This window comes from Erythrobacter colymbi (genome assembly GCF_002155685.1).
In the GTDB taxonomy this organism is placed as follows: Bacteria; Pseudomonadota; Alphaproteobacteria; order Sphingomonadales; family Sphingomonadaceae; genus Erythrobacter; species Erythrobacter colymbi.
This window is the reverse complement of sequence record NZ_MUYK01000003.1, coordinates 388,612-498,544: the sequence shown is the minus strand read 5'-3', so window position 1 is coordinate 498,544 and position 109,933 is coordinate 388,612. Positions and strand designations below refer to the sequence as shown.

The window sequence follows — 109,933 nt, the reverse complement described above, 5'->3', positions numbered from 1 at the left end:
GGCGAAGCGCCTCGGGCACCCTCACGCTGCCGTCGGCGTTCTGGTAGTTCTCGATCACCGCGACCAGCGTGCGGCCGACGGCGAGGCCGGAGCCGTTGAGGGTGTGGACGAACTCGGTGCGCTTCTCGCCCGCGACCCGGTAGCGGGTGTTCATGCGGCGGGCCTGGAAGTCGCCGGTGTTCGAGCAGGAGCTGATCTCGCGGAAGGCGCCTTGCCCCGGGAGCCAGACCTCGAGGTCGTAGGTCTTGCGCGCGCCGAAGCCCATGTCGCCGGTGCACAGCAGCATCTTGCGGTAGGGGAGGGCGAGGCGCTCGAGGATGGTCTCGGCGGCGCGGACCATGCGCTGGTGTTCGGCCTCGGAGTCCTCGGGGCGCACGATGCTGACGAGCTCGCACTTCTCGAACTGGTGCTGGCGGATGAACCCCCGCGTGTCGCGCCCCGCGGCGCCCGCTTCGGAACGGAAGCACAGGGTGAGCGCGGTGAGGCGCATCGGCAGCGCTGCCTCGTCGAGCAGCTCGCCCATGACGCTGGCGGTGAGGGAGACTTCGCTGGTGGGGATTAGCCAGCGGCGGGTCTGTGGATCAGGAAGGCCATGCCAAATCACAGGATCGGTTATGTCTGCTTCCTCAGGGAACAGACCTTCAGCGATGTATTCGTCTAAGGCCGCTTGCTTAAATCTGATGATGTCGAGAACGCTAGGCAATAGGTCTGTCTCGAAGCTGTCCTCGGCAAACTTCGGCAGCTTGTCGGTGCCATACATGGCATCGTCGCCCACCAGCACCGGCGGGTTGCACTCCGCATAGCCGTGCTCGCCGGTCTGAACATCCAGCATGAACTGGCCGAGCGCGCGGTGGAGGCGGGCCATCCCCCCGCGCAGGAAGGTGAAGCGCGCGCCCGAGAGCCTTGCGCCGGTCTCGAAATCCATGCCGAGGGCGGGGGCGATGTCGGCGTGTTCGCGGGGAGTGAAATCGAAGGCGCGCTTTTCGCCCCATTCCTTTTCGATCCGGTTGTCTTCCTCGCCGCCGCCGTCGGGAACGTCCTCGCCCGGCAGGTTGGGGATGATCTCGAGCATCGCCTTGAGCTTGCCCGCCAGCTCCTCGGCGCGGGCTTCCATCGCGGGCATCGCGTCCTTGAGCGCAGCCACCTCGGCCTTGATCGCTTCCGCGCCCTCGCGGTCACTCTTGGCCATCGCCGCGCCGATCAGTTTCGAAGCCTCGTTGCGGCGGCTTTGCGCGACCTGCACCTCGGTCACCGCCGCGCGGCGCTCCTCGTCCAATGCGATCAGCTGCGCGGCCAGCGGCTCCAGCCCGCGCCGGGCGAGGCCGCGATCGAAGGCTTCGGGATTCTCTCGGATCAGGCGAATGTCGTGCATGGCAGCGGCCTATGCCCGCTTGGGCTGCCCAAGGAAAGAGGGCTTGGGCGCGTATCGCAGCGGGGTGCGATGGAACCTCGCGGGCCCTCGCAAGGTAGGGCTGCGGGAAGGAGACAGCCTATGCTGAAGAAGATCATCGGCGCCGCGATCGGCGCCAAGCTTGCCAAGAACTCGCCCGCTGTGGGCGGCGCGACCGGAGCGGCGCTCGGCGCGGCGGTGCCGTGGGTGCTGGGGCGGCTGAGCATCGCCGGCATGATCGCGCTGGCGGCGGGCGGCTATGTCGCCAAGCGCGTCCTCGATCGCAAGGAGCCCCAGGCCTACCGCAAGCCGACGCCCCCTGCGCCGGTTCCGGTCGCGGCCCAGACGGACGACTGAACCCGGGAAGAAGGGGCGGCGATAAGTCGAGAGGCCGCCGCCCCCTCTGGGGAGATCAGCGCGTCAGAAATTGACCTGCGCGGTGACGAACACGCGGCGGGGATCGCCGTAGAAGCCGGTCAGCGTGCCTTCGCGGCCCAGCGTCGGGATGAACGGTGCGCCGCCCACACCGCCTGCCACGAAGTTGTAGCCGGCGACGACGTAGCGCTTGTCGAACAGGTTCTTGCCGTGGACGCCGATCGAATAGCGGCCATCGTCCGAGGTGTAGACCACGCTCGCATCGACCAGCACGAAGCCATCCTGGTCGAGGAACGGGTTGGGCACTTCGAACTGGCTCGCGTCGGAGCGCAGGGCGGCGGTGCCGATGAAATCGACGATCCCGCTTGCCACCGGCAGACCCATGTCGAAGCCCATGTGCGCGGTCACATCGGGGGTATTCTGGAACACCCGCTGGCTCGCCACGTCACGGCCGAAATTGTCGATGAAGGTGTTGAACTTGGCATCGAGCACGCCGAGCGACCAGTTGACCGTGAAGCGGCTGCCGTCGCCTGCAAAGTCCTTGCCGACGAGCGCATTGCCTTCGAACTCGATCCCGTTGACGTCAGCCGAGGCAGCGTTCGAGGTGATGCCGATGAAGCTCTCGTTCACCCCGTCACCATTGGCGTCGAAGCCGACCGAGCCGGGGATCTGGACGTTCTTGTACTGCCCGAGGAAGCCCGCGATGCTGATGTTAAGGCGGTTGTCGAGCAGCGAGGCCTTCCAGCCCAGCTCGTAGCTGTCGACCGTCTCCGGATCGAAGGCCATGAAGTCGAACACCTCGGCCGGGGTACAGGCTCCGCCGCGCGGATTGCGGCACGCGGTGGTCTGGCCGCGCGGGTCGAAGCCGCCGCCCTTGAAGCCCTGCGAGTAGGTGAAATAGAGGTTGTGATCGGCATTGGGCTGCCAGCTGATCGAGGCGCGCGGGTTGAAGTCCTTGAAGGTCGCGCTGCCGTTGAAGTTGCTGGTTACCGCGGCCGCGACACCGGTCCCGCCGAACAGGTTGGAGAACCCGCCCACGAAGGTGGTGCGCAGGATCCGGCTGGTGCGCTTGTCGTTGGTGTAGCGCCCGCCGACCGAGACGCTGAGCGTGTCGGTGAGGTCATAGGTGAAGTCGCCGAACACCGACCAGGTCTTGGTGTTGACATCGCCCAGCGTCTGCGCGGCGAGGCCGTTCACCGTGGTGAACAGCGCCACATCAAAGGCGGTGAAAGCATTGGCGTCGAGATAGTAGAAGCCGAGCACGCCCGAAAGCTTGTCGCCTTCGTAGAGCAGCTGCAGTTCCTGGCTGAACTGGTCGTTCTCGTAGATCGCCGGCACGTCGAGATCGACCGCAGGAAGGCTGTCGAAATCGATCGGGGTGGTGGAGCTGTCCTCGCGGTAGCCGGTGATCGACTTGAAGGTCAGCGTGTCGCTGAGCTCGATCGCGACATTCAGCGCGCCGCCATAGGCCTCGACTTCCTGGTCGACGATGTTGAGACCTGCGCGGGTGTCGAACACGTCGGCCAGCACCGGTGCGCCGCTGCGCAGACCGGGGATGAAGCGGTGGCCCTGGCGGGCTTCGGAATTGTCCTTGACGTAGTCGCCCGAAAGCCGCGCCTTCACGATGCCGCTCTCGAACTCGATGGTGCCGCGCGCGGCCCAGACGTCCTTGTTGTAATTCTCGGTGCCGAGCGTCAGGTTCTTGCCGAAGCCGCCGCGCGACAGGCGTGCGCCGCTCGCACCGATCTTGAGGCTGTCGCCGATCGGGGTCGAGGCGGTGACGATCAGGTCGGCCTGGTCATAGGAGCCATAGGTGCCGCGGATCTTGACGCTGAGGTCGTCGGGCAGCGGGGCGGTGACGTACTTGATCGCGCCGCCGATGGTGTTGCGCCCGTAGAGCGTGCCCTGCGGCCCGCGCAGCACTTCGATCCGCTCGACATCATAGACATCGAGCACGGCGGCCTGCGGGCGGTTGAGGTAGACATCGTCGACATAGAGGCCGACACCCGCCTCGAAGCCCGCGACCGGATCCTGCTGGCCGACGCCGCGGATGAAGGCGGTGAGGGTGGTGTTGGTGCCGCGGCTGACTTCGAGGGTGATGTTGGGCACCTGCTGGGCGACCGCGACTATATCCTGCACGCCCTGCTTGGCCAGCGCCTCGCCCGAGATCGCGGTGACCGACAGCGGCACGTCGATCAGCTTTTCCTCGCGGCGGCGGGCGGTGACGTAGATCACGTTGTCGCCGGCCTCTTCGGCGGCGGCGGCATCGGCGGCCTGTGCGGCGACATCTTCGGCGCTGTCCTGCGCCATCGCGGGCGCGGCATAGGCGGCAAGTCCGGCGGCGCCGGCAAGCAGCAGCGCGCGGGTGCAAAGCTTCGTGTTCATCGGGAAGTTTCCTCTCCTGGCCCTCTTATGGGATCACGTTTATTGAAAGTTGAACCACCTTTCAAGTTTAGACTTGTGCGCCCCTCTTGCGCGGCCTACCGAAAGCGGCGAGGGAGAGGCAGATGGGCAACACTCGCGAAGCTGCGGCACCAATCGCCGAGGAGGCGGCGGTCGACGCCAAGACGCCGCGCACCGAGCGCGGGCGCAAGACGCTGCGCAAGCTGCTCGATGCGGCGGCCGAGGAATTTGGCGAGAAGGGCTTCCACGAGGCGTCGGTGAGCTCGATAACGCGCCGCGCCGGGATGGCGCTGGGCAGCTTCTACACCTATTTCGACAGCAAGGACGCGCTGTTCCGTGCGCTCGTCGCCGACATGAGCGAGAAGGTGCGCACCTCTGCGCGCTCGGCGCTCAGCGAAGGTATGGGCGCGCTCGAGATCGAACGCGCGGCGCTCGCGGCGTTCCTGCGCTTCGCGGCCGAACACAAGGAAATCTACCGCATCATCGACGAGGCCGAATTCGTCGATCCGGCAAGCTATCGCGAACATTACGAGACAATCGCCGCCCGTATCGCCGACCGCCTTCGCAGCGGCGCGACGGCAGGCGAGTTCCGGGATGGGCTCGGCGAGCTGGAGGCCTGGGCGCTGATGGGGATGAACGTCTTCGTCGGCCTGCGCTACGTGGTGTGGGGCAGCGCCCCGGGCTTCGGGCCGGACGATGTTGCTGCCGGGGTCAACCGTCTGCTGGCGGAAGGCATCCTGCGCCGCTAAAGCCGTGGCGATGATCCTCGCCATCCACGCCATCCCCGAGGCCGACCGCCTTGCCGCCATCGCCGAGCGGATCGCGCTGCTCCAGTGGCGCGACGGTCGCGAGACGGCGGGCGCGGTGGCGCGGCAAGTGAAGCGCAACGAGCAGGCGGCGATGGATTCCACGGCGGGCCGCAGCCTTCAGGACGAGATCACCGGCATCCTCGCCGATCACCCCGTGATCCGCGCCGCTGCGCAGCCGCGCCGCTTCTCGCCGCTGCTGATCAGCAAGACCGGAATCGGCGGGCAATATGGCCCCCATGTCGACAATCCGCTGATGGGGCGGGGCGACAAGCGGCTGCGCACCGATCTGTCCTTCACGCTTTTCCTGACGCCACCTGCCGATTACGACGGCGGCGAACTGGTGATCGATGCGGCAGGGATGCGGCAAGAGGTCAAGGGCGAGCCCGGGCACCTGATCCTCTACCCCTCGGGCAGCGTCCACGAGGTGCGGCCGGTGACGCGCGGGGAGCGGATCGTGTGTGTGGGCTGGATCGAAAGCCTCGTCCCCGATGCCGCCCGGCGCGAGATGCTGTTCGACCTCGAAAACCTGCGCGCCGCGCTGCGCGCCCAGCTTCCCGCCCAGTCGGCCGAGCTGCTGACGCTCGACAAGACGATCGCCAATCTATTGCGGATGTGGGCGCGCGCCTGAGGGCTTCGGCGCGGCGGCTTTCTTCCCCCTCACGGTGAAGTAGAGGATCAGGCTGACCCCGATCACACTCGGCCCTGCCCAGATCGCGGGGTTGAACACGTGCTCGGGGACGAGGCGGATGAGGCCCACGGAAAGGAAAGCCGTGTAGGCCGAGATGCCCATGCCGATCAGGGCGCGGAAATGCTCGCCGACGTGGGTCCCCCTCACGGGATCGCTATCCCGCCAGATGTAGCGCTGCTGGATCATCATGGCGACGATGCCGATGAAGGCGACCAGCATCATAAGCGGGTGGCCGACCTTCCAGCCATAGAACCCGCACCACGCCCCTGTAGCGATCACCGCCGCGATCACCGCCTGATAGCGAGCGGCGCGTAGCGCACGGCGGTCGCGGCTGTGCTTCACCACGGCAAGGCCATAGTCGACAAAGCCGATGGTGAGCGTGCCGAGATAGAGCATCATCCACCCGAACAGCCCGTCGAACAGCGCGCGGTCCGTGATCTCGGGGTGGCGGAATTCGGAGCCGTAGAGCGACAGGAAAGCCATCGCGATCGCCAGCGAACCCGCCCCGAGGAAGCCGTAACACGCCGCGCGGCCCCACTTGCGGTGTGTCTGCGCGCCTTTCTTCGTGACGATCGGGCCCCAGAACGCCGTCAGCCCCACCGCGCCGGTGGCGACATGAAGCACGACAAGCGCGTGGAACAGCGTCATGCCAGCCAGCATGACACAACGCGTGTCAATTCGCTAGGACAGTATCACCGCACCCGCGACGGCGCGACCAGCACCGCGTTGGCGATCATCAGGTCGAGCCCTTCGAGGAAGGCGCGGGTCGAAGGATCGTGCGCGAAGCCGATAACCAGCCCGCGGCCCTGCTGCTGCGCCATCAGATAGGGCTTGTAAGCCATCTGCCGCCGGTTCTCGTCCCACACATAGCCGCTGGCGACGAGATTGCCGGGTGCGGCGAAGCGGATCGCGTTGACACCCTTGTCGCGCCCGAGCGGGGTGAAGATCTGCGTCCCCGTCGCCAGCACCACCGCGCCGTCGTCATAGCCGGCGGAGAGGAAGGTGTCCTGCTCTGCCACCACGTTGAGGAGCGCGCCGGGGAGCGTGTCGGGGAGGGCGGCGGGATCCTTGATCGCCTCGCGATATTCGGCGTCACTTGTGATCGCAACGCCCTCCGCAATGTCGCCCTTGCCGTCCTTGGCATCGGCCGGATCGCGGCCCAGCGCCGCCTCGCGCTTGACCGCAAGGAGCGGATTGTCGCCGCTGCTGAAGGTCTCGAGGCTGTCGCCGACCGCGACCAGCACCCCGCCGCGCTGGACGAAGCTGCGCAGCGCGCGCTGGCCGCCTTCGCCGAGCTGCGCCGAGGGATCGCCCTCGGGCACCAGCACCACGTCATATTCGCTGAGGTCGGCGCGGGCGAGGCGGGCGGTGCGGATCGGGGTCACCGGCAGACCGATGCGCTGTTCCAGCACGTAGCGCAGCGCGCCCGCCGAAAGCTGCGAGACCCCGTCATCCCACGCCACCGCAACGCGCGGCAGGGTGAGGCGCACGAAATGCTCGCTGCCGAGGTTCGGCCCGCTGTCGACCCATCCGCTTTCGAGCGCAGCGATTTCGGCCCCGATCTCGCGGGCGATTTCGCTCAGGCGCGCCATCTTCTCGGGCGTGTTGCTGCCCGCGGGGAAGACCACGGTGCCGCGCGGGAAGGTGCGGCCGCCGGTGGTGAAGGCCTTGTCGGTGACGCGCCCCTCGATCCCCTCGCGAAGGGCAAGGGTGACGAGCCGCGCCTGCCCGCTGTCGGTCCACGGCACGGCGATCGCAAAGGCGCCGCTGCCGCCGGTCTTGGCGGCAATCGGCAGGTCGGCGGCCATCGCATCGCCGGTGACGGCTGCGTTGCAAAGGCTCACATCCACGCCCGCCATCGGTCCCACCGCCCAGGCGGTCACGTCGTAGAGCTCGTGCGGCAGATCGACCGAACGGCGGCGTTCCTGTTCGGCAAGGAAATCGGCCGGCAGTGGCGTGTCGCGGTCGAGCAGGCTGCGAATCAGGCGCGCGGCGGGCTGGGCCTGCGGGACGGCGAGGTAGCCGGCCGGATAGGACTTGCCGCAGACGCTCGCGCTGCCTTCGCGGCGAAGCACGGTGATGCCCTGCGCGGCGAGACGGCGACCGAGCCGTTCGGCATTCCAGCGGCGCTTGCCGAGGTCGATCACATAGGACCCCTTGCCCGCCGCACCGGACGCGTTGCCTGCGCGATAGGCGGCGAAGTCGGAGAGGAATTTGGCCGGATTGTCCGCCACCGCGCTCGCCGTGGCGAGGCTTGCCGAGAAGTGGTTGGCGACGGTGTCGGCATAGGTCAGTTCGGTCCCGTCGCGGCGTTTGAACACGAGGCCGCGGGCCGAGCCCTGCTCGTAGGTGCTCCCGATCGCGCCCTGATGCGCGTTCCACGTGTCGCCATAGCCCGGGTAGAACAGGTCATAGACCTCGCGGGTGAAATAGGGCTCGCCGCGCGCGTCGAAGGCGGCGGCGTTGTAGCGGCCGATCAGCTCGTAGGCGCGGATCTGCGCCGGCGTGAGATTGGGGCTGAAGGGCTGCGCGGCGGGCGAGAAGAAGTAGGTCTCGTCCCCGCCCATCTCGTGGAGGTCGACCACCACCACCGGGTTCCACTGCCGGATCGCGGCGACCTTGCCGCGCGTTTCGGGCTGCGAGAGGGTGAACCAGTCGCGGTTCAGATCGAACATGTAATGGTTCACGCGCCCGCTCGGCCAGGGCTCGTCATGTTCGGCGGCCTGACGGTCGGCATCGGGCGTGATCCCGGTCGAGGCGAGGAAGTTGTTGAGGAAGCGCGCGCGCCCGTCGGGGTTCTGCATCGGGTCGAGGACGACAATGGTGTTGGCCATGATCTTGGCCGCCCGCGGATCGTCCTTGGCGGCGAGCAGGTGATAGGCGGTCATCAGCGCGGCATCGGTCGAGGAAATCTCGTTGCCGTGGACGCCGTATTGCAGCCACGTCACCGGCAGCGCGGTGCCGTTGCCCGCGCGGCCTGCGGCGATGGTGGCCATATCGGCCTTGATGGCATCGAGCTTCGCCATGTTCGCAGGCGCGGAGAGCACGAGGTAATAGAGCGGCCGCCCCTCCCAGCTGGTGGCATACTGCACCAGTTTCGTCCGCTCGGGCGCGGCGGCGGCGAGGGCCTTGAGGTAGGCATAGGTCTGGTCGGGCGAGGTGATGCGCGCGCCCGGCGCATGGCCGACCGTGGCCGTGAGCGTCGGGATCGCGGGGTCGAACGTCCCTTCGGCAAAGGATTGCGCCGATGCTGGAGCAGCCGCCCCGGCGAGGGCCGCGACCATGACGAGCCACAGGCCCCGGAGTGTATTGCGCATGAAAGACCTCGCTTGATCGCCGGACGGCGGGAGTCGCCTCCAGCCTTGCCGCGAGTGGGCGGGGCGGGTCAAGCGGGGAGGGGCGAATGACGAAGGCGCTTGCCGCTGACGCGCTGTCATCCGCGGAGGGCTTGCGGGACGAACCCGCCGGAATGGCGTTACATTTCCAAGCCATGTGCTGGACGAAGGGGCTGCGGCGCGGTAGCGACGGGGCAGGAAAAGGGTCGGGGAGAGGCGATGTTTCACTACATCTTGTCGGGGCTGCGGGTCGCCAGCGATCTCGCCATGCCCGGCCTGATCGACGCCGATCCCGGCCCCGCGCCGCCCGATGTCCGCATCTGCGCGGGCGACGTGCCGCTCACGCTCGAAGGGGCCACCCACACCGGGGCCAACTGGCAGATGGCGGCGGACCGCATTCTGCTGCGAGTCCCGGGCATCGTGCGCATGCTGATCGATGGCGGCCATGCGATCACATGGCAGTGCGAGGAGAGCACCACCCCTGCGGACGCGGCGATCTTCGTCTTCGGCAGCGGCTTCGGCCTGCTGATCCACTTGCAGCAGCGCTGCATCATGCACGCCAGCGCCATCGCGGTCGGGGGGAGGGCGGTCCTGTTCTGCGGACCTTCGGGTGCGGGCAAATCCACCCTCGCCGCGGCGCTGGGCGCGCGGGGGTATGGCCATATCGCCGATGACCAGTGCGTGCTCTCCGGCATCGAGGGCGGGGAGGTGCTGGTCCACCCCGACGGGCGCGCCCACAAGCTGTGGGAGCAGGCCATCGCCAAGCTCGATTTGGCCGAACGCAGCGGCCCGCCGATCCGCACCGCGCTGCGCAAGTTCTTCGTCCAGCCCACGAGCGGCAGCCACGCCGCACTTCCGCTCGCCGCGATCTATATCCTCGGCGAGGCGCGAACGCCCGAACTGGTGCGGGGGGAGCGTGTCGCCATTTCCGCGCTCAACCTCGCCGATGCGGCCATAGCGGTGCGCCTGAATGCCTATCGCCCCGCGATGGTCGAGCGGCTCGGTCAGGCGGGGCTCTATCTTCAGGCGGCGGCGGGCGTGATGCGTGCAGGGGGCGTTTTCCGGCTGGTGCGCCCGATGGCGTTCGATGCGATGGACGAGACCATTGCCGCGCTTGCCGCGCACTGGGAAGAGATCGGCCTGGCGGAGGGTGTGGCTTGAAGCCCATCGTCTGGCTCGCGTCATTCCCCAAGAGCGGCAACACCTGGCTGCGGCTGCTGCTCGCCAACCTTGCCGCCACCGGTGAACCCTGCGGCATCAACGCGATCGGCACCGCAAGGGCGCTCGCCAGCAGCCGCCAGTGGTTCGACGAGGCGAGCCTGATCGCATCGGGTCTGCTCACCGCCGAGGAGAGCGACCGGATGCGCCCGGCGCTCTATCGCCATATCGCCGCCGGTGCTGCGGACCCTACGGAGAACGATGAGGCAGGGCCTGACAGGGGCGATGATCCGCTCCGCGCATGGCGGCTGGTCAAGACCCACGATGCCTGGACCCGCACCACCACTGGCGAGCCGCTGCTCGGCGGGCGGGCTGCGGCCCGTGCCGCCATGCTGATCGTGCGCGACCCGCGCGACGTGGTCGCCTCGCTCGCCAACCACAACAACAGCTCGCTCGATGAGGCTGCGGCGTTGATGGGCGATCCCCGCAGCGCGCTCGCTTCAAGGGCGGACCGCCAACCGCTCCAGCTGCGCCAGCAGCTCTTGGGCTGGAGCGGGTTTCACGCGAGCTGGCTCGACCAGAGTGACGTGCCGGTCCATCTCGTGCGCTACGAGGATCTGCAAGCCGATGCTCCCGCTGCGCTCGGTGCGCTGCTGACTGCTTTGGGAGCCCCGGCCGATCCGGCACGGCTCGCCCGCGCGGCCGAGCTTTCGGCGTTCGAGCGGTTGCAGGCGCAGGAAGCGGAGAGCGGCTTTCGCGAAGGGCCGGTCAGGATGGCCACGGGACGCTTCTTCCGCAGCGGGCGCAGCGGCGGGTGGCGCGAGGAACTGAGCGTGGAACTTCGGGCCAAGATCGAAGCCGACCACAGCCCGATGATGCGCCGGTTCGGCTATCTGGATGACGAGGCATGACCGTGCTCGGACGGTGGCGATCGCTCGAACCGGCGCGGCGCCGGCTGCTGTTGCAGGCGTTGGCGGCGCTGTGCGTGGCGGCGCTCAAGGTCAGGTTCCTGCCCTTTCCGCGCATCGCCACCGGGCTGGGGACAATGCAGCCGCCGCGTCCGGACGGCGCAGAGGAGCCCGCGAGGCCGGAGGAGACGGCCCGTGCGCGCGACATTCGCTGGGCGATTGCGGCAGCCGCGCGGCGGTTCCCGTTCGAATGCGCTTGCCTCACCCGAGCCCTCGCCGCGCATTCGCTTGCGCTCACCGATGGCCTCGCCCCGATCATGCATATGGGCGCGGAGCCGGGCCAGCGCGGGAGGGCCGAGACCCATGCATGGCTGACCGTGGCGGGTGTTGGCGTGACCGGCTACCCGCTGCCGCCCGGTATCGTCGAAATCGGTTGCTTCTACCGCTGAGCTGCGGCCTCCAGCATCGCGGCGAGCGCTGCGTCGACCGTGCAATCGATCACCAGATGCACCCGCGTGCTCTGACCCTTGTTGTCGATGCTGTGTGTGTCCGACAGCCGCAGATACCATGCCTCCCCCGGCTGCATCACCACCTGCGTCGCGTTGAGCCAGAAGGCGACGTCGGGATTGGACGTGACCGGCACATGCAGCCGCGCCTGCCCAATGGCCGCATCGAGATCGTGATCGGAATGCGGCTTGATCCGCGATCCCGGTTCGAGCCGCATCAGCCGCACCGACTGGAGCGGACAGGGAAAGGCCGACAGCACCTCGGCAAGATAGGGCGCGCGCGCCAGCCACGGCGTGTCCTCGAATTCGGTCGCGCCCGGATCGGAGAACGCCATCATCACTGGGTGCACCGCGCCGCGCTTGCAGCGCAGCGGCAGGATGCTCCACCCGCCCTCGTAATTGTCGCGCACGAAATGGGCGATCCAGTCGCCTTCGGGAATGCTGGCGACCTCCGCTGCCATCCGCGCCGCATCGAAGGCCAGCGGCAGGCGCACCCGGTCAGGCAGGTCGGCGAGCGCGTGGCGAAGCGGATCGGGGACGGCATGCATGATCGGGAGTTGTTCTCCGCCAGAGCCTTGGGTTAGGATCAGGAATGGATTATGGATCAAGCGCTTCGGTCTATCAACCGCCCATGCCGGAGCCGGCGGCGCTGGCCGCCTTGCGCAGCGCGCTGCTCGATGATCCCGAAACGCTCGGCCGGATCGCCGAACTTCCGCGGGCCGAGGCGGTTGCGGCGCTGTGTCGCTATGCTGCAGGCCGGGACATCGAGGTTGGCGAAGAGGCGCTGGCGCATGCTCTCCGGCCCGATCCGCTGGGTCTCGACCGCTTCGAGTCGCGGCAGGTGACAGCCGATGCTCCGCCGTCGCCGGCCTGGCTTCCCTCCGGGATCGCCAGCGACGGCACGCAGATGCTGGTCGACTGGGCGCATTTCGGCAGCGCTCCCTTCGACGAGCCTTTCTTCGAATATCCGCTGCGCCGCGCGCGCCAGCACCCGGTCTCGCAACTCTACCGCTGGTGCACGCCGCTCGGCCTGCTTGCGGATCAGGCCCCTGCTGCGGCGGAGCCGGTGCTCGACGGCCTGGTGCTCCACATGTCGCGCTGCGGCTCGACGCTGGTGGCGCAGGCGCTTGCGGCGATGCCGGGTCATGTCGTCCTGTCCGAACCCGCTCCGTTCGACGCGGTGCTCCAGTTCTGCGTCGCGCGCCCGGATGTTCCGCTGGCAACCCGCATCGCCTTGCTGCGGGGCATGGTCGCGGCTCTTGCAGCCCCGCGCACCGGGCCAGTGCGGCGACGGTTCCTCAAGGCCGATTGCTGGCATGCGGGCGCGCTGCCCCTGCTGCGCGCGGCCTTTCCGGAGACGCCGTGGATATTCCTCCACCGTGACCCGCGCGACGTGCTGATCTCGCACGAGCGCATGCCGGGCGTGCAGGCCCTGCCGGGCCTCCATTCGGCGATGCTGGGGATCGAGGATCCTGCGGCGCTGCCGGGGCTCGAATTCACCGCACGCGTACTGGGGGCCACGTGTCACCTTGCGGCCGATCACGCCGCGCTCGGCGGCGGCCTGTTCATCGACTATGCCGAACTGCCCGATGCTTTCACCGCGCGGATACTGCCGCATTTCGGCATTGTCCCCGATGCCGCCGAAACGGATGCGATCGCGGCGGCGCTGGTTCGCGATGCGAAGGAACCCCGCAAGCCCTTCGATCCCGCCGAACGCGCTCCGCGCGACAGTGCGTCCGCAGCGGTCATCGCCGCGAGCGACCGGCATCTTGCTCCGGCTGTCGAGCGGCTGCGGGCTATCCAGCGGTCCTTCGCGGATTGACGCAGCCCCGGCGGCCGATAGTGCAACCCGACCCCAGACAGAGGAGCAAAGCGCGACATGGCGATCCGGAAATCAGGTGACTGGCTCTGCGCCCGCGTGGGTGACGAGGTGATGATGATGAGCGCCTCGCAGGGGAGCTATATCGGACTCGACACGACCGGTGCGCGCATCTGGGACCTGCTCGACACCCTCGCCGACGAGGACGCGATCTGCGCCCAGCTGCTCGAAGAATTCGAGGTCGGAGAAGTGCAGTGCCGCACCGAGGTCGGCGCCTTCCTCGACGAGCTCGAGCGTCACAAGGCGATCACGCGCGATGCCGTGCAGGCGGGCTGATCCGGGCGGTTCCGCGGGACAGCCTGCATGAGCGCGATCTTCGGTGTGCTCCGACGCGACGGTGCGCCGGTGGCGGAGCGCACGCTGGACGCGATGGCGGCTATGCTGGCGCATCGCGGGCCCGACGGGCGCCGGGTGCTGGCGCTCGACAATGCGGGGCTCGGCCATTGCCTGATGCGGGTGACCGCGGAAGACCGGTTCGAAGCCCAACCGCTCCACGATCCCGCGACGGGCGTGACGCTGGTCGCCGACCTCAGGCTCGACAACCGCGAGACGCTTGCCGCCGATTGCGGGATTGCCGCCGACGCGTTGGCGGCCATGGCGGACAGCGACGTGCTGCTCGCGGCTTGGCGCAAATGGGACGAAGCTTGCCTTGAACGCCTGATCGGCGACTTCACCATCGCTCTGCGCGATCATCGCCGCAAGCGGCTTTATCTGGCGCGCGACGGCATGGGGCAGCGCGGGCTCTACGTGCATGCGGGCGAGCAGATCGTGGCCTTCGCCAGCGAGGTGAAGCCGCTTTTCGCGCTTCCCGAAGTTCCGCAGCGGCTGAACGAGGCCGGGATCGCACGCAGGCTGCTGGTGCCGGTCGATCCCGATCCCGATGTCACGCTCTACGAAGGCGTAACGATCCTGCCCGGCGGGACGCTGCGGTGGTTCGATGATGCGGGCGGCGGGGGAGAGCGACGGTTCTGGGAGCCGCACGCGGCACCCGAACATGTCGGCCGGGACGATGCCTATTATCTCTCAACCTACCGCAAGGTGGTCGAAGAGGCGATCGCGTGCCGCGTCAGGCGGCTGGAGAAGCCGCCCTGCCTAATGTTCAGCGGCGGGTTCGACAGCGGCACCATCGCCGCGATTGCCGCGCCGATCATGGCCGCGCGCGGGCAGGCGGTGGTGGCCGTGACCTCGGTGCTCAACGAGGGCGAGCAGAGCCCCCAAGGCGATTCGCGCGCGCTGGCCGAGGCTTTCGCGGGCCGCGAGGGCTTCGCGCTGCACACGGTCGCGCGGGGGACGGATACGCTTGTCACTGGTCTCGAGGAGGGCTTTGCGCGCACCGGCGAGTGCTTCGCCTTCGATTACGTCCGCGACGCCGGCTTTGCTCTGGGGCGGCGCGAAGGCGCGCGCTTGGCGATGGACGGTCATGGCGGCGACTACACCGTCAACATGCTCGATGCCGGAATGCTCGGACGGATTCTGCTGCGCGGCAATCTCCGTCGCTTCGGGCGCGAGCTGCGAGCGCGCCGGGCCTTCACCGGGCGGAGCCATGCTGCGATCCTCTATGGAGATGTGCTGCGGCCGCTGATCCCGCAGGGGTTGCTCCGCGGGCTGTTCGACTGGCGCGACGCCAGCGTGCCGCTGTGGCAGCGCCGCTTTGCGCGGGACGACTTTGCTCTGCGGCATATCGCGGGTGGGGGGATCGACCCGCGCCGGTTGCGGCATCCTCGCGTTAACTGGCGGCGCTGGCGCGAACGCTGGTTGCACATGCAGCACCTGATGCTGTCGGGTCCGCCCGTGCATACGACCATAGCGGCGCAGCACGGGCTCGATTTCACCCGTCCCTTTCACGATATCCGCGTTGTCGAGTTTGCGCTGGCAATCCCGGAGCATCTCCAGTTCCGCGAGGGGCGCGAGCGCTGGCTCGCGCGCACGGCGCTGGCGGATTGCCTCCCGCCGAGCCTGATCGCCCGCAAGCCCGGCAACACGCCCGAGCGGCCCGGGCAGGAGGGGATGTTCGCGCAGGCTGTTCCTGCGGCGCTGGCGATGCTGGAGAGGGACGGCGCGGATAGCCCGGCGCTGCGTTACGTCGATATGTGCAAGCTTCGCGCGCAGATCAGCGCGGCGGGATCACGAGCGGGCGGATGGCGCGAGCCGGTGGCGACCATGGGTGCGGTGAACGCGCTGGTGGTGGCGCGCTTCGTGAACTGGTTTGACCGGAGAAACGGCCCGCCTCAGGAGCCGTAAGGGCCGTAGCTCGGCACGCTTCCGTCACCGCCAAAGTCAACATTGGCCTTCGCGTCGCCCAGATCGGATAGGATTACCCGAGGTGTCACCCACGGCGCACGGGTGGCACAGCCATTGCCTGAAAGGGTCACGACCTTCGCCCGGACACTGCCTTCGGACATTTCGGGGTCTCCTCGGTTCTCGGCCGGCGGGGGTTTACCGGATGATCGGCAGGGCCCGCGTCAGGACCCGTAGGGACCGTAGCTCGGCACGCTGCCATCACCGCCGGGGATGATGGTGTTGGCGCGGGCATCGGCGAGATCGGATACGATCACGCGGGGCGAAACCCAGGGCGCACGGGTGGCGGGCGCGCTCTTCAAAGAGATCAGGCCGCCTGCTTCAAGATTGTTTCTGGACATTCCGGCTTCCCTTTTGATCTTTGTAGCGGACTACAAGACGGCGCTTTACCGGCCGTTGATGACGCGCCTCGTCAGGAGCCGTAACAATAGCTGACGGCAACCGGATCACACCCATCACCGCCCGGGATGATGGTGTTGGCGCGTGCATCACCCAGATCGGACACGATCACACGCGGGGTGGCCCAGATGGCACGGGTCGCCGGACGACCTGCGGCTTGTGTCGCCGAATCACTTTTGCTGATGTGGCCGACCATAATCCTGTCCCCGACACGCGGTGCAGCGCCATTGCACATGCATTTTCCGTTTCAGTTGCCTCATTGCCATACGGGAGGCTGCTTGGCAATCGATATGTCACTGTAATACAACAATCCGCGACGCTTTTCCGGGTCGCACGGGGGCGAAATCTCATCCGGTTTGGACATTGTTGCCTGCGGACGCGCTAACGCAGCCCCTTCGGCGCCCGGTTTTGGCCTTCGTTTTGGGCTCTCCCGCAAAATTACTTAGGTGATTCAAATAATACTTGGTATCTTCGAGTCGTCGCAGGTTGGGCCACATGGCCGAAACGATCGGCGGCAGAGGGGAAATTGGCCGGATCGCTCCGGTCAGCTTTTGGGGGATGCCGCATGTCGGATTGCTTTGTCGGGCAGATCAGCCTTTTCTCGTTCGATTTCCCTCCCAGAGGCTGGGCCCAGTGCAACGGCCAGACCCAGACCATCCAGCAGAACCAGGCCCTGTTCGCGCTGCTCGGCGTGACGTTCGGGGGTGACGGGATCAACAACTTCAAGCTCCCCGACCTGCGCGGCCGCGTCCCGATCGGGGCTGGCGCCTCGGCCCAGTCGGGTCAGGTCGTGATGGGCCAGGCCGGCGGTTCGGAGACGGTCACCCTGACGGCCGCGAACCTACCGGGACACACCCATGCGCTCACCGGCAGCTCGCAGGTCGGCACCCGGCGCATTCCGGCAGGACGCCAGCTCGCCACCGATACCTCGACCAATGCCGAGTACTACGCGCCCCCCGGAGCGCTCACCCCGCTCGCGCCCACGGCGATCGGCCCCACCGGCGGCAACCAGCCGCACGAGAACCGGCAGCCCTATCTCGCAGTCAATTACTGCATCGCGCTTGCGGGCATCTTTCCGTCACGCAACTGAGGCCCGGCGCCTTCGAAAGCCAATTTTTCAGGGGGAGCAGCAATGTCTAATGCAATCATCGGCGAGATCCGTCTCTTCGCGGGCAACTATGCCCCGCGCGGCTGGGTGTTCTGCGATGGCCGCCAGCTGAGCATCGCCAACTACAACGCCTTCTATGCCCTGATCGGCACGACCTACGGGGGCGATGGTATTACGACTTTCGCCGTTCCCGACCTGCGATCCCGCGTTCCCATCAGCCAGGGGCAGGGACCGGGTCTGTCGAACTATGCCATGGGCGAGGCCGGCGGCGTCGAACAGGTGTCGCTCGATGCCGCGGCGATGCCGGCGCACCAGCATGCTCTTAACGCGACCGGCGCGACCGGAACCTCGCCTGCCCCCGGCAACACGGTGGTGCTCGCGACACCCGTCGAGACGGGGGTTGCCACATCGCTCTACGTGGTGCCGGGCACGAGCGCCGTGAACCTTGCGCCGATGGCTCCGCAGAGCATCGGCATGACTGGCGGCAGCCTCCCTCATGACAACATGATGCCGACCCAGGCGATCAACTACATCATTGCGTGCGAAGGCCTTTTCCCTTCCCGTAACTAGTCTTGCCCAGGTCAGGAGACGATCATGTCTGAACCCTTCGTTGGCGAAATCCGGCTCTTCGGTTTCGACTACAATCCGAGATACTGGCTCAAGTGCGACGGCTCCACGTTGCCGATCCAGAACTACTCGGCGCTCTTTTCGCTGCTCGGCACCAGCTTCGGCGGCAACGGATCGACGACGTTCCAGATCCCCGATCTGCGGGGCCGCGCGCCGATCGGTGCGGGGACGGCCCCGGGCCGGACGCCCCAGACGCTCGGGCAGACCGGCGGAAGCCCGACGGCGACGCTGTCGGTCGACCAGATCCCGTCGCACAACCATGTGCTCAACGCAGGCACTCTGAACCCGCCGAACCCTCCGCAGAATGTCCCGGCGCCCTCGCCGCAGGCACTGATCGGGCTGTCCGCGCCGAACAATGTCTACATCGATCCGGTGACGCCCGACACGGCCTTCAACCCGGTCTCAATCTCGCCCAACACCGGCGATCAGCCGCACGCGAACATGCAGCCCTACCTTGCGATCAATTTCTGCATCGCCTGGGCGGGGATCTTCCCGGCGCGCAACTGACGGTCGCGACGGTCGCAGGCAGGGTTCTGGCACAGTGACGCGCAGCGCCCTCGTCCGGATGCCGCCGGAGCTGGTCGCGCAGGGCATCGGCCTGCGGCCCGAGACCGAGGAGGACGACCCCTTCCTGGTCGCGCTCTATGCGACGACCCGCCAGAGCGAGCTCGATCAGGTGCCGGACTGGGCGGAAGAGCAGAAGCAGGCCTTCGTCGCCATGCAGTTCAACGCGCAGCGCCAGCACTATCGCCATGTGCTGGCCGATGTCGCGTTCGACGTGATCACCCGCCATGGCGAGCCCATCGGGCGGCTCTACACGCGCGAGGGCGAGACGATGCTGCACATCGTCGACATCCTGCTCGACCCGGCAGAGCGCGGCGCGGGGCTCGGTGCCGCCATGCTGCGTGGCCTTGCCGACAATGCCCTTGCCGCGGGCAAGGTGCTGAGCATCTTCGTGGAAAGCTACAACCCCGCACGCCGCCTGTACGATCGCCTCGGCTTCGTCCAGGTCGGCGAGCCGCGGGGTTTCTACATCGAGATGGAGATCCCGCTCCCGCCGCGGCAGGTGGCCGCAGGCTAGTTGAACACCGCCTCGTAATGCACGCCATCCGCGTCCGCCGCGACCGCCACGATGAAGATCTCGATCCGGCCGAGCCGCTCGTGATCGATCGCATAATTGCCCTGTTCGAGGATCCGGTGGTCCGGACACACGAACAGCAGCGAGAAGGGCGCGCGGGTGTGGACGAGCGGGTTGTGGTGCTCCATCAGCGTCGCCTCGCTCAGGACGAGGTCGAATTGCGCATCGGTGAAGCGGATCGTGAAGACCGTGCCGATTTCGGCCGCGAACATCTCATGGCGCAGGGGAGCGGCGGCCGCTACGGGTTGATTCGTCATGACTATCAGCGTGGCTGAACCGGACAGGGCGATCAAGCCGCCGCATCGCGGCGCGCGGTCTGCTGCGCTCGATCTGGTGTGCGCGTGCCTAGCTCCGGGCACGCGCGTCCTGCCCGATGCGGCTGCGGTCGATCCGGCCCTGCTGGCGCGCGTGGCACGAAGGCACCAGGTTTCGGCTCTGGTCGCCGCACGGCTGTCCGAGGCCGGAGTGCCGGTTCCCGAACCGCTGCGAAGCCAGGCCGAGCGCGCGCGCCACCGGGCGCTGCGACAGCTGGGCTTCACTCTCGATCTCGTCGATGCGCTCGCGAGCCGCGGCGTGCCTGCGGTACCGGTCAAGGGCGTGGTGCTGTCGCAGCAGGTGTTCGGATCGCCGCTTCTGCGGGGCGCGGTGGATGTCGATATGCTGGTTCGGCCCGGAGATGTCGGCACGGCATGGGAGGTGCTCGCGCGCGTCGGCTTCCGGCAGATCACGCCGTCATCGCGGATCGGGGGCGCGCGGCTGGCTCTTTTCTGCCGGGCGGCGAAGGATTCGCTCCATCGCCATCCCGAAAGCGGGCAGGTGGTCGAGCTGCACTGGCGCCTCTCGGACGAGATGGCCGAGCCCTCGATGCCGCCGGAGGACTCTCTGGCGACGGTGGTTCCGGCACCGGGGCGACCGGTCCGCGTGCTGGGGGAGGAGGTGCTGTTTGTCTACCTCTGCACCCACGGCGCGGCCCACGGGTGGGCGCGGCTCAAGTGGCTGGCCGATGTTGCGGCGCTCCTCCACGGCAGTACGGATGGCGGGACGGTGCTGTGGGCCGCGGCCTGCCGAGCCGGTGCGGGTGTCGCCGCGGGATCGGCGATCCTGCTGGCACAGGAGCTTTTCGGACTCGCGCCGCCGCCGGGCTTCGTGCCGCCGCGCGGGTTGAGGATCGCGGCGGTGCTATGGATCGCGCGCCGGATCATCCGCGCGGGCGAGGGCGCGCGCGAGCTCGAGACGACGCCGTGGCGCGGCTGGGCCGAGATGCTGGCGAAGCTGCTGGTGGCGGCGGGCTGGCGTGCGCGGCTCGCGGTGTTCCGGCGGCTGGCGCTTGCCGGAGAGGACATCGCGCAGGTGCCCCTGCCGCGCGGTCTGTTCTGGCTCTATCCGGTACTGCGCGTACCCCTGCTGGTCCGCCGCCGGACCATGCGGTGGCGGCAGTTGCGCCGGGGCGGGGGAGTGGGTAACACAGCATGATCATGGGCCAAATTCTCGAGAAACTGCTGCGGGTTGCTTCTCTGGCGCTACTTGCCGCACTGATCCCGGCCTGCGCCGGACGCGGGGGCGATATCCCCTATGATCCGCCGTCCTTCGTGGCGCCCGATCCGCTCGCGGGCAAGCTGCCGAAGCTGCCCGCCGTGCTTGGCCCGGGCGATGTGGTCGATGTCCGGGTGTACCGGGTGGACAACCTCTCGGGCGAGCAGGCGATTGACGATGCCGGGCGCATCAAGGTGCCGCTGATCGGTGCGGTGACTGCGGCGGGCAAGACCACCGACGAGGTCGGGGCCGAGATCGCGAGCTCGCTCGGCGCGCGCTATCTCCAGAACCCGGACGTGCAGGTGCTGCTCAAATCCTCCGTCGCCCGCACGATCACGGTCGACGGGTCGGTGGTCCAGCCGGGGCTCTATCCGGTGACCGGCCAGCTTTCGCTGCTTCAGACCATCGCCATGGCGCGCGGGACCGCGACGGGCGCTAACCCGCGCCGCGTGGTCGTGTTCCGGACCATCGAGGGCCAGCGCATGGCTGCCAGTTTCGACCTCAAGTCGATTCGCAAGGGCGAGATGGCCGATCCGGCGATCTACCCCGACGACATCGTGGTGGTGGACGGTTCGAGTCTCAGCGCGACCTGGCAGCTGCTGATCCAGACCCTGCCCTTCGTGGCGCTGTTCCAGCCCTTCCGGTGATTCCCGTATGCGGTTGCATGGGGTGCGCGAAGATGATACTAACCAATGCGTTATAAGATCGGATCGTCAGACTTGATCTCCGAATCGTTATGAAGGGTGCCGCCATGCGCAAAGCCGTTGCAGGACTGTTGATCGGGTGTGTTGCCCTGTGCGGGGCGGTGGGGGCCGTTGCGGCGACTTCGACGCCGTTCAATCCGGTCGAGCCGGTGCAGATCGGCCAGATGAACAACCGCGCCGTTCTCGGCCTTGCGGCTGCCGCTGACGAAGAATGCACCCCCGACAGCGCCGGTCAGGGCTGCCCTCCCGGCGGCGAGGAAGGCGGCTTCTTCGATGGGGCCGGCCTGCCGATCGTGGCGGGCGTGGGCGCCGTGGCGATCGGTGTCGCGGTGGCCGGTGGCGGCTCGAGCAGCCCCTGATTGATCCTGCGCCGCGGCCAGCCGCCGCGCGCTTGCTGCCGTTTCACCGTACAAGGCCGTTCCTGACATCGTGACGCTTCGGACCGCTCCGGATTGGCTTGCGCCTGCCTTTGTGCTGTGCGCGCTGATCCTCGGCGGATCGAGTTCGGGCGGGTTGTGGGCCAACCTCCTGCTCCAGCTGTCGTCCGGAGCCCTTCTCGTCTGGCTTCTCGCTGCACGTCTGCCCTTGCTGCCACCGCGCGGGGCCACGGCGATCTTTCTTGCCTTTGCGGCGTTGCTGGTGATTCAGCTTGTTCCGCTTCCGACATCCGTGTGGACCGCTCTTCCGGGCCGGAGCGCGGTGGCTGAAGGTTTCAGTCTGGCGGGTGTGGGGCTGCCGTGGCTTCCCCTTTCGCTCGATCCCGACGCGTCGCTCGCGGTGCTGGCAAGCCTGCTCGTCCCTGCTGCCGGGCTGGCACTCTTCGCCGCCACATCGCCGCGCGGGTTGCGTCTGGCGATGGCCGCCATCGTGGCGGCCGCGGTCGCCTCGATCCTCCTCGGCGCGGCGCAGCAGATGGCAGGGGAGGGGACGGCGTTGCAGCCCTATGCGCTCACGAACCCCGGCAAGGCGACCGGCCTGTTCGCCAATCGCAACCATCTGGCCACGCTGATCGTGCTGGCGATCCCCTGTGTGCTCGCGCTTTTGCCCGGCAAGGCCAATCGCCCTGCCGCGATCACGCTGTTGGCGGTTTTGCTGGGCGGAGCGGTGTTGACCGGATCGCGGGCAGGGCTCGGGCTGGCGCTGATCGCCACTATCGTCAGCGCGGTCTGGCTCCATGCGGCTCCTCGCTCACGGAGCGTCTGGATCGCCGCGCTGGCGGCGGGCGCAACCATCGCAGCGGCCGGCGCGGTCTGGCTCGCGGCTGCCGGCGACACCCCGCCCCCGGGCGGCGCCGAGCAGCAGCGCCCCGCCATGATTGCGACAACGCTCGAAGCCGCGCGCGACCACTTTCCTGTCGGCTCCGGCGCGGGGACCTTCCTGCGCGTGTACCAACACTATGAAGACCCGACCGCGGCTGGCCCCGAATATCGCAACCACGCCCACAGCGATTACGCCGAAATCCTGCTCGAATATGGTGCGCCCGGCGCTCTGCTGATCCTCGCCGCGCTGGGCTGGTGGGCGATGCAGGCGCGCGCGGCGTGGCGCGCCGGGCCGGAGGCGGCCGCTGCGCGCTGCGCGGTGATCATGCTCGGCCTTCTGCTGGCCCACTCCTTGGTCGATTATCCCTTGCGGACCGGCGCGCTGGCGGTGCTGGCAGCGCTGGCTGCAGTGCTTGCCGCGCAGCGGGGCGAGGCAGCGCCCGCCACTCCGGCAAAGCCTTCCGGGCAGTCCGATGAAGACCCCGGCCACCTCCGAATAACCTTGTGATTAGACGGATTTGCCACTTTACCTCGCCCGGCATCCCTGCCATTTCCGGCGGATAATCAAGGGTAACGCAATCAGGGGAGCTTGCCGCGAGTGACCGAGATGGGTGGCCCTGGCGCTCGCGCAGATCGCGGACCACGGCAGTTGGCCGGACTTTCCTTTGCGCCGCGGGCTGGCACCGTGCGCGACGATTCTGTGCAGGCGGCCCGTCTGGTCGATATCGACAGGGCGCTGCGGGTGGTGCTGCGCCGCCGCTGGCTGGTTCTGGGCACCCTCGGCGCGGCGCTTGCGATCGCGGTGATCATCACCCTGCTGGCGACCCGCGAGTATCGCGCCGAGGCGACTCTCCAGATCAACGCCCAGCCCGCCCAGATCATCGGCAGCCGCAACCAGCCGACGCCGCGGTTCCGCAACGATGACCAGTATCTCCAGACCCAGTTCGGCATCCTGCGCAGCCGGGCACTGGCCGAACGCGTGGCCCGCGATCTGAAGCTCGCCGACGATCCCGGCTTCGTCGATCCCGCGGTCCCCGCAGCCCAGCGCGCGCGCGCCGCAGCCGGGCGGCTGGCGGCCAATCTCGAGGTTGCGCCGATGCGCGGCAGCGATCTGGTGATGCTGGTCTACACCGATCCCGATCCGGGCCGCGCCGCCAAGGTCGCCAACGGCTTTGCCGAAGGCTTCATCGCGGCGACCACCGAGAACCGCTACAACACCACCAACTACGCCCGCAGCTTCCTGCAGGACCAGCTCGCCAGCGCGCGCGAGCGGCTGGAGAACAGCGAGCGGGCGCTGGTCGCCTATGCGCAGAACCAGGGGATCGTGCAGCTGGATGGCGGCGGCGGCAGCGGGGGCGCGCGCCGCGAGGGTGACGGGCCGAGCGCGGCGACCGGCGATACGCTTTCAAGCCAGACACTCGTTGCGCTCAACAACGCCCTTTCGCTGGCGACCGCCGAGCGGATCGCTGCCGAACAGGCCTACCGTCAGGCCAGCGGCGCGGCGGGCTCGGACGAGCAGATGACCGACCCCGCGCTGCAATCGCTGCGGGCCGAGCGGGCGCGGCTCGAAGCGGACTACAGCGAGCGGCTGAAGACCTTCAAACCCGACTATCCCGACATGCTCGCGCTCCAGGCCAAGATCGCCGAGGTCAAGGCCGCCATCGCGCGCGAGACCGGAACGATCGCGGGTGCGCTCTCCGCCCGTTACAAATCCGCGGCCGGGCGCGAGCGCGAGCTGGCGGCGCAGGTTTCGCAGCTGCGCGCGCAGGTGCTCGACCTGCGCGGCCGCGGGATCGGCTACAATTTCCTCCAGCGCGAGGTCGATACCAACCGCGAGCTCTACGACGCGCTGCTCCAGCGCTACAAGGAGATCGGCGTGGTGGGCGAGCTGGGCGAGAACCAGGCGACCGTGATCGACCGGGCGCTGGTCCCGGGTTCGCCCTACCGCCCGCAGCCGCTGCGCAATCTCGGCATCGCGCTGGTGCTGGGGCTGATCGTCGGGCTGGGCCTCGCCTTCCTGCTCGAATTCGTGGACGACACGATCAAGTCGCCCGAGGAAATGGGCGAGACGCTCGATCTGCCGGTGCTCGGGGTCGTCCCGCAGCTGGGCAAGGGCGAGAAGCTGGCCGAGCAACTCGAGGACGCCAAGTCGCCGATCACCGAAAGCTACCAGTCGACCGTGGCGGCGCTGCGCTTTGTGGACGAGGGCGGCACGCCGCGCTCGCTGCTGGTGACCAGCTCGCGGCCGAGCGAAGGCAAGTCCAGCTCCTCGCTGGCGATCGCGCAGAGCATGGCGCGCACGGGCAAGCGGGTGCTGCTGATCGATGCGGACATGCGCAACCCCTCCTTCGCGTCCGAATCCGGGCGGTTCGCGGGCCTCAGCACGATGCTTGCCAATGCGTCGGCGCTCAAGGATCTGGTCGTGCCGACCCGGCTCGAGACGATGTGGCTGCTGCCGGCCGGGCCGATCCCCTCCGCGCCCGCGCATCTGCTCGCGACGGTGCGCATCCACGAGATCATCGCCGAGGCCGAAGCGGCCTATGATGTGGTGATCGTCGATGCGCCCCCGGTCCTCGGCCTCGCCGATGCGCCGACGCTGGCGTCGATCTGCGAGGCGACCGTGCTGGTGGTCGAGGCGGGATCGGCACGGCGCGCGGCGGTCAAGCGCACCCTGCGCCGGCTGCTCGATGCCAAGGCCCATGTTGCCGGAGCGGTGCTGACCAAGTTCCAGCCGAAGTCGGACGCGGATCACGAGCATTACGGTTACGGCTATGGCTACGGCCAGTCGGCACCGCCGCCGAAGTCTCGCCTGTTCGGTGCGCTGCGCCGGCGCGGGCTGGACGAGACCAAGACGCTGGATGTGGGCGCGTGACCTGGCGGCTGGCGCTGATCGCGCTGGTGATCGCCGCGATGGGCCTGAGCCTGCGCGCGGCTGTGACAGCGCGCTTCGACGCCGAGCAGCCGGAACAGTCCGCCTGGGCGATCCCGCGAACGGGCAATGCGCTGGCGGTGCTCGCGAGCCGTCGGATTGTGGAGACCGGCGGAGCGCCCGACGCGCCCGCCCGTGCCATGATCGCTGCGGCCATGACGCGCCTTCCGGCAGCAGGTCAGCCGCTCGCGCTGGCGGGGCTTGCGGCGAGTGCGGACGGTGATCTGCCGCGCGCGACCCGGCTGATGGAGGCCGCGCGCGACCGCGCCCCGCGCCTGCCGCTCGCGCGCAACTGGCTGCTCAACGAATATGCCCGCACCGCCCGCTATGATTCGGCGCTGGCCGAGGCCGGCGTGCTGATGCGCCTCGCGCCCGAGACCCGGCCGCAGGTCTATGCGCTCGTTCGGGCGATGGCCGCGCGCGAGGATGCCGCCCCTGCCGTCGCCCGCGCGCTCGCCGCAAGGCCGGACTGGGCCGAGCCCTACGAGGCATGGGCAGGGACGCAAAGCCAGCCCGACAGCGCGACATGACCGAGGTGCCATCGCAGATCACGCCGCCGACCTCGGTCGGTGCGGCGGTGCGGTTGATCCTCGCGCAGCTCGACCGGCGCAAGCAGCGCCAGCTGGTCGCCATCCTCGCGCTGATGCTGCTGGGCGCCTTTGCCGAGACCGCCACTGTCGGCGCGGTCCTGCCCTTCCTCGCGATCATCTCGCCCGGCGCCGAGCTCGGGCGATACGGCTGGATCGTCGATCCCGTGGCGAGCCTCGCGGCTGCTATCGGCGCGAGCACGTTGGTGGTCGCGGCGGGTCTGCTGGTCGCCCTCGCGCTGGTTGCCGCGGGGATCCGGCTGGTGCTGCTATGGGCCAGCCAGAACTTCTTCTTCGCGCTCGGTCACGAGCTGTCGATGGGGGTCTACGCCCGCGTGCTGTACCGGCCCTATGCCCGCCACGTGATGGAGAACAGCGCGGCGACCATGGCCGCGATGCAGAAGGTGCAGTTCGTGCTCGGCAATGTCCTGCTGCCGGCCGCAGCGGGAATGACGGCGGCGGTGGTCGCGGTGTTCATCCTTGCCGCCCTCATCGCAATCGACGCGCGCACGGCGCTGATCGCGGCGGCGTGCTTCGGCGTGCTCTACGCCCTCGTGAGCCGCTTCACCCGCCGCCGCCTCTACGCCAACAGCGACACGGCCTCGGCCGCGCTGAAGGGCCGGGTGCAGATCCTGCAGGAAGGGATGGGCGGCATCCGCGACGTGCTGATCGACCATTCGCAGCCGCTATTCCTCGCCAAGTTTGCCGCGATCGACCGCCAGTTCAGCAAGGCGCAGGCGACCAACCAGTTCCTCGCCGCCGCGCCGCGTTTCGTGGTCGAGGCGGCGGGCGTGGTGCTGATCGCGGTGATCGCGGTGTTCGTCTCGGCACAGCCGGGGGGCATTTCCGGCGCGCTGCCGATGCTCGGCGCGTTGGCGCTGGGCGCGCAGCGTCTTTTGCCGCTGATCCAGCAGACCTATTTCAGCTGGGCGCAGATTTACGGCCACCGTGCCGCGCTGGTCGAGGTTGCGGCGCTGCTGGCCGAGCCGCTGCCCGACAAGGGCGCGCAGGAGACCCGCCCCGCGCCGCTGTCCGGCACGGTCACCTTCAACGATGTCACCTTCGCCTATCCGGGCGAGCGCGGCACGGCGCTGACGGGGATCGACCTTGCCATTGCGCCCGGCGCACGTATCGGGCTCGTCGGGCCATCGGGCGCGGGCAAGAGCACCTTTGTCGATCTGCTGCTCGGCCTGCTCGGGCCGACCGGCGGCACGATAGCGGTCAACGGCCGACCGCTCGACGAGACCACCCGCAGCGCCTGGCAGGCCGCCGTCGCACACGTGCCGCAGGCGATCTTCCTCGCCGATGGCAGCATCGCCGAGAATATCGCCTTCGGTCGCTCGGGCGAGACGATCGACTACGACCGCATGCGCGAGGCCGCGCGGCTGGCGGAGCTCGACGCCTTCATCGCCAGCCTCCCGCAGGGCTATGACACCTTCGTGGGCGAGCGCGGCATCCGCCTGTCGGGTGGCCAGCGCCAGCGCATCGGCATTGCCCGTGCGCTCTACAAGCAGGCCCGCGTGCTGGTGCTCGACGAGGCGACCAGCGCGCTCGACGAGGCGACCGAGGCCGCGGTGATGCAGGCGGTCGCGCAGCTGCCGCGCGAGCTGACGCTGGTGATCGTTGCGCACCGCCTGTCGACCTTGAGGGTGTGCGAGACGATCGTGCGGCTCGAGGAAGGCCGACTGGTGGCGCAGGGGAGCTTTGCCGAGATCATCGGCACCGACCGGGGTTTCGGATGACGCAGGCGCAGGGGGCGGGGATGCGCGGCGACATCCAGGTCCTGCGCGGCGTGGCCGTGCTCGCCGTCATCCTCTACCATGCCGGACTGACGCTGCTGCCCGGCGGGTTTCTCGGCGTCGACATGTTCTTCGTGGTCTCGGGTTTCCTGATCGGCGGGCACGTGATGCGCGAGATGGACGCGGGCGCGTTCCGTTTTGCGGGCTTCTATCTGCGACGGATCAGGCGGCTGATCCCGGCGGCCTATGCCATGCTCGCGGTGACCGTGATCGCCGCTGCCCTGCTGCTGACGGCCGATGCCCATGCGCGCTTTGCGGCGCAGGCGCTCGGGTCGATCGGCTATCTCACCAACGTCGTGCTGTGGCGGCAGATCAATTACTTCAACGACCAGTCCGCCTCCGAACCGCTGCTGCACATGTGGTCGCTGGCGGTGGAGGAGCAGTTCTATCTGCTGCTGCCACTGGCGCTGTGGATGCTGCCGCGCAGGTGGCGCGCGCTCGGCGTGACGGCGGCGACACTGGGGAGCCTCGCGCTCTATCTGGCGCTCTATCCCCGCTCGCCGGGCGCGGCGTTCTATCTGCTGCCGACCCGCGCGTGGGAACTGGGGCTGGGCGTGCTCGCGGCGATGGTGGCGGCGCGCGGATGGGGGCAGGCATGGGCGCGGCGGCTGGCGCTTCCCACGATCGCCTTGCTGTGCGTGCCGATGGTGCTCCCGCTACCGGCTGCGCAGCACCTGCTGGCGGTGCCGGTGTGCCTTGCGACCGCCACGATCTTGCTCGCCGCATTGCCCGCGCCACGCGCGCTGGCCCCGCTGGAGCGGATCGGCGATGCTTCCTACTCGCTCTATCTCGTCCACTGGCCGCTGTTCGCTTTCGCCCAGACGATCTGGCTGAATGCCGCGCCGCCCGCGGTCGTGCGGGCGGGGCTGGTCGCGGCGACCTTCGTACTGGGGTGGCTCTCGTGGCGGTTCATCGAGCGGCCCGGACGGTTCGCACCCGCGCGTCCGGGACAGGTCGTGATGCTCTACGCGGCGGCCACGGCGATGCTCGCGGGCCTCGTGATCGGGACCGGCGCGCTGGTGAAGGCGCGGCCGCAGACGATCGACCTCGCGGGCGTGAACGGCCTCACCCTGCCGGGCTGCGATCCCGATGCGGCGCGGTTCGACGGGCGCTGCACCACCACCCCGGCGCCCGACATGCTGGTGTGGGGCGATTCCTTCTCGCAGCAGCTGATTCCCGCACTACAGGCCTCGGGAGAGACGAGCTTCGCGCAGGCGAGCAAGGGGCAGTGCGCGCCGCTGCCGGGTCTCGCGCCGGTCGATCGCGATGCGACCTACCGCTTCGCGCGCGATTGCCTCGCCTACAATGCCAGCGTGCTCGCTTATCTGCGCCGCACGCCTTCGATCGAGGTTGTGGTGCTGTCGGGCAATTTCGCCCGCTTTGCTCAGCCGGGCACCGCGGCGCTGCGGCCCGACGGACGGCTGGCCCCGGCGAGCCTTGCCGAGCTCGTCGCCGCCCAGCAGCGCACCGCTTTCCGGCTGCGGATGATGGGCAAGCGGGTGGTGATCGTCACCGGGCCGGTCGCAGCGCGCTTCGATGTAGGGCAGTGCTGGGCGCGGGCCGAGGGCGGGTTACCATTGGTAGCGCCTGCACCGGGATGCGCGATTCCCCCACAGGCGCGCACCGTGCCCGCAGCATGGAGCGACGCGCTGTTTGCGGGCTTTGCCGGCAAGGGTGCGACCCCGGTGCTGCGGCTCGACACGCTGCTCTGTCCCGATCCCACAGCCTCCTGCCCGACGATCCGCGAGGGCGTGCCGCTCTACCGCGATGCCCATCACCTCGGGGCCGCAGGGAGCGCGCTGGTCGGCAGGCGCCTCGGCCTCGGGCAGCGATTGCGGGACGCGGCGCGCTAGCGCGCGCGCTTGATCCTGTGGCGCAGGTTCCAGGCTCGCGCCGCCAGACGCAGGGCGAAGCGCGGGGCGAGGCTGATCGCCCACCACATCCACCAGCGGCGACCACGCTGCGAAACGCCGCGCAGCAACGCGCGGGCCGCCGCGCCGTGGCCGTGATAGACCATCTGCCGCGCAAAGCGCTGGCGCAGCATGTCGCCATAGGCCCGCAGCGCCGCGTGGCGCGCGGCATGGGCGGGCGTGTCGAGCAGCAGGGCAATGGTTGCGAAGTTGGGCGAGGGCGGCTGCGGCGCGCGCCGCATCTCGTCCTGCCGCGCCTCCATGATCCCGCCATTGCCGCGAACGTAGACCGCAGTCTCGGCCGTGCTCACCGCAAAGCTGTGCGACAGTGCGAGGCGGATCCACAGATCGGTGTCCTCGCCTGCGGGAAAGGCGGCAAAGCCCCCCGCCGCAAGCAGAGCGGTGCGACGGACCGCCACGGCCGAAGTCCAGACGAGATCGCAATTGTGACCGGCGAAGAAGTCGATCTCGCGGCTGGGGGCGGCGGGGCCGGCCGGATCGGCAACCGGCGCCGCGACCGGCATGTCCGCGCGGCGGAAGCCCGCTCCCACCAGCGCGCACTCGGGATGCCGCTGCGTCAGCGCGGCGAGCACTTCGAGGTGGTTGGGCGCCCACAGGTCGTCGGCATCGAGAAAGGCAACCCAGGCGCCGCGCGCCTCGGCAATCCCGCGGTTGCGCGCCGGACCGGGGCCGCGTTGCCGTTCGTGCAGCAGCCGCAGCAAGGGGTGATCCATCGCCGCCACGGCTTCCACACTGCCGTCGGTGCTGCCATTGTCGATCACGATCACTTCGTGCGGGGGCAGGGTCTGGTTCAGGACACTCGCCAGGGTCGAGGCGATCTGGCCGACCTTGTTGTACAGGGGAACGACCACCGAAAAGCCGGGGGTTTCAACCGGCATCATGGTTGCGCCTGCGCCTTCGACATGGCCTGTCACTAGCGCTAAGTACCCGTTCGGGCAAAGGTTTCTTGATGACGCATAGCCGCGTATTGTTGCTTACGGGACATGACGGAGGGCGCGCCGGCGGCGGGCGCGAGGCGCTGTCGCGGCTGGTGGAGACGGTCGTTGCCGATCTGGCCGGGCCGCCCGCGGTCCTGCGGCTGTCGGGCAGAACGGGGGCGTGGGACGGCTTGCGCGGCCGGCTCGGCGGGTTCAACCGCGCTGCCGAAGCCGACCTTCGCGCCCGTCTGGCCGACCCTGCGCTCGCCCTGGTGCTGTGCGACGGCTCGCAGCTCGGCGCAGCGGCGGCGCTCGCCCGCGCGGCGCGGCCCGATCTTCCCGTCCTCACCTTCTGCCACAATTGCGAGACCGATTTCTTCGCCGGAGCCTGCCGGACATCACCGGGCATCCGGACGGCAGCCGTGTTAGCCGGACACTGGCAGGCCGAGCGGCTCGCTGTGCGCCATAGCAGCCGGTTAATCACGCTCACCGCGCGCGATAGTGAGGCGCTGGCCCGGCGGTTCGGGCGCGGGGCGGACGCGGTCATTCCGCTGGCGATGGAGGACGCCCGCGATCTTCTTGCAGCCCCCATGCAGCGCGCCGAGCCCTATGCGCTGTTTGTGGGCGGCGGATTTTTCGGCAATCTCGAAGGGCTGCGCTGGTATGCCCGCGAAGTCGCGCCGCGCGTGAAGATGCGCACGCTGGTGGTCGGGCGCGGGCTCGATGCGCTGGGTGCGCTCCCCGACAATGTCGAGAAGATCGGCCCGGTCGAGGACCTTTCGCCGTGGTATGCGGGCGCGGCGCTGGTGATCGCGCCGATCCTGTCGGGCTCTGGCATGAAGACCAAGGTCGCCGAGGCGCTGATGCACGGCAAGCGCGTGGTCGGCACCACCGAGGCCTTCACCGGCTACGGCGCGGATGTCGTCGCGGCGAACCATCTGTGCGATGATCCGCAGGCCTTCGCCGCCGCCATCAATGCCGCTTGCGCCGAGCCGCCGCCGGCCTTCGATCCGGCGCAGCGGGCGCTCTACGAGGCCCGCCATTCACGCGCCGCATTCCGCGACGCATTGGCGGCTCAGCTGCCGGTCACCTCGCGGTAGATCGCGGCGAGCTCCTCGGCGAGGGCGGCAAAATCGTGGCGTGCGAGCCGCGCGCGGCCTGCTTCGGCTAGCGCGGCGCAGGCCTCGGGGTCGTTCCACAAGGCGACGACGGCGGCGGCGGTGTCGGCGGGGTCGCCGAGTGCGAAGAAGCGGGCCGCGCCCTCCGCAAGCTCGCGGAACACCGGCGTATCGCTCGCCGCGATCGGCAGGCCCGCGGCCATCGCCTCGACCAGCGGAATGCCGAAGCCTTCATAGGCGGACGGGAACAGCAGCAGGTCGGCCAGATGGTACATCGCGCGCAGATCACCGCTGCCGACGCCGCTCAGCAACCGCACCGATCCGCCGAGGCCGTGGCGGGCAATGGCCGCTTCCAGCTCCGCTTCCGCGCCGCCCGGATTGCCGACCACCACCAGCGGCACGGTGAGGCCCTGCGCCTTAAGCTGCGCGATGGCCGCGATGGCCTGCCCGAAGTTCTTGCGCGGCTCGAGATGGCCGACGCCGAGCACGAAGCGCTCCGGCAGGTTCCAGCGCGCGCGCGTCGCCGCGCAGGCGGCTTCGTCCGGGCGGGCGAGTTCTTCCGGGCGCACACCGTTGTAGAGCCGCCGCACTCGCGCGCCCGGGTGGAAGGTGCGCAACTCCTCCGCCACGGTGTCCGAGACGGCAAGCGTCAGCCGCGCGCGGGCGAGGGCGCGGTGGAGGACGGGGCGCGCGATCAGCCGCTCGCTCCACGCCGCATCGGGGCGCACGGGCCTGAGGTCATGGATCGTCAGTAGGGTCGGGCAATCGGGCGCGATCACGGCGGGGAGGTGGAAGGCCTCGAACAGGTCGAGCCGGTCGCCCCGCAGGGCATGGCGCCAGTAGCCGAGGCCCGCCGCGAAGCGCGCGATCCGTCCCTCGGCGGGAAGCGGGGTCACGCGCGTCTCGACATTGCCGCAGTCCGCGAACCAGTCCGCGATCCGTGCGTCCTTCGGCTCGTAGATGATGAAGTGCCACTCGGGCCGCGCGCGGATCAGGGCGCCCAGCAGATGGCGGAAGCGCTGGTTGGCACCCGAGGGCCGCTCGGAAAAGCAGGTCGCGTTGAGGCCGATGCGCAGGCTCAATGTTCGGCCAGCCCGAGCAGTTCAAAGTGGCGGCGGATTACGCGGTCCTGTTCGAAGGGTGCGACCGCCTCGGCCAGCACTTCGGGCGCAATCGGGCGGGCGAGCGCCTCGCGCAGGGCGGCCGCGATCGAAGACGGGTCACCGACCTTCGCCAGATAGCCGTAGCGCCCGCCCTGAAGCAGCTCGCGCGGACCGGTGGGGCAGTCGGTCGCGACTGGGGTGCAGCCGCACATCATCGCCTCGACCAGCACGTTGGGCATACCCTCGACATGGCTGGAGAGGGCCGAGACCCGCGCGCGGGCGAAGTAGCGCAGCGGATTGTCGACCCGGCCCGGCAGGCGCACGCGGCTCCCGAGGCCGAGCTCGGCCACCAGCGCCTCGAGCGCAGCGCGTTCCGGCCCCTCGCCAAGGATCAGCAACCGCGCATCGGGCACCAGCGCCATGGCGCGGATGAGGTCGGCAAAGCCCTTCCACGGGGCGAGCGAACCGGCGGCGATCACCGGCGGGGGCAGGCCATCGGCGAGCCAGGGATCGTCCACCGGCTCGGCCATGCGCGCGCGGGCATCGGGGGTGGCGACGATGTTGTAGACGCAGACATGGCCCATGCGCGGGAACAGCGTCCGGTATTGCTCCACCATGTCCTGCGACACGCAGGTCAGCGCCTGCGCGTGCGGGGCGAGGGCGCGCATCGCCTGCTTGAGCACCCAGCGCTTGGTGAAGGGGGTCGAGGAATAGGTGTCGAACGGCGTCACCCGCGAAGATCCGCTGATCCGCGCCTTCGAGCCTGTCAGCAGCGCGGCGGCGAGGACGGTGCAGGTGAGGTGATCCTCGGCGCAGAACACCACCTCGGGCTGCTCGCGGCGCAGGTGGCGCATCAGCGGCACGATCATCCCGCGCACCTGGGCCGCGCCGATCACAAGCGTTTTCACGCCGGCAGGCGCGGGGGGCGTGAGGTCGGGGTCGCAGCGACCGATCATGAAGGTGACGTCATGCCCGCGCTCTGCAAGGGCTGCGGCGAAGCGGGCCTGCGCCAGCGGCACGCCGGAGATGGCGTGGCGCGGGGTGACAACGAGAATCCTCACCCTGCCACCCGCGCCAGCAGCCGGGCATAATCCCCGCGCGCGACCCGGCGCTCGGCGAGGAAGATGAAGTTGTTGCAATAGGGCACGCCGGGCTCGCCGAAGCGCTGGTGGCGCCCGGCATCGAAGCGGTCGATCGGCGTGAGCGTGCCGCCGCACAGGAACCACCCGCGATAGCCCTGCCGCAGGATGTCGGCGAAGGCCTCGGCGATAGGGCGGGCGATGTGGCGCTGCTCGATCTCGACGATCAGCGCCGGGCTGCTCGCTGCGATGGTCGCCGCCGCGCCGCGCAGCACGGCGTCCTCGTGCCCCTCGACATCGATCTTGATGAGCGCCGCATCGCGGATCGCGAGGCTGTCGAGCGGGGCGAGCGGCACCGCTACCCGCCGCCCGCTCGCCACCGCCCCGCCGGCGAGCGCGGCCGAGCTGTCATGCTCGACGCCGTTCTCGCCCGGAATCACCAGTTCGGCCGTGCCCACGCGGTCTGACAGGGCAAGCGCATGGACCGCCACGCCGGTGCGGCCGTGCGCCCAGGCGGCCAGCACGGCCGCGATCGCGGGATTGGGTTCGAACAGATCGACCCGCGCGCCGAGCCGGGCGAGGGTGAGCGCATAGGTCCCGTAATTGGCCCCGATGTCGAGCGCGCGCTCGCCCGGTGCGATCAGCAGCGGGAGCAGCGCCAGCTCGGCCTCCAGCCCGCCCGTGGCCTTGAGGAAGAGGTGCTTCACCGGCACCTGCCAGCGCGCCGGCAGGCGATCGCGCAACATGCTCTTGATCTGAGCAATTCCCCTCATTCCTGAAGCGGATAGGTATCACGCAAGGTCTTGTCTACAGGCGTCTTCCCCTTGTGCGGCGGCTGTTGTAGCCCATGCCTTGGGCCATGCCGCAGGGGTAGGGCGGGCAAGGCGAAAGGCGGATCGGATGTGCGGAGTGGCGGGGCTGTGGTCGCCCCCCGGACAGATCGCGGACACGGAGCTGCTCCGCCGTGCCGAGGGCATGGCCGCGACCCTTGTCCGGCGCGGTCCCGATGGCGCGGGGGTGTGGAGCGACGCTGCCGCCGGCATCGCGCTCGCCCATCGCCGCCTCGCGGTGGTCGATCTCAGCGAAGCCGGTGCCCAGCCGATGGCAAGCGCCTGCGGCCGCTATATGCTGAGCTACAATGGCGAGATCTACAACCATATCGACCTGCGCCGCGCGCTCGAGGCCCGCGGGATCGCCGGCTGGCGCGGCCATTCGGACACCGAGACGCTGCTCGCGCTGATCGCTGCCGACGGGCTCGAGGCCGCGCTCGGCCAGTGCGTCGGGGCTTTTGCCATCGCCCTGTGGGACCGGCATGAACGCCGCCTGCATCTCGCGCGCGACCGGATGGGCGAAAAGCCGCTCTATTACGGCTGGAGCGGGGAGGCGGGCGCGCGGGCGCTGCTGTTCGCGTCGGAGATGAAGGCCTTCCACGCCGTCCCCGGCTTTGCCGCAAGGATCGATCCGGCAGCGATGGCGCTCTACCTGCGCGCGAACGCAGTGCCCGGCGGCCACGCGATCCTGCGCGATGTCCACAAGGTGCGGCCCGGCCATATCGTGACCTTCACGGCGGAGACGCTGCGCTCCAGCTCGGGCGAGGGGGCAGGCACCGCCTATTGGCGCCTCGCCGACGTCATAGCGCGCCCGCTGGCGGAGGTTGGCGAGGCCGAGGCCGAAGCGCGGCTCGAGGCGCTGCTTCTCGAAAGCGTGGGCCAGCAGGTGCTCGCCGACGTGCCGGTGGGCGCGTTCCTGTCGGGCGGGATCGACAGCTCGCTCGTCACCGCGCTGATGACGCGGGTTTCGGCGGGGCGGGTCAAGACCTTCACCATCGGCTTCGACCATGCCGGTTTTGACGAGGCCCCCCATGCGCGCGCGGTCGCGGCGCATCTCGGCACGGATCATACCGAGCTCTATCTCGGCCCCGAGGCGGTGCAGGCCGAAATTCCGGCGCTGGCGGAGATCTATGACGAGCCCTTCGCCGACAGTTCGCAGCTGCCGACCCTGCTGGTGAGCCGCCTCGCGCGCAGCGAGGTCACCGTGGCGCTGTCGGGTGATGCTGGGGACGAGCTGTTCTGCGGTTACAACCGCTACCTCATGCCCCAGCGCAGCTTTGCCGCGATGCGCGCCGTCCCCGCGCCAGTGCGCCAGCTCGCGGCGGCGGGGATCGGGGCCGTGCCGCCCGCCGCATGGGACCGCGTCGGGCCGGTGCCGATGCTCGGCGTGAAGCTTGCCAAGGTCGCGCGGATGCTGCGCGGGCCGCTCGATACCCGCGCGATCTACCGCGCCAGCAGCGAGGAATGGGGCGAGGGCCTGCCGCTGCTCGGCGTTGGCGACGTCGCCTCTCCGGTCGATCTTACCCCTGCTCTGCGGGACACGCCCGAAGAGGCGATGATGCAGTGGGACATGACCGGCTATCTCACCGACGACATTCTCGTGAAGGTCGACCGCGCGGCGATGGCGCAGAGCCTCGAGGTGCGGGTGCCGCTGCTCGATCACCGGCTGATCGAATTTTCCTGGAGCCTGCCGCTCGACCTCAAGAAGCGCGATGGGCGCGGCAAGTGGCTGCTGCGCCGCGTGCTCTCGCGCCACGTGCCCGATGCGCTGATCGAGAGGCCCAAGGCGGGCTTTGCCGTGCCGGTGGGCGCGTGGCTGCGCGGGCCCTTGCGCGACTGGGCCGAAGACCTGCTCTCGCCCGAGGCCCTTAGCGCATCCGCGCCCTTCGATGTCGCGCCGATCCGCACGCGCTGGCGGCAGCACTGCGCGGGGACGCATGACTGGACCGGATCGCTGTGGGGCGTGCTCATGTTCCAGGCCTGGGCACGGCGCTGGGGTGCTGCGTGGTAATCTACTGGATCATGTTCGCCGTGCCTGCGGTGCTGGCGCTGCTCGAGCCGCCCGGCGACCGGCGCGCCGCGATGCCGGCACAGGTGCGCGTGCCCTACGCCTTCCTCTGGGCGCTGGTGGCACTGGCGCTGGTGACGATCATCGGCCTGAGGTGGGAGACCGGGGGCGACTGGGGCAATTACGACCGCATGGTGCAATCCGCGCTGTGGACCGACAACCGCTTCGGCCTGCTCGGCGATCCGGGCTTCCATGCGGTCACGCGGCTGGCGGCGCAAAGCGCCTACGGGATGCTGGTCGTCACCATGATCAGCGGCGTGGTGGTGACCGCCGGGCTGATCCGCTTCTGCCTCGCTCAGCCGCGCCCGTGGCTGTGCCTTGCAGTCGCGGTGCCCTATTTCGTCGTCGTGATGGGGATGGGCTACATCCGCCAGGGGATGGCCGTCTCGCTGCTGCTGATGGCGCTGATCGCGGTGCAGCAAGGGAGCGTCACGCGCTTCATCGGCTGGGTGCTGGCGGCGGCGCTGTTCCATTCGACCGCGCTGATCTTCCTGCCGCTGGCGCTGTTCATGGCGCGCGTCCACCCCTTCGCGCGGCTCATGCTGCTGCTCGGCGCGGCGGCGGTGCTCGGCACGGCGGCGACGGGCGAGCGGACGGGGCTGCTGCTGACCAACTATGTCGATCAGGAGATGACATCCTCGGGCGCGCTGGTGCGTCTCGCGATGACCGCGCTGCCGGGGGCGATCCTGCTCTACTGGCGCGGCCGCTTCGGCCTCACCTCGTCCGAGCGGTGGATCTGGATGATGCTCTCGCTCGGCGGCATTGCGGCGCTGGTGCTGGTGCTGGTGTTCCCCACCTCGACCGCAATCGACCGGGTCGGCCTTTACCTCCTGCCGTTGCAGCTCTTCGTCTATGCCCGTCTGCCCGATGCGCTGGCGGGGAACGACCGCACCGCGCGGGTGCTGGCGACCGCGATCGTCGCGCTCTACGCCGCAGCCTTCTACGTCTGGCTCAACTACGCGGTGAACGTCGAATACTGGCTGCCCTACCGCTTCTTCCTGTTCGAGGACGGCGTGTGTCTCGAGTGCTGATCTCGATCAACGCGGCCAGGAATGTCGTCAACTTCCGCGCTGCGCTGGTGCGGGCGCTGGTGGCGGACGGGCACGAGGTGATCGCCGCCGTCCCCGACGATGGCGCGCTCGCCGCGGTGGAGGCGCTGGGCGCGCGGGTGGCGGTGCTGCCGATGACGAGCGCGAGCACCTCGGTCACCGGCGACCTTGCCCTGCTGGGCCGCTACATCCGCCTGATCCGGCGCGAGCGGCCCGACGCCTATCTCGGCTGGACGATCAAGCCCAACACCTATGGCAGCCTCGCCGCGCGCCTCATGGGCGTGCCGCGGATCAACAATGTCTCCGGCCTCGGCACGGTGTTCATCCGCGAGAGCTGGGTGACGCGGGTGGCGGAACAGCTCTACCGCCTCGGCCTCGGCGGCTCTTCCACGGTGTTCTTCCAGAACCACGACGACCGCAACGAATTCGAGAAGCGCGCGCTGGTCGATCCCGCGCGGGTCGAGGTGCTGCCCGGATCGGGGATCGACGCGGCGCATTACGATCCCGCCGCCTTCCCCCGCGCCGGGGACGGCACGATCCGCTTCCTGATGGTTGCCCGGCTGATCCGCGACAAGGGCGTGGCCGAATTCGTCGAAGCCGCGCGGATCGTGCGCGCGCTCCATCCGCAGGCGCGCTTTGCCCTGCTCGGCTTCCTCGATGTCGACAACGCGACGGCCATTTCCCGCGCCGAGCTCGAAGGCTGGGTGGCCGAGGGCGTGGTCGAATATTGCGGCGCGGCCGATGACGTGCGGCCCTTCATCGGCAATTGCGACTGCCTTGTCCTGCCGAGTTATCGCGAAGGCCTCTCGCGCGTGCTGCTGGAGGCTGGCGCGATGGCGCGCCCGGCGATCGCGACCGATGTGCCGGGGTGCCGCGACGTGATCGTGCCGGGGGAGACGGGCCTGCTGTGCGCGGTGCGCGATGCGGCCAGTCTTGCCGAAAGCATGACCGCGCTGATCGCCATGCCGCCCGCAGCACGCGCCGCGATGGGGCGGGCGGCGCGCGCGCACATCGCCGAAAATTTCGATGAAATACGTGTAGTTAAGGCCTATCGCGCGGCGCTGGCTCGGGCTATCTCCTGATCCGGCCGCAGCGGCAATGACCGCGCGCGGCAGATCATGGGCAGGGGAGCGAGAGGTGACGGCGATCAGGGATGCCAGCGCAGCGGATATCGTTGTCGTCGGCCTCGGCTATGTCGGGCTGCCGCTCGCGGTGCGGCTGTCGCGCGATTTCCCCGTGCGCGGCTTCGATACGGACAGCGCACGCATCGCCGAACTGCGCCAGGGCCATGACCGCACGCGCGAGATCGAACCCGCCCCGCTGCTCGCGGCGCAAGCCGGAGGCAGCCTCACGCTGGTGGAGGACGCCGCCGCCTGCCGCGGGGCAGAGGTCTACATCGTCACCGTGCCCACCCCGGTCGGCCCCGACAACCGCCCCGACCTGACTCTGGTCGAGCGCGCCTGCGCCTCGGTCGGCGCGATGCTCGATCCCGCCGCGCGGCCGATCGTGGTGTTCGAAAGCACGGTCTATCCCGGCGTGACCGAGGACGTATGCGGCCCGATCCTCGCGCGTGTTTCGGGGCTGGAGCGTGGGCGCGATTTCTTCCTCGGCTACTCGCCCGAACGCATCAACCCGGGCGACCGCGAGCACACCGTCGACCGCATCACCAAGGTCGTCGCGGGCGAGAACCCCGAGGTGACGGACAGGCTCTGCGCGATCTATGGCAAGGTCACCAGCGGCGGGGTGTTCCCGGCCGCCTCGATCCGCGTCGCCGAGGCCGCCAAGGTGATCGAGAACGCCCAGCGCGACATCAACATCGCCTTCGTCAACGAAGTCGCGCAGATCACCCGCAAGCTGGGCATTTCGATTTGGGACGTGCTCGATGCGGCCAAGACCAAGTGGAACTTCCTGCCGTTCCAGCCGGGCATGGTCGGCGGGCACTGCATCGGGGTCGATCCCTATTATCTCAGCCACTGCGCACAGGGCCTTGGGCATGATCCGCAGGTGATTCTTGCCGGGCGTTCGATCAATGACGGCATGGCGGCGTGGCTGGCAGGCGAGCTTGACCGCGCGCTGGCGCCAGCCTCGAAGGTGCTGGTGCTCGGCCTTGCCTTCAAGGAGAACGTGCCCGACCTGCGCAACAGCAAGGTCGCCGATCTGGTCGCCGTGCTGGCGGGGCGCGGTCACAGCGTCGCGGTGCACGATCCGCTGGTCGACCGCGACGAGGCGCGCCACGAATACGGGCTGGAGCTCCTGCCCGATCTGCCTCGGGAGCCGCATGATGCGGTGATCATGGCGGTGCCGCACGCGATCTTCACCGCGCTGCCCGAGGCCCGCCTTGTCGCGCTGCTCCACGAAGGCGGATTGTTCGCCGACATCAAGAACGCCTTTCCGGCCCTCGACGCGGTGCCGGGCATCCGCAGGTGGCGGATATGAAGTCTGTCGCCAGCCCCTTGAGCACCGTGCTGTCCGCCCCGCGGCGCACGCGGGTGATCTGGGTGCGGCCGCTGTTCCAGCTGGTGGGATCGCTCTTCGCCGCCGTCGGCGTGCCCTATGCCATTGCCGCGGCGATCACGCCCGAGCTGCTGGCGCTCGATCTCTACTACGTCTCGCTCGCCGCTTCGGTGCTGGCGATCACGCTCGCGTTCTGGACCTATCGCAACATCGCCGCCTTCCCGGGTATCCGGTCGAGCTACTACATCCTGCCGGTGTTCCTCTCGAGCTTCGTGGCGGTGTTCACCGTGCTGTTTCTCGCGCGGCTCGGCTACAGCCGGCCCTTGCTGGTGACGAGCTTCGTCGTCGCGCTGGCGTGGTTCTACCTCGTCTATTTCATGATCCAGCGCCGCCAGACGCTCGAGATTGCGGTGGTGCCGTTCGGGCGGGTCGACAGCCTCTACGGGATCGAGCAGGTCGAATGGGCAGTGCTGGGCACCCCCGCGCTGCCGCCCTCGGCGCAATTGCTGACCGCCGATTTCGACAGCGACCTGCCCCGCGAATGGCTCAATTTCCTCGCCGAATGCGCGCTGCAGGGGGTGACGGTGCTGCACTTCAAGCAGCTGCGCCAGTCGCTGACGGGGCAGGTGCAGACCGAGCACCTCTCGGAAAACGCCGACGGCGCGCTGGCGCCGAGCGCAAACTACATCGCCCTGAAGCGGATCGCTGACACGCTGCTGGCGCTGGCGCTGCTGCCGGTGATGCTTCCGCTGTTCGTGATCGTGGGAATCGCGATCAAGCTCGATTCGCCCGGGCCAGTGTTCTTCCGCCAGGTGCGCATCGGCTATCGCGGGCGGGCCTTTACCGTGTGGAAGTTCCGCACGATGCGCACCGCCGCCGCGCCCCGGACCGCTTCCGTCAGCCACGACCCGCGCGAGCGCGCGATCACCCGCGAGGATGATCCGCGCATCACCCCCCTCGGCCGCTTCCTGCGCCGCACCCGGATCGACGAGCTGCCGCAGATCATCAACGTGCTGCGCGGCGAGATGAGCTGGATCGGCCCGCGGCCCGAGGCGCTGGAACTGTCCCGCTGGTACGAGACCGAGCTGCCCTTCTACCGCTACCGCCACGTCGTGCGCCCGGGCATTTCTGGCTGGGCGCAGGTCAGCCAGGGGCACGTGGCCGACCTCGATTCGGTGCTGAAGAAGCTCAATTTCGACTTCTTCTACATCAGCCGCTTCAGCCTGTGGCTCGACGTGCTGATCGTGCTGCGGACCATCAAGACGATGCTCACAGGCTACGGCTCGCGCTAGGCGCGCCCTGCTTGTCGCCGATGTGACAGAAAGTCCGCACCATCATCCCGCGCCGAGGGGGAGGATGGTGGGCGCGACAGGGATTGAACCTGTGACCCCACCCGTGTGAAGGGTGTGCTCTACCGCTGAGCTACGCGCCCGTCCGAAGGGGCCAGAGGCCCGGACAGGGGCGCGCCTTTACTAAGGCCTTGGACGCTTGGCAAGCGCTCGCAGCAGCCGCGATGCGCTTTTAGCGCGCGGTCAGCCACGCCAGCAGCGACAGCATCCCCGGGCCGCCTTCGCCGCGGGCCGGGGAAGGGCCTGAAACCGGCCCTCTGCCGACGGGGCAATCCATGCAGAAGGCCTGAATTCCGCGGGTTCCGAGCAGCCTTTCGGCATCGCGGGTGATGCGCGTGCCGAGGTCGGCGCGGTTCTGTGCGACCATCGCGAAAAGATCGCCGTTGGCGGGCACGGCGGCGCGGCCCTCGCTCTCGCTCGTCACCAGCCGGCGGATCAGCGAATCGTAATTGTCCGCCTTCTCGCCGAGGAACACCGCGTGCCATTCGCCGTCCTTGGCGCCGACCTTGGCCGCCGCCCAGGCGAGCGCGTCGGTCAGCCCGCCGAATTCGTCGACGAGGCCGATCTGGCGCGCCGTGCCGCCGTCCCACACCTGCCCCTGCGCGATCTGGTCGACCCGCTCGATCGGCATCCGGCGCGCGGCCGAGACCCTGCCGAGGAAGTCCTTGTAGGTGCCGCCGATCGAGGTCTGGAGCAGCGCGTCCATCGCCGGTGTAAAGCCGCCGAGGAAATCGGGCTGGCCCGAAAGCTCGGTGGTGCGATAGCCGTCCGAGGTCACGCCGAGTTTCGCCGCGGCATCCTCGAAGGTGGGCACTACGGCGAAGACGCCGATCGATCCGGTGATCGTCTCGGGCTCGGCGAAGATGCGGTCGCTCGAGGTCGAGACCCAGTAGCCGCCGCTCGCCGCGACGTTGCCCATCGAGACCGCGACGGGGATCTTGCGGTCGCGGAAGCGCTGGATCGCGCGGCGGATTTCCTCCGAGGCGGTGACCGATCCGCCGGGCGAATCGACCCGCACCACCAGCGCGGCCAGATCATCGTCGAGCGCATCGTCGAGCAGGTCGGCGATGCGCGTGCCGCCCGCCGTGCCCGGCCCGGCCTCGCCATCGACGATCTCGCCCGCGATGGTGACCACGCCGATCGTCTTGCCCTGCCGGATCTGGCCGAGGTCGGCGAGGTAAGGGGCAAGCTCGCTCGCGGCGAAGGTGCCCGGGCGGCTGTCCCACGGGTCTGCGCCGGCGAGCTCTGCCACCCGCGCGCCGAACTGGGCGCGGTCGCCGAGCTTGTCGACCATGCCGGCAGCGAGCGCGGCCTTGGCCATGTCGCCGCCCGAGCTGGCGATCCAGGCGACGGGATCGCCCGTCACCTGCGCCAGCTGCAGCTTGGGCCGCGCCTTGGTGACGTTGGCCTTGTACTCCTCCCACAGCGCTCCGTAGAGGCCCGAGGTGTTGGCGCGCGCCTCGTCCGACATGCCCGAGCGGGTATAGGGCTCCACCGCCGACTTGTATTCGCCCACGCGGTAGACGCGGGCCTTGATGCTGAGCTTTTCGAGCAGCCCGGCGTAGTAGAGGTGGTTGCCGCCCGGCCCGGCGATCATCGCCATGCCCTGCGGATCGAGCCACACCTCGCTCGCATGGGCGGCGAGCAGCATGTGATCGTCGGCATAGCCCATCGCATAGGTCAGCACCGGCTTCTTGGCCTTGCGCACCCGGTCCATCGCTTCGCCGATGTCCTTGAGGTGCACCTGCCCGCCGCCGAGGAAGGTGGTGAGATCGAGCACCACGGCCTTGATCCGGTTGTCGGTCGCCGCGGCATCGAGCGCGCGCACCACGTCGCGTGCGCGGGTCTCGCCCACCGGCGCGCTGCGCGAGAGCAGCGCCTCGATCGGGTCGAGCGCGGTCTTCTCCTCGACCACCACGCCCTGCAGGTCGATCAGCAGCGCCCCGTCACGCACCTGCCCGGGATTGGGGCGGGCCGAGAGGATCGCGAACAGGGCGACGAAGAACATCAGCATGAACGTCAGGACAAGCCCGTCCTTGATCCCGACGAGGACCTTCCACACCTTGCCCACGAAGCTCATTCACATGTCCCTTTTGCCTTGGCCCTGCCGGTGTAGGGTCTTTGCCACGCGAGTTCTATCGGAAAGCTTGACGAGCGGGTTGAGCGACAGACGCGCTTCGACTAAGCGCATCGCTTTAATGGCCAGCATCGATCCTAGCGCCCCCGAGGGCCGCTTTCCGCCCGGAAGGCTCGCCTTTCCGCACCGCGATCTCACCGGCATCGGGAAGCTCGCCCGGCACGAGATCCTCTACCTGCTCGATCAGGCCGAGCAGTGGGTGGCGCTGAACCGCCAGAGCGCCAAGCACACCGATCTTCTGGCGGGCCTCACCATCATCAACGCCTTCTTCGAGAATTCGACCCGCACGCTCCTGTCCTTCGAGATCGCGGGCAAGCGGCTGGGGGCGGATGTGGTCAACATGCACGCCGCGCAAAGCTCGGTGAAGAAGGGCGAGACGCTGATCGACACCGCGATCACGTTGAATGCGATGCGCGCCGATGCGATCGTGATTCGGCATGGCTCTTCCGGAGCGACGGGACTGATCGCGGACAAGGTCGATTGTCCCGTGCTCAACGCCGGAGACGGTCAGCACGAACACCCGACGCAGGCGCTGCTCGATGCGCTCACCTTGCGCCATGCGCTCGCCGAACGCGGGGAGGGGGCGGAGGATTTCACCGGCCTCAACGTCGTGATCTGCGGCGACATTCTACACAGCCGCGTCGCGCGCTCGAACATCCTGTGCCTGACCGCGCTGGGTGCCAAGGTCCGCGTCTGCGCTCCCCCGGCGCTGATGCCTGCGGGGGTCGAGGCGATGGGGGTCGAGGTGTTCCACAATTTCGACGCCGCGCTCGATGGTGCCGAGGTGGTGATGATGCTGCGCCTGCAATCGGAGCGCATGAGCGGGCAGTTCATCCCCTCCCCGCGCGAATACCGCCACCTTTATGGCCTGACGACAAAGCGCCTCGCGCTCGCCCGGCCGGACGCGCTGGTTATGCACCCCGGCCCGATGAACCGCGGGGTCGAGATCGACAGCGAGGTCGCCGATCTGGCGGGCCGGTCGCTGATCACCCGGCAGGTCGAGATGGGGGTCGCGATCCGCATGGCCTGTCTCGACGTGCTGACCCGCGAGGCGCGGGGCGTGGAGGGCTGGGCATGAAACAGGCGGCACCGCTCACCATCACCAACGCCCGGCTAGTGACGCCCGAGGGCTTCGTGCAGGGCGCGCTGCGCTGCTCCGAGGGGACGATCCTCGCCCTCGGGACCGATGTTGCGCCAGCGGAGGGCGACACCATCGTCGATGCGCGGGGCAAGCTGCTTGCGCCGGGGCTCGTCGACCTCGGGGTCTTCGCCATCGACAAGCCCGCGTTCCACTTCGGCGGGATCACCCGTGCGGCGCTGATGCCGGACCAGTCGCCCCCGCTCGATCTGCCGAGCCGCGTGGGCTTCATCGCCAAGAGCGGCAAGCCCGATCTGTGGGTTCACCCGCTCGCCGCCGCCACCCGTGGCCTCGAGGGGCGCGAGCTTGCCGAGCTGGCGCTGATGCAGGAGGCAGGCGCCAAGGCCGTCGCCACCGGGCGGCGCTGGATCGCCGATAGCGGCGTCATGCTGCGGCTGCTGCAATATGCCGCGATGCTGGGCCTCGTGGTCGTCACCCATGCCGAGGACGGCGGCCTCGTAGGAGAGGCCTCGGCCACCGCGGGCGAGATCGCGACCCGGCTTGGCCTCCCCGCCGCGCCTGCCGAGGCCGAGGCGCTTGCCATCGCCCGCGACATCGCGCTCGCCGAGCTGGCGGGGGCGCGGCTCCATATCCGGCAGGTCACCACCGCGCGGGGCTTCGATCTCGTGCGAGCCGCCAAGGCGCGGGGGCTGCCAGTCACCTGCGGGATCACCCCTGCGCATTTCCTTCTCTCCGACCTTGCGACGGTCGACTTCCGCACCTTCGCCCGCCTCTCGCCCCCCTTGCGCCCCGAGGCCGACCGGCAGGCGGCGCTCGCTGCGATTGCCGACGGGACGGTGGACGTCATCGCAAGCGGCCACGACCCGAGGGGGCCGGAGGACAAGCGCCTGCCCTTCGCCGATGCCGCGCCGGGGATGGCGGGGGCCGAGACGCTGCTTGCCACCACGCTCGGGCTGGTGAGGGATGGGGTGATCGACATCCCCCGCGCCTTCGAACTGCTGGCGACCAATCCCGCAAAGCTGCTGGGGGCACCCGCCGGGGCGCTGGCAGAGGGGCTCGAGGCCGACCTTGCCCTCGTCGACCCCGAGGCTCCGTGGATCATCGACCGCCGCAAGATGGAGGCGACGGCGGACAACACCCCCTTCGACCGGCAGGGCACGCAGGGCCGCGTGCTCGGGCTGTGGAAGGGCGGGGTGCGAATCGCGCTCTGACCCCCCGTCCTACACGAACCCCTTGGCGAGGACGGGTCTGGTGCCGTGAAACACGGGGTCTGACGCGGGCTAAAGGGGGTCTGGGAGGGGTCTAGCGGGGTCTGGAGCGGGTCTGGAAGGGCCTGAAACCGCCACTGGCCTGTTGGATTGCGGGGGCATTTTCGGCGGAATTCCGCCAATTTTCGCCGCCGCGCCGATGTTTCACGCCCGCGTTCCGGCGAAAACCCCCTGCTCCGGCACAGGCACACCCTATCGCGGGGGCACCTTTGTAGGAAAGCCCCTGCGCGCCCCCCGCATGGCCGGCACAGAAAAACTCCCGGACAGCGGGGGGGCTGTCCGGGAGAAAGGCTTGCTCATCCCGAAATTCGGGAAGCTTTACGGCTCCGCGCGCCAGCAGCGCAGCGGCGCCAAGTGACTTAACGCCGCGAGGCGACCTGCACGTCGCGCTTCACGACACCGGCAGGCGGGGTCGAAGAGGCATAGGCGAAGCAGCCGCGGCCCGCGGACTTGACCGTGCCGCACATCGCGCGGGCGCTCTGCGAGGTGAAGCCCTCGGCCGCGACGCGCCAGAAGGTGCGACCGTTTACCACCGCCTCGGTGATGACGGGCTTGCGGTCCTTGAGCTGCGGGAACTTGCCCTGAAGCACGCTCCAGCCGCGCAGGGCTTCGGCCTTGCTGTTGTACGATCCGAGCTGCACGTGATGCGTCGCCGGGCCCTTGTCGGCCGGAGCAGCGGCGGCCTGCGTGGCCGCCATGCGGCGCTGCGGGGCGGCTGCGGCGACGCGGGCGGGGGCCTGCGCACGGCGTGCGGCGGGGCTGACGGGGAGCTGCTGCACCACCGGGTTCGAGACATAGCGGATCGCAGCCGTCTCGGTCACGGCGGTCTCGACGCTCGGCTCGGGGGTGGCGAAGGCGGCGCTGAAGCTGGGCGAGGGCGCGTTATCGGCGACCGGCGCGGCCTCGGCGAAGGCCAGCGCGGTGTCTGCGGCGGGCTCGCCCTGCGGTGCGGCCTCGGCAACCATCACCGGAGCCTCGGGGAAGTTGGCGAGAGCGAGCTGCTGCGGCTGGCCCGCGTCCTGGCGCGGCTTGACGCCGAGCAGGCTGGCGATGCGCTCCTGATACATTTCCGGCGCGGACTGCGAGGCCCACTGCGACAGGCGCGCTTCGAGCTTGTCGGCGGGCACGTCCTCAGCCGCCATCACCCGCGCCGCACGCCAATTGCCGGCAAGCGCATAGGTGTAGGCGAGGTTCTGGCGCAGCTTCGGGGTCGCTTCCTCGGCGCTGCGCACGGCGTTGATCAGCACGTGGACGCCGCGCTCCGGCTGACCGGCGAGCGCGAGGGCAAGGCCGAGGTCGGCGGGGTCGATATTGGCGGACTGGTCGTCGAGCAGCGCGATCGCGGCCTGCGAATCGCCGGTGGCGATCTTGGCGAGCGCGAAGCTCAGCACGGTGCGCGGGTTGCCGTCACCCAGATCCATCGCATCGCCGAAGCTGGTCGCCGCCGATTCGAAGCGCCCGGCTTCGAGATAGGCTGCGCCGAGCAGCGCGCGGTAGGAAGGGTTGCGCGGATCGGCGAGCACCGCCGCTTCGGCGTAGTTGATGGCCTTGTCGACCTTGCCCTTGGCGAGCGCGGTCTGCGCGGCTTCGAAGCTTTCGGCGGCTTCGTTGCGCGGTGCGGCCGTGGCCATCGCCCCTGCCATCGCCAGCCCCGCAATCGCGGTGGTGACGGCGAGCGCGAGGCGCGGCGAGGCTTTCCGGCCGGTCTTGTTGCTGCTGTCCATGGTCATTTCCCCCGTTCGGTCTTGGCTGTTCACGTGGTGGTGGTGGGTTCGGCGCGCGATCAGTGGCGCTTCAGGTGATTGGCGATGACGTCGAGATCGTCGTATTCGGCGAGCAGACGGTCGAGCGCTTCGGTCACGAGCACCTGGGCGCTGACGCCCTGCATGGTCGCGGCGAGGCGCAGCTTGAGATGGCGGTCGGCATCGAGCCGCAGCGTGAAGGCGGCGCGGCGGCCGCTCTGCACGGCGGGCACGCGGGCCTTGGTCTTGGTGGCGGTGACGCGCGGCGCGGGTGCAGCGGCCGGCGCCTTGGCAACCGGGGCGAGCGGGGAGACGATCACGGCGTCTTCCTCGTAGTCCTCGCCTTCGTAATCATCGTCGCCGAGCAGCGAGGCGGCGTCGTAATCGTCCTCTTCCTCGCCATCCTCGTAGGCGCCGTATTCGGTATCGTAGTCTTCCGGGCCGGTCATCGCCGCATCGGCCAGAACGCGCTCTTCGAGGCGGCGCTGCTGGCGGCGGACGATCGGGCCGGGATTGGCGGTCACGGCGTCGGCATCGATATCGGCGTGGATCGGCACGATCTCGGCGCCGGTTTCACCGTCCGAATCGCCCATATCGTTCCAGCCGAGGTCCTCGAGGTGTTCCTCGCGGATCTCCGATTCGTCGGCCACCAGCGGCGCGACCTGCGGACGCATCGCAGGCTTGGCACCGCCTTTGCGGGCCAGGAGCGAGGGGCCGAGCGAGGCGAAACCGGAATCCGACATGGGGCTGGCCTTCCTTCGCGCTTACTGTGCGACCCGGCGACCGAAGCCACCCGCGGGACGCGGCACGCCGCCAAGCTGCTGGCCGATGCCGCCGGGGGCAGGGGCGAAGACCGTGCGGCGGAAGTTCTTTTCGAGCCGGTCGGCGATGTAGCGCCACAGCGCGCCGATCTCGGCGGCCGAGCGGCTTTCGGGATCGACTTCCATCACCGTGCGGCCGTCGATCATCGAGGCGGCGAAATCGGTGCGGTGGTGGAGCGTGATCGGCGCGACGGTGCCATGCTGCGACAGCGCGACCGCGGCTTCCGAGGTGATCTTGGCCTTGGGGGTGGCCGCGTTGACGACGAACACCAGCGGCTTGCCCGCGCGCTCGCACAGGTCGACCGTGGCACCCACGGCGCGCAGATCGTGCGGGGAGGGGCGGGTCGGCACGACGATCAGCTCGGCCACGGAGATGACCGACTGGATCGCCATGGTGATGGCGGGCGGGGTGTCGATCACCGCGAGCTTGAAGCCCTGCTGGCGCAGCACCTGAAGGTCATTCGCGAGGCGTGCGACCGTGGTCTGGGCGAAGGCGGGATATTCCGCCTCGCGCTCGTTCCACCAGTCGGCAAGGCTGCCTTGCGGGTCGATGTCGATCAGCACGACCGGCCCGGCGCCAGCGCGCTGGGCCTGGACGGCGAGATGTCCGGACAGGGTGGTCTTGCCCGATCCACCTTTCTGCGATGCCAAAGCGAGTACACGCAACGCCTGGGTCCCCCATGGATTGAACCGCTGCGGGTCGCCCTATTGCGACGCCTGACACCGGCTGGATGGACATGGGGATCGCAGGATACCCCTAATTTAGAGTTAACGGGCTGATCTTGGCTGAAATCGGCGGGGCCTTGGGGCGGCAGGGGCGTTGCGAGGCGCAATGCAACGATTTGCTAACCGTGTTTGGGCTAGGGAGGCTGCGACACTTCACCCTTTCCCGCGCGAGGCAGGACAGCGATGGCACAGACACTCCTTTCGACGATGGCAGCCCGGGGCCTGCGGGTCGCAGCCGTGGCAGCAGCGGCCGGCACCGGCGCGGCGCTCACCTTTCTGGCGGCGCCCGCGCTCGCGGATGTGAAGGCCGGGGTCGACGCGTGGAGCGCGGGGGATTTCACCCGCGCCGTGGTCGAATGGCAGGGCCCGGCGGCGCAAGGCGATCCCGATGCGCTGTTCAACCTCGCGCAGGCCTATCGCCTGGGTCGCGGGGTCGAGATCGACAATGTCCGCGCGCGTTCGCTCTACGAACAGGCCGCGCGGCTCGGCCATGTGAAGGCGGCCGACAATTACGGGCTGATGCTGTTCCAGGAAGGCGAGCAGACCAAGGCCATGCCGCTGATCAAGGCGGCGAGCGACCGCGGCGATCCGCGCGCGCAGTATGTGCTCGGCCTCTCGCACTTCAACGCGGACTATGCCCCGCGCGACTGGGTGCGCGCCTATGCGCTGATGACGCTGGCGAACGGGGCGGGCCTGCCGCAGGCGCGCGATGCGCTGGCGCAGATGGACAAGTATGTGCCCCAGGCCCAGCGTGCGCAGGCCCAGTCGCTCGCCCGCGAGCTCGAGGCGGGGGCGAAGTCGCAGCGTTCCTCGGAGCTGGCGGCAGTCGAACTCGGCGCCAAGCCGGCGAGCGCCATTCCGGCCTCTGTCCCGGCTGGCGCGCCCAAGCCTTCGCCCAAACCCGCTGTTGTGACCACGCAGCCCAAGCCCGCGGGCCTGCCGCCTGCACCCAAGCCGATCGCGCCCGCGCCGGTGCCTGTCGCGGTGGCCGTCTCGCAACCCAAGCCCGCTGCCGTCCAGCCCGCCCCCGCCGCCGTCCGCCGCCAGGGCAACTGGCGCGTCCAGCTCGGCGCCTTCGGGATCGCGGCCAATGCCGACAAGCTCTGGGGCCAGCTGGCCAAGCATTCCGCGCTCTCGGGCACCCGCAAGACGCTGGTGCCGAGCGGCAATCTCACCCGCCTGCTGGCGACCGGCTTTGCGAGCGAGGCGGAAGCCGCCCGCGCCTGCGCCGCGCTCAAGGCCGAAGGCAAGGCCTGCGTCGTCGCCGGGCAGGGCTGAGGCCGCCCCTCTTCCCAAGCCCGCCCGAATCGCTAATCTCCCGGACCGCAACGGCCCGGGGGATCAGGCATGAGTGAAACGCTCTCACCGCAAGCGATTGGCGACATCTTCGGCGGGGAGGAGGCGGCTGACCTCGCGCCGGTCGCCACCGGAGAGCGGATCGACACGCTCGATTTCATCCGCGGCATCGCGGTGATGGGCATCCTGTGGGCCAACATCGTCGCCTTCGGGCAGCCGTTCGAGGCCTATATGTACCCCGCCGCCTTCAAGACCGACCCGGGCGATCCGGGCGGCTGGCTGTGGATCTCGCAGTTCGTCCTGATCGACGGCAAGATGCGCGGGCTCTTCACCCTGCTGTTCGGGGCGGGGATGTATCTCTTCATGGAGAAGGCCTGGGCACGCGGCGCGACCCGCTGGCTGCAGGCGTGGCGGCTGCTGATCCTGATGGGCTTCGGCATGATCCACTTCTTCTTCATCTGGCCGGGCGACATCCTGTTCTTCTACGCGCTGTTCGGCTTCGTGGTGCTCGCCTGCCTGCGCTGGAGCGTGAAGACCCAGTTCGCCGTCGCGCTCGTGGGCTATCTGGTGGGCGCGGTGTTCTTCCTCGGGGTGAGCTTCCCGTGGCTGGTGGTCGACACGCCCTTCGGCGATTCCATGCCCGAGGAACGCGCGCAGATGATCGCCGATATCGACGTGCAGCTGGCCCACGGCGAGGTCCCCAATGCGGCGATCGCGGCGGGCGATTACGGCGCGCTCGTCACCCACCGCCTGACCGAGCAATGGGCCGAGCCGTGGCAGAGTGCGATGCTGTTCGGCTGGGAGACCCTGCCGCTGATGCTGCTGGGCGTGGCGCTGTATCGCATGGGCTTCTTCAGCGGCGGCTTTGCGCGCGCCGGGATGATCCGCTGGGGCTGGATCGGGGTGATCGCCGGGGCGGCGGCGCATCTGGCGATGGGGCTGGTGGTGAAGGCCGAGGGCTTCACCTACTACAGCACGCTCGCCGCATGGCTCGGCTGGAGCCCGCTGCCTCGCCTTGCGATGGTGGTCGGGATCGCGGCGCTGATGGTCGCCTATGCCCCGTCGGCGACAGGCTGGCTGGGCGAGCGCATCCGCGCCGCGGGGCGCGCTGCCTTCACCAATTACCTCGGCACCTCGGTGGTGATGATGCTCGTCTTCCACGGCTGGGCGCTGGGGCTGTTCGGCCAGCTGAACCGCCCGCAGCTGCTGCTGGTGGTGGCGCTCAGCTGGGTTCTGATGCTGGCGTGGTCTAAGCCTTGGCTCGAACGCTACCGTTACGGCCCGCTCGAGTGGCTGTGGCGGTGTTTGACCTACCGGCAGGTATTTCCGCTCAGGCGGTGATTCCCACTTGTTATTGAGAGTAGTTCGCATATCTTGGTTCCTGCAAACGCTTCGCAGGAAAGATTCGCGCGCTCATGTACATCTGCATCTGCAATGCCATCCGCGAGAATGATTTGCGCAAAGCCGCACTGACCTGTGACGGCGATGCCGAAGCGACCTATGCCTGCCTCGGCAAGCGGCCCAATTGCGGCCAGTGCCTTGAAGAGGCGCAGGAAATCATCGACGCCGAGCGCGCCGCCGCGAAATGCGATTTCCTCGCAGTAGAGGCCGCCTGACCCGCGATTGCGAACGGCTCGCAAGCGACTGATTCGCAAAGAAAATCCCTCGGCCGCCCTTGCGCGCAGTCCGCGCGTGCGGCTACAATGACGCCAACGCCGCAAGCCGGCTTTGCCATTACGCGAGGGACTTATTGCCATGAAGGGCGACCAGAAGGTCATCGACTATCTCAACCAGGCGCTCACCAACGAGCTGACCGCGATCAACCAGTACTGGTTGCACTACCGCGTGCTCGACAACTGGGGCCTGACCAAGCTCGCCGCCTATGAGCGCCACGAATCGATCGAGGAAATGGAGCACGCCGACAAACTGGCCGAGCGCATCCTGTTCCTTGAGGCGCTGCCCAACTTCCAGGCGATCCACAAGCTCAAGGTCGGCGAGAATGTCGAGGAAGTGCTGCGCGCCGACCTTGCGCTGGAACACGAGGCGATCCCCCTGCTGCGCGACGCGATCGAGCATTGCGAAAGCGTGCGCGACTATGTGAGCCGCGACCTGTTCGCCTACATCCTCAAGAACGAGGAGGAGCACGTCGATTTCCTCGAAACCCAGTTCGAGCTGATCGAGCGCATGGGGCTGCACAACTACTGCCAGCTGCAAAGCCAGGCAGCGGGCGAGAAGTAAGCGTATCGACCATTCCCCGTCCCGGGCTTGACCCGGGACCCCGCTTCCTTGTTTGCGTGGCCGCCTCCGCGGCCACGTCCTCGGCGAGCTTCCGTCGCTTCGCGCCGGATCGCCTGCGGCTCGCGCGCTTGCGCTCGCGGCCCGTCCGTTGGCGGGCCGAAGCCATCAACTACTTCTAACGAAAAAGCTGGGCCCCGGGTCAGGCCCGGGGCGGGGAGACGGTGCTCCTACTCCTTCGCCGCCGCGCCTTGCGCCGCCAGCCTTGTCTCGAACAGGAAGAACCCCAGCCCCGTCACCAGCAGCAGCATCGTCAGCACCCACAGCGCGGCGATGATCGTGCCGATCTGGGCGAGGATATAGGCCGAGACGAACAGCAGCATGATCACCGCGCTGATCATCACGGCCGCCGCGGTCGAGAACATGATCGCGCCCTGCATCAGCTTGCGGCGGCGCATCAGCCAGCCGACCTCGCGCGCCTGCTTGGCGGTGCGCTGGCTGTCGGCGCGCTCCTCGATGTTCTCGATCCGCTGCGATATCCAGATCATGCGGCTCATGATGACGTTCATGATCGCCCCGATGCCGGAGAGCAGGAACGCCGGGGCTAGCGAAAGCTGCACCACCTGCTGCACGCGCGGGGTGGAGGCGGTGCGCTCGATGATCTCGAGCGCGAAGGGCGTGTGGGCCGCCGCGTTGGCGAGGGTGTCGAGCAGCGTCACCGCTTACTCCTTGGCGTAGGGGTTCTTGTTGGCCTTGAGCGTCACGCGCACCGGCACGGCGTCGAAGCCGAGCTTGGCGCGGATGCCGTTGACGAGGTAGCGCTCGTAGCTCTTGGGTAGCAGGTCGAGGCGGGTGCCGAAGATCACGAAGCGCGGCGGGCGGGTGCCGGCCTGGGTGATGTAGCGCAGCTTGATCCGCTTGCCGCCCGGCGCGGGCGGGGGGTTGGCTTCCATCGCATCGTCGAACCAGCGGTTCAATGCCGAGGTGCTGACCCGCTTCGACCATGCTTCGCGGAGGTCAAAGGCGCCTGCAAGCATCTGGTCGAGGCCCTTGCCGGTCTTGGCGCTGACAGCGAACAGCGGCAGCCCGCGCACCTGCGCGAGGCCATCGTCGAGCGCAGCGCGGATGCCGTTGAACAGCTTGCTCGCGTCCTCGGCGACGTCCCACTTGTTGATCGCGATCATCAGCGCGCGGCCTTCCTCGAGGACGAGGCTGGCGATCTTCAGGTCCTGGTGCTCGAGGCCCTGCGTCGCGTCGAGCAGCAGCACAACGACTTCGGCAAAGTCCACGGCCCGGCGCGCATCGGCAACCGAGAGCTTTTCGAGCTTTTCGGTGACGTTCTTCTTCTTGCGCATCCCCGCCGTGTCGATCAGGCGGATCTCGCGGGTCTCGCCCGATTTGGGGTCGGTCCATTCCCAGTCGATCGCGATCGAATCGCGGGTGATCCCGGCTTCCGGACCGGTCAGCAGGCGGTCTTCGCCGAGCAGGCGGTTGATCAGCGTGGACTTGCCCGCGTTCGGGCGGCCTACGATGGCGAGCTTCAGGGGGCCGGAGGGGCGGTCTTCCTCGTCCATTTCGCGCAGGGCGGCGCGTTCGGCGTCGTTCGCCTCTTCCCACTCCTCGGCCTTGGCGCCGATGATCGGCCACAGCCCGCCGAACAGGTCGGCGACGCCCTCGCCGTGCTCCGCCGAAACGCCGAGCGGCTCGCCGAGGCCCAGGGCATAGGCTTCCATGATCCCCGCCTCGGCGGCGTTGCCCTCGGCCTTGTTGGCGACCACCACCACGGGCACTTCCTGCTCGCGCAGGTAGCGGGCGATTTCCTCGTCCAGCGGGGTCAGCCCAGCGCGCGCATCGACCACGAACAGCGCTGCGTCCGCGCCTGCCAGCGAGGCCTCGGTCTGCTTGCGCATCCGGCCGGGGAGGCTGAGTTCGTCCTCGTCCTCCCACCCGGCGGTGTCGACGACCGTGAAGTGCAGCCCCGCGATGTTCGCATCGCCCATCCGGCGGTCGCGGGTCACGCCCGGCTGGTCATCGACGAGCGCGAGTTTCTTGCCCACCAGCCGGTTGAACAGCGTGGACTTGCCCACGTTGGGGCGGCCGATGATGACGACTTCAGGCTTCTTGGGGAGGGACATAACCCGGCCCAAGTGGGCGCAAACGCCTCAAATGGCAAGTTTGGCCGGATTCGCGCCCGACACTCAGCCCTTTTTGGCGACCGGCGGGTTGTCGCCGAGGTCCTCGTACCAGGCTTCGACCGGGCCGGTCAGCTTGATCGTCAGCGGCTGGCCCTTGCGGTCGACCGCCTTGCCCGCCTGCACCCGCACCCAGCCTTCGGAGATCGAATATTCCTCGATGTCCGTGCGCACGCGGTCCTTGAAGCGGATGCCGACCCCGCGCTGGAGCTTCTCGGCATCGAAGAACGGGCTGCGCGGATTGACCGACAGGTGATCGGGCGGCACGTCGCTGCCGGAGGTGGCGCCTGAGGTCTTGGGAGCGGTTTCGGGGGTTTCTTCGGTCATGGTGCGCGCCCTTATCGGGGGTTTGCTTCAGCTTCAAGCGTGTTGCGCTTGCCCTTTTGGTGCGAGGGGGATAAGGGCGCTCGCTAATACGCGCGGGGTGCCTTAGCCGGTTTCCCCGCGCGGCTTCGTTCGGGCATGCGGGCGTGGCGAAATTGGTAGACGCACCAGATTTAGGTTCTGGCATCGCAAGATGTGGGGGTTCGAGTCCCTTCGCCCGCACCAATTCGCCGCTCGGATCGTCCGGCCTTACGGATTTCTAGCATAGAAGGCTTCAGACCAGTTCCCATGCAGACCCAGCAGACCGTCAACGAAGGGCTCAAGCGCGCCTATCTGATCACGATCCCGGCCGCCGAGCTGTCGGCGAAGATCGATGCCGAGATCAAGAAGGTGGCGCCGCAGGTGCGCATGCCCGGCTTCCGTCCCGGCAAGGTGCCCGCGAACCTCGTCAAGAAGATGCACGGCGAGGCGCTGCACGGCCAGGTGGTCAACGACACGATCCGCGAATCGGTCGATGCGCTGATTCGCAACGAGGCCCTGCGCCCGGCGATGCAGCCCGAAATCGGCCTCAACGAGGATTACGCCGAGGGCAAGGACGCCGCGATCACCGTCAGCCTCGAAGTGCTGCCGACCATCGAGGCGCCGAGCATCGACGGCCTCAAGCTCGAGCGGCTGGTCGTTCCGGTGACCGACGCGCAGATCGACGAGGCGCTGGGCAACATCGCCTCGCAGAACAAGTCCTACAAGGACGCGCCCAAGACCAAGAAGGCCGCTGACGGCGACCAGCTGATCATCGACTTCGTCGGCAAGCTCGACGGTGTCGAGTTCGAAGGCGGCAAGGCAGAAGACGCCGCGCTGGTGCTCGGTTCGGGCACCTTCATCCCGGGCTTCGAAGACCAGCTCGTCGGCGTGAAGACCGGTCAGGAAAAGACGATCACCGTCACCTTCCCGGAAAACTACCAGGCCGATCACCTCGCCGGCAAGGAAGCGACCTTCGACGTCACCGTGAAGGCGGTGAAGGTCGAAACCGAAACCACGCTGGATGAAGACTTCGCCAAGAGCCTCGGCCTCGACAGCCTCGAGAAGCTGCGCGAGATCATGAAGGCGCAGCTCGAACAGCAGACCGCCGGTCTGACCCGCACCCAGATGAAGCGTCAGCTGCTCGACCAGCTGGCCGCGGGCCACAGCTTCGAAGTGCCCGGCACGATGGTCGAAGCCGAATTCAGCCAGATCTGGGCGCAGCTCCAGCAGGAAGCCGCGCGCGACGAGAACCCGGCCGACGCCCTCAAGCAGATCGAGGACGAGAAGGACGAATACCGCGCGATCGCCGAGCGCCGCGTGCGTCTGGGCCTGCTGCTTTCGGAAATCGGCCAGGCCAACGGCGTGGAAGTGACCCAGCAGGAAATGTCGATGCTCGTCCAGCAGGCCGCGATGCAGTATCGCGCCGAGGACCGCGAGCGTTTCGTGCAGTACATCCAGTCCGAGCCGATGGCCGCCGCCCAGCTGCGCGCGCCGCTCTATGAGGACAAGGTCGTCGACTTCCTGTTCGACAAGGCCGAAGTCACCGAGCGCGAAGTGACTGTCGAGGAACTTCAGGCCGCGATCGAAGCCGAAGAGGGCGCGGAAGCGGCTCCAGCTCCGAAGAAGGTGCCGGCGAAGAAGAAGCCTGCTTCGAGCAAGGCCGAGAAGGCCCCGGCCAAGAAGGCGGAAGCTGCGGCTGAAGAAGCCCCGGCTGCCGAGGAAAAGCCCGCCAAGAAGGCCGCCGCCAAGAAGCCGGCTGCCAAGAAGGAAGCGGCTGCTCCGGCTGAAGAGAAGCCCGCGAAGAAGGCTCCGGCCAAAAAGGCGGCTGCCAAGAAGTAAGGCCTGTCAGTATCGATCTCTCTGAGCGGCATATTGCCTTTTTGAGAGGTTGAGCATATACGAATGCCACCAGTGACAGGTTTACCCTGTTGATCGACCCCCGGCCGCTGCAACGGCTGGGGGTCAACTGTTTCAGGAGCCCGAGGGGCCGACTGCAACCAGCCCCCCGAACCGTGACTGACAGTTACTTGGACCGAGAAACCTCAACCACCTTCAGTATGAGGGTGGCAAAGGCCATCAGCAGTCCGAGCAACACGCACACTTCTACCAGTGTCATGTATGTTTACTCGTTGATCTGGCAGCGGGATTGCTGCCGTCACGATTCATGCCGCAGGCTGGCGGCAAATGCGACCGCTAACCGTTACGGTTCGCCTTGGTTCACTCCCCCGCCGGGCGCCAGACGCGGAAGGTCGGCGTCGGCAGCCTTGCGGTCCGCGCCTTCTCGTAGGCCGCGCCTGCCTTCAGCACGGCGTGATCCTGCCACTGGCCGCCCATGATGCTGATCCCGACGGGCAGTCCCTCGACCCCGCCCATCGGCACGGTGATATGCGGATAGCCCGCAATGGCCGCGAGATAGCCCGCGCCGATGCTGCCGCTGAAATGGTCGCCATTGACGAGGTCGGTGGTCCATGCAGGCCCCTCGGTCGGCGCGACGAGGAAGCTCACCTTGTTGTCGGCCAGCAGCTTGTCGATCCCCTCTGCGCGGGTCAGGCGGCGCAGCGTGGCGACGTTCTTGGCATAGGCTTCGGCATCGGTGGTGGTCAGGGCCTGCTCGAACAGGTCCTGGTTGAACCAGCGCATCTCCTTGTCGGCATTGGCCTTGTTGAAGGCGACCACATCGGCAAGGCTGCGGGGCGCGCCGGTGCCGGGGCGGGTCGAGAGATACTTGTCCATCTCCACCCGCAGCTCGAACAAGAGCACGGGGAGCGAGGCGGCCCACATTTCGGACGGCGGCTCGTAGGTGACATCGACCAGCTCGGCGCCCGCCCGGGTGAGGTCGGCGAGCGCGGCTTCGAACAGCGCCTTCACGTCCTCGCGCGAGCCCACCGCGCCGCGCAGCACGCCGATGCGCACGCCCTTCAGCGAGGCGGTGTCGAGCCCGGCGGTGTAGTCCTTCACCCGCTTGGCCTCCAGCGTCACCGGATCGGCCTTGTCCGGCCCGGCGATGGCAGTGAGCAGCAGGGCGGCGTCATAGACCGTCTTGGCCATCGGCCCGGCGGTGTCCTGCGTCGAGGAGATCGGCACCACATGGGTGCGGCTGACGATCCCGACCGAGGGCTTAAAACCGACAAGGCCGTTGATGCTGGCGGGGCAGGTGATCGAGCCGTTGGTCTCGGTGCCGATCGCCGCCCATGCAAAGCCCGCCGCGATCGCCGCGCCGCTGCCGCTCGATGAGCCGCAGGCATTGCGGTCGATGCCGTAGGGATTGCGGGTGAGGCCGCCCACGCCGCTCCACCCGCTGGTGGAGTTGTTGGAGCGGATGTTGGCCCATTCGGAAAGGTTGGTCTTGCCCAGCACCACGCCGCCCGCGGCGCGCAGGTTGGCGATCAGCGGCGCATCGCGGCCGGTGGCATTGTCCTTCAAAGCCAGCGAGCCCGCGGTGGTGGGCCACTCGGCGGTCTCGACATTGTCCTTCACCAGCACGGTGCGACCGCGCAAGCTGCCCGTGCCGAGCAGCTGGCGCGCCTTGACGGGGGCGGCGGGATCGTAATCGATCACCGCATTGATGCGCGGCCCGGCATCGTCGAGCGCCTGGATGCGCAGGATGTATTCGTCCGCCGCGAGCAGTTCGGTCATCGCGGCGCGGTCCGCTGCCGGATCGGCCGGGGCGGCGGGCGGCTGCGGCCTGGCGCTCTGCGCGACAGCGGGGGTGGCGACGGTGGTGGCGAGGAGGAGGGAGACCAGTCCCTTGGCGATCATGTTCGGCATGGCACTTTCATGCCCGTTTGGCGCGGAATGGCAATAAGCCGATCGTTCACCTGTCGCTGATTGTCGTGCCGTTTTCGAACGCCCGGCAAAGGCGTGGTTGTCCGACCGTGAGGGCAACCATACGAAATGACACGTTATCTCCTCATTTCACACGTCACGATGGTTGCAGCATGACGACACCGGCCCTTCCGACCGCGGCGACCCCGCGCAAGCATTATCACGACATCGACGGGGCACGCTCGGTGCTGATGTTCCTCTCGGTCGCGCTGCATGCGGGGACGGTCTATGCGCCCGCGCGGCCGTGGATCACGGGCAATGTCGACCGCGCGGCCTTCTTCGACTGGCTGATCTTCGGCATCCACCTGTTCGTGACGCCGACCTTCTTCTTCGTCGGCGGGTTCTTCGCGGTGCTGCTGCTCAAGCGCCAGAGCCCGGCGAGCTTCCTGTGGAACCGCTTCCTGCGCACGGTGATCCCGCTGGTGTTCATCGCGCTGAGCTTCAACATGGTCGAGCATTATCTGCGCTGGGGCGATGCCGGCGGGCAGGGGAGCTTCCTCGACTGGCTCGCCAGCCCGGCCTTCGTCGAGGTGTGGGCGAGCGGGAAGTGGCAGCTGCACCTGTGGTTCCTCGTCAGCCTGATCCCGATGTTCGTGCTCTCGGCCGCGGTGCAGTTTGCGCTGCCGCAGGATTCGCGGCTGCGGAGCCTTGCGGTCACGGCGGCTGACCGCTTCGGCGGTCTGATCGGCGGCAGCGCGACCTTCGCTTTCGGGCTGGTGCTGCTCGCCTGTGTCGACACCGCCAACTACGCCAGCTTCAGCCTGATCCCGGGCGCCTATGACCTGATCGCGCCGGGCTTCCAGAGCTGGCACAAGCTCACCGCCGAGTTCCCCTTCTTTGTCGTCGGCGTGATGGCCGCGCTCTCGCCGCGCCTGCTCGCCGCGCTGGTGAAGTGGCGCTGGTGGATGCCCTATGCAGCCGCCGCCGCTTTCATCTTCCAGCCCTATCCCAATGCGGAGCAGGGTTTCGCCGAGGGGCTGGTGATGATCTTCCTCAACGAGATCACGATCTGGACGCTGATCCTGTTCATCCTCCAGTTCTTCCACCGCTACTTCAGCGAGGGCGGCCCGCGCACCACCTGGCTCGCGGACTGTGCGCTCTCGATGTACCTGTTCCACCACAGCCTCGTGTATATCTACGGGCAGATGCTGGTGGATGTGCGCTGGCCGGTCTGGGCGGAGTTCCCGATCCTCGTCCTGCTGGCCGCGGGCACGGTGATCGCGATGCACGAGCTGCTGGTGCGGCGCTATGCGATCGTCCGGCTGCTCGCCAACGGCAAGACCGACGTGGCCGAAATCCGCCGCCAGCCGGGGCTCTTCGCGGCCTTCGCTGCCCCGCGCCGGGACAAAGTGGCAGGGAGCACAGGGCTTTCCCCAGTCTAAGGGGCTTTCCTCTTGAAGTCTGCGAGCCTGCGTCCGACATAGGTGGTCAAATCAAGGATGAGGTAAGACCCCAATGATCGATCTGTTCGGCAATGCTGGCGAAACGTATGGCACCCAGGGGCAGTTCACCCGCGATCCGCTCACCGGTGCGCTGGTGCCCGTGGTGGTCGAGCAGACGAGCCGGGGCGAGCGCAGCTTCGACATCTTCAGCCGCCTGCTGCGCGAACGCATCGTCTTCGTGACCGGTCAGGTCGAGGACGGCATGGCGAGCCTGATCGTCGCCCAGCTGCTGTTCCTCGAAAGCGAGAATCCCAGCAAGCCGATCTCGATGTACATCAACTCGCCCGGCGGCGTGGTGACGGCGGGCCTCGCGATCTTCGACACCATGCAATACATCAAGCCGCGCGTGTCGACCGTGTGCATCGGACAGGCCGCCTCGATGGGCAGCTTCCTGCTGGCCGCGGGCGAGCCGGGCATGCGCATCGCGCTCCCCAATGCCCGCATCATGATCCACCAGCCTTCGGGCGGGGCGCGCGGGATGGCGTCGGACATCGAGATCCAGGCGCGCGAGATCCTGCGCATCCGCAGCCGCATGAACGACCTCTACGTCAAGTTCACCGGCCGCAGCCTCGAGGAAATCGAGAAGGCGATGGACCGCGACACCTTCCTCGAAGCCGAGGAAGCGCGCGCCTTCGGTCTGGTCGACAAGGTCTTCGAGACCCGGCCCGACAGCGAGGAAACCGGCCTCGAGGACGGTTCGGGCGGGGCGCCTGAATAAGCTCCGCCTTCATCGGGTCGCCCCGACCTGCACCGCGACGGGACATCCCGCCACGAGGCGTGGTTTTTCCGCGCCACATGGATCGCGGGCGACATGGTAACATCACGAAATCGCGCGCCATGTGTTGATTCATGGGGGCCAAGCGATACACTTGACGAATCCGCCCCGGGTGTTCCGGCGCCCAGACTCGCGGATTCGAGGACACAGGAATGACCAAATTGAGCGGATCCGACAGCAAGAGCACTCTCTACTGCAGCTTCTGCGGGAAGTCGCAGCACGAGGTGCGCAAGCTTATCGCCGGCCCCACGGTGTTCATCTGCGATGAATGCGTCGAGCTGTGCAACGACATCATCCGCGAGGAAACCAAGGCCGGGATCGCCGGCAAGAAGGATGGCGAAATCCCCACGCCGCTCGATATCTTCACGCAGCTCAATGACTACGTGATCGGGCAGGACCGGGCCAAGCGCGTGCTCTCGGTCGCGGTCCACAACCACTACAAGCGGCTGAAGCACTCGGGCAAGGCGGGCGACGTCGAACTCGCCAAGTCGAACATCCTGCTCGTCGGCCCGACCGGTTCGGGCAAGACCCTGCTCGCCCAGACGCTGGCGCGCACCTTCGATGTGCCCTTCACCATGGCCGACGCCACCACGCTGACCGAAGCGGGCTACGTGGGCGAGGACGTGGAGAACATCATCCTCAAGCTGCTCCAGGCCTCGGACTACAATGTCGAGAAGGCCCAGCACGGGATCGTCTATATCGACGAGATCGACAAGATCACCCGCAAGGCCGAAAACCCCTCGATCACCCGCGACGTTTCGGGTGAGGGCGTGCAGCAGGCACTGCTCAAGCTGATGGAAGGCACCACCGCGAGCGTTCCGCCGCAGGGCGGGCGCAAGCATCCGCAGCAGGAGTTCCTCCAGGTCGACACGACCAACATCCTGTTCATCTGCGGGGGCGCCTTCGCGGGTCTCGACAAGATCATCGCCGACCGCCTGCAGAAGCGCTCGATCGGCTTCGGCGCCAACGTCGCCGATCCGGACAAGCGCCGCGTGGGCGAACTGCTCGAAAAGTCCGAGCCCGAGGATCTCCTCAAGTTCGGCCTGATCCCCGAATTCGTCGGCCGCCTGCCGGTGATCGCCACACTGCACGACCTCGACGTGCCGGCGCTGGTGACGATCCTCAAGGAGCCGAAGAACGCGCTGGTGAAGCAGTACCGCAAGCTGTTCGAACTCGAGGACGTGGAACTCACCTTCACCGACGACGCGCTCCAGGCGATCGCCGAGCGCGCGATCAAGCGCAAGACCGGCGCGCGCGGCCTGCGCTCGATCGTCGAAGGCCTGCTGCTCGACACGATGTTCGACCTGCCCGACATGGAAGGCGTTACCGAAATCGTGATCGACGCCGACGTGGTCGCGGGCAAGAAGGAACCGATCCGCGTTATCGGCAAGGAAAAGAAGAAAGAAGAGGCGGCGTAACTTGTTGCGCCCTCAAACGGCGGGCGGCGGACGTCCGTCCGCCTTGCCTTTCCTCGCATAGGCTCGGGCGGCCGTTCGGCCTTGCGGTCGCTTTGCGACCGAATATTGCCTCACTAGCGTGCAATGCGGGCGGCTAGCTATGCGCCACTATCTTTTCGTTTGCAGTCAGAACAAGCTGCGCAGCCCCACGGCCGAGCACATCTTCGCCGATGTGCCCGGCATTGCGACCATGTCTGCCGGCACCAACAATGATGCCGAAAATCCGCTGACCGACGAACTGGTCGACTGGGCCGACTTCATCTTCGTGATGGAGCGGCAGCACCGCAACAAGCTCCAGTCGAAGCACCGCGCCGCGCTCAAGGACAAGCGCGTGGTGGTGCTCGACATCCCCGACGAATATGACTTCATGGACCCCGCCCTGGTGCGCCTGCTGCGCGCCAGGATGCAACGGTGGCTGCCCGTCGGATGATCAACTCGGGCGCATCTTGCGCTGATTTATCCCGATAGAACCGCTTGTTAACGCTCCTCCGCCATCATCCCGAATGTGGAGGTGACAGATGAACCGCGTTCTCAAATACGGCTGGCTGGTCCTGTTTGCAGCGCCGATCCTGATCTCGGCCACGTCCGACAGTGACGCGCCGGATGGCACCGTCCTGTCGGTCAGCGGGGTCGGGTATGGCACCGCAGAGGGAACGGATACCTTCACCGTTCGTGCCGGGGCGCGCAGCTTTTCGACCTATCCCGCACGCGCCATGCGCGACAATGCCGCAGTGCTTGAAAACTTGCGCGAGCAGCTGTCGGGCAAGGGGATCGACGAGCGCGACATCACCACCACGGATTTCGCGTTCCAGCAAGGCCGCGATCCGGAAGATCGTGACGATCCTGCCGAGGGTTATATCGCCTCGCAGCAACTGGTGGTGTTCGTCCGCGAGCCCGATCAGGCCGGCGCCGTGATCGAGGCGCTGGTCGAAGCGGGCGCGACCAATGTTTCGGTAAACAACCACCGCGGCTGGTGGGGCAATGATCGTCCCCCGCCCGAAGTCGAATCCGCAGCGCGCAAGCAGGCCGTGGCCGACGCGCGCAAGAAGGCCGATGACTATGCCGCCGCGCTCGGCATGCGGATCAGCCGGGTCGTATCGGTCGACGATGGCGGCGTGCGGATCACGGGCGAGCCCGCGCCGCGAGCCCCGGCCGCAGTGGCCTTCGAAGCACCCACGAAGATCGATAACGGCGAAAGCGCTGTCGTCGCCACAGTCAACATGAGGTTCGAACTCGCGCCCAGATAGACGAAACCTCGCCCGGTGTTTCCGCCGGGCGAGGTCTTGGTCATCACGCCGGCAGGAACACGCCGTCGGTGACGTGGATCACGCCGTTCGAGGTCGGCACGTCGGCCTGGGTCACGGCGGTGGCACGGCCCTGTTCGTCGGTGATGATAATCGTCTCGCCCGCAAGGCGCGCAGTCAGTTCGGCGCCCGCGACGGTCTCGATCACCGCCTCGCCGTGGTTCTGGCGGATCAGTGCGACGAGGTCCGCGCTCGTCACCCGGCCCGCGACCGCGTGGTAGGTGAGGATCTTGCCCAGCTTGCCCTTGTTCTGCGGCTTCACAAGGGTCGCCACGGTGCCGTCGGGCAGCTTGGCGAAGGCGGTGTCGGTCGGCGCGAAGACGGTGAAGGGGCCGGGGGACGAGAGCGTGTCGACCAGCCCCGCGGCCTTCACCGCGGCGACGAGGGTGTTGTGAACGCCCGTGCCCATCGCGGTCTGGACGATGTTCGGCGCGGTGGCGGCGCGGGCGGCGTGGTGGCCGTGCTGATGGGCCACGGCGGGCAGGGCGACAAATCCGGTGGCGGCAAGCGCGATGGTGGCAGCGGCGAAGGCAGTCTTGAGGGTCATGTCAGTATCTCCTTTTCTGTCGGTTTTCGGGTCTGCAAGCCCTCCCGCTTGCCCTGGAGTTACGGCCCCCGGCTGCATCCGGATTAAAATAATTTATTGATCTCCAATAATTATTTGGCCTTCCGACAGACAAAACCCCGCCCGGCCCTGGAGGAAGGCCGGACGGGGTCGGGAGAAGCGCTGCCCCCTTCGGGTGGGGGTGGGGATTGGGGGGCGGCGCCAGCTTGTGGGGGGATCAGCCCGGCAACGACACGGTGTCGGTGACGTGGATCACGCCATTCGACTGGAACACGTCAGCCTGCGTGACGGTGGCCTTGCCGCCCTTGGCGTCGGTCAGCACGACCTTGCCGCCTTCGACCCGCGCGGTGAGGATGGCGCCGTTGAGCGTCTTGAGTTCGGCCTTGCCGCCGCCCTGCTTGATGAGGTCGATCAACTGCGCGGCCGACACGTTGCCCGGCACGACGTGGTACGTGAGGATCGCGGTCAGGGTCGTCTTGTTTTCCGGCTTCACCAGCGTTTCGACGGTGCCCGCCGGGAGCTTGGCGAAGGCGGCGTTGGTCGGCGCGAAGACGGTGAAGGGGCCGGGGCCCGACAGCGCCTCGACAAGGCCCGCGGCCTTCACGGCGGCGACCAGCGTGGTGTGGTCCTTCGAATTCACCGCGTTCTCGACGATGGTCTTGGTCGGATACATCGGCGCGCCGCCCACGGTCGGGACGTCGGCCTTCTTTTCCATGTGATGGTCGGCCAGCGCCGGGGCGGCGACAAAGCCGGTGGTCGCGGCGAGCGCAGCGGCAATCGCGGCGAGAGTGGTCTTGAAGGTCATCGGGGGATCTCCGTTGGGGGTATCGTCTCGTGTGCAGCCTTTCGGGCTTGCAGGAGACGTTACGGAACCCTCGGGAGCGCGGATGCGCGGCCAGATGCTAATGCGGATGAGTTGCCGTTTTCGGGCGACAGAACGAAGCCCGCTCAGACGCGGGTGAAGGCACCCTTGGCAACCACCGGGCCAGCGTCCTTGTCGGCGGGCTTGCCGCCCAGCGGCTCGCGGGTGAGAGCAAGCCCCGCTCCGTCGCCGAGCTTGGCGGTGACGTTCGCCGGCAGCACCATCGAGCGCACCTCGCCCGGCTTCACCACGCCGAGCGACAGCACCGGCGAGCCATCGGCGGGCACCAGCCAAAGCTCGTGATCGTGCACCCCGTCGGGCTTGAGCCCAACCGCGCCCACGACCATGCGCTTGGCTTCGGGGACGTAGGTCACGTCGAGCCGCGGGCCGGTCTCGCCGATGGGGACGGTGGCTGCCAGGGGTGCGGCGGTCACTGTCTGGTCAGGCAGGGGCACGACCGAGACTTGCGCAGGCGTCACAGCGATCCATGCCAGCGCCACAGCCGCCGCCATCGAGGACAGCCCCGCGACTCACTGCCAGCGGCGCACCCGCGCCTGAAGCTCGACGACATTGGTAGCCGGAGCGGCAGGCTCGGCCGGAGCCGCAGGGGATGCCGCCGCCACGCGCGCGGCGATGCCGTCCCACACGTGATCGCCCGGCTCTGCACCCGGCATGGCGTCGGAGAGCGGGGCGAACCAGTCGTCCCACCATTCCTTGCGCCAGGCGAAGGCCGGATCGGTCGCATACTTGCCGCGCGCGGCGAGCAGCTCCTCGCCCTCCAGCAGTCCCAATGCCCACTCGGCGGCGATCATCGGATCGTCGCGGGTCGGCTCGGTCGGCATGGTGTCCTCGGGCGCGCTCATGCCGCCTCGCTCGCTTCGAGACAGGCGCGCAGGCGTTGCAGCCCGCGGCGGATCCAGCTCTTCATCGTGCCGAGCGGAACGTCAGCCGCCTCGGCCAGCTGGGCATAGGTCTTGCCCTCGAAGAAGGCGGCGCGGATGTGGCCCTGCGTGCGCGCGTCCAGAGCGCCGAGGCACTTGTGGATCTGCGCGGTCTGTTCGGCATCGACCAGCAGCGCATCGGCCAGCGGAGTTTCGTCGGGGAGGGGGGCTGCCTCTTCCACCGGCACGGCGCCGGCGCGTACCTTGCCCGTGCGCAGCCGGTCGATCGCGCGGTTGCGCGCGAACGCCGCCAGCCACGCGATCGGGCTCGCGCGGGTCGGGTCATAGCGGTCGGCCCGCTGCCAGAGATTGACATAGACGTCCTGCAAGGCGTCCTCGGCTTCCTTTCGATCCCCCAAGATACGCAAGGTGATGCCGAATAGCTTCACCCGCGTCGCACGGTAGATTTCCTCGAGCGCCGACTGGTCGCCCTCGGCCAGCCGCGCCATCGCGTCGCGCAGCGCCTCGCGCGCTTCGTCGGAGGAAGGGCGGGGGCGCGCGGCCATCAGCAATCGGCTCCGCAGGGCACGCCGCAGGGCTCGTCACCGCTCTCGACCTGCAAGGTGGCATGGCCGACCCCGAAGCGGTGTTCGAGGCCGTGCGCGACATCGCGCAGGAAGGCGGTGGAGGCCGGGCGGCCGGGCATCACCAGATGCGCGGTCAGCGCGACCTCGGTGGTCGACATCGGCCAGACATGGAGATCGTGGACCGCGGTCACCCCCTCGAGGCCGGCGAGATGCGCCTTCACCTCCGCGAGGTCGATCCGCTCGGGCGCGGCGAGGAGGCCCATCGTCAGGCTGTCGCGCGCGAGGCCCCAGGTGCCCCAGGCGATCACCAGCAGGATCACGAGGCTCACCAGCGGGTCGATCCACGCAAGGCCCGTGACGAGGATGCCGAGCCCCGCCAGCACCACGCCGAGCGAGACCGCCGCATCGGCGGCCATGTGGAGATAGGCGCCGCGGATGTTGAGATCGTCCTGCCCGCGCAGAAACAGTAGCGCGGTCGCCGTGTTGATCGCGATGCCGATCCCGGCGACGACGATCATCGCCATGCCCTGCGGCTCGCCCGGGGCCATGATCCGCTGCACCGTCTCGAACAGCAGCGCCCCGATTGCCACCGCCAGCAGCAGCGCATTGGCGAGGGCGGCGAGGATGGTCGAGCTCTTGTAGCCATAGGTGAAGCGGCCCGAAGCCGGGCGCTTGGCGGCGATGCTGGCGATCCATGCGAGCGCGAGGGCGAGCACGTCGGACAGGTTGTGCCCCGCATCCGCCACCAGCGCCATCGAGCCATAGGCAAGCCCCGCCACCGCCTCGATCCCGACAAAGGCGAGGTTGAGGCCGATCCCGATCGCGAAGGCGCGGCCGAAATCCTTGGGCGCGTGGCTGTGTCCATGCCCGTGTGCGTGGCCATGCCCGTGGCCATGCGCGTGAGCATGGTCGAGGTGGTTATGGGCGTGCGCGTGGGCCATCGTCAGGCGCTTGTAGCCGCAAGCATGGCCCGCGTCACGCGCGACGATCATGCTGCGCTAATTGCAGGAGAAACCGCCGCTGCCGTTGAAATCGATGAAGTAGCCCGCGCGGAATTTCATCAGCGCATTGGCATATTCGGCAGGGCACTGCTTGGCGTTGAGCTGGCTGCCGGCGCTGTCGATCGCGCTGCAGCCGTTCTGGATGTCGTATTGTCCCGGCGGCGAACCGAAGCTGCCGGCGCGGATCCACACCTGCACTTCGCCTTGCGCCTGCCGGAAATTGCGGGTGGCTTTCTCGACTCCGGCATCGACGATCGCGCGGCATTCGCTGTCGAGCCGGGCGGCATCGGCGCGCTGCCGCTCGCGTTCTTCCTGCTCGAATGCCAGCCGTCCCCGTTCGGCTGCCGCCCGGTCTGCGGCGCGGGTTGCGGTGAAGGTCGCGAAGGCCGCCTCGCCGATGGTCTCGGGCCGGATCATCACGAAACGCGCTGGCGCTTCATCCTGTTCGAGAGTCCGCTCGCAGGCATCGGCGAGCGAGCCCAGTTCCTCGCGCGAAAGATTGTGGAAGAGCAGGTAGACCCGGTCGGTGAACACCTCGATTGGATCACCTATCCCGCGGGTCCTTTCGCGAAAGGCGTAGAAATTCTCGAGATAATGGGCCTTGATGTCGCCCGAATTAAGGTCCTGCATCAAACCTGAGGCGGCTTCGCACACGAGCAATTCATGGGTCGTGAACCGTTCGAAGTGCCGAGCCCCGCCGCCGCTGTCCTGCGCCGAAGCCGCGCCCACGCTTGCCGCCAGCACCGCCGCGAGTAGGCCCGTGCCCAGTCCTGTTCCGATCCGCCCCGTCATGCCTGTTCCCCAACAAGCGACCCCGGGAGGCGGGATAGAGCGCCCCCGGCCCGTTTGGCAAGCCGCCCTTAGTCGTAGACGCAGGCGTCGAGCCCGTCGCGGCGGACCATGCCGATGCGCCGCTCTATCCGGTTGCCATGGCGCGCCAGCCAGCCGCCCGGCCCCTTGACCGAGCGCTTCTTGGGGCTGGGGAGGGCCGCGGCCATCCGGCTCGCCTCGTCACGGCTGAGGCGCGCGGCGGAGTGGCCGAAATAGCGCTGCGCCCCGGCCTCGGCGCCGTAGGTGCCGATCCCGGTTTCGGCGACGTTGAGATAGACTTCCATGATCCGCCGCTTGCCCCAGACCAGCTCGATCCAGAAGGTGAACCACGCCTCCAGCACCTTGCGGAAGTAACCGCCGCCCTGCCACAGGAACACGTTCTTGGCGGTCTGCTGGCTGATCGACGATCCGCCGCGGATCTTCCCGCCTTCCATGTTCTCGCGCATCGCCTGCTCGATCGCCTCGGTGTCGAAGCCCGAGTGCTGGCAGAACCGCTGGTCCTCCGAAGCGATCACCGCGGAGACCAGATTGCGGTCGATATTGTCGAGCGATTCCCAGTCTTTGGTGATGCCGTTGCCGTCCATGATCATCGTCGCGGTGACGGGGACGGGGAGCCACTTGAAGGCCACCACCAGCACCAGCGTCAGCCCGAGGAAGGCCCCGAAGGCCTTGACGGCATAGCGGAAGACGGTGCGCACCATGCCCTCGCTCTAGCGCAGCGATACGGGCGTGGGAAGCTTGGTGCTTGCGGGGGGAGGGCAAGCGCGGTTAGCTAGCTCCAACAATTCAGGGGAGATACCGAATGCGCCTGTTCCAACTCGCCGCCAGCGCCGCCGTGCTGGCGCTCGCCGCCACCGCCGCGCAGCCCGCGCTTGCCCAGGATGCGGCCGTCAAGAAGGCGATCGAGGCCGAGTATGACAGCTACCTCGCCCCGCTGTTCCTCGATTTCCACCAGAACCCCGAGCTGTCCTTCCTCGAAAACCGCACCGCCGCGAAGATGGCGACCGAGTTGAAGGCCGCAGGGGTCGAGGTCACCACCGGCGTCGGCGGCACGGGCGTGGTCGGCATCCTGAAGAACGGCAAGGGCCCGCTGATCCTGATCCGCGCCGACATGGACGGGCTGCCGGTCGAGGAGAAGACGGGGCTCGCCTACGCCTCCAAGGCGACGCAGATCGGCACTGACGGCAAGGAATCGCCCGTCATGCACGCCTGCGGGCACGACACCCACATCACCTCGATGATCGGCACCGCCCGGCGGCTGGTGGCGATGAAGGACAAGTGGAGCGGCACGGTGATGTTCATCGTCCAGCCCGCCGAGGAACGCGTCGGCGGGGCCAAGGCGATGATGGAGGACAAGCTCTACGACCGCTTTGGCAAGCCCGACTATGCGCTCGCCTTCCATGTCGCTGCCGAACTGGAGACGGGGCACATCTCGGCATCCGAAGGCATCCAGTATTCCTCCTCGGATTCGGTCGACATCATCGTGCCGGGCATCGGCACCCACGGGGCCGCGCCGCACCTTGGCAAGGACCCGGTCTACATCGCCGCGCAGATCGTGACCGCGCTGCAATCCATTGATTCGCGAGAGATTTCGCCGCTCAAGCCGGTGGTGGTGACGGTCGGCTCCTTCCATGCCGGCTCCAAGCACAACATCATCTCGGACGAGGCCAAGCTGCAGGTCACGGTGCGCGCCAACGACGAGGAAACCCGCGCCCAGACCATCGACGCGATCCGCCGCATCGCCACCAATATCGGCAAGGCCCACGGCCTGCCCGATAACAAGCCGGTGGTGGTCAACGTGGTCGAGGGGACGCCGGTGACCAACAACGACCCCGCGCTCGCCAAGCGCCTCAATGCCTCGCTCGCCAAGGCGCTGGGGCCGGGGGTGGTGGTGCCCTTCGAGCAGAAGAACATGGGCGCGGAGGACTTCACCTATTTCGTCGCCGAGGGGCTGGGCGTGCCGGGCTATTACTTCGCGGTCGGTGGCACCACGCCCGAACGCCTCGCCGCGGCCAAGGCGGGCGGCCCCGCGATTGCCGGACACCACTCCCCGCTGTTCCAGGTCGCGCCGAAGGAGAGCATCGTGCTCGGCACCCAGGCGATGGTCGCCGCGGTGATGGATCTGGCGCCGAAGAAGAAGTGAGCCTGACGGCGTGAATGTTCCACGTGGAACATTCACGCAGTCTGGACGGCAAAAGGGCGCTTGCGGGCGCCCTTTTTGTTGGAAGGGGGAAAGCCTTGCCTGTGGTTCCTTGCACCCTGTGCCTGCCGCAGAGTCGCCTCGATTCAACGGGTTAGGCGCTGGAATCCAACCGGAATAGGACTCCCCGACAGAACCGGGGCAAACGGCGAGGTCGCTTGCCCTCCAACAGCCGTCCGAGTGCCCGCCACATGGGCCTAGCGGGGGTCTGGAGGGGGTCTGGCTCCGTGCGAACCCGCGCTAAGTCCGGTCTGGCGCGGCCTACAAATGCGGCGCGCTTCAGCCGCCCAGCAGCGGGCTCCAGTCGACCGCGGCGAAGAGCTGCTTGACCAGCACCTCGGCCTTGGCCGCATCGCTGGCAAGGAACGAGCCGCGGTACTTCATCACCCAGCCATCCCCCTTGGCGTCCTTGCGGCAGCCGACCCACAGGTACGAGGCGATCTCGGCATTGTCGTAGTCGAGCGTGCCCGCGGGGATGGTGTAGCGCGCCGAATACTGCTCGACGCTGACGCCCGGAAACAGCCGGATCGGCGCGGCGCCCGCCTCCCGGGTGGCGGTGCCGCGCTTCAGCACCGCATCGTCCGCCCCGTCGAACCAGTCCTGGCAGGCGGCACCGTCATCGGGATAGACATAGAGCGTCAGCTCGCCGGGAATGTCGGCGACCTTGTAGCCGACGCTCGCGTCATAGCCGTTGGGATCATAATGGACGATCCGCGCGCGCTGGAACACGCCTGCTGTCGCGGGGAAGCGCACGCCTGCGCCGGAATGGACGTAAGGGTCGGGCGCATTCGTCACATCGGTCTGCGCCTGCGCCGGAGCCAGGCCAGCGAAAAACAGCGCCAGCACGGCGGCGGCGAAGCGACGGACGAATGCGGTCATGTGAAAAGCCCTCCGGCTACCGTGTTAGGGCGGCCGGAGGGCTTTGCAAAGCCTTAGCGGCTGGGCGCGAGACTCATCCGCGATCTGCCGCGCTATCGAGCATTTTGAGATACTCCCGCAACATCTTGGGAAAGAAGCCATCGAAGTCTCCCAGGCCGGGCGCCTGATTGAGCCACGCGACCATCGCTTCGATGTCGTCCATGTCACCCCTGTAGCCGTAGAGCAGCTGGTAGATGTCGATCTTGCGGTCCTGATCGTGGTGGAGCAGATGCCGTCCGTCCCGGCACTTGAATGTGAGCGCGAAGGTGCGGCCCGCAGCCTCGAACACGAGTTCGTGCGACAGTCCTTCGTCGCGGATCTCCAGCACGCGCCCGCCATGCGCCTTGACCGCCGCATCGACGAACTTGCGAGACTTTTTCATATCCGGAGTCATGGCGCTACGCCTGAAAAACATCTTCGACCCCCAAAACAAAAGGCCGGATGCTGCTGCACCCGGCCTTTGCTGTTTATCGTCTGCGTCTGGCGCTTACGCCATGCTTCAGGCGAGACCGGGCAGCAGCCTTTCGCCCGCGATCCGCTGCATCGCCTTCTGGAGCTTTTCGAAGGCGCGCACCTCGATCTGGCGGATGCGTTCGCGGCTGACGTCGTATTCCTGACTGAGCTCTTCCAGCGTCTGGGGCTTCTCGGTCAGGCGGCGTTCGGTGAGGATGTGGCGCTCGCGCTCGTTGAGGCTGTTCATCGCCTCGCCGAGCATTTCCATGCGCATCTGTGCCTCTTGCGATTCCGCGACGGTCTCGTCCTGGAGCGGGCGGTCATCCGCCAGCCAGTCCTGCCATTCGCCCGAGCCTTCCTCGGCCCCGCGCAAGCTGACGTTGAGCGAGGCATCGCCGCCCATCATCATGCGCCGGTTCATGTTGACCACTTCCTGCTCGGGCACGCCGAGGTCGGTCGCGATCTTGGCGAGATCGTCGGGGCGCAGATCGCTGTCCTCGTAGGCGTCGAGGTTCTTCTTCATCCGGCGAAGGTTGAAGAACAGCTTCTTCTGCGCGGCGGTGGTCCCCATCTTCACGAGGCTCCACGAACGCAGGATATATTCCTGGATCGACGCCTTGATCCACCACATCGCGTAGGTCGCGAGGCGGAAGCCGCGATCGGGTTCGAACTTCTTGACGCCCTGCATCAGGCCGACGTTGCCTTCCGAGATCAGGTCGGCGACGGGCAGGCCATAGCCGCGGTATCCCATCGCGATCTTCGCGACGAGCCGCAGGTGGCTGGAAACGAGCTGGGCGGCGGCCTCAGGGTCTTCGTGTTCCTGATAGCGCTTGGCGAGCATGTATTCCTGCTCGGCCGTGAGCACGGGGAACTTGCGGATTTCGGCGAGATAGCGGTTGAGGCTCTGCTCACCGCTCAGCGCCGGCATCGACGAGGCTTTAGACTTGGTCACTGCTTACCTAACCTTTCTTGTGTCGACCGCTCGGCAAGGACCCCTGATGGGCATCCGTCGCGCTGGGCCACGGGGTTACATATAGACCACTTGAATGGGCTTGTGTGCACTATTCATCGATCAGAACGACGAAGTTGGTCGATCAGTTCCGCCATGTCTTGCGGCAGATTGCTCCGGAATTGCACGATCTCGCCCGTGAGCGGGTGCTGGAAGCCCAGTTCGGCGGCGTGGAGCGCCTGGCGGGCGAAGCCGAGTCGGTCGAGGACAGGGCGAAGTGGTCTGGGTGTTCGGCCATAGGCAGGGTCTCCCAATAAGGGGTGGCCGATTGACGCGCAGTGAACGCGCACCTGGTGGGTGCGGCCGGTCTCCAGCCGGCATTCGATCACCGCGGCCCCATCGAGCCTCTCCAGCACCTTGTAATGGGTGACCGCCGATTTCCCGCGCGAGGAATTGTTGGGGAGCACCGTCATTTTCTTTCGGTCCGCGTCCGACCGGCCGACGCGCGCGTCGATGGTGCCCTCGGCGGGCGAGGGGACGCCGGCGGTGACCGCGATATAGCGCCGGTGGACGGTGTGCGCGGCGAACTGCGCGGCGAGCCCTTCGTGCGCGGCATCGGACTTGGCGACGACCAGCAGCCCCGAGGTGTCCTTGTCGATCCGGTGGACGATCCCGGGCCGCGCGACGCCGTTGATGCCCGAAAGCTGCCCCCGGCAATGGTGCAGCAGCGCGTTGACCAGCGTGCCGGTGATGTTGCCCACCGCCGGGTGGACGACCATCCCCGCAGGCTTGTCGACCACGATGAGGTGCTGGTCCTCGTAGGCGATGACGAGCGGGATGTCCTCGGGCTGCGCGGCGGCGGGAATGGCCGCGGCCAGGATGATGCGAAACGGCGCTCCGGCCGCGACCTTGGCCGAGGCGCTGGTGGCGGTCTTGCCCGCCACATCGACGCGGCCTTCCTCGATCAGCCCCTGCACCCGCGCGCGGCTGAGCCCCGTCGCCTCGGCCAGCGCCTTGTCGAGGCGGGCGGGGGAGGGGATGGTGCCGGTGATGATTTCGGTCTCGCTCACGCCGCGCCCTCTACCCGTTCGCCCCGAGCTTGTCGAAGGGCCATGCGTGCCTTAGCCTCCTGCGTCATCCCCGCGCAGGCGGGGATCCAGCTTGGGGGCGAGGGTGGCTGGACCCCCGCCTGCGCGGGGGTGACGGAACCGGGAATGGAAATCAGCGCAAAAGCCCTCGCCGCCATGCGCGCCCATGCCGCCGCCGCGCTCCCGCTTGAGGCTTGCGGCATTCTGCTGGGGGAGGGCGGGCGGATTACCGAGGCGCGCGAGACCCGCAATGTCCACCCCTCGCCCGCCACCCATTTCGAGATCGACCCCCAGGCCCTGATCGACGCGCACCGCGCCGCGCGCTCCGGGGGCGGGCCGCAGGTCATCGGCTATTACCACTCGCACCCCTCCGGCCCCGCCGCGCCGTCCGCGACCGACCGCGCCTGTGCATCGGGCGACGGCGCGGTGTGGGCGATCCTTGCCCCGCAGGCCGGGGCGGAGGACGTCACGTTCTGGAGGGACGGGGAAGCGGGGTTTACCGCACTTCCCTTATCCCTGATCGAGGGTTAGGGATGCGCACATGATTTCCCAGACCGATCTCGCCGCGATGCTGTGCTCGCGCCTGTGCCATGACATGCTCTCCCCGGTGGGCGCGCTCGCCAACGGGCTCGAACTGCTCGCCGACGAGCAGGACCCGCAGATGCGCACCAAGGTGATCGAGCTGCTCGAGCAATCCGCCAGGATCAGCACCGACAAGCTCAAGTTCTTCCGTCTCGCTTTCGGCGCGGCGGGCGGCTTTGGCGAGGCGATCCCGGTGGACGAGGCCAAGAGCGTGATCGACGCGCTGGCGGGCGATGCCAAGCGGGTGGAGGTGAACTGGGCGATTGCCGAGCCGAGCCTGCCCAAGCCCGCGGTCAAGGTGCTGCTCAACCTCGCACAGATCGCCCTTGATGCACTGGTGCGCGGCGGCACGCTCGATATCGGGGCGGAACGGCGCGACGGTGCGGTCGAGATCGTCGCCCGTGCGCGCGGTGACCGGATCGCCTTCGACGAGACCATCGGCCGCGCGCTCCAGGGCGATCTCGACGAGAGCGAGATCACCAGCCGCACGGCGGCCGCGCACATGATTGCGATCCTCGCCGACGAGATGGAGGGCGGTCTCCAGTACAAGCTGGGTGACGGGGCGCTGGTGCTGGGCGCGGTGCTGCCCGAGCCCGAAGGCATGATCGGCTGATCTTTCGCAGGGGGCCGGGGGATGGGTGACGAACTGGTCCACCGCGAGGTGCTCTCGCCCAACCATGGCGAGCGGACGCTGCCGATCTCGATGGTGGTCATCCACTACACCGAGATGAAGCCGGTCGAGACCGCGCTCGCCCGCATGTGCGATCCCGCCGCCAGCGTCAGCGCGCATTACTGCATCACCGAGGAAGGCGAGGTGATCCGCCTCGTCCCCGAGGACCGCCGCGCCTGGCACGCGGGCGCGAGCTACTGGCGCGGCATTCCGGACGTGAACTCGGCGAGCATCGGGATCGAGCTCGACCATCCCGGCCACGAGCCTGCAAATGGCGGCTACCGCGCCTTCGCCGAGGCACAGATCGACGCGCTGATCCCGCTGCTGGCGCGGATCGTCAAGCAATACGACATCCCGCGCGCCAATGTCGTCGGCCATTCCGACGTCGCGCCGATGCGCAAGGTGGACCCGGGCGAGCTCTTCCCGTGGGAGCGGCTCGCGCAGCACAAGCTGTGCCTGCCGCGGCCGGAATGCCTTGCCGCGGGCAACCCGTTCCACAACTGGGGCAGCTTCTTCCTCGCCCTGGAGCGCTTCGGTTACGACATCACCGATCAGGCCAAGGCGGTCGAGGCCTTCGAGCGCCGCTGGCGGCCCGAGCGCATCACCGGCGTCCCCGATGGCGAGATTGCCGCGATCCTGTGGCAACTCCTGCTCGACCGCGACCAGGGGCGGACGCGCTGAGCCCCACTCCGTTCGTGTCGAGCGAAGTCGAGACACAAGAGTGGGCCTCTCGACGACGCTCGAGGCGAACGGCGTTTTGCTATTCTTGCCCACCAGGCCTATAGGCCCATCCGTCAGGGGGCCTGAGGCAGCCGCGTGCGAAAGTGCGAGGAAAGTCCGGGCTCCACGAAACAAGGGTGGCGGGTAACGCCCGCCGGTTCCGCTTTCGGGCGGGGCAAGGGAAAGTGCCACAGAGAGCAAACCGCCGATGGCTCCGCCAAATTTTCGGATGACGCGGGGGACAGGCAAGGGTGAAAGGGTGCGGCAAGAGCGCACCGGGGGGCCGGCAACGGCAACCGCATGGCAAACCCCACCCGGAGCAAGGCCGAATAGGGGTCTCGCGCCTTTCGCAAGAAAGGCAGGCGTGTTTCGCGCCGGGAGACCCGGGTTGGCTGCTAGAGCCGTCGAGCAATCGCCGGCCCAGATGAATGGCTGCCACCGCAGGCCCGTCCGCAAGGATACCGCCCGCGGAGACAGAACCCGGCTTATGATGGCCCCCTGATGTTTTTGGTTTTGCGTGCCCGCCTCCGCGGGCACGTCCTCGGTGCTGTTTCGATCCCTTCGGGATCGAGCACCTGCGGCTCGGCCGCGTGGCCTCGCGGCCCGTCCGGTGGCGGGCCGGATCACTGGCATATGGCTGCATCCCTTTTCCCCGCCCCGGGCTTGACCCGGGGCCCCGCTCACTTCCTTGCTCGCCAAGCCGCTGGGCCCCGGATCAGGTCCGGGGCGTGGGAGATCGGCGAAATCCCTGCACCTCAAGGGGTTTGTCTCGCCGCGCCCCATCGCGTAACCTCTCCGGCGGGAGGATCTGCCGCCAATGCTCACACTCGCCGCCGCGCTTGCCTTGGCCGTGCAGGAGCCCGAGGCCTCCTCCGAAGACCCGCCCGTCACCGATCTCTGCGCGCTCCCCGGAGAGGATGCCGCCACCGCCCGCGCGGGCTGGGCGATCATCGACGCGCGCGAGATCACGAGCCCGAAGGTCTTCGCCGATGCTCTCAAGAACGCCCCTGCGGGCAAGCGTCGGGTGGTGCAGGGGGGCAGCTTCAAGGACGCCGACATGCGCCCCCTCGCTCCGCTGCTCAAGGGGGCCTGTCTGGTCGAAACCGAGCTCGAGGGCACCAATTGGGAGGGCACCGCCATCCCGAACCTGCGGCTGGTGCGCATCGCCTTCACCGGCGCGAAGGCCGCCCGCGCGGGGTGGCCGGGGCTGTCGACCTATGGCGTCGATCTGGCGGGCTCCGATTTCACCGGAGCGGATCTTGCGGGGATGCGCTTCGTCTCGGCCTGGCAGGGCGCGGATTTCGGGAACGTCAGCTTTCGCGCCGCGAACCTGACGGACGCAAGCTTCGCCTGCGGGATCACCGTCGACGAGTGGTGCATCAACGGCGCTCCCGATTTTGCAGGGGCCGACCTCACCCGCGCCGACATCAGCGGATTGTGGCTGTGGGACGCCAAGGGAATCGCAGGCGCGGCGCTCGACGGCACGATCATCGCGCCCGCATCTTTCGCCTACCTGAGCGAGGCGCGCATCGCTGGGCCGCTGCGGATGTCGCAAAATTTCACCTCGGTCTACCTCGACGAGACGGGCGACCCCTACCAGCCGCCGGTCGCGGACATCACCGCAGACGAGGCGCGCACGCTGATCGCTGCCACACGCGCGCTGTCCGAGGCCGAAGACCGCCCGAGCTTTGATTGCGCCAAGGCGTCCGCCCCCATCGAAAAGACCCTCTGCGGCGAATACGAAAGCGAGCTGCGTGCGCTGGACCGCGATCTGGCGGCCGCTTGGGCAGCGGCACGCGCGGCAGGCAAGGGCGATCTGGCCGCCCAGCGCCGCTGGCTCGCTTCCCGCGATAAATGCGGGGATGACCGGACGTGCCTTGCCGATCTCTATGAAGCGCGCATCGCGGTGCTGCGCGGGCAGCTGGGCCCGGGCATTGCGCTCAGGCCAGGCGAGAAGGTGACCTACGAGCTCGACGCCCTCCCGCTCCCCGATGCGATGCGCAGGGGCGAACTCTACGAGCGCATTCTGCCAGTGCTGCGCGAGGCAAGCGGGCAGGAGATCACGCTCACCGGCAACGCCGATGGCAGCATCGCGGCCGAGGGCTTCGCAATCGGGGCCAATGCCCACATGTGCGATCTCGCTGTGGAGGCTGCGCGCTTCGATCCCGCCACGGGCTGGTGGAGCGTCCGGGCCGAGGGCGGCAAGCAGGTGCCGCTGTTCCGGATCGACGGGCGTCGGATCGTCATGCGCTACAGCGGCAACATGGGCGACACGCCCGAGGAGGCGATGGACTTCATCAGCTGCGGGGCGCGCGCCGATTTCGGCGACGGCATCGACCTGACGCCGCGGTAGCCTTCACCCCGTCCCGGGCCTGACCCGGGGCGGGGGGCTATTCGGCCTGCCATCGGACGGGCCGCGAGCGCACGGCGCGAGCGGCAGGTGCTCAAGTCCGCAGGGCTTGAAACAGCACCGAGGACGCAGCCGCGGAGGCGGCTGCGCAGAGCAGACTACGCCCGCCCCACACTCGTATAGGCAAACCCCGCCGCGCGCATGTCTTCGGGCTTGTAGACGTTGCGCAGGTCCACCATCACCGGGGCGTTCGCCAGTTCCTTGACGCGCTTCAGGTCGAGCGCGCGGAAGGCGTCCCATTCGGTCACGATCACCACCACGTCCGCGCCTTCGATGGCGGCATAGGCGCTGTCGCACATGGTGACGCCGGGCAGCAGCGGGCGGGCCTGCTCCATGCCTTCGGGGTCATAGGCGGCCACGGCAACGCCCGCGTCCATCAGCGTCTGCGCGACCGCGATCGCCGGGCTGTCGCGCATGTCGTCGGTGTTGGGCTTGAAGGTGAGGCCGAGGAGCGCCGCCTTCTTCCCGCGTGCCGCGTCCATCCCGCCGAGCGCGTCGACGACCTTGCGGCCCATCGCGCGCTTGCGGCTGTCGTTGACCTTGACCACGGCTTCCACGATCCGCGTCGGGCTGTCGTAATCCTCGGCGGTCTTGAGCAGCGCGAGCGTGTCCTTGGGGAAGCACGAGCCGCCATAGCCGGGGCCGGCGTGGAGGAACTTCGAACCGATGCGGTTGTCCATCCCGATGCCGCGGCTGACATCCTGCACATTCGCGCCGACCTTCTCGCACAGGTCCGCCATCTCGTTGATGAAGGTGATCTTGGTCGCGAGGAAGGCGTTGGCGGCGTATTTGATCAGCTCGCTGGTGCGGCGCGAGGTGAAGAGGATCGGCGATTCATTGAGGAACAGCGGGCGGTAGACTTCGCGCATCACCTCGCGGCCGAAATCGTCCTCGGCGCCGATGACGATGCGGTCGGGGCGCTTGAAATCGCCGATCGCGGCGCCCTCGCGCAGGAATTCGGGGTTGGAGACGACCGACACCTTATGTGCGGTGCCCGTCTCGGCGATGATCCGCTCGACCTCGTCGCCGGTGCCCACGGGCACGGTCGACTTGGTGACGACCACGGCGTCATTCGCCAGCTTCTCGCCCACTTCGCGGGCGACTTCGTAGACGAAGGTGAGATCGGCATGGCCATCGCCGCGCCGCGAGGGCGTGCCGACTGCGATGAAGATCGCGTCCGCGCCCTTGATGCCTTCGCCCAGATCGGTGGTGAAGCCGAGCCGGCCCGCCTTCACATTGCTTTCGACCAGCGCATCGAGGCCGGGCTCGTAGATCGGCATGATCCCGGCATGGAGCCGGTCGATCTTGCCCTGATCCTTGTCGATGCAGACGACGTCATGCCCGAAATCGGCAAAGCAAGCCCCCGACACGAGCCCGACATAGCCCGAACCCACCATCGCAATCTTCATGAAACCTGGTCCTCAAGAGAATTCGACGCCGGTTGGCGCTGCGCATGGCGACCTTAACGTGCCCGGTCGCCGTGGAACACTTCAACCATCCCCCCATCATCGGTGCGCGCCTGCAGTATCCGCCGCTGGTCGCCCTCGAGTACCAGCGCTGTAAGCACACCCGAGCGGAAAGCGCCAGTGTCAATTCCGATGCGGTTGCCGCAATCCATCACGTGGCCGAAAATGGTGTGGCCGTGGACCACGACCTTCTCGAGCGGGCCTTCGTGGCTGAGAAAGCGCTCGCGGATCCACAGCAGGTCGCTGCGCTTCTGTTCGCCCAGCGGTCGGGAGGGGTCGATGCCGGCATGGACGAAGACATAGTCGCCTGCGCGGATCATCGTCTCGAAACCGGCGATGTAGTCGCGGGTGGACTGCGAGACGACCTGCGGCAGGCGCGCGAAGATCTCTTCCAGATCGAGCGTGCCGAGCTGCTGCGAGGAAAAGCCGTAGCTGAGCAGCGTCTCGTGCCCGCCGTGCTTCAGGAAATGGCGCAGGTTTTCCGGCTTTTCGAAGGCGCTGAGGAACATTTCCTCGTGATTGCCGGCCAGCACGCGGACGTTGCGGGTCTGCTGCCACTGGCGGGTGCGCTCGACCACGCCCGCACTGTCCGGGCCGCGGTCGACGAGGTCGCCGAGCAGGATGATGCGGTGGTCGATGGCGGGGGCTGCGGCAATCTCGCCCTCGATCGCGCCGATCACCGCCTCGAACAGGTCGAGCCGGCCGTGGATGTCGCCGATGGCATAGTAGCGCCGCCCGTCAGGCACCGCCGGAAGCTTGGGCGGGGGAGCGGGCGTAAAAAAGTCGCGTAGTCGCTGAAGCATGACCAAGGTGGTGATCCGGTTCTTTTTTGGCGACCCGGGAGAGAAAGCTGCCGGGCGCGTTGGCCGCGCCTCGGAACGAGGTCGGCGGATAACTCTCCCGACGCAGCGGTGCAACAAACCCTCTGCACCGCGCGCCGGAATGTGCCTTATTGGCGGCAAGCGGTAGTGCGCGGCGGTTTAATCCAGCGTGAAGCTGACCGTCGTGACCACCCGCACCTTCTTGTAGGGACTGTCGGCCGAGCCCCAGCCGCCGGCATCGCCGTCGCGCGCCTCGATCTCGAAATAGCCCTGCGTCGCGTCGCGGATCTTGCCCACGCTCGAGTCCGAATCCTTGGCGAACTGCTGCGCGGCGGCGCGCGCGTCCTTGGTCGCCTCGGCCACCATCTCGGGCTTGATCCCGTTGAGCTTGGTGAAGGTGTAGGCCATCCCTGAGCCTTCCTCGAGAAACACCCCGCGCCCGACCAGATCGAACTGCCGCGCGACCGCCTTCTGCGCGCGGGCGATGTCGTTGGTGCGCAGCGCGAGCCGCTGGCGCACGGTGAAGCTGGTGACCCCGTTCATGTCGGTCGAGCTGTTGACGTTGGCCCCGGTCGGCTGGAGCGCGTCGGCGGGAAAGCCCAGATCCTTGAAGAAGGCCTCGATGCTGGCCGTGTCGCGGCGCACCTTGTCCTGCGCTTCGGCGAGGCTCTGCGAGGAGGCGGAATAGCTGATCGTCCAGGTGGCAAGATCGGCGGTGACATCGCGCTCGGCAAGGCCGCGCACGGTGACCGCGCGCTCGGCATCCTTGGCGCGCAGCAGGCCGTTGCCGAGCAGGTATCCGCCCGCGATCATCCCGACCGAAAGGATCGCCGCCGTGCCGAACCAGCGCAACGCCTCGGGGTGCCGCAGCACTCCGTTCGTCGCAGCTGCCGGTTGCATGTCATCGCCACTCATACCATCTTCCCCCTCATAAGAGTTGATGCGACGAGTTGTGCATCAGCGTCGATGAATGGAGTTTGAATGGTAAAATATCTCCACAGCATGATCCGCGTGGCCGATCCGGACGCGACGGTCGCGTTCTTCAAGCTGATCGGGCTCGAGGAAGTGCGCCGCTTCGACAACGAGGCCGGGCGCTTCACGCTGATCTTCCTCGCCGCGCCGGGCCAGGCTGGGCTGGCCGAGGTCGAGCTGACCTACAACTGGCCGCCCGGCGACGGGTCGTCGGCCGAGGAATATACCGGCGGGCGCAATTTCGGGCACCTCGCCTACCGCGTGGAGAATATCTACGAGACCTGCCAGCGCCTCGCGGATGCCGGCCACATCATCCACCGCCCCCCGCGCGATGGCCACATGGCCTTCGTCAAATCGCCCGACGGGATCTCTGTCGAGCTGCTCCAGGAAGGTTACCTCGAGCCTGCCGAACCGTGGGCGAGCATGGCTAACACCGGCAGCTGGTAAAGTGACCAGTTTTTACAAGTCACGATTTTAGAACGAAATAAACCAACAAAAATACTGGCCGCGGTTGCTTAACTAGGGCGCTTAAGGTAAATTCTCTTCCTGTTTGGGGAAGGGGGTCGCCTTGTCCTTTACCGAGCCTGGTCTGTGGCAGGGTCTTGCCCTGCTACAGCACGAACTATTGCTGTTCGCAGGAGTGTTCTTCCTGATCGGCGCGCTGGATGATCTGGCGGTCGATGCGGCGTGGCTGTGGCTCAGGGCAACCGGGCGGGCGAAGACGGCGCGGGTGAACCGCGTCAGCCTGCGCCAGCGGCAGCTGTCCGGCCCGGCCGCGGTGCTGATCCCGGCCTGGCGCGAGGACGCGGTGATCGGCCAGACCATCCGCCACCTGCTCGACACCTGGCAGCAAGCGGACCTGCGCCTCTATATCGGCTGCTATCGCAACGATCCCGACACGCTCGGCGCGGCGATCGCGGCGGCCCGGGGCGACACGCGGCTGCGGCTGGTGATCCACGGGCACGAAGGCCCGACCACCAAGGCCGATTGCCTCAACCGCCTCTATGCCGCCCTCGCGATGGACGAGGCGCGGTCGGGCCGGCGCTATGCCATGCTGGTGTTCCACGATGCCGAGGACATGGTCGATGCCGGCGCGCTCGGGCTGCTCGACGAGGCGGTCGAGGCGGGGGCGGACTTCGTGCAGCTGCCGGTCGAACCGCTGGTGCCGCGCCAGCGCGCATGGCTCGAACGGCAGATCGGCAGCCACTATTGCGAGGAATTCGCCGAGGCTCATGGCAAGGCGCTGGTGGTGCGCGATGCGCTGGGGGCGGGGCTGCCGGGCGCGGGCGTGGGCTGCGCCGCATCGCGCCGCGCGCTCGACTGGCTGGTGGCGCGCCACATCGAGGAAGGCGGCGCGGCGGGCCTGCCTTTCGCCAGCGACTCGCTGACCGAGGATTACGAGCTCGGCCTCGCCATAGCCGCCGCGGGCGGGCGCTGCCGCTTCGTGCGGGCGCGCGGCGAGGATGGCCGGCTGATCGCGACCCGCGCCTTCTTCCCCCACCGCTTCGAGAATGTCGTGCGCCAGAAGGCACGCTGGGTTCTGGGGATCGCGCTGCAGGGCTGGGACCGGGTCGGCTGGGACGGGGGTCTGCGCGAAACGTGGATGCGCGCGCGCGACCGGCGCGGGCCGATGACCGCGCTGGTGCTGCTGGTGGGCTATGCGCTGGTGTTCCTGACCGCGATCATGGGCCTGCTTGTGGTGGCCGGGGTCGCCCAGCCGCCGCCGCTGACTCCGCTGCTGGCTGCGGTGCTGATCGCCAACGGGGTCGCCTTCGTCTGGCGCATCGCCATGCGCTTCGTCTTCACCGCGCGCGAATACGGATCGGTCGAGGGGCTGTTCGCCGTGCTGCGCCTGCCGCTCGCCAACATCATCGCGATCATCGCGGGGCGGCGCGCGGTGACCGCCTACATCGGCACGCTCGGCGGACGCAAGGCGGTGTGGGACAAGACCGACCATGATGCCCACCCGGCCGAGGCCGGCCTGTTCGGGCCCGCGAGGCGGTGACGGGCCTGCCCCGCAGCGTCCGGCACCATGTCCGGACCAAGGGCAGCCCGCTGCTGATGCTGGGGGTGATGCTGGCGGGGTGGTGCGCGGTGCGGGTCGCGTGGTGGGAGGACCCCTTCGCGCCCCCCGCGCAGGCCCATGCCGGAGTGCCGCAGGCGACGAGCCTCGCGCCGCCGCCGGGCGCTCCGCCCCCCTGGGCCGAGCTTGCCCCTTTCGCGCGCTATGTCCCCGTGCCCGAGACCCCCTCCGCTTGGGTCGCTCCTGTGCTCGGGAGGATGCAGGGAACCGGAGCCGGCCTGTGGCGGCCCGCCGTCGCCATGCCCCGCTATGCCCGCGCGCCCGAGGCTGCGACCCCCGCACCCGCGACGATCTGGCTCCCCGGCGCGCTTGCCGGCTTCTCGCTTCCCCCGGGCGATCCGCGGCTGGCCGCGCGCGATAACGGGGGCGAGCCTCAGCCGTCTGCCCCCAAACCGCCCTTCCTCCCCCCAGTGCTCGCCGCTGCCGCGCCGCCGCCGGGACGCTGGTCGCTCGATGGCTGGGGGTTCTGGCGGCAGGGATCGGATGCGGCGCCGGTCTCGCAGGGCCGCGTGCCGGTCTACGGGGCGAGCCAGTCGGGCACGGTGCTGACCTACCGTCTCGCCCCCGCCAGCAGCTATGACCCGCGCCTGTACCTGCGCGCCTATCGCGCGCTGGTGGTGAACGGGGAGAACGAGGTCGCGCTCGGCGGCTCGCTGCGGCCGCTCGCCAGCGTCCCGCTGCGGGTGGCGGGCGAGGTGCGCTACACCGATGCCGCCTTCGGCACCGCGGTGCGCCCGGCGGGCTACGTCGTGACCGAGCTGCCGCCGGTGCGCCTTCCCTATGGCACGCAGCTCGAAGCCTACGGGCAGGGCGGCTGGGTCGGCGGTCCGGCCTCGACCTGGTTCGCCGACGGTCAGGCGAGCGTGACCGGCCCGATCCGGCTGGTCGACCGGCTGAGCCGCAATGCCCTCAGCCTCAGCCTCGGCGCGGCGGTGTGGGGCGGGGCGCAGAAGGATGCCGAGCGGCTCGACATCGGCCCGACGCTGCGGCTCGACATGAAGGTCGGCAAGGTCCCGACCCGCGTGACGGTCGACTGGCGGCAAAGGGTGGCGGGCGACGCGAGCCCCGACAGCGGTGTGGCGGCGACAGTCTCGACGCAGTTCTAGCTTTCGGTCGCGCTGGCGCGCGACGCAGACCTCCCGCCCCGCCTCCCCACCCGGCCACCATATCCTGGTGGTACTATTGGTGGCTTCCGGCGTCGCCGGCCGCCTACAGCGGTGGGGAGGCGGGGCGGGAGGTCTGCGCCACCGAAGGTGGCATCGCGCGTCAGCGCGATCATAGAACAAGTATCTCTGGCGGGTTTAATCCCCTCGCCGCCTCGGCTAGCCTACCGCGCATGGACGTCTACCTGCCCATCGCGAATCTCTCGGTCAACGGGCTGTATATCGTCCTGCTCGGCGGGCTGACGGGGATCCTTTCCGGCCTGTTCGGGGTCGGCGGCGGGTTTCTGACGACGCCGCTGCTGATCTTCTACGGCATCCCGCCCACGGTCGCCGCCGCCTCCGCCGCGACGCAGGTGACCGGCGCGAGCGTGTCCGGCGTGCTCGCCCATTCGCGGCGCAAGGGCGTCGATTACCGCATGGGCGCGGTGCTGGTCGCGGGCGGCATGATCGGCGCGCTGATCGGCGCGGGGCTGTTCAGCCTGCTCCAGTCGCTCGGCCAGATCGATGTGGTGATCTCGATCCTCTACGTCGTGCTGCTCGGCTCGATCGGCTCGCTGATGATGCGCGAGGCGGTGAACGCGCTGCGCCCCGGCCTGCTCGGCAAGCGCGGCGCGCAGGTCAAGAAACGCCGCCACCACCCGCTGGTCGCATCGCTGCCCTATCGCTGGCGGTTCTATGCCTCGGGCCTCTACATCTCGCCGCTGGCGCCGATGATTCTCGGGATGCTGGTGGGCATCCTCACCATGCTGATGGGCGTGGGCGGCGGTTTCCTGCTGGTGCCCGCGATGCTCTACATACTCGGCATGAGCGGCAATGTGGTGGTGGGCACATCGCTGTTCCAGATCCTGTTCGTGACGATGGTGACGACCATGACCCACGCGCTCACCACCAAGGCGGTCGATCTCGTGCTCGCCGCGCTGCTGCTGCTGGGTTCGGTGCTGGGCGCGCAGTTCGGGACGCAGATCGCTCTGAAGGCTCGGCCCGAATACCTGCGCCTTGCGCTCGCCACGCTGGTGCTGCTGATCGCGCTGCGGATGCTCTACGGCCTCGGCGTGCAGCCTGATGAGATCTACACCGTTGTCCCCCTGTGAGGCTGCGCAGGTGAAGGGGGCGGCGTGGCTTGCGGCCCTGCCCGTGGCAGTCGCCGCGCTCGCCCTCGTGCCGTCGCCGGCGCGCGCGCAGAACGAGCCGCTTCTGGTACCCGCAGTCAGCCAGTCGCGGATCGAGGTGCGGCAGGGCTTCACCGGCGCGCGGCTGCTGCTCTACGGCGCGGTGATGGACCCCGGCGGCGCGCGGGCGACGGGCAATTACGACATCGTCGTCGTGCTCAAGGGCCCGACCGAGGCCGTGCGCATCCGCGAGAAGGAACGCATCGCGGGCATCTGGGCCAATGCCGGATCCTCCGATTTCCGCTCGGCCCCGGCCTTCTTCGCGGTCGCCTCCTCGCGGCCCATCCGCCAGATCGTGGATGAACGCACAGCCGCGATCTACGAGCTGGGGACGGACTTCATCCAGCTTTCTCCCTCGGGCGCGATCGATCCGGCCGAACAGGCACGCTACGCGCAAGGTCTGGTCGAGCTGCGCAAGCGGCAGGGCCTGTATCAGGAGAACCCGGGCGGGGTGACGATTGCGGAGAACGTGCTCTACCAGGCGCGCATCGACCTGCCCTCCAACGTCACCACCGGCCGCTACACCGCCGAGACTTTCGCGGTCTCGCGCGGGCGCGTGCTGGCGAGCGCGACGGCGCGGATCGAGGTGGTGAAGGCGGGGCTGGAAGGGCAGGTCGTCACCGCTTCGCAGCGCTGGTCGTTCTTCTACGGCCTCGGCGCGATCGCGCTCTCGCTCGGCATGGGGTGGCTCGCCGGACGCCTGTTCGCGCGCGGCTGACACTGGCCGGCCATTTGTAGGTTCTGGTCAATGTTGACCCGATTTTAACCTTACCGGTCCTACCCCTTGTGTGGTTTTGGATGCCACCCAAGCAGGACGGGCTTAGATGACGGATCACGCCACACAGGATTTCGAGCGCTTCACCGGACCCAATCCGGCCGGCGCGGAGGAAGTCGCGGCGGCCTATGCCCGCGGCACGCAGGACAATGCGCGCCTGCCGATCGGCGTGGTGCTGGAAATCTCGGGCTCGGGCTCGCAGATCGCGCTCGATCTGCAACGCATCAACGAATGCATGAAGGACGCCGACCCCTCGGTGCAGATGGCAGGGCAGGTCGGCAGCCAGATCAAGATCCGCGTCGGCGACACGTGGCTGCTCGCCAACGTGCGCGACCAGCGCAAGGACCGCCGCACCGAGGGCGGGATCATCGCCCATATCGACTTTCTCGGCGAGGGCGGCGAGGAGAAGCTGACGGGCCGCATCCACGGGTTCAAGCGCGGTGTTACCCGCTACCCGATCCCGGGTGCGATGATCTATCCGGCGACGACCAAGGATCTCGAACAGATCTATGCCAGCGATGGCCGCGCCAGCATCACCATCGGCAAGGTCTTCCCGACCAAGGACATCCGGGCCGGCCTCTACATCGATGCGATGCTCGGCAAGCACTTCGCGCTGCTCGGCTCGACCGGTACCGGCAAGTCGACCAGTGCCGCGCTGATCCTGCACCGCATCTGCGAGGCATCGCCCAAGGGTCACATCGTGATGATCGATCCGCACGGCGAATATTCCGCCGCGTTCCGCACCACCGGGCAGATCCTCGACGTCTCGAACCTCCAGATGCCCTACTGGCTGATGAACTTCGAGGAGCATTGCGAGGTGCTGCTCTCCTCGAGCGGCAACGACCGCCAGACCGACAGCGACATTCTCGCCAAGGTGCTGCTGGCCGCGCGCACCAAGAGCCGGCTGGCACAGACGATGGGCAAGATCACGGTGGATTCGCCGATCCCCTATCTGCTGTCCGATTTCAGCGCGATCCTTCAGGACGAGATGGGGCGCCTCGACAAGGCGACCTCCTCGGCGCCCTATATGCGGATCAAGCAGAAGCTCGACGAGCTGAAGGCCGATCCGCGCTACCAGTTCATGTTCTCCGGCATGCTGGTGGGCGACACGATGGTGGAGTTCATCGCCAAGGTCTTCCGCATGCCCGGCCACGGCAAGCCGATCTCGATCATCGACGTGTCGGGCGTGCCGTCGGACATCACCTCGACCGTGGTCGCGGTGCTCAGCCGCCTCGTCTTCGACTTCGCGATCTGGGGCCGCGACGAAAAGACCCGCCCCGTGCTTCTGGTGTGCGAGGAAGCGCACCGCTACGTGCCCAACGAGAAGAATGCCGACGGCTCGTCTGTCGGCAAGATCCTCAGCCGCATCGCCAAGGAAGGCCGTAAATACGGCATCAGCCTCGGCCTCATCACCCAGCGCCCCTCGGACCTTGCCGAAGGCGTGCTTTCGCAGTGCGGCACGATCATCGCGATGCGCCTCAACAACGACCGCGACCAGGCCTTCGTGAAGGCCGCCATGCCCGAAGGCGCGCGCGGCTTCCTCGATTCGATCCCGGCGCTGCGCAACCGCGAATGCATCATCTGCGGCGAAGGCGTCGCGATCCCGATCCGCGTGACCTTCGACAACCTTGAGGAACACAAGCGCCCGGCCTCCGAAGACCCGAGCTTCGCCGAACTGTGGAAGCAGGACGGCGGCGAGGAAGAACTGGTCGACCGCGTGGTGATGCGCTGGAGAAGCCAGGGGTAGGCTGTTTTCTCTGCGTCCGCGCGCCTCCGCGCGGACGTCCTCGGCGCTGTTCCTTCGCTACGCTACGGGCGCCTGCGGGCGGCCAGTCGGCCTTGCGGTCCGTCCGATGGCGGACCGAGGCACCTCCATTGCTCGAGCGTCGCGCTGTCTTCGGTCGCGCCAGCGACCGCGAGCGCACGCGCGCGAGCCGCAGGTGCCCCGGACCCCGGCCTCGAGCCGGGGGGAGGGAACAGCACCGAGGACGTGCCCGCGGAGGCGGGCACGCCAACAAGTCACGTTCCCCGCGTATCCCCGTACAGGTGAATATGCATCCGGTCTGACATCCGGAAGCCGTGCTTCAGGCACAGCTCGGAAAGCCACGCCTGCCGCGCGCGCAGGGTGGCGCTGTCGGTCCCCTCGGCCATCAGGAACACGCGCTCGGGGCGGAAGCGGTAGCGCGCGTGGAGCGCCAGCACCTCGTCCACGTCTGCGGGCGAGGCGATCACGAATTTGAGGAAGGCGCGCGGCTCGCTCGCCCATGCGTCGAGGCGTTCGGGAAGCAGTGCGAGATCGGCGGGGTTGCCCGAATGCGCGAGCTTGGGGCTGACATTGTACTGGTCGACCCGCACATCGAGCCGCGCATGCGGGGCGACGGTGCCGTTGGTCTCGATCTCGACCGAAATGTCGGGCAGGTTCGTGAGCATCTCGGCGAGCGCCGGGGCCTGAAGCAAAGGCTCGCCCCCGGTGATGACGAGGCGCTTCTGGCCGAGGGCAGCGATCCGCTCGGCCGTTTCGGCAGGCGAAAGCGTCACCTGATTGGCCTTGCGCTCGAAGGCGATCCCGTCCCGGTGCGGCCGGTTGTCCCCCTCGAACCGCCAGGTATAGGCCGTGTCGCACCAGGTGCAGGCAAGGTTGCAGCGCGAGAGGCGCACGAAGGCGACCGGCATGCCCATGCTCGGCCCTTCGCCCTGCAACGAGGCGAAGATCTCCGGCCCGCCGGTGTCGTCGGTGGCAAGGACGACGTTCATGGGATGTTCGTCTCGATCGTGCCGTCGTTCCAGAGACGGAAGTCCATCACCGGAAAGTCATCGACTCCGTCGAGCACGTAGCGCAGGCCGATATCGCCATTGTCGAAGGCGGAGACCTCCACCAGCTTCAGCCGCTTGGCGAAGCCGGCGCGGGAAAGCGCAGGCCCGCCGGGGCGCTGGTATTGCTCGCGCCACAGATCGTGGAAGCGCTGCAATTCCTTGCGCGCCCGCCGGTCGAGCGTCTTGCGCTCCTCCCACGCCCTGCCGATGGTCGCCAGCGTGCGCGCGCGGGTGTCGGCGAGCCTGAGGTCGAGCCACAGCACCACCTCGACCTTCTGCCCGAGCCATTCGCGCTCTTGCGAGAAGGCGAAGTGCGGCTGGATCGCGGGGAGAAATGTGCCCAGCTCGGGGTCGACCAGCGGCTCGGGATGGAGCACCCTTACGGCAGTGTCCACCAGCTTGGAGTCGTCCGGGGTCGGCAGCACCGCCAGCAATTTGGCCTCGGGGCGGTTCTGGTCGTAGGTGACATCGCCCGAGACGGTGAAGCGCACCAGCCCGCCTTCGGGAATTTGCGCCAGCATCGCGGCGATCGCTTCTTCGGTGGGCGCGGTGAAGGTGACCGACATCTGCGTGGTCTCGATCGGCCCGTCACCCTTGCGCCATGCGATCAGCTTGAACCACTGCTGCCATTCCTCCGACAGGACGCCGGGCGGATAGCCCGTGTCATGTTCGAGCACGACGCCGGTGATGACCACCGGCGCGGGCGCGGGCTCCTGAGCGCGCAGGGCGGCGGGCAGAGCCAGCAGCAGCAGGGCGAGCAGCGCGCGCAGCATCATCCGAACATCTCCGCATGGAGCGCGTCGGTCTCCGGATCGTAGCTCACCATCATCCCGTGGCTCCAGAACAGGTCATCGTCGCCGAAGGTGAAGGTGAAGGAGCCATCGGGCGAGAACTCCGCTTCCTCGAGCGTGAAGCGCGCCTTGAAGGCCTCGCGGCTGACCGGCGACTGGCCGTCCTCGCGCCAGTTGTCCGTCCAGACCTCGTAGTAATCGGCAGCGATGGCCTCGCGCAGCCTTGCGTCCCACGCCTCGCGGGCGTCCCACACCGCATGCAGCCGCGCGAGGGCCTGCGCTCCGGCATCGGGCCCGGGCGGGCCAGCATAGTCGAGCGTCAGCACCACGGCGATCTCGCGCCCCAGCCATTCGCGCTTCTGCCGGAACCACTGCGGGAACTGTAGATCGGAGGTGAAGGTGCCGAACGCCGGATCGGTGAGCGGCGGCGGGTTGAGCAACGGATTGGCGGCGGCCAGCAGGGCGGCATCCTCGACGCGCGGCAGGGGCGCGCGCAGCACCGCCTTCGCCCGGCCGTTCTCCTCGCGCACGGGCGCGCGGATCGCGATGCGGACCAGCGTGCGGGGCGGGAACACCGCTTCCCACTTGGACAAATCGCTCTGGCGCTGGTCGGGAATTTCGACCCTCAGCGTGTCGGTGCGCACCGGCCCGTCCCCCTCGCGCCATGCGACGAAATGGACCGAACTGGTCCAGCGGGTCTCGCCCTGGTTCTGGAAGCCGCCGCCGCCGCCCATGGCATCGACCACACCGGTGATGATGATCGCCTCCCCGTCCGCCTGCGCCATCAGCGCCGAGGGCGTGAGCAGCGCGAACGCCGCGAGGAGGCGGCGCAGCATCGCCTTACCCCAGCCGCGCCAGCGCCGCCGTCAGCCGCTCGACTTCGCCCGAATGGTGGGCGAGATCGGCGCGGGCCTTCTCGACCGCTTCGGGCTTGGCCTTCTCGGCGAAGGCAGGGTTGGAGAGGCGGCCTTCGAGGCTCTTGGCTTCCTTCTGCGAGGCCGCCAGCGCCTTTTCGAGCCGGGCCTTTTCGGCGGCGATGTCGACGATCCCTTCGAGCGGGATGACGAACACGTCCTCGCCCGCGGTCACCTGCATCGCGGGGCCTGCGGGGGCCCCGCCGATGGTGACGGGAGTGAGGCGCGCGAGGCGTTCGATGGCGGCGCTGGAGCGCTCGATGGTGCGCGCAGCGACGTCCGAAGGCGCGGCCACCCACGCCGCCAGCTTCGCGCCGGGCGCAATGCCGAGCTCGTTCTTGGCCGAGCGGGTGTTGGTGGTGAGGTCGATCACCCAGTCGATCGCGTCGGTCGCTTCCTTGCTCACCTCGGCTTCCGGCTTGGGCCACTGCGCCACGATCAGCTCGTAATCTCGCGCGCCCAGCTTGTGCCACAGCTCTTCGGTGATGAAGGGCATGAAGGGGTGGAGCATGACGAGGATCTGGTCGAGCGCCCAGCCGGCCACCGCACGGGTCTCGACCGCGGGCGGGCTGTCGGGCTCGCCAGCAAAGACCGGCTTGATCAGCTCGAGATACCAGTCGCAGAACTTCGACCACGTGAACTGGTAGATGGCGTTCGCCGCCGCATCGAAGCGCAGGTCGGCCATCGCCTTTTCGATCTCGGTGACGCAGGCCTGCACCTCGCCGATGATCCATTGGTTGGCGGCAAGCCGCGCGGGCGGGGCCTTGATGGTGCTCGACGCCCCGATCCCGTTCGACTGGCAGAAGCGCGCCGCGTTCCACAGCTTGGTGGCGAAGTTGCGGTAACCCTCGACCCGCTTTTCATCCATCTTGATGTCGCGGCCCTGGCTCTCCATCGCCGCCATGAAGAAGCGCAGCGCATCCGCGCCGTACTGGTCGATGAGGCCGAGCGGATCGACCACGTTGCCCTTGGACTTCGACATCTTCGCGCCATCGGCTGCGCGCACGAGGCCGTGGAGATAGAGCGTGTCCCAGGGCTTCTGGCCCATGTTGTAGAAGCCCATCATCATCATCCGCGCATCCCAGAAAAACAGGATGTCGAAGCCGGAGATGAGGAGCGAGTTGGGGAAGTGCTTTTCGAGGAGCGGGCTGTCGTCCTCCGGCCACCCCAGCGTGGCGAAGGGCCACAGGGCGGAGGAGAACCACGTGTCGAGGACGTCCTCGTCCTGCGTCAGCGCAACGCCCTCGCCCGCGAGCGCCTGCGCGGCGGCTTCGTTCTCGGCAACGAAGCAGCGGCCGTCATCGGCGAACCAGGCCGGAATCCGGTGCCCCCACCACAGCTGGCGCGAGACGCACCACGGCTGGATGTTTTCCATCCAGTTGAAGAAGGTCTTCTCCCATGTCTTGGGCACGATCTGGATGTCGCCCGAGCGCACCGCTTCGATCGGCTTCTTGGCGAGTTCCGCCGCGTTCACATACCATTGGTCGGTCAGCCACGGTTCGATCACCACGCCGCCGCGGTCGCCGAAGGGGGTCGCGATCTGGCGCGGCTCGGCGTCGTGCTCGACCTCGTTGCCTTCCTTGTCCTTGGTGACGTGGGGGATGAGCAGCCCGAGCGCCTTCATCCGCGCCACCACCAGCTCGCGCGCGCCGTCCTCGCCGTCTCGCTTGAAGCGGTGGAGCCCGATGAAATCGTCAGGCACCAGCCCGTCCGCCGTCTGGCACACGTTGGCCTCGGCATCGAGCATGTTGAGCATGTCGGCCGGGGCAAAGCCCGCGCGCTTGCCGACTTCGAAGTCGTTGAAGTCGTGGCCGGGCGTGATCTTGACGCAGCCCGAGCCGAGTTCGGGATCGGCGTGTTCGTCGGCGATCACCGGGATGCGGCGGCCGGTGAGCGGCAGGATCACGTGCTTGCCGATCACGCTCTGATAGCGCGGGTCCGCCGGGTTCACCGCCACCGCCATGTCTGCGAGCATCGTCTCGGGCCGGGTGGTGGCGACTTCGAGGTAATCGCGCCCGTCATCGAGCCGCGCGCCGTCCGCCAGCGGATATTTGAAGTGCCAGAAGCTGCCCGCGATGGTTTGCGTCTCGACCTCGAGATCGCTGATCGCGGTCTTGAGCTTGGGGTCCCAGTTCACCAGGCGTTTATCCCGGTAGATCAGCCCGTCGTTGTAGAGATCGACGAAGGTCTTGATCACCGCGCGGGTGAAGTGCGGGTCCATCGTGAACTGCTCGCGGCTCCAGTCCATCGAGCAGCCGAGGCGGCGCAGCTGGCCGACGATGCTGCCGCCGCTCTCGGCCTTCCACTCCCACACCTTCTCGACGAAGGCCTCGCGCGAGTAGTTGGTGCGCTTGTCCTGCCGCGCTTCCAGCTGGCGCTCGACCACCATCTGCGTCGCGATCCCGGCGTGGTCCATGCCGACCACCCACAAGGCGTCCTTGCCGCGCAGGCGTTCGTAGCGGACCACCACGTCCTGCAAGGTGTTGTCGAGCGCATGGCCGATATGGAGGCTGCCCGTGACGTTGGGCGGGGGGTTGACGATGGTATAGGCTTCCGCCTCGGGGCGTTCGGGCCGGAACAGGCCGTTCGTCTCCCAATGGGAATACCATCGCGCCTCGATCGCAGCGGGGTCGAAGGTGGTGGCCAAAGGTGCGTTTGTCTGCTCGCTCATAATGCCCCGCGCCATGCCAGCACCCATGTTGCGATGCAATGATGCAAAGGGTCGCAAGGAAGCCCAAATCTGCGTCGCGAGAGCCTTGCGGCACCACGAAAATCCCCCCATACCCCGCTACCGATGCAAAGCGGCGCGCAACATTTGCTGGAGGATGGCGGCGCGGACGGCGGTCGGCTGGTGCTGTCAGGAGAGCTGACGCTACCGGTCATCGCCCCGCTCGAACGCGATCTCAAAGCCCTCGCAGGCCCCGTCGCCAGCGTCGATCTGGCGGGCGTCGAGGAGATCGATACGGTGGGCGCGTGGGTCGTGTGCCGCTTCGCGCGAGAGCACAACAGCGAGATCACCGGCGCGAGCCCCGCTGCCCAGCGATTGCTCGCGGCGATGCACGAGATCGACGCCGGGGGCGATACCCACCCGCACCGCCTGCCGGTGTGGGAGCGCGTGCCGACCAAACTCGGCGAGCATGTCTTCAACGCCCGCGGCGGGGTCTATGGTGTGGTCGGCTTCTTCGGGCAGATCATCCTTGGCGCTGGCAGCCTCTTGCGTCACCCGAGCCGCTTTCCGCTCAAAGCGCTGGTCCACCAGATGGAGCTGGTCGGCGTCTCGGCACTGCCAATCATCGGCCTGATGAGCTTCCTCATCGGCATCGTCATCGCCCAGCAGGGCTCGGTCCAGCTCGAGCAGTTCGGGGCGGAGGCGCTGACGGTCAATCTCGTCGGGCGCATTACCCTGCGCGAGCTTGGCGTGCTGATGACCGCGATCATGGTCGCGGGCCGCTCGGGCAGCGCCTTTGCCGCGCAGATCGGGACGATGAAGCTGACCGAGGAGATCGACGCGATGCGCACCATCGGCATCTCGCCGATCGAGGTGCTGGTGATCCCGCGCATCCTGGCGGCGACCTTCATGATGATCCTGCTCGGTTTCTACGCGGCGATGATGGCGATCATCGGCGGAGCGGTGGTCGGCCAGTTCGCGCTCGGCATCCCCTTCTTCACCTTCCTGGTGCGCATTCAGGAAGTGGTGCCGGTGCACGACCTGTGGGTGGGCCTCATCAAGGCGCCGGTCTTCGGGCTGATCGTCGCGCTCGCGGGATGCTTCCACGGGATGCAGGTCCACGGCAATTCCGAGGAAGTCGGCCGCCGCACGACGATGGCGGTGGTCTCCGCAATCTTCGCGGTGATCGTGCTCGATGCCTTCTTCGCGGTGTTCTTCACCGAAATCGGGTGGGGATGATCCGATGCGGATGAACGAACACCCCGATGACAACAGCCCGGCCATCGTGGTCGAGGGGCTGGTCAACAAGTTCGGCGACTTCGCGGTCCACGAGGGGCTCGACCTTATCGTCCGGCGCGGGGAGATTCTCGGCGTGGTCGGCGGATCGGGCACGGGCAAGTCGGTGCTGATGCGCTCGATCATCGGGCTCCAGCAGCCCGAGGCGGGGCGCATCACCGTGCTGGGACGCAACCTGTGCGGCGAGGATGCCGAGACCGACCTCGTCGTGCGCGAGCGCTGGGGCGTGCTGTTCCAGGGCGGCGCGCTGTTCTCGACCCTGACGGTGGGCGAGAACGTCGAGGTGCCATTGAAGCAGTTCTACCCCGAGCTCGACTCCGATTTCCGTGCCGAGATCGCGCGCTACAAGGTGATGCTGACAGGCCTGCCGGAAAGCGCCGTGCAGAAATATCCCAACGAGCTGTCGGGCGGGATGAAAAAGCGCGCCGGCCTCGCCCGCGCCCTCGCACTCGATCCCGAGCTGCTGTTCCTCGACGAGCCGACCGCGGGTCTCGACCCTATCGGTGCCGCCAAGTTCGACCGGCTGACTCGCGAGCTGAAGGAAACGCTGGGCCTGACCGTGTTTCTCATAACCCATGATCTCGATACGCTTTACGAGATCTGCGACCGTGTCGCGGTGATTGCGGAAAAGAAGATCATCGCGGTCGGCACCATCCCTGAGCTGGTGGCGACGGGGCATCCGTGGATCGAGGAATATTTCAACGGCCCGCGCGGCCGCAGCGCCCATGCCGCTCAGGCGCGGGAGGGGGGCACCGCATGAGCCCGATAACATTGGACAAGCCCGCCCGCCGGGCCGCATAGGAGCGCCATGGAGACCAGAGCCAATCATCTGTGGGTCGGTGCGGTAACGCTGGTGCTGCTGGCGGCGCTGGCGGCGTTCATCGTCTGGATCGCGCGTCTCAATGAAGGCGCAAAGGACGAATACGACATCTTCTACAACCAGTCGGTCTCGGGCCTCGCCAATGGCAGCCAGGTGACCTTCGCGGGCGTGCCCGTGGGGCAGGTGACCGAGATCGCGCTTGCCAAGGACAACCCCGAATTCGTGCGTGTGCGGGTGAAGGTGAAGGACGACGTGCCGATCCTCGTCGGCACCCAGGCGACCATCCAGGCGAGCTTCACCGGCGTCTCGACGATCCTCTTGGACGGCGCCCGCAAGGGCAATCCGCCGATCACCTGCGAGACCACCGCCTGCCCTGAAGGCCGCCCGGTGATCCCCCCGGGGCGCGGCGGCTTCGGCGAGATCGTCGCCAACGCGCCGCTGCTGCTTGAGCGCCTGGCGACCCTGACCGAACAGCTCAACACCATCCTCGGGCCCGAAAACCAGAAGGAGCTGGCGGGCATCCTCAAGAACTCCAACCGCCTGACCGGCGGCCTCGCCGATGCGACCCCGGAGCTGACGCAGAACCTCAAGGAATTCCGCGTCACCATGCAGGAATTCAACCAGACGCTCGATGCGGCGGAAAAGCTGGCGCTGACAACCAATACCCTCGTCGACAAGGAAGGCGAGCCGCTGGCGCGCGAACTGCGCGAAACGCTGAAGAGCGCCAATGCCGCGCTCGCCTCGCTTTCGGCGACGCTGGAGGATACGCGCCCGGCCGCGCGGCAACTGCGCACCAGCACCCTGCCCAATGCCGAGGCGACCTTGCAGGACCTGCGCGCCACCAGCCGCGCGCTGCGTTCGATCACCGAGAAGCTCGAAGCCGAAGGCGCGGGCGCTCTGGTGGGCGGCAAGTCGCTGCCCGAATATAAGCCGCAATAGGGGAACGACCGCATGACCATCCGCTTCCGGCCTGTCCTGCTTGCTGTTCCGCTAGCGCTCGCGCTGACGGGCTGCATCAGCCTCGGCGGCGATCCGCCCGCGAGCCTGCTCACCCTCAGCCCCGCCGCCACCGCGCCCGCCGGGCCGGGCGTCGCCGCCGGGGCCGAGCGTCCGGTGATCGCGGTGATGGCCTTCGACACCCCCGCCAAGCTCGATGTGATCCGCGTGCCGGTGGCGGTGAGCGATACCGAGCTCGCCTATCTCAAGGAGGCCTTCTGGGTCGAAAAGCCCGCACGCCTGTTCCGGCGGCTGGTGGGCGAGACGATCCGCTCGCGCGGGCAGGCACTGGTGATCGACGGGGACGACACGACCACGCTCGCCACGGTGACCTTGCAGGGCACGCTGATCGACATGGGCTACGACGCGCAGACCTCCTCGGCGGTGGTGCGTTTCGATGCGGTGCGGATCACCAAGGACGGCACCGTGACCACGCGGCGGTTCGAGGCGAAGGAGACCGGCGTCGTCGCCGAAACCCGCGCGGTCGGCGCGGCGCTCAATATCGCGGCGAACCGGATCGCCAAGGACATCGCCGACTGGGTGGCGGCGGGCTGATCTAGCCCCGCGCCAGCCGCGCGAAGGCGCAGGCGCGCAGGAAATCGGCCTCGCGCCGGGCACGCCGCTCCTCGGCCTCCCAGTCGCGGCCCCACAGGTCGGCCTGCCATTCCTCTTCCAGACACACCGCCTGCCACAGTGCGAGCGGCTCGTCCTCGTGGGTCGCATCGAGCGCGGCGAGCGCGGTGACGAGCGAGGCGGCGAGCTTGGTCATGGCCTCGACCCCCGCGAGCACGAAGGGCGGGAGGGCGAGGAGCCGCGCTTCCAGCTTCGCCAGCGTCTCGGGCGGCTGCGGGCGGTGGACCACGCCGCTGACCCGCACCAGAGTGACGCCGTGCGCGGCCTCGAATTGCCGGAGCAGCGGCTCCCACACGGCCTGCTGGCGCGCGTGGAGCGGTTCGTCCGGATCGGCGCGGTAACATAGCGTGTCGGTCTCGCCATAGGCGACGAGGCCCTTGGCCACTGCCGCCGGATCGGCCGCGACGATGTCGATCGCGTAATCCGCCATGTCGCGCAAGGGGAGGCTGGCGGGGTCGATCTTTTCGCCCTGCTGGCGCCACTCCGCCGCCATCGCCTCGCCGAGCGCTGCGGTCGGCACGATCTGCGGCGCGCCGCCGACGGTCTTTACCCCGCGCGCGTCGAGCATCACCTGGTGCCCGCCCGCCACCCCGGCGAGCGTCACGTCCTTGTAGAACCGGCGGATCATTTGCGCGTGCTGTCCTTCGCATTCCACGCCCGCGCGATGAAGCGGGGGAGGAAGAAGAATTCGAAGAAGCCCATCACCGCCAGCACCGCGCCGAGCGGCCGCGGCAGGTCGATCACCCCGCCCGAAATCGCGAAGCCGAGCATGATCAGGGCGATCCCGCCGAAGCGGACGAGGGTGATGACGATGAACCCGGTGCGCGCCCGGGCATCGGCGATCTCGCGGTCGGAACGGCTCATGGCAGGGTGTCCTCCAATGCGGCGGCAAGGTCCGCAGCGGTCTCGGCCACGCGCGCCGCGCCGCTGGCGATCAGCTCATGCGCGCCGTGATAGCCCCAGCCGACCCCGATCGCGGCGACCCCGATGCTGCGCGCCATCAGCATGTCGAAGCTGGTGTCGCCGATCATCACGGCTTCCTCGCGTTGCGCTCCCGCTTCGAACAGCGCGGCTTCGAGCATCGCGGGGTGGGGCTTGGAGGGGTGGCGGTCGGCGGTCTGGAGCGAGACGAACAGGTCGGCGATGCCGTGGCTGGCAAGGCAGGCGGCGAGCCCGCGGTCTGACTTGCCGGTGGCGACGGCGAGGCTCCAGCCATCGGCGTGAAGAGCGCGCAGCAGCTCGGCGATGCCGTCATACAGCGGCTCGTCGAGCAACCCTTCCTCGCGCCGCGCGCGGAAGCTGGAGCGGTAGAATTCGGTGACCGCGCGGTTCTGCTCGTCGGAGAGGGCCGGCGCGAGGCTGCGCACGGCGGCAGGCAAGCTGAGGCCGACGATGCGGCGCACGGCGTGGTTGTCGGGCGCTGCGAGCCCTGCGCGGGTGAAGGCGCGCTCCATCGCCCAGCAGACGTCGGCCTGCCCGTCGACCAGCGTGCCGTCGCAGTCGAACACGGCCAAGCGCACGGGCAGCCGCGTCATGCCGGCAGCTCCCGCACGAGATGGGCGAGGGCGGCGTGGCCTGCGGCTTCCAGCCCCTCGGCGACGCGCGCGCGCTCTTCGGCGGACTTGTTCTGCGACAGCTTCAGCGTCGGCCGCCACGCCAGCACCTCGAGCTCGAAGCCGACGATGCCGCGGAACAGCCCGCTCCAGACTTTCTCGGAGGATTCCTCGGCCAGCCATGCATCGCCCCCGAGCCGCCCTTCGTGCTTGAGGATCGCGGCGTGGAGGAAGGCTTCGAGGCCCTCGTCGGCCATCCTGCGCACCCGGCCTTCCAGCTCGAGCGAGACGTAATCCCACGTCGGCACCGTGTCGCGGTTGTCGTACCAACGGGGGCTGACATAAGCGTCCGGGCCGTTGACCACGATCAGCGCGTCGGCCCCGGCGGAAAGGTGGCGCGTCAGGGCGTTGCCGCGCGCGAGGTGGAACTGGATCGCTCCATCACCGGTCGAGATCAGCGGCGTGTGCGCGACCCGCGGCCCGTCAGGCGTGGTGGCGAACACCATGCCGAAGCCGATCTCCTCGATCAGGCTCTCGCACAGGCTGCGGTCATCGGTACGATACAGCGGATTGGGATGCATCAGCGGCCCGGCTTGCGGCCTCCGGGCTTGGCGCCGGGCTTCGCGCCCGGTTTGCTCTTCACCTTGGGCTTGCCCTTGGGCTTCGCCTTCGCCTTGGCATTGGCGGCCCCGCGCGCACGGCGGGGGGCACGCTCTTCCTTGCGCGCCTGCTTGAAGTGGCGGCGCGCGGCCTGCTTCTTCTCTTCCGGGGTCTTCTCCGGCACCTCTTCGCGCAAGGGCGAGGCGTCGGACATGGCGGGATCGAAGCCCAGCACCTCCATGCTCGCGGCGAAATGCGGGGGGAGTTCGGCGGTCACGTCGAGCTTGCCGCCGGTTCCCTCTCCCGCCTTTGGTTCGGTGATGATCAGGCGGCGCGCGTGGAGGTGCATCTTCCGGCTCACCGCGCCGGTGAGGAAGGCATCGGGCCCGCCATATTTGCCGTCGCCCACGATCGGGTGGCCGATCGCGGCCATGTGGACGCGCAGCTGGTGGGTGCGGCCCGTCAGCGGCTCGAGTTCGACCCACGCGGCGCGCTGGCCCGCGCTGTCGACCACGCGGTAGCGGGTCTTGGCCGCTGCGCCGTTCTCCTCGTCGATATGCATCTTCTCGCCGCCGGTGCCCGGCTGCTTGGCGAGCGGCGCGTCGATCACGCCCTCAGCAAGGTCGGGCTTGCCGACCACCAGCGCCCAGTAGACCTTGCGCGCGCTGCGGCTGGCGAAGCGCTTGGAGAAGCTCGCGGCGCTCCCCGGCGTGCGGGCGATCAGGAGGACGCCGCTGGTATCCTTGTCGAGCCGGTGGACGAGGCGCGGGCGCGGGGTGCGCTCGTCCTCGACGAAGGCATCGAGCAAGCCATCGACGTGCTTGGTGGTCTTGCTCCCGCCTTGCGTGGCGAGGCCCGGTGGCTTGTTGAGCACGATCGCGGCGCGGGTTTCATGGATCACCATGTCCTTCGCTTCGGCGATCTGTTCGGGGCTGAGCGTGCGGACACGCGGCGCGGCGGAAGCCTTCTTCGGCGCGTCCTCTCCGCCAGGGGGCACGCGCAGCACCTGTCCGGCCGCGAGGCGGTCTTCCGGCTTGGCGCGCTTGCCATCGACCCGGATCTGCCCGGTGCGCGCCCAGCGCGAGACCGTGGCAAAGCCGACCTGCGGCAGGTTGCGCTTGAACCAGCGGTCGAGCCGAATGCCGTCGTCATCCTCGCCGACGGTGAACTGGCGGACGTTGTCGGTGGCGGGGGTCTCGCTCATGCCGCAACACTCTGTGCAGCGACGATCCCGGCTAGCACCGCGGCGACCCCGGCGACCAGCGAGGCGGCGGCATATCCCGCGGCCATGCCCATCTGCCCGCGGTGGATCATCGTGAAGAGCTCGGCCCCGAAGGCGCTGAAGGTGGTGAAGCCGCCGAGCAGCCCGACCCCGATCAGCAGCCGCGCGGATTCGGCACCGGTCTCTGACAGGGTGCCGCGCGCGATCCAGCCGATCAGCGCGCCCATGGCGAGGCTGCCCACGACATTGACCGCCAGCGTCCCCCACGGAAAGGCGCTCCCCGCCGGCGCGAGGTTCGTCACCACGCGCCCGGCGTGATACCGCAGCACCGAGCCCGCCGCGCCGCCGACGGCGACATTGAGGCTTGCCATGAGGGGGGAGATTTCACCGGCCATGCCCGAGCCTTTAGCGAGGGCAGGGCGATCTGCCTAGCGCGGTAAGGGCGCCAATGCGCGTCATTGCGCTGTGGCGGCTTGCCATTTTGCCGCTGTTGGACTATCGGGGCGCCGATTGAAGGGCGGTCCCCCATGGGAATCGCCCGTATTTCATTGGAAATTCACCGCGCACCCCCGCGCAGAATCACAGCGGGGCTCTGGGCGTTTGGACATGAGGTAGTCGTCGTTTATGCAAATCATGGTTCGCGATAACAATGTCGATCAGGCCCTGCGCGCGCTCAAGAAGAAGCTGCAGCGCGAAGGCGTTTATCGCGAGATGAAGCTGCGTCGCCACTACGAAAAGCCCTCCGAAAAGCGCGCCCGCGAAAAGGCTGCTGCCGTGCGCCGCGCCCGCAAGATGGAGCGCAAGCGGATGGAGCGCGACGGGAGCAAGTAATCCCGTTGCCAAGCGCGTTTCCCTGTCGGGAACCGCTTGAATCCCCCTTTACGATCAGCCATCAGGGCGCGGTTTCATTCCGCGCCCTTTTGTCGTCACGCACCCGTGCCTAGCAGGACAAGATCATGACCGAGATTACCCGCGTTCCTATCCAGCCCGTCAAGAAGGGCTCGCTGACGAAGCTCTGGATCGGGGTAATCCTCGCCATTCTGGTCGGTGCGGGGCTGGCCTGGTCGGCGATCCCCAAGGGGGTCTCGGTCGATACCGAAGTCGCCGGCACCGGCCCGACGCCGAAGACGGGCGAGGTCGTGTGGGTGAAGTACAAGGGCAAGCTCGCTGCCGACGGCACCGTGTTCGACGAATCGCGCGAAATCCCGCTGCCGGTGCAGGGCCTGTTCCCGCAGGGCAGCCCCTTCCCGCTGGAAGAGGGCGCGACCATCCCGGGCTTCTTCAAGGGCCTCCAGCAGATGCAGAAGGGCGGCAAGTACAAGCTCTTCATCCCCGCCGACCAGGCCTATGGCGCGACCCCGCCACAGGGCTCGCCGATCCCGCCCAACGCCGATCTCGAGTTCGATATCGAAGTGGTCGACATCATGAGCCGCGAGACCTTCGACCGGAACCTCAAGGTGCTCCAGCAGACCATGCAGGCCCAGATGGGCGCGCAGGGCGGCGGCGCGGCGCAGGGCGGTGCCCCGGCCGAAGCGCCCCAGGCGGCTCCGGGCCAGTAAGGGCGGCGCGCTCATGTCGGTCGACAAGGCAACCGTCGCGAAGATCGCCAGCCTCGCGCGCATCCGCATGGATGATGCCGCGCTCGAACAGATGGTGCCGGAACTGAACGGCATCCTCCAGTGGGTCGAGCAGCTGGGCGAGGTCGATGTCACGGGGATCGAGCCGATGGCGGCGGTGATCCCCAACACGCTGCGCTTGCGCGACGACGTGGTCGACGCCGATCCGCTGACCGGCGGCGGCAAGCGCGACGACGTCCTCGCCAACGCACCCGCGGCCGAGCACGGCTTCTTCGGCGTGCCGAAGGTGATCGAGTAAGACATTGATCCCGCTTCCCTCGTCATCCCCGCGAAGGCGGGGATCCAGCTAGGGCTGGCGAGGTGAGCTGGATCCCCGCCTTCGCGGGGATGACGGAAGTAGAACCATGACCGACCTTACCTCTCTGGGTGTGAAAGATATCCGCGACGGTGTCGCCAAGGGCGATTTCACCGCGCGTGAAGTGGCCGAAAGCTTCAACGCCGCCGTGGCCGAGGCCGCGAGCCTCAACGCCTTCATCGTCACCACCCCCGACCACGCGCTTGCCGCCGCCGACAAGGTCGATGCCGCGCGCGCCGCGGGCGAGACGCTGGGCAAGATGGCGGGTGTGCCGATCGGCATGAAGGACCTGTTCGCCACCCACGGGGTCCAGACCACCGCCGCGAGCCACATCCTCGAAGGCTTCACACCCCGCTACGAAAGCACCGTCAGCCAGAAGCTGTGGGACGCGGGCGCGGGGATGCTCGGCAAGCTCAATCTCGACCAGTTCGCGATGGGATCGTCCAACGAGACCTCCTATTTCGGCAATGTCACCTCGCCGTGGAAGAAGGCCGGATCGAACGCGGCCATGTCGCCCGGCGGCTCCTCGGGCGGATCCTCCGCTGCCGTCGCCGCGCGCATCGCGCCGGCTGCGACCGGCACCGACACCGGCGGCTCGATCCGGCAACCGGCGGCCTTCACCGGCATCTGCGGGATCAAGCCGACCTATGGCCGCTGCTCGCGCTGGGGCATCGTCGCCTTCGCCTCGAGCCTCGATCAGGCCGGACCGATGGCGCGTTCTGTCGAGGACTGCGCGATCATGCTCGGCGCGATGGCGGGCTTTGATCCCAAGGACGCGACCTCCTTGCAAATGGACGTGCCCGATTGGGAAGCGGCGCTCAGCAGCGACCTGCGCGGCAAGAAGGTCGGTATCCCGCGCGAATACCGGATGGAGGGCACCGATCAGGCGATCCTCGACAGCTGGGAGCAGGGCAAGGCGTGGCTCAAGGACGCGGGCGCAGAGATCGTCGATGTCTCGCTGCCGCACACTAAATATGCGCTGCCCGCCTACTACATCGTCGCCCCTGCCGAGGCGTCGAGCAACCTCGCCCGCTATGACGGCGTGCGCTACGGCCTGCGCGACCTTCCCGATGGCGTCGGCCTTCAGGACATGTACGCCGCCACCCGCGCCGCCGGGTTCGGTGACGAGGTCAAGCGCCGCATCCTGATCGGCACCTACGTGCTCTCGGCGGGCTTCTACGACGCCTATTACACCCAGGCCCAGAAGGTCCGCGCGCTGGTCGCCCGCGACTTCGCCCGCGCCTTCGAGGAATGCGACGTGATCCTCGCGCCGACCACCCCGACGGCGAGCTTCCCGCTGGGCTCGATGAACGAAGACCCGCTGACGATGTATCTGAACGACGTCTTCGCGGTCCCCGCCTCGCTCGCAGGCCTCCCCGCGATGAGCGTCCCCGCGACGATCAACGCCGACGGGTTGCCGCTCGGCCTCCAGCTGGTCGGCCGGCCCTTCGACGAGCAGGGCGTGCTCAATGCGGGCCTCGCCATCCAGCAGCGCGCGGGCTTTACCGCCAAGCCGGAGAAGTGGTGGTGATCGCCGATACGCCGCTATGGATCGCCGGGATCGGCATCATGCTGGCGGTGCCGCTGACCTTCATGGTCGCCAACTGGGTAAGAAAGAACGTCGATCACGGCGAAATGCGCTTCGGGCCGGATGGCAAGGTGATCGAGGACGAGGAAAGCAAATGAGCAACTACCGCATCCAGGGCGCAACCGGCGAATGGGAGGTCGTGATCGGCCTCGAAGTCCATGCGCAGGTCACCTCCAACGCCAAGCTGTTTTCGGGCGCCGCGACCGCCTTTGGGGCCGAGCCGAACGCGCAAGTCTCCCTCGTCGATGCCGCGATGCCGGGGATGCTGCCCGTGCCCAACCGCGAGTGCATCCGTCAGGCGGTGCGCACCGGCATGGCGATCGAGGCGCAGATCAACGCGTGGAGCCGCTTCGACCGCAAGAACTACTTCTACGCCGATCTGCCGCAGGGCTACCAGATCAGCCAGCTTTATCACCCGCTGGTGGGCGAAGGCTCACTCCTGATCGAGGCGGACGAGAAGGCGGGCATCCCTGAAGACAAGGTCATCGGCATCGAGCGCATCCATGTCGAGCAGGATGCGGGCAAGCTGATGCACGACCAGCACCCGACCATGTCCTATGTTGATTTGAACCGCTCGGGCGTGGCGCTGATGGAGATCGTCTCCAAGCCCGATATGCGTTCGCCTGCCGAAGCAGGGGCTTATCTGAGGAAGCTGCGGGCGATCCTGCGCTATGTCGGCTCGTGCGATGGAAACATGGAAGAAGGCTCGATGCGCGCGGACGTCAACGTCTCCGTGCGCAAGGCCGGCGAGCCCTTCGGCACCCGCACGGAAACGAAGAACGTGAACTCGGTGCGCTTCGTCATGCAGGCGATCGAGCATGAGGCGATGCGGCAGGTCGATGTGCTGGAAAGCGGCGGCACTGTGGTGCAGGAAACGCGCCTGTTCGACCCCGGCACCGGCACCACGCGCACGATGCGCAGCAAGGAAGACGCGCACGATTACCGCTACTTCCCCGATCCCGACCTGCTGCCGCTGGTGCTGGAGGAGGATTTCCTCGCCGAATGCCGCGCCTCGCTCCCTGAGTTGCCCGATGCCAAGCGCAAACGCTATGTCGAGGTGCTCGGCCTTACGCCCTACAACGCGCGCGAGCTGACCGCCGAGGTCGAGACCTTCGCACGCTTCGAGACGTTGCTCGCCGAAACCGCCAAGGCCACCGGCAAGGGCGAAGCCGACGTTGCGACGCAGGTCGCCAACTGGTCGCTCTCGGTCGCCCCGGGCGTGATCAAGGCGCTGGGTGACGAGGGCGACCCCGCCAACGCCACGGCATCCGCGCAGGCGAGCATTCTCGCGATGGCCGACAAGGCCGAGATCAGCGGCGGGCAGGCCAAGGAGATCTTCGAAATCGTCCTCAAGACCGGCCGCGATCCCGCTGAAATCGCGGAGGCCGAGGGCCTCAAGCAGGTCTCCGACACCGGCGCGATCGAGGCCGCGGTCGACGCCATCATCGCCGCCAATGCCGACAAGGTCGAACAGTATCGCGCCGGCAAGGAAGCGCTGTTCGGCTTCTTCGTCGGCCAGACGATGAAGGCGATGCAGGGCAAGGCGAACCCGCAGCTGGTGAACCAGCTCCTGAAGGGCAAGCTGGGCTAGGCGCTTGGGCGGCGAGCCGCTCCGCATTGCGGAGGACGAGTTCACCGGCACCACGCTCGACCTGCTCGAGCGCAGCTTCGGCGCCCGGCTGCCGCGCGGGGCGGGCTATGTCTACACCGTCGGCGGGCTGTTCGACGAAATCCTCTACGAGCGTGCAGGGCGCGCGGGCGGGACGGGTGAGCGGTGCGACACCGCGATGCTGTTCTTCCGGCTGCGGCCTGCCTTGGCGCGGCTCAACCCCGAGGTGCCGGTCACGCCCTCGACCCCGATGGCGGAGCTTGCGCGGATGCGGTCCAAACGGCTCGCCAAGCGGCTGGTGCGTGAGACCGGGCTCGCCATGCCCGATCCGCTGCCGGGCAAGCTCGGATGTGCCTCGTGGATCAGCGGCTTCATCCTCGCGCCCCTGGCGTGGTGGCTGATCGATGTGCGCGCCTTCGCCTTTGTCGCGGTTGCAAGCTTTGTGATGATGCTGTTCGACCGGGGCGGATACTGGGCCGAATGGAAGACGGTGTGGTCGCTGGTCGATGCCGTCGCGCGCAAGAACGTCGCCCGGCTCGACGCGATGGGCGCGGGCGGCAGCAACGAGGACCTGTGGCGGCGTTATGCCGAAATCCTCGCCCTGTCCGCCGCACCGCTGCCCAACGGCGCCCGGATGCTCGAGGCCCGCCGGATCCATCGCAACATGATTATCGAGCTGGTCTGAGGCAGTCGTCCGGCAACCGGAATTCCGGCGTTGCCACCCCGCGCCGCGGTTGGTAGGCCTCGCCGTATCGAAGGCTGGCGGGACGCACAATGACCAGAATTCACGGGATTTTTCTTGTCGGCGCGGCTGCGCTGAGCCTGGCTGCATGCGACGGCACCGGACGCAAATATCCGCCCGGATATACCGATGATGGCATCAAGTTCGACGAGAACGGGTGGCGCTACTTTTCCAGCGAGAAGAGCTTGGTGATAAGCTATTTTCCGACCACCGGCCGCGCGCAGGTCTCGTTCCACTGCGACTTGCCCGAAGACACCTCCGAGATAGCCCAAATGCTCAATCTCGACCGCCTCGAAATCACGACGGGCGAATTCGCGCCACTGCAGCAATGGCCGCAGCCCGATCTCGTGGTGGCGGTCGGCAAGGGAGAGGCGGCGGGGCAGGCGGTGCTCGATCCGTGGGAGAAGGGCAATCCCAACATGACGATCAAGGTCGAAGGCCGCAGTCGCAAGAAGATGTTGCAGGGCATCAAGCGCGGTCTCCCGATCAAGCTGTCCTTTGCCGACCAGACGCGCGACATCCCCGGCCCGCCCCAGTCGATGCGCGAAGCCTTTGCGCGCAAATGTCAGGGTGAGAGCTGATAGGGAAAGGCCCTGCAAGTTCCGCCTCGCGCGCGGGGCGCCGGCGGTCTAGGCACCGCTGAGCCACCCGATGCCGGAGATGAACGCGATCGCCGCTTCCGACCTTGCGCAAGTGATCTATTTCCACGGCCTGCCGGGATCGGCGGCGGAGCTTCATGGCTTCGGGCCGGAAATTGCCGCGCGTGCGGCGGGGTTTCATGTCGCGGTGCGCGGGGGTGATTTTGCGCGGCTTGCCGCCGGGATCGCGGCGCGATTTCCTGATGGGCCGCTGCGGCTCGTGGGCTTTTCGCTCGGTGCGGCGGCGGTCTTGCGGACCGCGCCGCTGCTGGGCGAGCGGGTGGCGGGGATCGACCTCGTCTCGCCCGCCGCGCCGCTCCAGCTGGGCGATTTTCTCGGGCACATGGCCGGTGCGCCGGTGTTCCGCGCGGCGCTGGCGGGGCGAGGGGCTTTCGCCGCGCTGACTTTCGTGCAGGCGCAGATCACGCGCGTCGCGCCCGCTCGGATGGCCGCCGCGCTGATGGCCAAGGCCAGGGGCGAGGACCGCGCGCTCGCCGCCGACCCGGGCTTCATAGCCGCGCTCGCGCAGTCCCTGCGGCACAGCCTGATCGACAGCCGCCCGGCCTATACCGCGGAAATCCGCGCCTATGTCGGCGACTGGCGCGCGGAGCTGCCGAGGGTGGATCAGCCGGTGCGCATCTGGCAGGGGAGCGAGGACGACTGGACCCCGCCCGCCATGGCCGAGGCGCTGGCGGCAGCGCTGCCGGACCGTCCTCAGGTGACGGTGTTCGACGGGCTCTCGCACTTCTCGACACTGCGGCACTATCTCGCCATGGAAGCGGCCGCATGACCGCGCCCAATCTCGCCATCGTCCTCGTCCAGCCCGAAATCCCCGGCAACACCGGTGCGGTCGGGCGGACCTGCGTGGCGCTCGATATGGAGCTGATCCTGATCCACCCGCTGGGCTTCGAGATCAGCGACAAGCGGGTGAAGCGCTCGGGCCTCGATTACTGGCCGCATGTGCGCCTGACCGAATATGCCAGCTGGGATGCCTTCCTCGAAGCGCGCACCCCGCGCGAGGACCAGTTGTTCCTGTTCGAGGAATTCGGCGCGCGCTCCTTCTACGAGCCGGAATACCCAGACGACGCCTTTCTGGTGTTCGGGCAGGAGACCAAGGGCATCCCCAAGGCGATCCTCGCGCGGCACGAAGGCCGGCTGTTCAAGCTGCCGATGCGTTCGGACGTGATCCGGTCATTGAACCTCGCCAACACCGTGTCGGCGGCGGCCTATCAGGCGCTCCGGGGAAAGCTCTAGCGCTTCGCCAAAAACCGGCTTGCGGCGCAAACCGCGCTCTGCCAGCTAATGCCCATTGTGCAACAGGGGCGCATCATCATGAAAAAGCTGCTTGCCGCAGCCCCCGTGCTGCTGGCGTTGATGCCGGTGGCCGCCGGGGCGCAGGCGATCAAGTCCGAGCCGGAGAAGAAGATCTTCACCGCCGCCGAGATCGAAGCCGTCGCCATGCCCGATCTGGCCTACACGCCCGATCCGGTCATCGCCGCGGACTTCGACAAGTACTTCTTCTTCCACCGCGAAGGCACCGATTTCAGCCAGGCCTAT

110 protein-coding genes, 2 tRNA genes and 1 other RNA gene (2 of these 113 running past the window's edge) are annotated in these 109,933 nt (G+C 68.1%); 67 read left to right on the top strand and 46 right to left on the bottom strand.

Annotated features, from left to right (window positions below):
• Window positions 1-1,372, bottom strand: the 5' portion of a protein-coding gene (gene serS / locus BZF57_RS09065) for a serine--tRNA ligase (protein WP_086736922.1). The gene continues 38 nt to the left of window position 1, outside the view; the window shows 1,372 of its 1,410 coding nt (coding positions 1-1,372); the start codon lies at window positions 1,370-1,372; its stop codon lies off the left edge, out of view.
• Window positions 1,373-1,492: 120 nt separating this feature from the next.
• Between serS and BZF57_RS09060 the strand changes: the two genes are divergently transcribed.
• A complete protein-coding gene (locus tag BZF57_RS09060; RefSeq protein WP_086736920.1) occupies window positions 1,493-1,747 on the top strand; it encodes a hypothetical protein in 255 nt (84 codons plus the stop codon).
• A 63-nt stretch (window positions 1,748-1,810) separates the two neighbouring features.
• Here BZF57_RS09060 and BZF57_RS09055 read toward each other — a convergent pair whose 3' ends face one another.
• Window positions 1,811-4,150, bottom strand: a complete 2,340-nt coding sequence (locus BZF57_RS09055) for a TonB-dependent receptor (RefSeq protein WP_086736918.1) — start codon at window positions 4,148-4,150, stop codon at window positions 1,811-1,813.
• Window positions 4,151-4,272: 122 nt separating this feature from the next.
• Between BZF57_RS09055 and BZF57_RS09050 the strand changes: the two genes are divergently transcribed.
• Window positions 4,273-4,917, top strand: coding sequence for a TetR/AcrR family transcriptional regulator (locus BZF57_RS09050; protein WP_086736916.1), 645 nt, complete (start codon window positions 4,273-4,275; stop codon window positions 4,915-4,917).
• A gap of 10 nt (window positions 4,918-4,927) precedes the next feature.
• Window positions 4,928-5,605 (top strand): Fe2+-dependent dioxygenase, encoded by a 678-nt coding sequence (locus tag BZF57_RS09045; RefSeq protein ID WP_086736914.1) that lies wholly within the window; start codon window positions 4,928-4,930, stop codon window positions 5,603-5,605.
• Here the strand turns inward: BZF57_RS09045 and BZF57_RS09040 are convergent.
• Together BZF57_RS09040 and BZF57_RS09035 are read right to left on the bottom strand one after the other, a co-directional pair.
• Window positions 5,579-6,325, bottom strand: a complete 747-nt coding sequence (locus BZF57_RS09040) for a hypothetical protein (RefSeq protein WP_086736912.1) — start codon at window positions 6,323-6,325, stop codon at window positions 5,579-5,581. The two genes, BZF57_RS09045 and BZF57_RS09040, sit on opposite strands and share 27 nt — an antisense overlap.
• Window positions 6,326-6,357: 32 nt before the next feature.
• Complete coding sequence (locus BZF57_RS09035; protein ID WP_086736910.1) at window positions 6,358-8,982, bottom strand: M14 family metallopeptidase; 2,625 nt, start codon at window positions 8,980-8,982, stop codon at window positions 6,358-6,360.
• Window positions 8,983-9,219: 237 nt separating this feature from the next.
• Here BZF57_RS09035 and BZF57_RS21215 point away from each other — a divergent pair, with 237 nt between their 5' ends.
• Genes BZF57_RS21215 through BZF57_RS09025 form a run of 3 tightly spaced genes read left to right on the top strand, consistent with a single transcriptional unit; the run spans window position 9,220 to window position 11,515 of the window.
• A complete protein-coding gene (locus tag BZF57_RS21215; protein ID WP_162290974.1) occupies window positions 9,220-10,161 on the top strand; it encodes a hypothetical protein in 942 nt (313 codons plus the stop codon).
• Window positions 10,158-11,069 (top strand): sulfotransferase domain-containing protein, encoded by a 912-nt coding sequence (locus BZF57_RS09030; RefSeq protein ID WP_162290973.1) that lies wholly within the window; start codon window positions 10,158-10,160, stop codon window positions 11,067-11,069. The genes BZF57_RS21215 and BZF57_RS09030 overlap by 4 nt, the downstream gene beginning before the upstream one ends.
• Complete coding sequence (locus BZF57_RS09025) at window positions 11,066-11,515, top strand: lasso peptide biosynthesis B2 protein (protein WP_086736908.1); 450 nt, start codon at window positions 11,066-11,068, stop codon at window positions 11,513-11,515. The genes BZF57_RS09030 and BZF57_RS09025 overlap by 4 nt, the downstream gene beginning before the upstream one ends.
• Here BZF57_RS09025 and BZF57_RS09020 read toward each other — a convergent pair.
• On the bottom strand, window positions 11,506-12,120 hold the full coding sequence (locus tag BZF57_RS09020) for an aspartyl/asparaginyl beta-hydroxylase domain-containing protein (protein ID WP_086736906.1): 615 nt from the start codon (window positions 12,118-12,120) through the stop codon (window positions 11,506-11,508). The two genes, BZF57_RS09025 and BZF57_RS09020, sit on opposite strands and share 10 nt — an antisense overlap.
• A 44-nt stretch (window positions 12,121-12,164) precedes the next feature.
• On the opposite strand from BZF57_RS09020, the gene BZF57_RS09015 reads away from it, so the two are divergent.
• The 3 genes from BZF57_RS09015 to BZF57_RS09005 are packed head-to-tail and all read left to right on the top strand — an operon-like array spanning window position 12,165 to window position 15,692.
• Window positions 12,165-13,394, top strand: a complete 1,230-nt coding sequence (locus tag BZF57_RS09015) for a sulfotransferase family protein (protein ID WP_162290972.1) — start codon at window positions 12,165-12,167, stop codon at window positions 13,392-13,394.
• Window positions 13,395-13,451: 57 nt separating this feature from the next.
• Window positions 13,452-13,727: a PqqD family protein gene (locus tag BZF57_RS09010; protein ID WP_086736902.1), complete on the top strand. Its 276-nt coding sequence runs from the start codon at window positions 13,452-13,454 to the stop codon at window positions 13,725-13,727.
• A 27-nt stretch (window positions 13,728-13,754) separates the two neighbouring features.
• A complete protein-coding gene (locus BZF57_RS09005) occupies window positions 13,755-15,692 on the top strand; it encodes an asparagine synthetase B family protein (RefSeq protein WP_086736900.1) in 1,938 nt (645 codons plus the stop codon).
• 221 nt (window positions 15,693-15,913) lie between these two features.
• Here BZF57_RS09005 and BZF57_RS21095 read toward each other — a convergent pair whose 3' ends face one another.
• Together BZF57_RS21095 and BZF57_RS20615 are read right to left on the bottom strand one after the other, a co-directional pair.
• Window positions 15,914-16,090: a hypothetical protein gene (locus tag BZF57_RS21095; RefSeq protein ID WP_156076245.1), complete on the bottom strand. Its 177-nt coding sequence runs from the start codon at window positions 16,088-16,090 to the stop codon at window positions 15,914-15,916.
• A gap of 71 nt (window positions 16,091-16,161) precedes the next feature.
• Window positions 16,162-16,344 (bottom strand): hypothetical protein, encoded by a 183-nt coding sequence (locus BZF57_RS20615; protein ID WP_143738436.1) that lies wholly within the window; start codon window positions 16,342-16,344, stop codon window positions 16,162-16,164.
• Between the two features lie 369 nt (window positions 16,345-16,713).
• Here BZF57_RS20615 and BZF57_RS09000 point away from each other — a divergent pair, with 369 nt between their 5' ends.
• The 4 genes from BZF57_RS09000 to BZF57_RS08985 are packed head-to-tail and all read left to right on the top strand — an operon-like array spanning window position 16,714 to window position 18,964.
• Window positions 16,714-17,238 (top strand): phage tail protein, encoded by a 525-nt coding sequence (locus tag BZF57_RS09000; protein ID WP_086736898.1) that lies wholly within the window; start codon window positions 16,714-16,716, stop codon window positions 17,236-17,238.
• Window positions 17,239-17,280: 42 nt separating this feature from the next.
• A complete protein-coding gene (locus BZF57_RS08995; protein WP_086736896.1) occupies window positions 17,281-17,826 on the top strand; it encodes a phage tail protein in 546 nt (181 codons plus the stop codon).
• Between the two features lie 24 nt (window positions 17,827-17,850).
• A complete protein-coding gene (locus BZF57_RS08990) occupies window positions 17,851-18,390 on the top strand; it encodes a phage tail protein (protein ID WP_086736894.1) in 540 nt (179 codons plus the stop codon).
• A 34-nt stretch (window positions 18,391-18,424) separates the two neighbouring features.
• Window positions 18,425-18,964, top strand: a complete 540-nt coding sequence (locus tag BZF57_RS08985; protein ID WP_206073230.1) for a GNAT family N-acetyltransferase — start codon at window positions 18,425-18,427, stop codon at window positions 18,962-18,964.
• Here the strand turns inward: BZF57_RS08985 and BZF57_RS08980 are convergent.
• A complete protein-coding gene (locus tag BZF57_RS08980; protein ID WP_143738434.1) occupies window positions 18,961-19,278 on the bottom strand; it encodes a DUF6916 family protein in 318 nt (105 codons plus the stop codon). The two genes, BZF57_RS08985 and BZF57_RS08980, sit on opposite strands and share 4 nt — an antisense overlap.
• On the opposite strand from BZF57_RS08980, the gene BZF57_RS08975 reads away from it, so the two are divergent.
• From BZF57_RS08975 to BZF57_RS08940, 8 genes are all read left to right on the top strand, one after another.
• Window positions 19,277-20,494, top strand: a complete 1,218-nt coding sequence (locus BZF57_RS08975) for a nucleotidyltransferase domain-containing protein (protein ID WP_086736890.1) — start codon at window positions 19,277-19,279, stop codon at window positions 20,492-20,494. The genes BZF57_RS08980 and BZF57_RS08975 overlap by 2 nt on opposite strands.
• Window positions 20,495-20,496: 2 nt before the next feature.
• On the top strand, window positions 20,497-21,201 hold the full coding sequence (locus tag BZF57_RS08970; protein ID WP_162290971.1) for a polysaccharide biosynthesis/export family protein: 705 nt from the start codon (window positions 20,497-20,499) through the stop codon (window positions 21,199-21,201).
• A gap of 104 nt (window positions 21,202-21,305) precedes the next feature.
• Entirely contained in the window at window positions 21,306-21,617 is a 312-nt protein-coding gene (locus BZF57_RS08965; protein ID WP_143738432.1) for a hypothetical protein, read from the top strand.
• Between the two features lie 70 nt (window positions 21,618-21,687).
• Window positions 21,688-23,025 carry an O-antigen ligase family protein gene (locus BZF57_RS08960; RefSeq protein ID WP_086736883.1) on the top strand — a complete coding sequence of 446 codons (1,338 nt, stop codon included), beginning with the start codon at window positions 21,688-21,690 and terminating at the stop codon, window positions 23,023-23,025.
• A 177-nt stretch (window positions 23,026-23,202) separates the two neighbouring features.
• Entirely contained in the window at window positions 23,203-25,389 is a 2,187-nt protein-coding gene (locus tag BZF57_RS08955) for a GumC family protein (RefSeq protein ID WP_162290970.1), read from the top strand.
• Window positions 25,386-25,976: a hypothetical protein gene (locus tag BZF57_RS08950; protein ID WP_086736879.1), complete on the top strand. Its 591-nt coding sequence runs from the start codon at window positions 25,386-25,388 to the stop codon at window positions 25,974-25,976. Before BZF57_RS08955 ends, BZF57_RS08950 begins: the two co-directional genes overlap by 4 nt.
• Window positions 25,973-27,775: an ABC transporter ATP-binding protein gene (locus BZF57_RS08945; protein ID WP_162290969.1), complete on the top strand. Its 1,803-nt coding sequence runs from the start codon at window positions 25,973-25,975 to the stop codon at window positions 27,773-27,775. The genes BZF57_RS08950 and BZF57_RS08945 overlap by 4 nt, the downstream gene beginning before the upstream one ends.
• A complete protein-coding gene (locus BZF57_RS08940; protein WP_086736875.1) occupies window positions 27,772-29,685 on the top strand; it encodes an acyltransferase family protein in 1,914 nt (637 codons plus the stop codon). Before BZF57_RS08945 ends, BZF57_RS08940 begins: the two co-directional genes overlap by 4 nt.
• On the opposite strand, the gene BZF57_RS08935 is transcribed toward BZF57_RS08940, so the two are convergent.
• On the bottom strand, window positions 29,682-30,644 hold the full coding sequence (locus BZF57_RS08935; protein WP_086736873.1) for a glycosyltransferase family 2 protein: 963 nt from the start codon (window positions 30,642-30,644) through the stop codon (window positions 29,682-29,684). The genes BZF57_RS08940 and BZF57_RS08935 overlap by 4 nt on opposite strands.
• 68 nt (window positions 30,645-30,712) lie before the next feature.
• Here BZF57_RS08935 and BZF57_RS08930 point away from each other — a divergent pair, with 68 nt between their 5' ends.
• Window positions 30,713-31,780 carry a glycosyltransferase gene (locus BZF57_RS08930; RefSeq protein WP_086736871.1) on the top strand — a complete coding sequence of 356 codons (1,068 nt, stop codon included), beginning with the start codon at window positions 30,713-30,715 and terminating at the stop codon, window positions 31,778-31,780.
• On the opposite strand, the gene BZF57_RS08925 is transcribed toward BZF57_RS08930, so the two are convergent.
• The 3 genes from BZF57_RS08925 to BZF57_RS08915 are packed head-to-tail and all read right to left on the bottom strand — an operon-like array spanning window position 31,756 to window position 34,726.
• Complete coding sequence (locus BZF57_RS08925) at window positions 31,756-32,880, bottom strand: glycosyltransferase family 4 protein (protein ID WP_086736869.1); 1,125 nt, start codon at window positions 32,878-32,880, stop codon at window positions 31,756-31,758. The genes BZF57_RS08930 and BZF57_RS08925 overlap by 25 nt on opposite strands.
• On the bottom strand, window positions 32,877-33,962 hold the full coding sequence (locus BZF57_RS08920; RefSeq protein ID WP_162290968.1) for a glycosyltransferase: 1,086 nt from the start codon (window positions 33,960-33,962) through the stop codon (window positions 32,877-32,879). The genes BZF57_RS08925 and BZF57_RS08920 overlap by 4 nt, the downstream gene beginning before the upstream one ends.
• On the bottom strand, window positions 33,959-34,726 hold the full coding sequence (locus tag BZF57_RS08915; protein WP_162290967.1) for an FkbM family methyltransferase: 768 nt from the start codon (window positions 34,724-34,726) through the stop codon (window positions 33,959-33,961). The genes BZF57_RS08920 and BZF57_RS08915 overlap by 4 nt, the downstream gene beginning before the upstream one ends.
• A gap of 154 nt (window positions 34,727-34,880) precedes the next feature.
• On the opposite strand from BZF57_RS08915, the gene asnB reads away from it, so the two are divergent.
• The 5 genes from asnB to BZF57_RS08890 are packed head-to-tail and all read left to right on the top strand — an operon-like array spanning window position 34,881 to window position 41,673.
• Window positions 34,881-36,821, top strand: a complete 1,941-nt coding sequence (gene asnB, locus BZF57_RS08910; RefSeq protein ID WP_086736863.1) for an asparagine synthase (glutamine-hydrolyzing) — start codon at window positions 34,881-34,883, stop codon at window positions 36,819-36,821.
• Window positions 36,815-37,909, top strand: coding sequence for an EpsG family protein (locus tag BZF57_RS08905; protein ID WP_086736861.1), 1,095 nt, complete (start codon window positions 36,815-36,817; stop codon window positions 37,907-37,909). The genes asnB and BZF57_RS08905 overlap by 7 nt, the downstream gene beginning before the upstream one ends.
• Window positions 37,903-39,009 carry a glycosyltransferase family 4 protein gene (locus BZF57_RS08900; protein WP_206073229.1) on the top strand — a complete coding sequence of 369 codons (1,107 nt, stop codon included), beginning with the start codon at window positions 37,903-37,905 and terminating at the stop codon, window positions 39,007-39,009. Before BZF57_RS08905 ends, BZF57_RS08900 begins: the two co-directional genes overlap by 7 nt.
• A gap of 55 nt (window positions 39,010-39,064) precedes the next feature.
• Complete coding sequence (locus tag BZF57_RS08895) at window positions 39,065-40,363, top strand: nucleotide sugar dehydrogenase (RefSeq protein WP_240505916.1); 1,299 nt, start codon at window positions 39,065-39,067, stop codon at window positions 40,361-40,363.
• A complete protein-coding gene (locus BZF57_RS08890) occupies window positions 40,360-41,673 on the top strand; it encodes a sugar transferase (RefSeq protein WP_086736854.1) in 1,314 nt (437 codons plus the stop codon). The genes BZF57_RS08895 and BZF57_RS08890 overlap by 4 nt, the downstream gene beginning before the upstream one ends.
• A 65-nt stretch (window positions 41,674-41,738) precedes the next feature.
• Here the strand turns inward: BZF57_RS08890 and BZF57_RS08885 are convergent.
• Window positions 41,739-41,813, bottom strand: a tRNA-Val gene (locus BZF57_RS08885).
• Between the two features lie 89 nt (window positions 41,814-41,902).
• Entirely contained in the window at window positions 41,903-43,810 is a 1,908-nt protein-coding gene (sppA, locus tag BZF57_RS08880) for a signal peptide peptidase SppA (RefSeq protein WP_086736852.1), read from the bottom strand.
• A 118-nt stretch (window positions 43,811-43,928) separates the two neighbouring features.
• Between sppA and BZF57_RS08875 the strand changes: the two genes are divergently transcribed.
• Window positions 43,929-44,945: an aspartate carbamoyltransferase catalytic subunit gene (locus BZF57_RS08875; protein WP_086736850.1), complete on the top strand. Its 1,017-nt coding sequence runs from the start codon at window positions 43,929-43,931 to the stop codon at window positions 44,943-44,945.
• Window positions 44,942-46,177: a dihydroorotase gene (locus BZF57_RS08870; protein ID WP_086736848.1), complete on the top strand. Its 1,236-nt coding sequence runs from the start codon at window positions 44,942-44,944 to the stop codon at window positions 46,175-46,177. The genes BZF57_RS08875 and BZF57_RS08870 overlap by 4 nt, the downstream gene beginning before the upstream one ends.
• 416 nt (window positions 46,178-46,593) lie before the next feature.
• On the opposite strand, the gene BZF57_RS08865 is transcribed toward BZF57_RS08870, so the two are convergent.
• The 3 genes from BZF57_RS08865 to BZF57_RS08855 are packed head-to-tail and all read right to left on the bottom strand — an operon-like array spanning window position 46,594 to window position 49,463.
• Window positions 46,594-47,958: an SPOR domain-containing protein gene (locus BZF57_RS08865; protein WP_086736845.1), complete on the bottom strand. Its 1,365-nt coding sequence runs from the start codon at window positions 47,956-47,958 to the stop codon at window positions 46,594-46,596.
• 59 nt (window positions 47,959-48,017) lie between these two features.
• Complete coding sequence (locus tag BZF57_RS21605) at window positions 48,018-48,719, bottom strand: type II toxin-antitoxin system HicB family antitoxin (protein WP_086736843.1); 702 nt, start codon at window positions 48,717-48,719, stop codon at window positions 48,018-48,020.
• Window positions 48,720-48,740: 21 nt separating this feature from the next.
• On the bottom strand, window positions 48,741-49,463 hold the full coding sequence (locus BZF57_RS08855) for an AAA family ATPase (protein ID WP_086736841.1): 723 nt from the start codon (window positions 49,461-49,463) through the stop codon (window positions 48,741-48,743).
• 243 nt (window positions 49,464-49,706) lie between these two features.
• On the opposite strand from BZF57_RS08855, the gene BZF57_RS08850 reads away from it, so the two are divergent.
• The 4 genes from BZF57_RS08850 (at window position 49,707) to bfr (ending at window position 53,057) form a co-directional block, all read left to right on the top strand.
• Window positions 49,707-50,801, top strand: coding sequence for an SPOR domain-containing protein (locus BZF57_RS08850; protein ID WP_240505915.1), 1,095 nt, complete (start codon window positions 49,707-49,709; stop codon window positions 50,799-50,801).
• A 69-nt stretch (window positions 50,802-50,870) separates the two neighbouring features.
• A complete protein-coding gene (locus tag BZF57_RS08845; protein ID WP_086736837.1) occupies window positions 50,871-52,160 on the top strand; it encodes a DUF418 domain-containing protein in 1,290 nt (429 codons plus the stop codon).
• Window positions 52,161-52,234: 74 nt separating this feature from the next.
• A complete protein-coding gene (locus tag BZF57_RS08840; RefSeq protein WP_086736835.1) occupies window positions 52,235-52,435 on the top strand; it encodes a (2Fe-2S)-binding protein in 201 nt (66 codons plus the stop codon).
• 139 nt (window positions 52,436-52,574) lie between these two features.
• Window positions 52,575-53,057, top strand: coding sequence for a bacterioferritin (gene bfr / locus BZF57_RS08835; RefSeq protein ID WP_086736833.1), 483 nt, complete (start codon window positions 52,575-52,577; stop codon window positions 53,055-53,057).
• A gap of 227 nt (window positions 53,058-53,284) precedes the next feature.
• Here bfr and BZF57_RS08830 read toward each other — a convergent pair whose 3' ends face one another.
• The 3 genes from BZF57_RS08830 to BZF57_RS08820 all read right to left on the bottom strand — a co-directional run bounded on the left by BZF57_RS08830 (window position 53,285) and on the right by BZF57_RS08820 (window position 55,573).
• A complete protein-coding gene (locus BZF57_RS08830) occupies window positions 53,285-53,773 on the bottom strand; it encodes a DUF2721 domain-containing protein (RefSeq protein ID WP_240505914.1) in 489 nt (162 codons plus the stop codon).
• 3 nt (window positions 53,774-53,776) lie between these two features.
• A complete protein-coding gene (gene der, locus BZF57_RS08825) occupies window positions 53,777-55,189 on the bottom strand; it encodes a ribosome biogenesis GTPase Der (RefSeq protein ID WP_086736831.1) in 1,413 nt (470 codons plus the stop codon).
• A gap of 63 nt (window positions 55,190-55,252) precedes the next feature.
• The gene (locus BZF57_RS08820) at window positions 55,253-55,573 is read right to left on the bottom strand and encodes a DUF3297 family protein (protein ID WP_086736829.1); all 321 of its coding nucleotides are present in this window, start codon (window positions 55,571-55,573) and stop codon (window positions 55,253-55,255) included.
• A 137-nt stretch (window positions 55,574-55,710) separates the two neighbouring features.
• Between BZF57_RS08820 and BZF57_RS08815 the strand changes: the two genes are divergently transcribed.
• Both BZF57_RS08815 and tig read left to right on the top strand, forming a co-directional pair.
• Window positions 55,711-55,795, top strand: a tRNA-Leu gene (locus BZF57_RS08815).
• A 63-nt stretch (window positions 55,796-55,858) separates the two neighbouring features.
• Entirely contained in the window at window positions 55,859-57,430 is a 1,572-nt protein-coding gene (tig, locus tag BZF57_RS08810) for a trigger factor (RefSeq protein WP_086736827.1), read from the top strand.
• Window positions 57,431-57,808: 378 nt separating this feature from the next.
• Here the strand turns inward: tig and BZF57_RS08805 are convergent, their stop codons facing one another.
• The gene (locus BZF57_RS08805) at window positions 57,809-59,359 is read right to left on the bottom strand and encodes an amidase (protein WP_240505913.1); all 1,551 of its coding nucleotides are present in this window, start codon (window positions 59,357-59,359) and stop codon (window positions 57,809-57,811) included.
• A gap of 170 nt (window positions 59,360-59,529) precedes the next feature.
• On the opposite strand from BZF57_RS08805, the gene BZF57_RS08800 reads away from it, so the two are divergent.
• The 5 genes from BZF57_RS08800 (at window position 59,530) to BZF57_RS08780 (ending at window position 64,337) form a co-directional block, all read left to right on the top strand.
• Entirely contained in the window at window positions 59,530-60,798 is a 1,269-nt protein-coding gene (locus tag BZF57_RS08800) for an acyltransferase family protein (protein ID WP_086736825.1), read from the top strand.
• A 73-nt stretch (window positions 60,799-60,871) separates the two neighbouring features.
• On the top strand, window positions 60,872-61,576 hold the full coding sequence (gene clpP, locus BZF57_RS08795) for an ATP-dependent Clp endopeptidase proteolytic subunit ClpP (protein WP_073974542.1): 705 nt from the start codon (window positions 60,872-60,874) through the stop codon (window positions 61,574-61,576).
• A 209-nt stretch (window positions 61,577-61,785) separates the two neighbouring features.
• The gene (gene clpX, locus BZF57_RS08790) at window positions 61,786-63,051 is read left to right on the top strand and encodes an ATP-dependent Clp protease ATP-binding subunit ClpX (RefSeq protein WP_086736823.1); all 1,266 of its coding nucleotides are present in this window, start codon (window positions 61,786-61,788) and stop codon (window positions 63,049-63,051) included.
• A 139-nt stretch (window positions 63,052-63,190) separates the two neighbouring features.
• Window positions 63,191-63,520, top strand: a complete 330-nt coding sequence (locus BZF57_RS08785; protein WP_086736821.1) for a low molecular weight protein tyrosine phosphatase family protein — start codon at window positions 63,191-63,193, stop codon at window positions 63,518-63,520.
• An 88-nt stretch (window positions 63,521-63,608) separates the two neighbouring features.
• A complete protein-coding gene (locus BZF57_RS08780) occupies window positions 63,609-64,337 on the top strand; it encodes an SIMPL domain-containing protein (protein ID WP_086736819.1) in 729 nt (242 codons plus the stop codon).
• A 43-nt stretch (window positions 64,338-64,380) separates the two neighbouring features.
• Here the strand turns inward: BZF57_RS08780 and BZF57_RS08775 are convergent, their stop codons facing one another.
• The 8 genes from BZF57_RS08775 to mtgA all read right to left on the bottom strand — a co-directional run bounded on the left by BZF57_RS08775 (window position 64,381) and on the right by mtgA (window position 69,822).
• Window positions 64,381-64,941, bottom strand: coding sequence for a fasciclin domain-containing protein (locus BZF57_RS08775; RefSeq protein ID WP_086736817.1), 561 nt, complete (start codon window positions 64,939-64,941; stop codon window positions 64,381-64,383).
• Window positions 64,942-65,176: 235 nt separating this feature from the next.
• Window positions 65,177-65,764 (bottom strand): fasciclin domain-containing protein, encoded by a 588-nt coding sequence (locus BZF57_RS08770; protein WP_086736815.1) that lies wholly within the window; start codon window positions 65,762-65,764, stop codon window positions 65,177-65,179.
• A gap of 143 nt (window positions 65,765-65,907) precedes the next feature.
• Window positions 65,908-66,333 (bottom strand): anti-sigma factor domain-containing protein, encoded by a 426-nt coding sequence (locus BZF57_RS21600; protein ID WP_240505912.1) that lies wholly within the window; start codon window positions 66,331-66,333, stop codon window positions 65,908-65,910.
• An 18-nt stretch (window positions 66,334-66,351) separates the two neighbouring features.
• Window positions 66,352-66,684, bottom strand: coding sequence for a hypothetical protein (locus BZF57_RS21595; protein ID WP_240505911.1), 333 nt, complete (start codon window positions 66,682-66,684; stop codon window positions 66,352-66,354).
• Window positions 66,681-67,268 carry a sigma-70 family RNA polymerase sigma factor gene (locus tag BZF57_RS08760; protein WP_086736813.1) on the bottom strand — a complete coding sequence of 196 codons (588 nt, stop codon included), beginning with the start codon at window positions 67,266-67,268 and terminating at the stop codon, window positions 66,681-66,683. Before BZF57_RS08760 ends, BZF57_RS21595 begins: the two co-directional genes overlap by 4 nt.
• The gene (locus BZF57_RS08755) at window positions 67,268-68,230 is read right to left on the bottom strand and encodes a cation diffusion facilitator family transporter (protein WP_086737136.1); all 963 of its coding nucleotides are present in this window, start codon (window positions 68,228-68,230) and stop codon (window positions 67,268-67,270) included. Before BZF57_RS08755 ends, BZF57_RS08760 begins: the two co-directional genes overlap by 1 nt.
• A gap of 57 nt (window positions 68,231-68,287) precedes the next feature.
• Window positions 68,288-69,082: a hypothetical protein gene (locus tag BZF57_RS08750; RefSeq protein WP_143738428.1), complete on the bottom strand. Its 795-nt coding sequence runs from the start codon at window positions 69,080-69,082 to the stop codon at window positions 68,288-68,290.
• Between the two features lie 68 nt (window positions 69,083-69,150).
• Window positions 69,151-69,822: a monofunctional biosynthetic peptidoglycan transglycosylase gene (gene mtgA, locus BZF57_RS08745; protein WP_086736809.1), complete on the bottom strand. Its 672-nt coding sequence runs from the start codon at window positions 69,820-69,822 to the stop codon at window positions 69,151-69,153.
• A 101-nt stretch (window positions 69,823-69,923) separates the two neighbouring features.
• Here mtgA and BZF57_RS08740 point away from each other — a divergent pair, with 101 nt between their 5' ends.
• The gene (locus BZF57_RS08740) at window positions 69,924-71,264 is read left to right on the top strand and encodes an amidohydrolase (RefSeq protein WP_086736807.1); all 1,341 of its coding nucleotides are present in this window, start codon (window positions 69,924-69,926) and stop codon (window positions 71,262-71,264) included.
• Window positions 71,265-71,600: 336 nt separating this feature from the next.
• Here the strand turns inward: BZF57_RS08740 and BZF57_RS08735 are convergent, their stop codons facing one another.
• The 4 genes from BZF57_RS08735 to BZF57_RS08720 form a co-directional block, all read right to left on the bottom strand.
• The gene (locus BZF57_RS08735; protein WP_086736805.1) at window positions 71,601-72,200 is read right to left on the bottom strand and encodes a hypothetical protein; all 600 of its coding nucleotides are present in this window, start codon (window positions 72,198-72,200) and stop codon (window positions 71,601-71,603) included.
• A gap of 73 nt (window positions 72,201-72,273) precedes the next feature.
• Complete coding sequence (locus tag BZF57_RS08730) at window positions 72,274-72,621, bottom strand: hypothetical protein (protein WP_086736803.1); 348 nt, start codon at window positions 72,619-72,621, stop codon at window positions 72,274-72,276.
• Between the two features lie 117 nt (window positions 72,622-72,738).
• Entirely contained in the window at window positions 72,739-73,620 is an 882-nt protein-coding gene (gene rpoH, locus BZF57_RS08725) for an RNA polymerase sigma factor RpoH (protein WP_086736801.1), read from the bottom strand.
• Window positions 73,621-73,757: 137 nt separating this feature from the next.
• Window positions 73,758-74,711, bottom strand: a complete 954-nt coding sequence (locus BZF57_RS08720; protein ID WP_086736799.1) for an RluA family pseudouridine synthase — start codon at window positions 74,709-74,711, stop codon at window positions 73,758-73,760.
• Window positions 74,712-74,855: 144 nt separating this feature from the next.
• Here BZF57_RS08720 and BZF57_RS08715 point away from each other — a divergent pair, with 144 nt between their 5' ends.
• The 5 genes from BZF57_RS08715 to BZF57_RS08695 all read left to right on the top strand — a co-directional run bounded on the left by BZF57_RS08715 (window position 74,856) and on the right by BZF57_RS08695 (window position 79,054).
• On the top strand, window positions 74,856-75,260 hold the full coding sequence (locus BZF57_RS08715) for a M67 family metallopeptidase (protein ID WP_086737134.1): 405 nt from the start codon (window positions 74,856-74,858) through the stop codon (window positions 75,258-75,260).
• 10 nt (window positions 75,261-75,270) lie between these two features.
• Window positions 75,271-75,924 carry a histidine phosphotransferase family protein gene (locus tag BZF57_RS08710; protein ID WP_086736797.1) on the top strand — a complete coding sequence of 218 codons (654 nt, stop codon included), beginning with the start codon at window positions 75,271-75,273 and terminating at the stop codon, window positions 75,922-75,924.
• A 21-nt stretch (window positions 75,925-75,945) separates the two neighbouring features.
• Window positions 75,946-76,662, top strand: a complete 717-nt coding sequence (locus tag BZF57_RS08705; RefSeq protein WP_086736795.1) for an N-acetylmuramoyl-L-alanine amidase — start codon at window positions 75,946-75,948, stop codon at window positions 76,660-76,662.
• 113 nt (window positions 76,663-76,775) lie between these two features.
• Window positions 76,776-77,207: RNase P RNA component class A (gene rnpB, locus BZF57_RS08700), an RNA gene on the top strand.
• Between the two features lie 311 nt (window positions 77,208-77,518).
• The gene (locus BZF57_RS08695; RefSeq protein WP_086736793.1) at window positions 77,519-79,054 is read left to right on the top strand and encodes a hypothetical protein; all 1,536 of its coding nucleotides are present in this window, start codon (window positions 77,519-77,521) and stop codon (window positions 79,052-79,054) included.
• A 155-nt stretch (window positions 79,055-79,209) separates the two neighbouring features.
• Here BZF57_RS08695 and BZF57_RS08690 read toward each other — a convergent pair whose 3' ends face one another.
• From BZF57_RS08690 to BZF57_RS08680, 3 genes are all read right to left on the bottom strand, one after another.
• Window positions 79,210-80,520, bottom strand: a complete 1,311-nt coding sequence (locus BZF57_RS08690; protein ID WP_086736791.1) for a UDP-glucose dehydrogenase family protein — start codon at window positions 80,518-80,520, stop codon at window positions 79,210-79,212.
• Window positions 80,521-80,573: 53 nt separating this feature from the next.
• Entirely contained in the window at window positions 80,574-81,380 is an 807-nt protein-coding gene (locus BZF57_RS08685; RefSeq protein WP_169712943.1) for a metallophosphoesterase family protein, read from the bottom strand.
• Between the two features lie 177 nt (window positions 81,381-81,557).
• Entirely contained in the window at window positions 81,558-82,298 is a 741-nt protein-coding gene (locus tag BZF57_RS08680; RefSeq protein WP_420810187.1) for an SIMPL domain-containing protein, read from the bottom strand.
• An 81-nt stretch (window positions 82,299-82,379) separates the two neighbouring features.
• Between BZF57_RS08680 and BZF57_RS08675 the strand changes: the two genes are divergently transcribed.
• From BZF57_RS08675 to BZF57_RS08650, 6 genes are all read left to right on the top strand, one after another.
• Window positions 82,380-82,817, top strand: a complete 438-nt coding sequence (locus tag BZF57_RS08675; RefSeq protein ID WP_086736786.1) for a VOC family protein — start codon at window positions 82,380-82,382, stop codon at window positions 82,815-82,817.
• A gap of 103 nt (window positions 82,818-82,920) precedes the next feature.
• Window positions 82,921-84,375, top strand: a complete 1,455-nt coding sequence (locus BZF57_RS08670) for a glycosyl transferase family protein (RefSeq protein ID WP_338029882.1) — start codon at window positions 82,921-82,923, stop codon at window positions 84,373-84,375.
• A complete protein-coding gene (locus BZF57_RS08665; RefSeq protein WP_086736781.1) occupies window positions 84,372-85,559 on the top strand; it encodes a hypothetical protein in 1,188 nt (395 codons plus the stop codon). The genes BZF57_RS08670 and BZF57_RS08665 overlap by 4 nt, the downstream gene beginning before the upstream one ends.
• A gap of 230 nt (window positions 85,560-85,789) precedes the next feature.
• A complete protein-coding gene (locus BZF57_RS08660) occupies window positions 85,790-86,707 on the top strand; it encodes a sulfite exporter TauE/SafE family protein (RefSeq protein ID WP_086736779.1) in 918 nt (305 codons plus the stop codon).
• Window positions 86,708-86,744: 37 nt separating this feature from the next.
• Window positions 86,745-87,503, top strand: a complete 759-nt coding sequence (locus tag BZF57_RS08655; RefSeq protein WP_420810186.1) for a TIGR02186 family protein — start codon at window positions 86,745-86,747, stop codon at window positions 87,501-87,503.
• A 106-nt stretch (window positions 87,504-87,609) separates the two neighbouring features.
• Complete coding sequence (locus BZF57_RS08650; protein WP_086736774.1) at window positions 87,610-89,307, top strand: ATP-binding protein; 1,698 nt, start codon at window positions 87,610-87,612, stop codon at window positions 89,305-89,307.
• A 272-nt stretch (window positions 89,308-89,579) separates the two neighbouring features.
• Here BZF57_RS08650 and BZF57_RS08645 read toward each other — a convergent pair whose 3' ends face one another.
• The 4 genes from BZF57_RS08645 to BZF57_RS08630 are packed head-to-tail and all read right to left on the bottom strand — an operon-like array spanning window position 89,580 to window position 94,750.
• Complete coding sequence (locus BZF57_RS08645) at window positions 89,580-90,314, bottom strand: 7-carboxy-7-deazaguanine synthase QueE (RefSeq protein WP_086736772.1); 735 nt, start codon at window positions 90,312-90,314, stop codon at window positions 89,580-89,582.
• Window positions 90,311-91,150 carry a hypothetical protein gene (locus tag BZF57_RS08640; RefSeq protein WP_086736770.1) on the bottom strand — a complete coding sequence of 280 codons (840 nt, stop codon included), beginning with the start codon at window positions 91,148-91,150 and terminating at the stop codon, window positions 90,311-90,313. Before BZF57_RS08640 ends, BZF57_RS08645 begins: the two co-directional genes overlap by 4 nt.
• Window positions 91,147-92,001 (bottom strand): DUF2262 domain-containing protein, encoded by an 855-nt coding sequence (locus BZF57_RS08635; protein WP_086736768.1) that lies wholly within the window; start codon window positions 91,999-92,001, stop codon window positions 91,147-91,149. The genes BZF57_RS08640 and BZF57_RS08635 overlap by 4 nt, the downstream gene beginning before the upstream one ends.
• A 4-nt stretch (window positions 92,002-92,005) precedes the next feature.
• Complete coding sequence (locus tag BZF57_RS08630; protein WP_086737130.1) at window positions 92,006-94,750, bottom strand: valine--tRNA ligase; 2,745 nt, start codon at window positions 94,748-94,750, stop codon at window positions 92,006-92,008.
• Window positions 94,751-94,873: 123 nt separating this feature from the next.
• Here BZF57_RS08630 and BZF57_RS08625 point away from each other — a divergent pair, with 123 nt between their 5' ends.
• Genes BZF57_RS08625 through BZF57_RS08610 form a run of 4 tightly spaced genes read left to right on the top strand, consistent with a single transcriptional unit; the run spans window position 94,874 to window position 98,414 of the window.
• Window positions 94,874-95,986, top strand: a complete 1,113-nt coding sequence (locus BZF57_RS08625; RefSeq protein ID WP_086736766.1) for an ABC transporter permease — start codon at window positions 94,874-94,876, stop codon at window positions 95,984-95,986.
• Window positions 95,987-95,996: 10 nt separating this feature from the next.
• Complete coding sequence (locus tag BZF57_RS08620) at window positions 95,997-96,803, top strand: ABC transporter ATP-binding protein (RefSeq protein ID WP_240505908.1); 807 nt, start codon at window positions 95,997-95,999, stop codon at window positions 96,801-96,803.
• A 48-nt stretch (window positions 96,804-96,851) separates the two neighbouring features.
• Window positions 96,852-97,802 carry an MlaD family protein gene (locus BZF57_RS08615; protein ID WP_086736761.1) on the top strand — a complete coding sequence of 317 codons (951 nt, stop codon included), beginning with the start codon at window positions 96,852-96,854 and terminating at the stop codon, window positions 97,800-97,802.
• Window positions 97,803-97,814: 12 nt separating this feature from the next.
• Window positions 97,815-98,414, top strand: coding sequence for an ABC-type transport auxiliary lipoprotein family protein (locus tag BZF57_RS08610; protein WP_086736759.1), 600 nt, complete (start codon window positions 97,815-97,817; stop codon window positions 98,412-98,414).
• A gap of 1 nt (window position 98,415) precedes the next feature.
• Here BZF57_RS08610 and BZF57_RS08605 read toward each other — a convergent pair whose 3' ends face one another.
• The 6 genes from BZF57_RS08605 to crcB are packed head-to-tail and all read right to left on the bottom strand — an operon-like array spanning window position 98,416 to window position 102,262.
• Complete coding sequence (locus tag BZF57_RS08605) at window positions 98,416-99,120, bottom strand: ATP12 family chaperone protein (protein WP_206073228.1); 705 nt, start codon at window positions 99,118-99,120, stop codon at window positions 98,416-98,418.
• Window positions 99,117-99,356, bottom strand: a complete 240-nt coding sequence (locus tag BZF57_RS08600) for a hypothetical protein (protein WP_086736757.1) — start codon at window positions 99,354-99,356, stop codon at window positions 99,117-99,119. Before BZF57_RS08600 ends, BZF57_RS08605 begins: the two co-directional genes overlap by 4 nt.
• The gene (locus BZF57_RS08595; protein ID WP_206073227.1) at window positions 99,353-100,027 is read right to left on the bottom strand and encodes an HAD-IA family hydrolase; all 675 of its coding nucleotides are present in this window, start codon (window positions 100,025-100,027) and stop codon (window positions 99,353-99,355) included. The genes BZF57_RS08600 and BZF57_RS08595 overlap by 4 nt, the downstream gene beginning before the upstream one ends.
• Window positions 100,024-100,626 carry an FMN-binding negative transcriptional regulator gene (locus BZF57_RS08590; RefSeq protein WP_086736755.1) on the bottom strand — a complete coding sequence of 201 codons (603 nt, stop codon included), beginning with the start codon at window positions 100,624-100,626 and terminating at the stop codon, window positions 100,024-100,026. Before BZF57_RS08590 ends, BZF57_RS08595 begins: the two co-directional genes overlap by 4 nt.
• Window positions 100,626-101,849, bottom strand: coding sequence for an RluA family pseudouridine synthase (locus BZF57_RS08585; protein ID WP_086736753.1), 1,224 nt, complete (start codon window positions 101,847-101,849; stop codon window positions 100,626-100,628). Before BZF57_RS08585 ends, BZF57_RS08590 begins: the two co-directional genes overlap by 1 nt.
• Window positions 101,846-102,262: a fluoride efflux transporter CrcB gene (gene crcB, locus BZF57_RS08580; RefSeq protein ID WP_240505907.1), complete on the bottom strand. Its 417-nt coding sequence runs from the start codon at window positions 102,260-102,262 to the stop codon at window positions 101,846-101,848. Before crcB ends, BZF57_RS08585 begins: the two co-directional genes overlap by 4 nt.
• A gap of 229 nt (window positions 102,263-102,491) precedes the next feature.
• On the opposite strand from crcB, the gene rpsU reads away from it, so the two are divergent.
• The 11 genes from rpsU to BZF57_RS08525 all read left to right on the top strand — a co-directional run.
• Window positions 102,492-102,698 carry a 30S ribosomal protein S21 gene (gene rpsU, locus BZF57_RS08575; protein ID WP_017664771.1) on the top strand — a complete coding sequence of 69 codons (207 nt, stop codon included), beginning with the start codon at window positions 102,492-102,494 and terminating at the stop codon, window positions 102,696-102,698.
• 125 nt (window positions 102,699-102,823) lie between these two features.
• On the top strand, window positions 102,824-103,426 hold the full coding sequence (locus BZF57_RS08570) for an FKBP-type peptidyl-prolyl cis-trans isomerase (protein WP_086736750.1): 603 nt from the start codon (window positions 102,824-102,826) through the stop codon (window positions 103,424-103,426).
• Between the two features lie 13 nt (window positions 103,427-103,439).
• Complete coding sequence (gene gatC, locus BZF57_RS08565; protein WP_086736748.1) at window positions 103,440-103,742, top strand: Asp-tRNA(Asn)/Glu-tRNA(Gln) amidotransferase subunit GatC; 303 nt, start codon at window positions 103,440-103,442, stop codon at window positions 103,740-103,742.
• 106 nt (window positions 103,743-103,848) lie between these two features.
• Window positions 103,849-105,330, top strand: a complete 1,482-nt coding sequence (gene gatA / locus BZF57_RS08560) for an Asp-tRNA(Asn)/Glu-tRNA(Gln) amidotransferase subunit GatA (RefSeq protein WP_086736747.1) — start codon at window positions 103,849-103,851, stop codon at window positions 105,328-105,330.
• Window positions 105,327-105,485 carry a glutamyl-tRNA amidotransferase gene (locus BZF57_RS08555; RefSeq protein ID WP_240505906.1) on the top strand — a complete coding sequence of 53 codons (159 nt, stop codon included), beginning with the start codon at window positions 105,327-105,329 and terminating at the stop codon, window positions 105,483-105,485. Before gatA ends, BZF57_RS08555 begins: the two co-directional genes overlap by 4 nt.
• The gene (gene gatB / locus BZF57_RS08550; protein ID WP_086736743.1) at window positions 105,482-106,978 is read left to right on the top strand and encodes an Asp-tRNA(Asn)/Glu-tRNA(Gln) amidotransferase subunit GatB; all 1,497 of its coding nucleotides are present in this window, start codon (window positions 105,482-105,484) and stop codon (window positions 106,976-106,978) included. Before BZF57_RS08555 ends, gatB begins: the two co-directional genes overlap by 4 nt.
• A 4-nt stretch (window positions 106,979-106,982) precedes the next feature.
• Entirely contained in the window at window positions 106,983-107,681 is a 699-nt protein-coding gene (locus BZF57_RS08545) for a hypothetical protein (RefSeq protein WP_086736741.1), read from the top strand.
• Window positions 107,682-107,770: 89 nt separating this feature from the next.
• Window positions 107,771-108,319 (top strand): hypothetical protein, encoded by a 549-nt coding sequence (locus BZF57_RS08540; RefSeq protein ID WP_086736739.1) that lies wholly within the window; start codon window positions 107,771-107,773, stop codon window positions 108,317-108,319.
• Window positions 108,320-108,389: 70 nt separating this feature from the next.
• On the top strand, window positions 108,390-109,166 hold the full coding sequence (locus BZF57_RS08535) for an alpha/beta fold hydrolase (RefSeq protein WP_086736737.1): 777 nt from the start codon (window positions 108,390-108,392) through the stop codon (window positions 109,164-109,166).
• Window positions 109,163-109,630, top strand: a complete 468-nt coding sequence (locus BZF57_RS08530; RefSeq protein WP_086736735.1) for a tRNA (cytidine(34)-2'-O)-methyltransferase — start codon at window positions 109,163-109,165, stop codon at window positions 109,628-109,630. Before BZF57_RS08535 ends, BZF57_RS08530 begins: the two co-directional genes overlap by 4 nt.
• A 78-nt stretch (window positions 109,631-109,708) precedes the next feature.
• Window positions 109,709-109,933 carry the start of a hypothetical protein gene (locus tag BZF57_RS08525; protein WP_143738426.1) on the top strand. The gene runs 372 nt beyond the window's last position, so the window shows 225 of its 597 coding nt (coding positions 1-225); its start codon is at window positions 109,709-109,711; its stop codon lies beyond the right edge, outside the window.

Bases quoted from the DNA above. Each gene is read 5' to 3' on its own strand.
- BZF57_RS09025 (WP_086736908.1), top strand. From the start codon at position 11,066: ATGACCGTGCTCGGACGGTGGCGATCGCTCGAACCGGCGCGGCGCCGG.
- BZF57_RS08890 (WP_086736854.1), top strand. From the start codon at position 40,360: ATGAAGTCTGTCGCCAGCCCCTTGAGCACCGTGCTGTCCGCCCCGCGG.
- BZF57_RS08965 (WP_143738432.1), top strand. From the start codon at position 21,306: ATGCGCAAAGCCGTTGCAGGACTGTTGATCGGGTGTGTTGCCCTGTGC.
- BZF57_RS08980 (WP_143738434.1), bottom strand. From the start codon at position 19,278: ATGACGAATCAACCCGTAGCGGCCGCCGCTCCCCTGCGCCATGAGATG.
- BZF57_RS08850 (WP_240505915.1), top strand. From the start codon at position 49,707: ATGGCACAGACACTCCTTTCGACGATGGCAGCCCGGGGCCTGCGGGTC.
- BZF57_RS09015 (WP_162290972.1), top strand. From the start codon at position 12,165: ATGGATTATGGATCAAGCGCTTCGGTCTATCAACCGCCCATGCCGGAG.
- BZF57_RS08605 (WP_206073228.1), bottom strand. From the start codon at position 99,120: ATGATCCGCCGGTTCTACAAGGACGTGACGCTCGCCGGGGTGGCGGGC.
- BZF57_RS08730 (WP_086736803.1), bottom strand. From the start codon at position 72,621: ATGAAAAAGTCTCGCAAGTTCGTCGATGCGGCGGTCAAGGCGCATGGC.
- BZF57_RS09005 (WP_086736900.1), top strand. From the start codon at position 13,755: ATGAGCGCGATCTTCGGTGTGCTCCGACGCGACGGTGCGCCGGTGGCG.
- BZF57_RS08705 (WP_086736795.1), top strand. From the start codon at position 75,946: ATGGGTGACGAACTGGTCCACCGCGAGGTGCTCTCGCCCAACCATGGC.
- BZF57_RS08780 (WP_086736819.1), top strand. From the start codon at position 63,609: ATGAACCGCGTTCTCAAATACGGCTGGCTGGTCCTGTTTGCAGCGCCG.
- BZF57_RS08800 (WP_086736825.1), top strand. From the start codon at position 59,530: ATGACGACACCGGCCCTTCCGACCGCGGCGACCCCGCGCAAGCATTAT.
- tig (WP_086736827.1), top strand. From the start codon at position 55,859: ATGCAGACCCAGCAGACCGTCAACGAAGGGCTCAAGCGCGCCTATCTG.
- BZF57_RS09020 (WP_086736906.1), bottom strand. From the start codon at position 12,120: ATGCATGCCGTCCCCGATCCGCTTCGCCACGCGCTCGCCGACCTGCCT.
- BZF57_RS08590 (WP_086736755.1), bottom strand. From the start codon at position 100,626: ATGCATCCCAATCCGCTGTATCGTACCGATGACCGCAGCCTGTGCGAG.
- BZF57_RS08840 (WP_086736835.1), top strand. From the start codon at position 52,235: ATGTACATCTGCATCTGCAATGCCATCCGCGAGAATGATTTGCGCAAA.
- BZF57_RS08535 (WP_086736737.1), top strand. From the start codon at position 108,390: ATGCCGGAGATGAACGCGATCGCCGCTTCCGACCTTGCGCAAGTGATC.
- BZF57_RS08600 (WP_086736757.1), bottom strand. From the start codon at position 99,356: ATGAGCCGTTCCGACCGCGAGATCGCCGATGCCCGGGCGCGCACCGGG.
- BZF57_RS09050 (WP_086736916.1), top strand. From the start codon at position 4,273: ATGGGCAACACTCGCGAAGCTGCGGCACCAATCGCCGAGGAGGCGGCG.
- bfr (WP_086736833.1), top strand. From the start codon at position 52,575: ATGAAGGGCGACCAGAAGGTCATCGACTATCTCAACCAGGCGCTCACC.
- BZF57_RS08975 (WP_086736890.1), top strand. From the start codon at position 19,277: ATGACTATCAGCGTGGCTGAACCGGACAGGGCGATCAAGCCGCCGCAT.
- BZF57_RS08775 (WP_086736817.1), bottom strand. From the start codon at position 64,941: ATGACCCTCAAGACTGCCTTCGCCGCTGCCACCATCGCGCTTGCCGCC.
- rpoH (WP_086736801.1), bottom strand. From the start codon at position 73,620: ATGCCGGCGCTGAGCGGTGAGCAGAGCCTCAACCGCTATCTCGCCGAA.
- BZF57_RS08740 (WP_086736807.1), top strand. From the start codon at position 69,924: ATGCGCCTGTTCCAACTCGCCGCCAGCGCCGCCGTGCTGGCGCTCGCC.
- BZF57_RS21095 (WP_156076245.1), bottom strand. From the start codon at position 16,090: ATGTCCAGAAACAATCTTGAAGCAGGCGGCCTGATCTCTTTGAAGAGC.
- clpX (WP_086736823.1), top strand. From the start codon at position 61,786: ATGACCAAATTGAGCGGATCCGACAGCAAGAGCACTCTCTACTGCAGC.
- BZF57_RS08945 (WP_162290969.1), top strand. From the start codon at position 25,973: ATGACCGAGGTGCCATCGCAGATCACGCCGCCGACCTCGGTCGGTGCG.
- BZF57_RS08820 (WP_086736829.1), bottom strand. From the start codon at position 55,573: ATGACCGAAGAAACCCCCGAAACCGCTCCCAAGACCTCAGGCGCCACC.
- BZF57_RS08675 (WP_086736786.1), top strand. From the start codon at position 82,380: ATGGTAAAATATCTCCACAGCATGATCCGCGTGGCCGATCCGGACGCG.
- BZF57_RS08540 (WP_086736739.1), top strand. From the start codon at position 107,771: ATGACCAGAATTCACGGGATTTTTCTTGTCGGCGCGGCTGCGCTGAGC.
- BZF57_RS08595 (WP_206073227.1), bottom strand. From the start codon at position 100,027: ATGACGCGGCTGCCCGTGCGCTTGGCCGTGTTCGACTGCGACGGCACG.
- BZF57_RS08570 (WP_086736750.1), top strand. From the start codon at position 102,824: ATGACCGAGATTACCCGCGTTCCTATCCAGCCCGTCAAGAAGGGCTCG.
- BZF57_RS08650 (WP_086736774.1), top strand. From the start codon at position 87,610: ATGACGGATCACGCCACACAGGATTTCGAGCGCTTCACCGGACCCAAT.
- BZF57_RS09045 (WP_086736914.1), top strand. From the start codon at position 4,928: ATGATCCTCGCCATCCACGCCATCCCCGAGGCCGACCGCCTTGCCGCC.
- BZF57_RS21605 (WP_086736843.1), bottom strand. From the start codon at position 48,719: ATGTCGGATTCCGGTTTCGCCTCGCTCGGCCCCTCGCTCCTGGCCCGC.
- clpP (WP_073974542.1), top strand. From the start codon at position 60,872: ATGATCGATCTGTTCGGCAATGCTGGCGAAACGTATGGCACCCAGGGG.
- BZF57_RS08710 (WP_086736797.1), top strand. From the start codon at position 75,271: ATGATTTCCCAGACCGATCTCGCCGCGATGCTGTGCTCGCGCCTGTGC.
- BZF57_RS08715 (WP_086737134.1), top strand. From the start codon at position 74,856: ATGGAAATCAGCGCAAAAGCCCTCGCCGCCATGCGCGCCCATGCCGCC.
- BZF57_RS09035 (WP_086736910.1), bottom strand. From the start codon at position 8,982: ATGCGCAATACACTCCGGGGCCTGTGGCTCGTCATGGTCGCGGCCCTC.
- BZF57_RS08845 (WP_086736837.1), top strand. From the start codon at position 50,871: ATGAGTGAAACGCTCTCACCGCAAGCGATTGGCGACATCTTCGGCGGG.
- BZF57_RS09060 (WP_086736920.1), top strand. From the start codon at position 1,493: ATGCTGAAGAAGATCATCGGCGCCGCGATCGGCGCCAAGCTTGCCAAG.
- BZF57_RS08660 (WP_086736779.1), top strand. From the start codon at position 85,790: ATGGACGTCTACCTGCCCATCGCGAATCTCTCGGTCAACGGGCTGTAT.
- BZF57_RS08940 (WP_086736875.1), top strand. From the start codon at position 27,772: ATGACGCAGGCGCAGGGGGCGGGGATGCGCGGCGACATCCAGGTCCTG.
- BZF57_RS08735 (WP_086736805.1), bottom strand. From the start codon at position 72,200: ATGACCGCATTCGTCCGTCGCTTCGCCGCCGCCGTGCTGGCGCTGTTT.
- BZF57_RS08625 (WP_086736766.1), top strand. From the start codon at position 94,874: ATGCAAAGCGGCGCGCAACATTTGCTGGAGGATGGCGGCGCGGACGGC.
- BZF57_RS09040 (WP_086736912.1), bottom strand. From the start codon at position 6,325: ATGCTGGCTGGCATGACGCTGTTCCACGCGCTTGTCGTGCTTCATGTC.
- BZF57_RS08635 (WP_086736768.1), bottom strand. From the start codon at position 92,001: ATGCTGCGCCGCCTCCTCGCGGCGTTCGCGCTGCTCACGCCCTCGGCG.
- BZF57_RS08645 (WP_086736772.1), bottom strand. From the start codon at position 90,314: ATGAACGTCGTCCTTGCCACCGACGACACCGGCGGGCCGGAGATCTTC.
- BZF57_RS08915 (WP_162290967.1), bottom strand. From the start codon at position 34,726: ATGTTGCGCGATCGCCTGCCGGCGCGCTGGCAGGTGCCGGTGAAGCAC.
- BZF57_RS08930 (WP_086736871.1), top strand. From the start codon at position 30,713: ATGACGCATAGCCGCGTATTGTTGCTTACGGGACATGACGGAGGGCGC.
- BZF57_RS08865 (WP_086736845.1), bottom strand. From the start codon at position 47,958: ATGGACAGCAGCAACAAGACCGGCCGGAAAGCCTCGCCGCGCCTCGCG.
- der (WP_086736831.1), bottom strand. From the start codon at position 55,189: ATGTCCCTCCCCAAGAAGCCTGAAGTCGTCATCATCGGCCGCCCCAAC.
- BZF57_RS08640 (WP_086736770.1), bottom strand. From the start codon at position 91,150: ATGATGCTGCGCGCGCTGCTCGCCCTGCTGCTGCTGGCTCTGCCCGCC.
- BZF57_RS08630 (WP_086737130.1), bottom strand. From the start codon at position 94,750: ATGAGCGAGCAGACAAACGCACCTTTGGCCACCACCTTCGACCCCGCT.
- BZF57_RS08870 (WP_086736848.1), top strand. From the start codon at position 44,942: ATGAAACAGGCGGCACCGCTCACCATCACCAACGCCCGGCTAGTGACG.
- rpsU (WP_017664771.1), top strand. From the start codon at position 102,492: ATGCAAATCATGGTTCGCGATAACAATGTCGATCAGGCCCTGCGCGCG.
- BZF57_RS08585 (WP_086736753.1), bottom strand. From the start codon at position 101,849: ATGAGCGAGACCCCCGCCACCGACAACGTCCGCCAGTTCACCGTCGGC.
- BZF57_RS08760 (WP_086736813.1), bottom strand. From the start codon at position 67,268: ATGGCCGCGCGCCCCCGCCCTTCCTCCGACGAAGCGCGCGAGGCGCTG.
- BZF57_RS08755 (WP_086737136.1), bottom strand. From the start codon at position 68,230: ATGGCCCACGCGCACGCCCATAACCACCTCGACCATGCTCACGCGCAT.
- BZF57_RS21595 (WP_240505911.1), bottom strand. From the start codon at position 66,684: ATGAGCGCGCCCGAGGACACCATGCCGACCGAGCCGACCCGCGACGAT.
- BZF57_RS08530 (WP_086736735.1), top strand. From the start codon at position 109,163: ATGACCGCGCCCAATCTCGCCATCGTCCTCGTCCAGCCCGAAATCCCC.
- BZF57_RS08770 (WP_086736815.1), bottom strand. From the start codon at position 65,764: ATGACCTTCAAGACCACTCTCGCCGCGATTGCCGCTGCGCTCGCCGCG.
- BZF57_RS08995 (WP_086736896.1), top strand. From the start codon at position 17,281: ATGTCTAATGCAATCATCGGCGAGATCCGTCTCTTCGCGGGCAACTAT.
- BZF57_RS08610 (WP_086736759.1), top strand. From the start codon at position 97,815: ATGACCATCCGCTTCCGGCCTGTCCTGCTTGCTGTTCCGCTAGCGCTC.
- mtgA (WP_086736809.1), bottom strand. From the start codon at position 69,822: ATGGTGCGCACCGTCTTCCGCTATGCCGTCAAGGCCTTCGGGGCCTTC.
- BZF57_RS09000 (WP_086736898.1), top strand. From the start codon at position 16,714: ATGTCGGATTGCTTTGTCGGGCAGATCAGCCTTTTCTCGTTCGATTTC.
- BZF57_RS21215 (WP_162290974.1), top strand. From the start codon at position 9,220: ATGTTTCACTACATCTTGTCGGGGCTGCGGGTCGCCAGCGATCTCGCC.
- BZF57_RS08990 (WP_086736894.1), top strand. From the start codon at position 17,851: ATGTCTGAACCCTTCGTTGGCGAAATCCGGCTCTTCGGTTTCGACTAC.
- BZF57_RS20615 (WP_143738436.1), bottom strand. From the start codon at position 16,344: ATGGTCGGCCACATCAGCAAAAGTGATTCGGCGACACAAGCCGCAGGT.
- BZF57_RS08750 (WP_143738428.1), bottom strand. From the start codon at position 69,082: ATGACGGGGCGGATCGGAACAGGACTGGGCACGGGCCTACTCGCGGCG.
- BZF57_RS08970 (WP_162290971.1), top strand. From the start codon at position 20,497: ATGGGCCAAATTCTCGAGAAACTGCTGCGGGTTGCTTCTCTGGCGCTA.
- BZF57_RS08615 (WP_086736761.1), top strand. From the start codon at position 96,852: ATGGAGACCAGAGCCAATCATCTGTGGGTCGGTGCGGTAACGCTGGTG.
- BZF57_RS08620 (WP_240505908.1), top strand. From the start codon at position 95,997: ATGAACGAACACCCCGATGACAACAGCCCGGCCATCGTGGTCGAGGGG.
- BZF57_RS08875 (WP_086736850.1), top strand. From the start codon at position 43,929: ATGGCCAGCATCGATCCTAGCGCCCCCGAGGGCCGCTTTCCGCCCGGA.
- gatA (WP_086736747.1), top strand. From the start codon at position 103,849: ATGACCGACCTTACCTCTCTGGGTGTGAAAGATATCCGCGACGGTGTC.
- BZF57_RS08935 (WP_086736873.1), bottom strand. From the start codon at position 30,644: ATGATGCCGGTTGAAACCCCCGGCTTTTCGGTGGTCGTTCCCCTGTAC.
- crcB (WP_240505907.1), bottom strand. From the start codon at position 102,262: ATGGCCGGTGAAATCTCCCCCCTCATGGCAAGCCTCAATGTCGCCGTC.
- gatB (WP_086736743.1), top strand. From the start codon at position 105,482: ATGAGCAACTACCGCATCCAGGGCGCAACCGGCGAATGGGAGGTCGTG.
- BZF57_RS08785 (WP_086736821.1), top strand. From the start codon at position 63,191: ATGCGCCACTATCTTTTCGTTTGCAGTCAGAACAAGCTGCGCAGCCCC.
- BZF57_RS21600 (WP_240505912.1), bottom strand. From the start codon at position 66,333: ATGGCGGCGGCTGTGGCGCTGGCATGGATCGCTGTGACGCCTGCGCAA.
- BZF57_RS08680 (WP_420810187.1), bottom strand. From the start codon at position 82,298: ATGCAACCGGCAGCTGCGACGAACGGAGTGCTGCGGCACCCCGAGGCG.
- BZF57_RS08690 (WP_086736791.1), bottom strand. From the start codon at position 80,520: ATGAAGATTGCGATGGTGGGTTCGGGCTATGTCGGGCTCGTGTCGGGG.
- BZF57_RS09055 (WP_086736918.1), bottom strand. From the start codon at position 4,150: ATGAACACGAAGCTTTGCACCCGCGCGCTGCTGCTTGCCGGCGCCGCC.
- BZF57_RS08685 (WP_169712943.1), bottom strand. From the start codon at position 81,380: ATGCTTCAGCGACTACGCGACTTTTTTACGCCCGCTCCCCCGCCCAAG.
- sppA (WP_086736852.1), bottom strand. From the start codon at position 43,810: ATGAGCTTCGTGGGCAAGGTGTGGAAGGTCCTCGTCGGGATCAAGGAC.
- BZF57_RS08805 (WP_240505913.1), bottom strand. From the start codon at position 59,359: ATGCCGAACATGATCGCCAAGGGACTGGTCTCCCTCCTCCTCGCCACC.
- BZF57_RS08695 (WP_086736793.1), top strand. From the start codon at position 77,519: ATGCTCACACTCGCCGCCGCGCTTGCCTTGGCCGTGCAGGAGCCCGAG.
- BZF57_RS09010 (WP_086736902.1), top strand. From the start codon at position 13,452: ATGGCGATCCGGAAATCAGGTGACTGGCTCTGCGCCCGCGTGGGTGAC.
- gatC (WP_086736748.1), top strand. From the start codon at position 103,440: ATGTCGGTCGACAAGGCAACCGTCGCGAAGATCGCCAGCCTCGCGCGC.
- asnB (WP_086736863.1), top strand. From the start codon at position 34,881: ATGTGCGGAGTGGCGGGGCTGTGGTCGCCCCCCGGACAGATCGCGGAC.